At 40.3% G+C, this 115,343-nt stretch carries 86 protein-coding genes and 1 tRNA gene (2 of these 87 only partly in view); 55 read left to right on the top strand and 32 right to left on the bottom strand.

Features of this window, described 5'->3' with window-relative positions; all coding sequences use genetic code 11:
- The 4 genes from F8N35_RS12425 to F8N35_RS12410 all read right to left on the bottom strand — a co-directional run.
- Positions 1-343, bottom strand: partial view of a TIGR01212 family radical SAM protein gene (locus tag F8N35_RS12425; protein WP_293053518.1) — the 5' portion only. It extends 584 nt beyond the left edge of the window; only the first 343 of its 927 coding nucleotides appear in the window; the start codon lies at positions 341-343; its stop codon lies beyond the left edge, outside the window.
- An 81-nt stretch (positions 344-424) separates the two neighbouring features.
- Positions 425-2,242, bottom strand: a complete 1,818-nt coding sequence (gene rho / locus F8N35_RS12420; RefSeq protein ID WP_293053515.1) for a transcription termination factor Rho — start codon at positions 2,240-2,242, stop codon at positions 425-427.
- A 169-nt stretch (positions 2,243-2,411) separates the two neighbouring features.
- Positions 2,412-3,752 (bottom strand): tRNA lysidine(34) synthetase TilS, encoded by a 1,341-nt coding sequence (tilS, locus tag F8N35_RS12415; protein ID WP_293053512.1) that lies wholly within the window; start codon positions 3,750-3,752, stop codon positions 2,412-2,414.
- Positions 3,753-3,760: 8 nt separating this feature from the next.
- Positions 3,761-5,173 (bottom strand): tetratricopeptide repeat protein, encoded by a 1,413-nt coding sequence (locus F8N35_RS12410; RefSeq protein WP_293053510.1) that lies wholly within the window; start codon positions 5,171-5,173, stop codon positions 3,761-3,763.
- Positions 5,174-5,485: 312 nt separating this feature from the next.
- Between F8N35_RS12410 and F8N35_RS12405 the strand changes: the two genes are divergently transcribed.
- The 3 genes from F8N35_RS12405 to F8N35_RS12395 all read left to right on the top strand — a co-directional run bounded on the left by F8N35_RS12405 (position 5,486) and on the right by F8N35_RS12395 (position 9,110).
- Positions 5,486-6,505 (top strand): branched-chain amino acid aminotransferase, encoded by a 1,020-nt coding sequence (locus tag F8N35_RS12405; RefSeq protein ID WP_293053509.1) that lies wholly within the window; start codon positions 5,486-5,488, stop codon positions 6,503-6,505.
- Between the two features lie 82 nt (positions 6,506-6,587).
- Positions 6,588-8,024, top strand: a complete 1,437-nt coding sequence (locus tag F8N35_RS12400) for an MBOAT family O-acyltransferase (RefSeq protein WP_293053506.1) — start codon at positions 6,588-6,590, stop codon at positions 8,022-8,024.
- Positions 8,025-8,045: 21 nt separating this feature from the next.
- On the top strand, positions 8,046-9,110 hold the full coding sequence (locus tag F8N35_RS12395) for a hypothetical protein (RefSeq protein WP_293053503.1): 1,065 nt from the start codon (positions 8,046-8,048) through the stop codon (positions 9,108-9,110).
- A gap of 47 nt (positions 9,111-9,157) precedes the next feature.
- On the opposite strand, the gene F8N35_RS12390 is transcribed toward F8N35_RS12395, so the two are convergent.
- Both F8N35_RS12390 and F8N35_RS12385 read right to left on the bottom strand, forming a co-directional pair.
- Positions 9,158-9,517 (bottom strand): hypothetical protein, encoded by a 360-nt coding sequence (locus F8N35_RS12390; protein WP_293053500.1) that lies wholly within the window; start codon positions 9,515-9,517, stop codon positions 9,158-9,160.
- Positions 9,518-9,523: 6 nt separating this feature from the next.
- Positions 9,524-9,763 (bottom strand): hypothetical protein, encoded by a 240-nt coding sequence (locus F8N35_RS12385; RefSeq protein ID WP_293053498.1) that lies wholly within the window; start codon positions 9,761-9,763, stop codon positions 9,524-9,526.
- A 435-nt stretch (positions 9,764-10,198) separates the two neighbouring features.
- Between F8N35_RS12385 and F8N35_RS12380 the strand changes: the two genes are divergently transcribed.
- A complete protein-coding gene (locus tag F8N35_RS12380; protein ID WP_293053495.1) occupies positions 10,199-10,936 on the top strand; it encodes a biotin--[acetyl-CoA-carboxylase] ligase in 738 nt (245 codons plus the stop codon).
- 35 nt (positions 10,937-10,971) lie between these two features.
- Here the strand turns inward: F8N35_RS12380 and dnaB are convergent, their stop codons facing one another.
- Complete coding sequence (dnaB, locus tag F8N35_RS12375; protein ID WP_293053492.1) at positions 10,972-12,519, bottom strand: replicative DNA helicase; 1,548 nt, start codon at positions 12,517-12,519, stop codon at positions 10,972-10,974.
- A 170-nt stretch (positions 12,520-12,689) separates the two neighbouring features.
- Here dnaB and ispE point away from each other — a divergent pair, with 170 nt between their 5' ends.
- The 8 genes from ispE to F8N35_RS12335 all read left to right on the top strand — a co-directional run bounded on the left by ispE (position 12,690) and on the right by F8N35_RS12335 (position 24,644).
- Positions 12,690-13,496 carry a 4-(cytidine 5'-diphospho)-2-C-methyl-D-erythritol kinase gene (gene ispE, locus F8N35_RS12370; RefSeq protein ID WP_293053489.1) on the top strand — a complete coding sequence of 269 codons (807 nt, stop codon included), beginning with the start codon at positions 12,690-12,692 and terminating at the stop codon, positions 13,494-13,496.
- Between the two features lie 131 nt (positions 13,497-13,627).
- Entirely contained in the window at positions 13,628-16,180 is a 2,553-nt protein-coding gene (gene gyrA, locus F8N35_RS12365; protein ID WP_293053486.1) for a DNA gyrase subunit A, read from the top strand.
- Positions 16,181-16,218: 38 nt separating this feature from the next.
- The gene (locus F8N35_RS12360) at positions 16,219-17,430 is read left to right on the top strand and encodes a tetratricopeptide repeat protein (RefSeq protein WP_293053483.1); all 1,212 of its coding nucleotides are present in this window, start codon (positions 16,219-16,221) and stop codon (positions 17,428-17,430) included.
- 96 nt (positions 17,431-17,526) lie between these two features.
- Entirely contained in the window at positions 17,527-18,561 is a 1,035-nt protein-coding gene (gene rlmN / locus F8N35_RS12355) for a 23S rRNA (adenine(2503)-C(2))-methyltransferase RlmN (protein ID WP_293053480.1), read from the top strand.
- A 44-nt stretch (positions 18,562-18,605) separates the two neighbouring features.
- Positions 18,606-19,673, top strand: coding sequence for a 4-hydroxythreonine-4-phosphate dehydrogenase PdxA (gene pdxA / locus F8N35_RS12350; protein WP_293053477.1), 1,068 nt, complete (start codon positions 18,606-18,608; stop codon positions 19,671-19,673).
- 244 nt (positions 19,674-19,917) lie between these two features.
- Positions 19,918-19,991: transfer RNA gene (locus tag F8N35_RS12345), tRNA-Thr, on the top strand.
- 215 nt (positions 19,992-20,206) lie between these two features.
- A complete protein-coding gene (gene thrS, locus F8N35_RS12340) occupies positions 20,207-22,147 on the top strand; it encodes a threonine--tRNA ligase (protein WP_293053474.1) in 1,941 nt (646 codons plus the stop codon).
- A 148-nt stretch (positions 22,148-22,295) separates the two neighbouring features.
- Positions 22,296-24,644: a two-component regulator propeller domain-containing protein gene (locus tag F8N35_RS12335; RefSeq protein WP_293053471.1), complete on the top strand. Its 2,349-nt coding sequence runs from the start codon at positions 22,296-22,298 to the stop codon at positions 24,642-24,644.
- A gap of 75 nt (positions 24,645-24,719) precedes the next feature.
- Here the strand turns inward: F8N35_RS12335 and F8N35_RS12330 are convergent, their stop codons facing one another.
- A complete protein-coding gene (locus tag F8N35_RS12330; RefSeq protein ID WP_293053468.1) occupies positions 24,720-26,174 on the bottom strand; it encodes an amino acid permease in 1,455 nt (484 codons plus the stop codon).
- A 447-nt stretch (positions 26,175-26,621) separates the two neighbouring features.
- Here F8N35_RS12330 and deoC point away from each other — a divergent pair, with 447 nt between their 5' ends.
- From deoC to F8N35_RS12295, 7 genes are all read left to right on the top strand, one after another.
- Positions 26,622-27,500: a deoxyribose-phosphate aldolase gene (gene deoC / locus F8N35_RS12325; RefSeq protein WP_293053465.1), complete on the top strand. Its 879-nt coding sequence runs from the start codon at positions 26,622-26,624 to the stop codon at positions 27,498-27,500.
- A 13-nt stretch (positions 27,501-27,513) separates the two neighbouring features.
- Positions 27,514-28,608 carry a lactonase family protein gene (locus F8N35_RS12320; RefSeq protein ID WP_293053462.1) on the top strand — a complete coding sequence of 365 codons (1,095 nt, stop codon included), beginning with the start codon at positions 27,514-27,516 and terminating at the stop codon, positions 28,606-28,608.
- Positions 28,609-28,627: 19 nt separating this feature from the next.
- Positions 28,628-29,284 carry an ABC transporter ATP-binding protein gene (locus F8N35_RS12315; RefSeq protein ID WP_293053459.1) on the top strand — a complete coding sequence of 219 codons (657 nt, stop codon included), beginning with the start codon at positions 28,628-28,630 and terminating at the stop codon, positions 29,282-29,284.
- A gap of 1 nt (position 29,285) precedes the next feature.
- The gene (locus F8N35_RS12310) at positions 29,286-30,272 is read left to right on the top strand and encodes an NAD-dependent epimerase/dehydratase family protein (protein WP_293053456.1); all 987 of its coding nucleotides are present in this window, start codon (positions 29,286-29,288) and stop codon (positions 30,270-30,272) included.
- 150 nt (positions 30,273-30,422) lie between these two features.
- Positions 30,423-31,295 (top strand): diacylglycerol kinase family protein, encoded by an 873-nt coding sequence (locus F8N35_RS12305; RefSeq protein WP_293053453.1) that lies wholly within the window; start codon positions 30,423-30,425, stop codon positions 31,293-31,295.
- A 44-nt stretch (positions 31,296-31,339) separates the two neighbouring features.
- Complete coding sequence (locus tag F8N35_RS12300) at positions 31,340-34,129, top strand: DNA gyrase/topoisomerase IV subunit A (RefSeq protein WP_293053450.1); 2,790 nt, start codon at positions 31,340-31,342, stop codon at positions 34,127-34,129.
- Positions 34,130-34,166: 37 nt separating this feature from the next.
- Positions 34,167-34,979, top strand: a complete 813-nt coding sequence (locus F8N35_RS12295; protein WP_293053448.1) for a transporter substrate-binding domain-containing protein — start codon at positions 34,167-34,169, stop codon at positions 34,977-34,979.
- Here the strand turns inward: F8N35_RS12295 and cmk are convergent.
- The 4 genes from cmk to mtgA are packed head-to-tail and all read right to left on the bottom strand — an operon-like array spanning position 34,976 to position 38,155.
- Positions 34,976-35,686: a (d)CMP kinase gene (cmk, locus tag F8N35_RS12290; protein ID WP_293053446.1), complete on the bottom strand. Its 711-nt coding sequence runs from the start codon at positions 35,684-35,686 to the stop codon at positions 34,976-34,978. The genes F8N35_RS12295 and cmk overlap by 4 nt on opposite strands.
- Positions 35,687-35,707: 21 nt before the next feature.
- Entirely contained in the window at positions 35,708-36,742 is a 1,035-nt protein-coding gene (gene porQ / locus F8N35_RS12285) for a type IX secretion system protein PorQ (protein ID WP_293053443.1), read from the bottom strand.
- A 47-nt stretch (positions 36,743-36,789) separates the two neighbouring features.
- A complete protein-coding gene (gene lipB, locus F8N35_RS12280) occupies positions 36,790-37,461 on the bottom strand; it encodes a lipoyl(octanoyl) transferase LipB (RefSeq protein ID WP_293053440.1) in 672 nt (223 codons plus the stop codon).
- Positions 37,462-37,468: 7 nt separating this feature from the next.
- Positions 37,469-38,155 (bottom strand): monofunctional biosynthetic peptidoglycan transglycosylase, encoded by a 687-nt coding sequence (gene mtgA / locus F8N35_RS12275; RefSeq protein ID WP_363928386.1) that lies wholly within the window; start codon positions 38,153-38,155, stop codon positions 37,469-37,471.
- 121 nt (positions 38,156-38,276) lie between these two features.
- On the opposite strand from mtgA, the gene F8N35_RS12270 reads away from it, so the two are divergent.
- Positions 38,277-38,816: a 1-acyl-sn-glycerol-3-phosphate acyltransferase gene (locus tag F8N35_RS12270; RefSeq protein WP_293053434.1), complete on the top strand. Its 540-nt coding sequence runs from the start codon at positions 38,277-38,279 to the stop codon at positions 38,814-38,816.
- Between the two features lie 27 nt (positions 38,817-38,843).
- Positions 38,844-39,449 carry a ribosome biogenesis GTP-binding protein YihA/YsxC gene (yihA, locus tag F8N35_RS12265; protein WP_293053431.1) on the top strand — a complete coding sequence of 202 codons (606 nt, stop codon included), beginning with the start codon at positions 38,844-38,846 and terminating at the stop codon, positions 39,447-39,449.
- On the opposite strand, the gene recR is transcribed toward yihA, so the two are convergent.
- The 5 genes from recR to F8N35_RS12240 form a co-directional block, all read right to left on the bottom strand.
- Entirely contained in the window at positions 39,450-40,064 is a 615-nt protein-coding gene (gene recR / locus F8N35_RS12260) for a recombination mediator RecR (RefSeq protein ID WP_293053428.1), read from the bottom strand.
- An 11-nt stretch (positions 40,065-40,075) separates the two neighbouring features.
- Positions 40,076-41,422, bottom strand: coding sequence for an MFS transporter (locus tag F8N35_RS12255; protein WP_293053425.1), 1,347 nt, complete (start codon positions 41,420-41,422; stop codon positions 40,076-40,078).
- A 57-nt stretch (positions 41,423-41,479) separates the two neighbouring features.
- A complete protein-coding gene (locus F8N35_RS12250) occupies positions 41,480-42,169 on the bottom strand; it encodes a M48 family metalloprotease (protein WP_293053422.1) in 690 nt (229 codons plus the stop codon).
- A gap of 135 nt (positions 42,170-42,304) precedes the next feature.
- Positions 42,305-43,684 (bottom strand): pseudouridine synthase, encoded by a 1,380-nt coding sequence (locus tag F8N35_RS12245; protein ID WP_293053419.1) that lies wholly within the window; start codon positions 43,682-43,684, stop codon positions 42,305-42,307.
- Between the two features lie 124 nt (positions 43,685-43,808).
- Positions 43,809-45,659 (bottom strand): DUF349 domain-containing protein, encoded by a 1,851-nt coding sequence (locus F8N35_RS12240; RefSeq protein ID WP_293053417.1) that lies wholly within the window; start codon positions 45,657-45,659, stop codon positions 43,809-43,811.
- A 306-nt stretch (positions 45,660-45,965) separates the two neighbouring features.
- Here F8N35_RS12240 and rfbB point away from each other — a divergent pair, with 306 nt between their 5' ends.
- Together rfbB and xseB are read left to right on the top strand one after the other, a co-directional pair.
- Positions 45,966-47,018: a dTDP-glucose 4,6-dehydratase gene (gene rfbB / locus F8N35_RS12235; protein ID WP_293053414.1), complete on the top strand. Its 1,053-nt coding sequence runs from the start codon at positions 45,966-45,968 to the stop codon at positions 47,016-47,018.
- 104 nt (positions 47,019-47,122) lie between these two features.
- Entirely contained in the window at positions 47,123-47,323 is a 201-nt protein-coding gene (gene xseB / locus F8N35_RS12230) for an exodeoxyribonuclease VII small subunit (RefSeq protein WP_293053412.1), read from the top strand.
- On the opposite strand, the gene F8N35_RS12225 is transcribed toward xseB, so the two are convergent.
- The 3 genes from F8N35_RS12225 to rlmD form a co-directional block, all read right to left on the bottom strand.
- Positions 47,320-47,703: a diacylglycerol kinase family protein gene (locus F8N35_RS12225; RefSeq protein WP_293053410.1), complete on the bottom strand. Its 384-nt coding sequence runs from the start codon at positions 47,701-47,703 to the stop codon at positions 47,320-47,322. The genes xseB and F8N35_RS12225 overlap by 4 nt on opposite strands.
- Before the next feature lie 3 nt (positions 47,704-47,706).
- The gene (locus F8N35_RS12220) at positions 47,707-48,285 is read right to left on the bottom strand and encodes a MarC family protein (RefSeq protein ID WP_293053407.1); all 579 of its coding nucleotides are present in this window, start codon (positions 48,283-48,285) and stop codon (positions 47,707-47,709) included.
- A 339-nt stretch (positions 48,286-48,624) separates the two neighbouring features.
- Complete coding sequence (rlmD, locus tag F8N35_RS12215; RefSeq protein WP_293053404.1) at positions 48,625-50,034, bottom strand: 23S rRNA (uracil(1939)-C(5))-methyltransferase RlmD; 1,410 nt, start codon at positions 50,032-50,034, stop codon at positions 48,625-48,627.
- Positions 50,035-50,933: 899 nt separating this feature from the next.
- Between rlmD and F8N35_RS12210 the strand changes: the two genes are divergently transcribed.
- From F8N35_RS12210 to F8N35_RS12195, 4 genes are all read left to right on the top strand, one after another.
- A complete protein-coding gene (locus F8N35_RS12210) occupies positions 50,934-51,389 on the top strand; it encodes a helix-turn-helix transcriptional regulator (RefSeq protein ID WP_293053401.1) in 456 nt (151 codons plus the stop codon).
- Between the two features lie 64 nt (positions 51,390-51,453).
- Positions 51,454-52,227 (top strand): dihydroorotate dehydrogenase electron transfer subunit, encoded by a 774-nt coding sequence (locus tag F8N35_RS12205; protein ID WP_293053398.1) that lies wholly within the window; start codon positions 51,454-51,456, stop codon positions 52,225-52,227.
- A complete protein-coding gene (locus F8N35_RS12200) occupies positions 52,215-53,126 on the top strand; it encodes a dihydroorotate dehydrogenase (RefSeq protein ID WP_293053395.1) in 912 nt (303 codons plus the stop codon). The genes F8N35_RS12205 and F8N35_RS12200 overlap by 13 nt, the downstream gene beginning before the upstream one ends.
- Before the next feature lie 5 nt (positions 53,127-53,131).
- On the top strand, positions 53,132-54,253 hold the full coding sequence (locus F8N35_RS12195) for a CapA family protein (RefSeq protein WP_293053393.1): 1,122 nt from the start codon (positions 53,132-53,134) through the stop codon (positions 54,251-54,253).
- Positions 54,254-54,257: 4 nt separating this feature from the next.
- Here the strand turns inward: F8N35_RS12195 and F8N35_RS12190 are convergent, their stop codons facing one another.
- Positions 54,258-54,752: a dihydrofolate reductase gene (locus F8N35_RS12190; RefSeq protein WP_293053390.1), complete on the bottom strand. Its 495-nt coding sequence runs from the start codon at positions 54,750-54,752 to the stop codon at positions 54,258-54,260.
- 370 nt (positions 54,753-55,122) lie between these two features.
- Between F8N35_RS12190 and F8N35_RS12185 the strand changes: the two genes are divergently transcribed.
- The 3 genes from F8N35_RS12185 to aspS all read left to right on the top strand — a co-directional run bounded on the left by F8N35_RS12185 (position 55,123) and on the right by aspS (position 59,869).
- Positions 55,123-57,426 carry an NADP-dependent malic enzyme gene (locus tag F8N35_RS12185; RefSeq protein WP_293053387.1) on the top strand — a complete coding sequence of 768 codons (2,304 nt, stop codon included), beginning with the start codon at positions 55,123-55,125 and terminating at the stop codon, positions 57,424-57,426.
- Positions 57,427-57,428: 2 nt separating this feature from the next.
- Positions 57,429-58,001: a DUF3109 family protein gene (locus tag F8N35_RS12180; RefSeq protein WP_293053384.1), complete on the top strand. Its 573-nt coding sequence runs from the start codon at positions 57,429-57,431 to the stop codon at positions 57,999-58,001.
- A gap of 110 nt (positions 58,002-58,111) precedes the next feature.
- The gene (aspS, locus tag F8N35_RS12175) at positions 58,112-59,869 is read left to right on the top strand and encodes an aspartate--tRNA ligase (RefSeq protein WP_293053381.1); all 1,758 of its coding nucleotides are present in this window, start codon (positions 58,112-58,114) and stop codon (positions 59,867-59,869) included.
- 367 nt (positions 59,870-60,236) lie between these two features.
- Here aspS and F8N35_RS12170 read toward each other — a convergent pair whose 3' ends face one another.
- The 9 genes from F8N35_RS12170 to pta all read right to left on the bottom strand — a co-directional run bounded on the left by F8N35_RS12170 (position 60,237) and on the right by pta (position 72,983).
- Positions 60,237-61,358: an OmpA family protein gene (locus F8N35_RS12170; protein WP_293053378.1), complete on the bottom strand. Its 1,122-nt coding sequence runs from the start codon at positions 61,356-61,358 to the stop codon at positions 60,237-60,239.
- Between the two features lie 514 nt (positions 61,359-61,872).
- On the bottom strand, positions 61,873-63,957 hold the full coding sequence (locus F8N35_RS12165; RefSeq protein WP_293053375.1) for a M3 family metallopeptidase: 2,085 nt from the start codon (positions 63,955-63,957) through the stop codon (positions 61,873-61,875).
- Between the two features lie 125 nt (positions 63,958-64,082).
- Positions 64,083-65,231, bottom strand: a complete 1,149-nt coding sequence (gene cydB, locus F8N35_RS12160; RefSeq protein WP_293053372.1) for a cytochrome d ubiquinol oxidase subunit II — start codon at positions 65,229-65,231, stop codon at positions 64,083-64,085.
- 54 nt (positions 65,232-65,285) lie between these two features.
- The gene (locus F8N35_RS12155; protein ID WP_293053369.1) at positions 65,286-66,842 is read right to left on the bottom strand and encodes a cytochrome ubiquinol oxidase subunit I; all 1,557 of its coding nucleotides are present in this window, start codon (positions 66,840-66,842) and stop codon (positions 65,286-65,288) included.
- Positions 66,843-66,976: 134 nt separating this feature from the next.
- Positions 66,977-68,293: a PhoH family protein gene (locus F8N35_RS12150; RefSeq protein ID WP_293053367.1), complete on the bottom strand. Its 1,317-nt coding sequence runs from the start codon at positions 68,291-68,293 to the stop codon at positions 66,977-66,979.
- Between the two features lie 237 nt (positions 68,294-68,530).
- A complete protein-coding gene (locus F8N35_RS12145; RefSeq protein ID WP_293053365.1) occupies positions 68,531-69,529 on the bottom strand; it encodes an aldo/keto reductase in 999 nt (332 codons plus the stop codon).
- A gap of 139 nt (positions 69,530-69,668) precedes the next feature.
- Positions 69,669-70,868 (bottom strand): acetate kinase, encoded by a 1,200-nt coding sequence (locus F8N35_RS12140; RefSeq protein WP_293053362.1) that lies wholly within the window; start codon positions 70,866-70,868, stop codon positions 69,669-69,671.
- Between the two features lie 17 nt (positions 70,869-70,885).
- Complete coding sequence (locus tag F8N35_RS12135) at positions 70,886-71,842, bottom strand: 3-hydroxyacyl-CoA dehydrogenase family protein (protein WP_293053359.1); 957 nt, start codon at positions 71,840-71,842, stop codon at positions 70,886-70,888.
- A gap of 130 nt (positions 71,843-71,972) precedes the next feature.
- Positions 71,973-72,983 carry a phosphate acetyltransferase gene (pta, locus tag F8N35_RS12130; RefSeq protein WP_293053356.1) on the bottom strand — a complete coding sequence of 337 codons (1,011 nt, stop codon included), beginning with the start codon at positions 72,981-72,983 and terminating at the stop codon, positions 71,973-71,975.
- 255 nt (positions 72,984-73,238) lie between these two features.
- On the opposite strand from pta, the gene carA reads away from it, so the two are divergent.
- The 20 genes from carA to F8N35_RS12030 all read left to right on the top strand — a co-directional run bounded on the left by carA (position 73,239) and on the right by F8N35_RS12030 (position 104,288).
- Positions 73,239-74,312, top strand: a complete 1,074-nt coding sequence (gene carA / locus F8N35_RS12125; RefSeq protein WP_293053353.1) for a glutamine-hydrolyzing carbamoyl-phosphate synthase small subunit — start codon at positions 73,239-73,241, stop codon at positions 74,310-74,312.
- 68 nt (positions 74,313-74,380) lie between these two features.
- Positions 74,381-77,635 carry a carbamoyl-phosphate synthase (glutamine-hydrolyzing) large subunit gene (carB, locus tag F8N35_RS12120; RefSeq protein WP_293053350.1) on the top strand — a complete coding sequence of 1,085 codons (3,255 nt, stop codon included), beginning with the start codon at positions 74,381-74,383 and terminating at the stop codon, positions 77,633-77,635.
- Between the two features lie 470 nt (positions 77,636-78,105).
- Positions 78,106-79,782: an acetylxylan esterase gene (locus F8N35_RS12115; RefSeq protein WP_293053346.1), complete on the top strand. Its 1,677-nt coding sequence runs from the start codon at positions 78,106-78,108 to the stop codon at positions 79,780-79,782.
- Between the two features lie 326 nt (positions 79,783-80,108).
- On the top strand, positions 80,109-80,771 hold the full coding sequence (gene ung, locus F8N35_RS12110; protein WP_293053343.1) for a uracil-DNA glycosylase: 663 nt from the start codon (positions 80,109-80,111) through the stop codon (positions 80,769-80,771).
- Positions 80,772-80,938: 167 nt separating this feature from the next.
- On the top strand, positions 80,939-81,733 hold the full coding sequence (locus F8N35_RS12105; protein ID WP_293053341.1) for a polysaccharide biosynthesis/export family protein: 795 nt from the start codon (positions 80,939-80,941) through the stop codon (positions 81,731-81,733).
- 2 nt (positions 81,734-81,735) lie between these two features.
- Positions 81,736-82,494 carry a polysaccharide biosynthesis/export family protein gene (locus F8N35_RS12100; RefSeq protein ID WP_293053339.1) on the top strand — a complete coding sequence of 253 codons (759 nt, stop codon included), beginning with the start codon at positions 81,736-81,738 and terminating at the stop codon, positions 82,492-82,494.
- A 25-nt stretch (positions 82,495-82,519) separates the two neighbouring features.
- On the top strand, positions 82,520-84,910 hold the full coding sequence (locus F8N35_RS12095; protein WP_293053338.1) for a polysaccharide biosynthesis tyrosine autokinase: 2,391 nt from the start codon (positions 82,520-82,522) through the stop codon (positions 84,908-84,910).
- Between the two features lie 122 nt (positions 84,911-85,032).
- On the top strand, positions 85,033-86,322 hold the full coding sequence (locus F8N35_RS12090; protein WP_293053658.1) for a nucleotide sugar dehydrogenase: 1,290 nt from the start codon (positions 85,033-85,035) through the stop codon (positions 86,320-86,322).
- 33 nt (positions 86,323-86,355) lie between these two features.
- Complete coding sequence (locus tag F8N35_RS12085; RefSeq protein ID WP_293053337.1) at positions 86,356-87,699, top strand: UDP-glucose/GDP-mannose dehydrogenase family protein; 1,344 nt, start codon at positions 86,356-86,358, stop codon at positions 87,697-87,699.
- A gap of 15 nt (positions 87,700-87,714) precedes the next feature.
- Positions 87,715-88,539: a GNAT family N-acetyltransferase gene (locus F8N35_RS12080; protein WP_293053335.1), complete on the top strand. Its 825-nt coding sequence runs from the start codon at positions 87,715-87,717 to the stop codon at positions 88,537-88,539.
- A 15-nt stretch (positions 88,540-88,554) separates the two neighbouring features.
- Positions 88,555-89,163, top strand: a complete 609-nt coding sequence (locus F8N35_RS12075) for a YhcH/YjgK/YiaL family protein (protein WP_293053333.1) — start codon at positions 88,555-88,557, stop codon at positions 89,161-89,163.
- 2 nt (positions 89,164-89,165) lie between these two features.
- A complete protein-coding gene (locus tag F8N35_RS12070) occupies positions 89,166-89,708 on the top strand; it encodes a nitroreductase family protein (protein WP_293053331.1) in 543 nt (180 codons plus the stop codon).
- Positions 89,709-89,780: 72 nt separating this feature from the next.
- Positions 89,781-90,356 (top strand): rubrerythrin, encoded by a 576-nt coding sequence (gene rbr / locus F8N35_RS12065; protein ID WP_293053329.1) that lies wholly within the window; start codon positions 89,781-89,783, stop codon positions 90,354-90,356.
- A 324-nt stretch (positions 90,357-90,680) separates the two neighbouring features.
- Positions 90,681-92,969, top strand: a complete 2,289-nt coding sequence (bglX, locus tag F8N35_RS12060) for a beta-glucosidase BglX (protein WP_293053327.1) — start codon at positions 90,681-90,683, stop codon at positions 92,967-92,969.
- Positions 92,970-92,981: 12 nt separating this feature from the next.
- A complete protein-coding gene (locus F8N35_RS12055; protein ID WP_293053325.1) occupies positions 92,982-94,544 on the top strand; it encodes a glucoamylase family protein in 1,563 nt (520 codons plus the stop codon).
- 71 nt (positions 94,545-94,615) lie between these two features.
- Positions 94,616-97,666 (top strand): TonB-dependent receptor, encoded by a 3,051-nt coding sequence (locus F8N35_RS12050; protein ID WP_293053323.1) that lies wholly within the window; start codon positions 94,616-94,618, stop codon positions 97,664-97,666.
- Between the two features lie 21 nt (positions 97,667-97,687).
- Positions 97,688-99,211 carry a RagB/SusD family nutrient uptake outer membrane protein gene (locus tag F8N35_RS12045; protein WP_293053321.1) on the top strand — a complete coding sequence of 508 codons (1,524 nt, stop codon included), beginning with the start codon at positions 97,688-97,690 and terminating at the stop codon, positions 99,209-99,211.
- Between the two features lie 169 nt (positions 99,212-99,380).
- Positions 99,381-100,403 (top strand): LamG domain-containing protein, encoded by a 1,023-nt coding sequence (locus tag F8N35_RS12040; RefSeq protein ID WP_293053319.1) that lies wholly within the window; start codon positions 99,381-99,383, stop codon positions 100,401-100,403.
- A gap of 139 nt (positions 100,404-100,542) precedes the next feature.
- Entirely contained in the window at positions 100,543-102,639 is a 2,097-nt protein-coding gene (locus F8N35_RS12035; RefSeq protein ID WP_293053317.1) for a discoidin domain-containing protein, read from the top strand.
- A gap of 2 nt (positions 102,640-102,641) precedes the next feature.
- On the top strand, positions 102,642-104,288 hold the full coding sequence (locus F8N35_RS12030; RefSeq protein WP_293053315.1) for a glucoamylase family protein: 1,647 nt from the start codon (positions 102,642-102,644) through the stop codon (positions 104,286-104,288).
- On the opposite strand, the gene F8N35_RS12025 is transcribed toward F8N35_RS12030, so the two are convergent.
- Positions 104,285-105,460 carry an MFS transporter gene (locus F8N35_RS12025; RefSeq protein WP_293053314.1) on the bottom strand — a complete coding sequence of 392 codons (1,176 nt, stop codon included), beginning with the start codon at positions 105,458-105,460 and terminating at the stop codon, positions 104,285-104,287. The two genes, F8N35_RS12030 and F8N35_RS12025, sit on opposite strands and share 4 nt — an antisense overlap.
- A 203-nt stretch (positions 105,461-105,663) precedes the next feature.
- Here F8N35_RS12025 and F8N35_RS12020 point away from each other — a divergent pair, with 203 nt between their 5' ends.
- From F8N35_RS12020 to F8N35_RS12005, 4 genes are all read left to right on the top strand, one after another.
- Positions 105,664-108,552, top strand: coding sequence for a triple tyrosine motif-containing protein (locus tag F8N35_RS12020; protein ID WP_293053313.1), 2,889 nt, complete (start codon positions 105,664-105,666; stop codon positions 108,550-108,552).
- Between the two features lie 196 nt (positions 108,553-108,748).
- On the top strand, positions 108,749-112,054 hold the full coding sequence (gene secA, locus F8N35_RS12015; protein ID WP_293053311.1) for a preprotein translocase subunit SecA: 3,306 nt from the start codon (positions 108,749-108,751) through the stop codon (positions 112,052-112,054).
- Positions 112,055-112,061: 7 nt separating this feature from the next.
- Positions 112,062-113,216, top strand: coding sequence for an adenylyltransferase/cytidyltransferase family protein (locus F8N35_RS12010; protein WP_293053309.1), 1,155 nt, complete (start codon positions 112,062-112,064; stop codon positions 113,214-113,216).
- A 27-nt stretch (positions 113,217-113,243) separates the two neighbouring features.
- On the top strand, positions 113,244-113,465 hold the full coding sequence (locus F8N35_RS12005) for a hypothetical protein (RefSeq protein WP_293053307.1): 222 nt from the start codon (positions 113,244-113,246) through the stop codon (positions 113,463-113,465).
- Between the two features lie 64 nt (positions 113,466-113,529).
- Here F8N35_RS12005 and F8N35_RS12000 read toward each other — a convergent pair whose 3' ends face one another.
- Positions 113,530-114,219 (bottom strand): hypothetical protein, encoded by a 690-nt coding sequence (locus F8N35_RS12000; RefSeq protein WP_293053305.1) that lies wholly within the window; start codon positions 114,217-114,219, stop codon positions 113,530-113,532.
- Positions 114,220-114,379: 160 nt separating this feature from the next.
- Here F8N35_RS12000 and F8N35_RS11995 point away from each other — a divergent pair, with 160 nt between their 5' ends.
- Positions 114,380-115,343, top strand: the 5' portion of a protein-coding gene (locus tag F8N35_RS11995) for an ABC-F family ATP-binding cassette domain-containing protein (protein ID WP_293053303.1). It continues 674 nt past the right edge of the window; only the first 964 of its 1,638 coding nucleotides appear in the window; its start codon is at positions 114,380-114,382; its stop codon lies beyond the right edge, outside the window.

Below are 115,343 nucleotides of genomic sequence, written 5' to 3'. Positions count from 1 at the left end.
GGCCGATCACATCAGGATAAGTTAACGCTTCTTCGTATAAACTGATTAAATGGCGGAGTTCGCCGTAGGTATTGGTATAGGCCTGAAAATATGCCAGAAATTTTTGCTCTTCGTGCTTCTTTCTGAAAAACGAAATGCCTTCAGTTATTTGTTGCGTTACACTTTTATCCTGCATGCAATATTCAGGGTTAAAAGTTTGATTGTTGCAGTAAGTGCAACCTCCTTTTCCTACTTTTCCGTCCCGGTTTGGACATGTAAATCCGGCATTGATGGAAATCTTCTGAACACGAACACCTAATATTTCCCGGAGTCGTGTTGTGTAATCGTTGTAGGGTAGTGACATAGGAAGGCTTTTAAACAACAACAGAGCATAAGACAAGTTGAGTCTTAATGCTCTGTTAGTTATGAATTGTGCAGTTTTGTATTATCCGTTCATTGTTGCCAGAAATTCTTCATTGGTTTCTGTGCGTTCGAGACGTTCTTTCAAAAATTCCATTGCTTCAACAGGGTTCATGTCGGAAAGATACTTGCGCAAAATCCACATTCTGTTGAGTGTTTCAGCATCGTGGAGCAAATCGTCGCGACGGGTGCTTGACGACATAATGTCCACAGCCGGGAAAATACGCTTGTTCGACAATTTACGATCGAGCTGTAATTCCATATTACCGGTTCCTTTGAATTCTTCAAAGATCACATCATCCATTTTTGATCCGGTTTCAGTAAGCGCGGTAGCAATGATAGTGAGACTACCTCCGTTTTCAATGTTACGAGCTGCTCCGAAGAAGCGTTTTGGTTTGTGAAGAGCATTTGCGTCAACACCGCCGGACAAAACTTTTCCGGAAGCAGGCGCTACCGTGTTATAAGCACGTGCCAAACGGGTAATTGAGTCCAATAAGATTACCACATCGTGACCACATTCTACCAGACGTTTTGCTTTTTCAAGAACAATGTCGGCTACTTTTACGTGACGTTCTGCTGGTTCGTCGAATGTAGATGCAATCACTTCGGCATTTACGCTGCGTTCCATGTCGGTTACCTCTTCAGGACGTTCGTCAATAAGAAGTATAATCATGTAAACTTCAGGGTGGTTTGCCGATATGGCATTTGCAATATCCTTTAATAATATAGTTTTACCGGTTTTCGGTTGAGCAACAATCAAACCACGCTGACCTTTACCAATCGGTGAAAACAAATCGACAACACGAACCGATAGCGGGTCATTTTTGCGGGTTGTCAGGTTGAATTTTTCATCCGGGAAAAGTGGAGTAAGGTGGTCGAAAGCCAAACGATCGCGCACAAATTCGGGAGTGCGGCCGTTGATTTTTGTAACCTTTATAAGCGGGAAGTACTTTTCACCTTCTTTTGGAGGGCGAATGGCACCTTCTACGGTATCTCCTTTTTTAAGCCCGAAAAGTTTTATTTGCGACTGAGAAACGTAAATGTCGTCAGGTGAAGTAAAATAGTTATAATCCGGAGAACGCAGAAAACCATAACCGTCCTGCATTGGTTCAAATACGCCGGATCCGGTAAGAATGCCTTCAAATTCGTAAGGCTTTTCGGTCGGTTCGCTATTTTGCTTTTTCTGGTTGCCCTGATTGTTTTGGTTCTGATAATTCTGATTAGAATTATTGTTGCTATTTTGTGGGCGTTGTTGCCTGTTTTGCTGATTTTGATTTGTGACAACAGGAGCTTCAATGATCTGAGGCTCTTGTGATACAGTAACTTCTGCAACCGGAGAAAATTCTTGTTCTTCGGGCGTGCTTTCAGCTACAATCTCCGAAGTGTCTTTTACGGGTTGTTTTGCATAAACAGGTGCTGGTTTAGGCATATCCTGCTTGGGTTGTTGATTCTTCTGCTTTTGCTGTTGTCTTGGTTTTTGATTTTGAGGAGTTGTTGTTTCCTTTGAAATCTCTTGCTTTTGAGAGGAGGGTGAAGTTGCAACAGAGCTTTCTTTTTTAGGGGAGGGAGTTGGTTGTGCAGGAGATGCAGCTTTTTGTGGTTCCCCGCTACTTCCGGCAACTGGTTTGTTGTTGCTTTTCATGCGTGTTCTTCGTTTTTTTGCATCATCACCATCTTTTACCTCCGCTTTTTTTTCTGCGGCTTTGGTAATAGCCTGCTCATCAAGAATCCTGTAAACCAGCTCATCTTTTGACAACGACTCGAAGCGTTTAATCTGCATGTCGTTGGCAATAGCTTTCAGGTCAGCAAGATCTTTTTCTCTTAGTTCTAGAATGTTATACATATTTTTGTTTGTGGTAATTTTGTGCTGAGCACAAGCAGTTCTAATATCGGAATCGTTCAGAGTCCGGAAGTATTTTTGTAAATTGAAATGGGATTTTTGTGAATGATAGGTACAAAAGACGAAGTAGCTCGTGAAGTTTTGCGATGCAAAGATATATATTTTTTATAAATCACACAATATCTTTTGATAAACTGATTTTTATCATTTTTTTTGAATTGTCGTCGATTTTAAAACGATCGTCGATGCGATATCCAATAACCCAAACAATCTGATCTTCAGATGTTAGTAGCCAACAATTTTCTTTTTCAAGCAGATTGAATTTCTTATCGATAAAAAAATCACTTAATTTCTTTTTGCCTTTCATTCCTAAGGGATAAAAGAAGTCTCCTTCTTTAGGGCGTCTTATCTTAAGAGGAAAAGTGAGCTTTTCAAAATCGATACAGGCAACATTGTTGTTTTTTACAATGCTGGTTGTTTCAATACTGATAGGTTGTGATAAAACAAGATTGATCGGTTTGTTTATACTGAATGTATCTTCTGATATTGAATAAGTTGAGCTATCAACTGATATATAGGGAGTTACTAATAGATAATTTCTGTCTTTAATTGCTCTGTGTGTTGAGGAAAAGAATGACTTACCTGATTCTCCATCAATATGATACAGGATGTCATTTACTGTTGCGTCATTGAAATTATAAGGTTTAAGCAGCTCAAAGAGAAAATAATGTGTATTTGTTTGATTTCGCAATTTGCTTATGGAGATTGAAATGTAGCCCTCATGATCAATTACAGCCTCTTTTTTAAACGATTCAATAAGAGTATTTGCCACTTCACTCAGTTCTCCTAATCGAGTGAAGTTGTCCATCATTATTTGCCTGAATGAAGGATTAAATGATTCGAAAATCGGAATCAATGAATGTCGAATTTTATTGCGAATAATCAACTGATCGAAATTCGACAAATCTATTCGCGATTGTAAATGGTTGATGGATATGTAGTTGTTTATATCGTCTCTGGAGACCGATAGAAAAGGTCGTATAATGCTGCCTTGCTTAGGTTGAATTCCCAACAACCCACGCAACCCGGTGCCTCTGGAAAGGTTGATGAAGAAAGTTTCAATAGAGTCATCAAGGTGGTGAGCAATAGCAATTGCATCTGCATTTTGCTCTTGTTTTAATACGTCAAACCAATCATACCTGAGATCGCGTGCTGCCATTTCAATTGAAATTCCTTTTTCTTTGGCAAACGTTTTAGTATCAAATGATGTTGAGAAAAAGGGGATGTGCCATTTTTCGGCAAAATCTTTTACGAAAGCTTCGTCAGTATCCGATTCAATTCCACGTAAATGGAAATTGCAGTGAGCTACTATACATTCATAACCAGCATTATGTAAAAAATGAAGCAATGCGATGGAATCAGCTCCGCCGCTAACTCCCACAATCAGTTTTGCTCCTTCGCTGCAAAGTTGATGGGCTTTAATATACGATATGACTTTGTGGGAAAATTCCATTTGGGGATTTATCGCTTTTCTATAAGAGCTTCAATTTCAGTTTGCCGGGCTTGTATGTAAAGATTTTGAGGTTTGTTTATCAGTCCGTTCACTTCTCTTTCAAGACGTAAGATTTCAGGCTGAATTTTACTTCTTTCTTCTGCTGACTCTGTAGCGCTATAGGCTGAACGCTGCTGGTTCAACTCACCTTGTAGTCTCGTTTGTGCTTTTTCCAACGAATCTGCCTGTAAATATATTTCACGGGCTTTAGCACTCTTAAACTGGTCTATTGATGTGTAGCTAATAGTGTCATTGACCCTGAATTCCATAGAGGGTTTGACAGTTGCAGGCAAATCCTGTTCTACTGTATTGCGAGCGATCGTTTTGGGTGCTTTACCTTTTTTGTAGCTTTTCAATTGAGCTGCAAGTCTCAGGTAATTAGTGTCGGAACTCTGTATTAGCTTTTTCTCCGGATTGGTTAGGTATTTGTAAATCATTACTTTCCCTTCCGGCTGCGAACGGTCTGTGGCAAACCAACCAAGATTATTGATCTCATCAACCACCATCAAATAATCATTTGCCGTAGAGTTGAATGGAAACCCTAAATTCTGTGGCGCGTAATAATTGTTGTCTTTTGAGTTGAAACGGGTAATAAACAGATCGTATCCTCCAAGCGAATTAGCGCCTTGCGCTGCAAAATAGAGCGTAACTCCGTCGGACGAAACAAACGGGTAATTAATTATATTGCCGGTTCCGTTTACCTGATCGCTCAGAGGTATTGGTTCGCTCCATGAATCAATCATCTGAAAAGTACCGTATAGACCGAGCTTGTGCTTCAAACTGTCTGCAAAAACAACTCTGTCGCCGCGTTGTGATTTATAAGCCATGGCACCATCGGGAGCATTTTTGCGTATTTGCTTTGAAGGTATTATCGTGCCAAGATCTTTTCCCATTGAGTAATATTTGTAGAATTCATTTTTGGCAACCTGCATGCTGTCGATAATAGTAATGGACTCTACGTGTTGCAATAGCTGCGCTCCGATTTTGGCTTTTTCAAGTAGTTTGTTGAGTTTTGCAGCTTCTGCCGGCATCGCCTTGGGTGATGAAAGATAAGCCTCAATATTTGAAATAGCTTCATCAAAATGATATTGTTCAAAACACAATTCACACAACAAAGGATAGGCAGCTGCTATTTTTTTATTGACGGCTATTTGTAAGGATTTAATCGCTTCCTCTTTATTCCCGAGTTTGTTTTGACACTGTCCATATCCATAGTTTGCGGCACCATCATTGGGGCGTTTTTTGAGAATATTCCCGAAAACCCGTGAGGCTTCGGAATATCGCTGGCTGTTGAGCAGGCTCTCACCTTCAGCTATGGTTTGTGCGTTGACAGAAAGAGAAAAAAAGAAAAGAACCAAAGCGATAATAGAGTGTTGGCGCATAGTTCAATATTTTGAAAGAGGGTTACGGAAGCCGTTTTGTTGCCTTTTTTGTGAGAAACAATGATGCTTCGTCTCAGTTAAATGATTGAGAATAAAATTAGTGAGTTTTCAAACAGATTGTCCTGTTTTGTATGCAAAAGTAATTTTTTTCATCGGATGCATCACAAGAAACCCGAGATTATTTTTGTGTGCAACGTGAAAATTACATTGTTCTGTTGGAGGGCTCTTTTTTTGTCAATTAATTCAGATTTTCATTGTTCTACACTAAATAAATGATACCTTTGTGAAAAATTTTTCAGTACAAATATAATTATGGATTCAATTAACTGGTCGGAACTTTCATTTGGTTATATGCCAACGGATTATAATGTTCGTTGTACTTACAAAGATGGCCAATGGGGAGAAATTGAAGAAACAACCGACTCTACTATTACGTTGCACATGGCAGCAACTTGTCTGCACTACGGACAAGAGGCATTTGAGGGTTTGAAAGCATTTCGTGGTAAAGATGGTAAGATTCGTATTTTCCGTATCGAGGAAAACGCGAAACGTCTACAATCTACATCAGATGGTATTATGATGGCGAAGTTGCCAATCGAGAAATTCGAAGAAGCCGTGAAACGAGTGGTGAAATTGAATGAACGTTTTGTGCCTCCTTATGAAAGTGGAGCCTCTCTTTATATTCGTCCATTATTGATTGGTACGAGTGCTCAGGTTGGCGTGAAGCCTTCCAATGAATATTTGTTCATGATATTTGTAACTCCTGTTGGACCTTACTTCAAAGGTGGTTTCCAGACAACTCCGGTAGTTATTCTTCGTCAATTTGACCGTGCGGCTCCACTTGGAACAGGTACATTTAAGGTTGGCGGTAACTATGCTGCCAGTTTGGTTGCCGGAGAGAAAGCTCACTCAATGGGTTATTCGTCAGTTCTTTATCTTGATGCTAAAGAAAAGAAATATGTTGACGAATGCGGTCCTGCTAATTTCTTCGGAATCAAGCAAAATACATACGTTACTCCGGAATCGACTTCTATACTCCCGTCTATTACCAATAAAAGTCTGATGCAATTGGCTGAAGATATGGGTATGACCGTTGAACGTCGTCAAATCCCTGAAGAAGAACTGGGTACTTTTGAAGAAGCCGGTCAATGTGGTACGGCTGCTGTTATCAGCCCTATTTCCCGCATCGATGATGTGGATCAAAATAAATCGTATGTCATCTCTAAGGATGGTACTCCGGGTCCGATTTCAAGAAAATTGTACGAACATTTGCGAGCCATTCAGTATGGTGATGAACCGGATACTCATGGCTGGGTTACAGTTTTAGACTAATCTCATAATTGATTATATAAAAGCATCGCTCGCTGTGGGTGATGCTTTTTCTGTTATTATCAGTGCTTTTTTATAGTTTGATATGCTCTTTAACTCGATAGACTTCGCGTTCTTTTTTTGCATTGTATTTCTGCTTTACTGGTTTCCTCTTCGAAAATCTTTAAAGGGACAAAACTGGCTTCTGATGATTGCCAGTTACTATTTTTATAGTTGCTGGGATATCAGGTTTCTTTCTCTGCTTGCATTATCAACATTTCTCTGCTTCGTTACCGGCTTGCAGATTCATAAAACAGAATCAAAGAACGGGAGAAAAACATGGTTATGGTCGGGCGTCGCGATCAATCTGGGACTTCTCGGCTTTTTCAAATACTATAATTTTTTTGCCGAATCGCTGTCGGGTTTGTTAAAGACGGCCGGTTTTGCCACTGAAATATCTTCTCTCAATATTATTCTTCCGGTCGGAATATCGTTTTATACGTTTCATGGGCTGTCGTATATTTTTGATATTTACAACGATAAAATAAAGCCTACCCGTAATTTTGTTGACTATTCGCTTTTCGTTTCGTTCTTTCCGTTATTAATTGCCGGGCCAATCGAGCGCGCAACTCACCTTTTGCCTCAGGTATCGCGACCACGGGAATTTAACTATGATCGGGCGGTAGATGGCTTGAAACAAATTCTTTGGGGATTGTTCAAAAAAATGGTAATTGCCGACAATTGTGCGCAATATGCCAATCAGATTTTTACTCATTCCGAAGCGTATTCGGGAAGTACATTGGTGGTGGGAGCTGTCTTTTTTGCAATACAGATATACGGCGATTTTTCGGGATATACTGATATTGCCTTGGGTACGGCGCGTCTGCTGGGTTTTGAACTACTTCGTAATTTTGCTTATCCCTATTTTTCGCGCGATATTGCCGAGTTCTGGCGTCGCTGGCACATATCGCTTTCCTCTTGGTTTCGCGATTATCTCTATATTCCGTTAGGCGGAAGCCGTGGCGGTATGTGGGCAAAAATCCGCAATACCTTTATCATTTTTGTGGTGAGCGGATTTTGGCATGGCGCTAACTGGACATTTATCGTTTGGGGTGCACTGAATGCTCTGTTTATGATGCCTTTGGTGGTGTTCAAAATGAATCGAAATCATATTGATGTTGTGGCAAAAGGAAAAACATTGCCATCATTGCGTGAAGGCGGAGAAATGCTTTTGACATTTTCATTGGCGGTTTTTGCCTGGATATTTTTTCGTGCCGAGGATATGAGTCATGCATTTTCATATTTAGGAGGAATTTTCAGTAAATCGTTATTTTCTCTGCCTCAGGTATGGCCGTGGTTGACCATCGTTTTTGTGCTTTTCTTTTTTGCCGTCGAATGGAGAGGAAGAGAATATTCGTACGCTTTGGGAGGAGTTGCCGGCGATTTGCATAAGGCTTGGCGCTGGAGTCTTTATTATGCCATCTTTATTGTGATAATATTATTCAGAGGTAGTGGGCAGCATTTTATTTATTTCCAATTTTAAGAGTGTATGATGCAGCCGCAAATGAAACGTTTTCTTAAGAAGTTCCTTCTGTTTACTTCTCCTATACTGCTCTTCTGGATTACGGAAGCTTTTATTTTACCGCCCAATTTCTTTACGTACAGGCTTTGGGAGAGCCTGCTCTATTCGAGTCAGATTCCACGCGTGGGGCCGTTTTATCCGAATACAACGCTCGATATGACCGAGCAAGGTGATTTGGGGCACCATACGGCTAAAGCGGTTAATAAAAAAGTGGTATGGAAAACAGACGAGTGGGGGTTCAGAAATGATCATTTTATTGCCAATCCTGATGTGCTGATAATTGGCGATTCATTTGTGGCAGGAACAGGATTGAGTCAGGATGAGACATTGACTGCTAAATTAACGAATCTGACAGAAGGGAAATTGCGCATATACAACATGGCGCCTTCCACGCTTGATGATATGATATATCTGATCCAAAACGGCATCATGCACAAACCAAAACTACTTATCTTTTCAATGGTGGAACGCAATGTGCCAAAACCGGTAACGGGGCAGTTGAGTCGACCATTCGATATCAATACAGCTTCGTATAATGTGAAGCGAAAATTATATGGACTGACTGGTTTTGACGCTTTTTACGATCGATTGACTCGTTTTTATAATGTGCGTTGGGCACAGGCGCGTATTAACCGTCAGCAGGGGGGAGGATTGGTATCACCGGTAGATCATCACATGTTGTTTTTGCAGGGGAAAAAGTCGTTGGCAAAAGCCGATGCACGGCTGAAATCAGTAACCAAAGCGTTGGTTTCTTATAAGAAATATTGCGACTCTCAACAAATCGATTTTTTGTTTCTGCCGATGCCAAACAAAGAAACAGTTTATTACGATTTAGTACCTTTTCCATCGCAACCGGATTATTTATTCCGGCTTGACTCTATTCTTAAACGCGAAGGTATAACTACTCTAAATATGCTTCCTCTTTACAATTATGAACGCAGTAAAGGTTCATTGCTGTATCATTCCGATGATTCGCACTGGAATGGATATGCAGCACAACTGGTTGCAAATGAGCTAAAAAAATATTTGAGCACCAAAAGCTTGTGATAATTGAGAAATGTAAATTCACTCTGATTTACCTCGATGAAGAAGCCTTATATTTCGGTGAATTTTAAAATAATTTCTTCTTTGCCTTCAGGTTGCGAAATCTCATAAGTGCCTTTGTAAGTCAGTTGTACATTGTTTAGATTGGCCGATGTTGCCAATGATCGCAACAAGGAAAGCCTGTCTGTGGCATTGCATTCGTGATTGAACCAGCAATTCCAGTAATTTGACGATTGTCCGTCAAACTGGATGATAAACAGCGCATGATCAGAAAATACAAGGTCTTCGTAAGCATATGCAATATCAAGTCCGGTACCGTCTTTAACCACAAAACGGACTTTTTCTAGTTCATAGAACTCAATTTTATCTTCAGGGAGTAATGCAGCTTCACTCATCATTTCTGTTGTCATAATAATTTAAGCAAATAAATGGAACCATAATTCTGTTTGTTTTACTTCATCGGCCTCGTCATACGTCTGGCATTTGAATAACGACATGGTGACAGCTTCTTCAAATTCCATCTCGGTAAAACCGATACCTTCGTTGTGGAGCAGTTCAAGTAAGTCAGACTTAGAACGGCATTTGTAACATGCTTTCCGTAATGGTGCGTGCTTGCTCACATTGCGGATGAAAATCAGTGCATTTTGGAGTGACATGGTAAGAATAATTTCGTTTTAGTACTTTAAGTCATATGCAATTATTGTGCCATTCTGTATAATATGCAGATTATTAGTGCTATGTTGCTTTTGGGGGGATTGTTAGGAGAAAGGATGGGCTACAATTTTGTATGTTCTGGTGTCCATTTTTTACATAATGGTGTGTTTTGTCTGCTTTGCAGCATTGAACCGGGGAGGAATTATTGAGATCGAAAGTTCTTGGACTGATTTATTTGTATGAAAATTGACAATGTGAATAAGATGTGTTAATGATTGGAAATCGCATAAATCTTCATTTAACTTCATTTCTGATTTTGTTATAATCTTTTACGTGCTAATGCGGAATAATAGTTTCTATATTTGTGTTCAGTAAAATGAGCAATGTTCATGTTTGCTTGTTACAACTGAAATCAATTGAGATTAAAAGAATTGCAAATGTTCAATATTATTCGCCTTCGGGAAACTGTTTCGACAAATAACTATCTTCGGGAGTTGCTTGTTTCGAGCCGGGAACAATTGTCGGAAGGTATGGTAGTGAGCGCCGATTATCAGACCAAAGGCCGGGGACAAGTGGGCAATGTGTGGGAGTCGGAAGATGGTAAAAATCTATTATTTAGCATGTTGCTGTTTCCAAGCAGTATTGAAGCTAATCAACAATTTGTGCTATCCAAGATGGTGTCGCTGGCAGTTGCCGGTGTTCTCAAAGAAGAAATCGACGATGTGTTTATTAAATGGCCTAATGATATTTACTGGCGCGATAAAAAAATTGCAGGAATCCTGATTGAGAATGACTTGTGCGGTTCCAATATTCAATATTGTGTAATTGGGATTGGATTGAATGTTAATCAGGAATCTTTTGCGAGCAATGCGCCTAACCCTGTTTCACTAAAGCAAATAACGGGCAAAACATACGATAGGGAAGATCTTTTGAAGCGAATTGTAAAGCGCATTTATATGCTTTATATTCAGCTATTGCGAGAAGAATTGAATTGCTTTGATGAAGATTATAAGACTGCACTTTACCGTCACGACGGCTTCCATGAATATCGGGCAAATGATGAAAATTTTAAGGCCAGTATAGTGGATATTCTGCCAAGCGGACATCTGGTATTGCAAACAGAGAAGGGAACGCAACGAACATTCGCCTTTAAGGAAGTGAGCATTGTCCTTTGATGGACAATGCTTTTTTTTATGTGGTGAATTGATTATCAGAAAGGAACATCGTTGCCCGATCCGCTTAAGAACGGAGGCGGAGCAGGGAAGTCGGGCATAGCAGGTGCTGCCGGTTGATTGAATGATTCTTCGTTGCTGATTTTTGATACGAATCCTTTGTATTCATCCTGTTCTTCGTCGTCGCGGTTCATAAACTTGGCGTACTGTCCTTTGAATCGGAGTTGCACGTCATCGGTTGCCCCATTACGGTGCTTGGCAATGATAATTTCAGCAATGCCCAACAATGAATTTCCCTGGGCATCTTCCGTAATTTTGTAATATTCTGGACGGTGGATGAAACAAACCATATCCGCATCCTGTTCAATAGCACCTGATTCACGCAAGTCGGACAACTGAGGACGTTTGCCTTCGTTTCCGGCACGTCCTTCCACACTACGGTTCAACTGCGAAAGTGCAATGATAGGAATGTCCAGCTCTTTGGCAAGACCTTTTAAAGAACGCGAAATCATACTTACTTCCTGTTCGCGGCTACCGAAGTTCATTCCGCTTGCATTCATAAGCTGCAAGTAGTCAATGAGCAGAATCTTCACATTGTGCTCTTTTACCAATCGACGTGCCTTGGTTCTAAGCTCAAATACAGATAAACTTGGAGTATCGTCCAGATAAATCGGTGCGTCAATTAGTTTTTTGAGACGGTAGTCAAGTTGTTCCCATTCGTAAGGAGCCAGCTGACCGTTCTTTATCTTTTCCCCTTCAATTTCACAAACGTTCATCAGTAGACGGTTTACCAACTGAACGTTGGACATTTCCAACGAAAACATTGCTACCGGAGTGTTGTAGTCGACAGCCATGTTTTTTGTCATCGAAAGTACGAACGCAGTTTTACCCATAGCAGGACGCGCCGCGATGATGATAAGGTCGGAACGTTGCCATCCCGAAGTCACTTTGTCGAGGGCGTGGAATCCTGTTTGTACGCCACTTAACCCTTCCGGACGATTTGCTGCAGCCTGAATACGTTTTATGGCTTCATCAATAACTGGGTTGATTTGTACTACGTCTTTCTTGACATTCTGCTGCGATACTTTGAAAAGCATCCCTTCGGCTTCCTGCATCAGGTCGTCTACGTCGGTGCGCTCGTCAAAAGCTTTGCTTTGGATTTCACTTGAAACACGAATCAATTCGCGGGCAAGATATTTTTGCGCAATAATACGGGCATGAAATTCGATATGTGCTGCCGAAGCTACTTTTGCGGTCAGCATAGTGATGTAGTAAGCGCCGCCTACTTCGTCCAGTTGCCCGTTCTTCCGCAATTGCTCGGTAACGGTGTGCATGTCTATCGGTTCCTGCTTAATGGCGAGATCGACTATCGCGGTAAATATTTTAACATGCGTGTCTTTATAAAAACACTCAGGACGTAAAATGTCACTTATAATAGAGTAGGCATCCTTTTCAAGCATAATGGCTCCCAACACGTCTTCTTCCAGCTCGACAGCCTGTGGCGGGAGTTTTCCGTATTCATTTGCAGTCGGGATAAAATTGTTGGAAGGAGCTTTTCTTCTCGAGTTCTTTGTGTTAGTTTCCATTCTTCAGTTTCAAAATTGGGGTTTCAAAATTACGAAAAATCTTAGTCAGGAAATATAGTTTGGTGAAATAGTTTTGAACTGATTGTTGATAACTTTTGATCTAGTGAAAATTTTATTTTGCAGGCATGAATCTGTTGGCTATTTTTGTACACTATTTATACAAAATGCTCATGATTACTTTTCCGAATGCTAAAATAAACCTTGGCCTGAATATCGTAGAAAAACGGCCGGATGGTTACCATAATATTGAAACAATTTTTTATCCGATAGGATGGAAGGACGCGCTGGAAATCGTGCCTGCGGATAAAACCACTCTGACTATTTCAGGTATTGCAATTGACGGAGACCCGGATAAAAATTTGGTGATGAAAGCGCTTCGGTTGTTACGAGAGGATTATGAGATTGGAGATTTATCTGTTTTGTTGCAAAAAAACATTCCGTTTGGAGCCGGATTGGGTGGTGGTTCTGCTGATGGCGCATTCATGTTGTCGTTGTTGAATAAATATTTCGAATTGCACATATCGGAAGATGAACTGGCAAGCTATGCCGTTAGATTGGGAGCAGACTGTCCTTTCTTCATTTATAACCGTCCGGTTTTTGCTACCGGCATCGGAGATATTGTTGAGCCGGTAGATGTCGATCTGAAGCAAAATCATTTTGTTGTAATCAAACCGGATGTTGCAGTGCCTACGGCAGAAGCATATTCTAAAGTCAAACCGCACAAACCTCAGGAATCTCTTAAAACATTGATTGCTTTACCCGTTGAAGAATGGAAAGATGTCGTTGTAAATGATTTTGAACAGTCAGTTTTTGCGCAACATCCGGAGCTGACGGACCTGAAATTGCTTCTCTATAAACAAGGAGCTCTTTATGCATCAATGTCGGGTTCTGGTTCTGCATTGTATGGGATTTTTCCGCCTGATGTTAGACCAGAGTTAAACTTACGCAATTGTGCCATCTGGAGGGAGCTAAAATGAGGCAAAATAAGGGTTTCAAAACGATTAGATTGTTAATAAATAAATTCTAAAGGTTTGGCGGTACGTACAAAAAAGTGTAACTTAGTGCGCTTTTTGAAGCAGAGTGAATAAAATCAAATTTTGCATTTTAAATGATTGATAACGATAGAATTATAAAAGTTAATATCGAGGAGGAAATGAAATCATCATACATCGATTATTCGATGTCTGTGATTGTTTCGCGTGCCTTACCCGATGTTAGAGATGGCTTTAAGCCGGTTCACCGCCGTATTTTATATGCCATGAATGAGTTGGGTGTGAATGCCAACAAGCCCTATAAAAAATCAGCGAGAATTGTCGGTGAAGTTTTGGGTAAGTACCACCCGCATGGCGACTCTTCTGTCTATTTTGCTATGGTTCGTCTTGCTCAGTCATGGTCCATGCGCTATATGATGGTTGATGGCCAGGGTAACTTCGGATCTGTAGACGGTGACTCTCCTGCAGCTATGCGTTATACCGAGTGTCGTTTGCAAAAGATTGCCGAAGAAATGCTTGTCGATATTGATAAGAATACGGTTAATTTTCAACCGAACTTCGACGAATCTCTTCAGGAACCGACAGTTTTACCAACACGTATTCCTAACCTGTTAGTTAACGGAGCTTCGGGTATTGCCGTTGGTATGGCTACCAATATGCCACCTCATAATTTATCGGAAATCATCGATGCAACTATTGCATATATTGATAATAATGAGATTACGATTGACGAGCTTATTAAATATGTAAAAGCTCCTGATTTTCCAACCGGAGGTATCATTTACGGTTATGCCGGTGTGCGTGAAGCGTTCGAAACCGGTCGTGGACGTATCGTGATCCGTTCGAAAGTGGAAATCGAAGCTGAAGCAAATGGTCGTGAAAAGATCGTAGTGACAGAAATTCCATACATGGTGAACAAGGCAGAGCTTATTAAAGCAATTGCTGACATGGTGGAAGATAAAAAAATAGAGGGTATCTCCAATATTAATGACGAAAGCGACCGTGAAGGTATGCGTATCGTAGTTGATATTAAACGGGATGCCAATTCCAATGTTGTTCTCAACAAACTTTTCAAATATTCGGCATTACAATCTTCTTTCAGTGTCAATAATATTGCACTGGTACATGGCCGTCCACGCACTCTTTCTCTCAAGCAACTGATTACCTATTTTGTCGAGCATCGTCACGAAGTTGTGGTGCGTCGTACACAATTCGAACTTGCGGAGGCCGAAAAACGTGCACATATTCTTGAAGGTTTGATTATTGCAAGCGATAATATCGACGAAGTAATTGCAATTATTCGTGGATCAAAGACACCCGACGAGGCTCGTACCAGCTTGATGGAACGATTCTCTTTAAGTGAAATACAATCGCGTGCTATTGTCGAAATGCGTTTGAGACAGCTTACTGGTCTTGAACAGGATAAATTGCATGCAGAATATAAAGATATTCAGGCATTAATTGCTGATCTTAAGGATATTCTTGAGAACAAAGAACACCGGATGAGAATTATTGTGGATGAACTTACTGAAATCAAAAACAAATACGGAGACGAACGTCGTACCCAAATTGTTTATGCTTCTGAAGAATTCAATCCTGAAGATTTTTATTCTGATGATGAAATGATCATCACAATTTCTCATCTTGGTTACATCAAACGGACTCCGTTAAGCGAGTTTAGAGCTCAAAACCGTGGTGGGGTAGGCTCAAAAGGCAGCGATTCCAGAGACGAAGACTTTATCGAATCAATCTATCCGGCGTCCATGCATAATTATATGCTGTTCTTTACGCAAAAGGGACGTTGTTACTGGTTGAAAGTATATGAAATACCGGAAGGAACTAAAAACTCTAAGGGTCGTGCTATTCAGAATCTTCTCAATATTGAATCTGATGATAAAGTAAATGCCTTTATACGTATCAAGCAACTTGAAGATCCGGAATTTACACAATCGCACTATCTTGTATTCTGTACTAAGCAGGGTGTGATTAAGAAAACCAGTCTGGAAGCTTATTCTCGTCCACGTTCGAATGGTGTTAATGCTATCACTATTCGTGAAGATGATGAAGTAATACAGGTTCGTTTGACTGATGGTCAGTCTGAGGTTGTAATGGCTAATCGTAATGGTCGTGCTATTCGTTTTAATGAAACGAAAGTTCGCGAGATGGGTCGGACTGCAACCGGTGTTCGGGGGATGACTCTGGATGACGACGATGACGCCGTAGTGGGAATGGTTTGTATTAAAGACCCGGCAAATGAAACGGTTTTAGTTGTTTCCGAAAAAGGATATGGTAAACGTACCTTGTTAGACGAAGTGGACGAGAATGGTAATGTAGAAGCCGTTTACCGTGTCACTAACCGTGGTGGTAAAGGTGTGAAAACAATGAATATTGGTGAAAAAACCGGTAAATTGGTGACTATCAAGAATGTTACTGATGATAATGATTTGATGATTATCAATAAATCGGGTATTACAATTCGTGTGAAGATGGCCGACATTCGTGTAATGGGTCGTGCAACACAGGGTGTTCGCCTGATCAATCTTGACAAACGTAACGACGAGATTGCATCTGTTTGTAAGGTCCAGTCAGAACCGGAAGAAGAAGTATCTGCAGAACCTGTTGAATTAAATGAAGAAATAAACCAAAGCACTCAGGAAGAGTCAAATTGAAAAAACTCAAATAAGTTAAACTCTCAAAAAACCTTGTTATGAAAAAACTATTTTTATCTGTAATGCTTATTGCCGGTTTTACCTGCAGCGCATTTGCACAGAAGGCTAACGTGACCAAAGCAAAGCGTGACGCCACAGCGGATACTCCGGACTTTAAATCAGCGGTAGCTGCTATCGAAGCGGCTTTGGCTGATCCTACAACTAAGGATCTTGCTGAAACCTGGTACACAGCTGGTTATGTTTACAACGAAATGAACTCTAAAGAGTACAAGAAAGAGTTGTTGAAACAACCGTTTGATCAGGAAGTAGCAGGTTCAAGCATTGTAAAAGCATTTAGCTATTTCCAGAAAGCATATGACTTTGATCAAAAACCGAACGAAAAAGGTAAGGTTAAACCTCAGTTTTCAAAAGATATTAAAGCTTTGTTGCAAACATATTATACTGATGGTCAGTTGATTCGTTACGGAAGTAACTTGTTTGATAAGAAAGATTTTGCAGGTGTTGTAAAAGCATTTGATACATACCTTGCAATTCCTGATTTTCCTGCTTTCAAAGCGAATGAACTCAAGAAGGATTCTACCTACAAAATGGTGAAATATTACGCTGCTATTGCATCTATCAATGCAGGTGATACAGTTGGTTCTATCAAACGTCTGGAAAGCTTGATGAATGATAACTACGAAACAAAGAATGTTTATGAACTTCTTTATCAACAGTATTTTGCAAAGAAAGATACTGTAAAATATATGACTATTCTGAAAGAAGGGTTTGATAAATACCCGGCTGAACCTTTCTTCCTGCAAAACCTGATCAACAATTTTATCTACTCAGGTAAAAACAAAGAAGCTTTGGAGTATCTGAATCAGGCCATTGCTAAAGAACCTAACGTTGCTCAGTATCACTTTGTAAGTGGTCGTCTGAAAGAAGAAAGTAAAGACTACGACGGAGCTAAAGCTGCTTTTGAAAAGGCTATCCAGTTAAAACCTGACTATGCAGAAGCAGAAAATGCTATCGCTCGTATGTATTACAACAAAGCAGCTGCTATTCTGCAGGAAGCCAATGATATTAAAGATATGGCTCTTGTAAAGAAAAAACAGGACGAAGCTCAAAGCTTGTTCAAAGAATCATTGCCGTATTTCAAAAAAGCCTATGAAATGAATCCTAAAGATGCAGAATTGAAAGGCGATTTGAAACGTATCTACTATCGTTTGCAAATGAACGCAGAATACGAAGCATTGAACAAAGAATAACAACAATACTTTTTCAACTTGAAGGCCGTCTCTTAGGGGACGGCCTTTTTTCATTCTCCGCTTTGTTTACTATCTTTGCAAGAATAAACACAAGGAATGGTAAAAGAAACACTACTGGGGAAAACCCTTGAGCAATTGAAAGAAGTGGCTTTAGCCAATGGAATGCCGGCTTTTACTTCAAAGCAAATGGCTGATTGGCTATATGTAAAGAAGGTGACGGATATTCAGCAAATGACTAATTTGTCAGTTACAAAGCGTGATGCGCTGTCACTTAAATACGAAATTGGGAGAAAAGAGCCTGCTGAAGTATCAGTTTCTCAGGATGGTACAAAGAAGTATCTTTTCGAAACGTCAAACGGTAATTTTATTGAGAGTGTTTTTATTCCAGATGATGACCGGGCAACTCTGTGTGTTTCTTCGCAGGTGGGTTGCAAAATGAATTGTCTCTTTTGCCAAACGGGAAAACAGGGCTTTTCTGGTAATCTTTCAGCCAATGAAATTCTGAATCAGATATTCTCAATCCATGAAAGTGATCAATTAACCAATCTTGTTTTTATGGGAATGGGAGAGCCGTTTGACAATACGTTGGAAGTGCTGAAAGCGCTTGAAATTCTGACTGCTCCCTGGGGATATGCATGGAGTCCGCGACGGATTACTGTTTCAACCATTGGTCTGATTCCCGGAATGAAACAGTTTTTGGAACATTCCCAGTGTCATTTGGCCATTAGTTTGCATTCGCCTTTTGATAAGGAACGACTCGAATTAATGCCTGCTCAGAAAGCCTATCCTATTGAAAAAGTATTGGAGGTAGTCAAACAATATGATTTCAAACATCAGCGCCGTATTTCTTTTGAATATATTGTGTTTGATCATCTGAATGACTCAATGCGCCATGCGCGTGAATTGGTTCGTGTCTTGAAAGGAATTCCTTGTCGGGTGAACCTCATACGCTTTCATGCTATTCCAAATGTAGATTTGAAAGGAGCGGGTAATGAACGGATGGTGTTCTTGCGTGATTATCTGACTGAAAATGGTATTACAACTACAATACGCCGATCCAGGGGAGAAGATATTCTTGCTGCATGTGGAATGTTATCCAGCAGCAAACAATCTTCGGAAAATGAGATTTAAGGCATTGCCAATTTTTTGAACTTGAAACTTTGAACTGATATACAATGGAAGAAAAAAAGATGATTATCGGGATAACACATGGCGATATTAACGGTATCGGCTACGAAGTTATTCTTAAGACCTTGCTTGAAAACCATGTTTTCGAATTTTGCACACCGGTAATTTATGGTTCGCCGAAAGTAGCATCCTATTACCGTAAAACATTAAATATTGAACACCTTGGTCTGACGACTATCAACGATGTGAAAGATGCCGTTGGGCGTAAAGTGTATATCATAAATTGTTGTTCAGAAGATATTAAAGTGGAGCTTGGGCGTTCAACCGAAATGGCTGGTCAGGCGGCATTTGCAGCTTTGGAAGCCGCTACACGCGACCTTGCAGCAGGAAAAATCGATGCTATTGTCACTGCTCCAATAAATAAAAGCAATATACAATCGGCTCAGTTTTCTTTTCCGGGGCATACGGAATATCTCGAAAAAACATTTATCAATCAGGGTAAAGCACTGATGCTGCTCGTTAGTGAAATTGCCCGTGTGGCTGTTGTTACGGGTCATATCCCTATTTCGAAAGTGCCGGCAGCCATAACTCAAGAATTGATTATCGAGAAGCTCCGGGTATTGAATCAAAGTTTGAAAGAAGATTTTGGTATTACACGTCCCCGTATCGCGGTTTTAGGACTTAACCCTCATTCGGGCGATAATGGCGTAATTGGAACAGAGGAACAGGATGTGATTATACCGGCTCTGAAAAGATGTGCCGATAGGGGCATCGTTTGCGTGGGGCCTCTGTCCGCCGATGGATTGTATGGCTCGGGAGCTTTTAGAAACTACGATGCAGTGCTTGCTATGTATCACGATCAGGGACTTGCTCCTTTCAAAACCCTTGCGATGGAAAACGGAGTCAACTTTACAGCTGGCTTACCGGTTATTCGTACATCGCCGGCGCATGGCACCGCTTACGAAATTGCCGGGCAAAATATTGCTTCCGAATCGTCTTTCCGTCATGCTTTATTCCTTGCGTACGATGTTTGTAAAAACAGGAAAAACTATCAGGAAGCATTTGCTAATCCGCTGAAAAAGCAGGATGTAGAGCAAAATGGCTACTCCGAATGATTTTATTTGAAAATTTCAGATGCCTGCTGGAATGTTAATTTTAAAGGGTTGATTCTGAAATAGCTACTTGTTTTTGCAATATAAAATATAGAAAAAAGGCGTCTCTTGTTTGGCAAACTGGCAAAAATTCGTACCTTTGCAGCCGGGTAAGTCCTATACGACCAGCTCCCTTTGAATCCCCCAGGGCTTGATCGCAGCAAGGGTATTTGGTTGTAGCGGTGCGATGTAGTTAGCTTACCCACCTGCCTCTTTAGCTCAGTTGGCCAGAGCACGTGATTTGTAATCTCGGGGTCGTTGGTTCGAATCCGACAAGAGGCTCAAAATTATATAAAGCCGTTCATTACGAACGGCTTTTTTTTGTGGTAAAGCAGTCAAAATGCTAGGGTAAAATGACGTTTACTTCATGGAAGATTAATTTTGGCGTAATTTACGCTGATTATCTGTATTCTTTGCTCTTTTGCCTTTGCTCTGCAAATAATAAAAAAGTATCTTTGCATCATTAAATAAAAAACCATTTGTAAGGTTCAAAAAACATGATTAATATCACATTTCCCGACGGTTCGGTTCGCCAGTTTGAAAAAGGTATAACCGGACAACAATTAGCTGAAAGTATCAGCTCTCGTTTGGCTCAAGAGGTGTTGGCCATTAGTGTAAACGAACAAATTTGGGATCTCACCCGTCCGATTGAAGCGGATGCTTCCATTAAGTTGCATAAGTGGGATGATGAAGAAGGTAAATACGCTTTCTGGCACTCTTCAGCTCACTTGATGGCCGAAGCTTTACAGGCTCTTTATCCCGGTATTAAGTTCGGCATAGGTCCGGCAATCGAAAACGGTTTCTACTATGACGTTGATCCGGGAGAAACTGTTATTAAAGAAAATGATCTTCCTGCTATTGAAGCAAAAATGATTGAATTGGCTGCTAAAAAAGAAGCTATCGTTCGTAAAGATATCTCTAAAGAGGCTGCCCTTCAACTTTTCAATGCAAAAGGAGACGAGTATAAAACAGAACTTATCAGCGATTTGGCTGACGGTACTATTACATTGTATTCTCAGGGCGATTTTACCGATTTGTGCCGTGGTCCTCACTTGCCAAATACAGGCGAAATAAAAGCCATTAAACTGCTTAGTGTTGCCGGAGCATACTGGCGTGGAGACGAAAAACGCAAACAGTTGACTCGTATCTACGGTATTACTTTCCCGAAAAAGAAAATGCTGGATGAATATCTGGTTCTTTTGGAAGAAGCAAAAAAACGCGATCATCGTAAGATTGGTAAGGAACTTGAATTGTTCATGTTCTCTGAAACGGTAGGAAAAGGTTTGCCTCTCTGGTTGCCCCGCGGTACAGCTTTGCGCCTTCGTTTGGAAGACTTTCTGAAACAAATTCAACGTCGTTTCGATTACCAACAGGTTATTACTCCGCATATCGGAAACAAACAGTTGTATGTTACTTCTGGTCACTACGCAAAATACGGAAAAGATTCGTTCCAACCCATACATACCCCGGAAGAAGGAGAAGAGTATCTGTTGAAGCCGATGAACTGTCCTCACCACTGTGAAGTTTACAAGTTCAAACCGCGTTCATACAAAGATCTTCCTTTACGTTTTGCTGAATTCGGTACGGTTTATCGTTACGAACAAAGTGGAGAATTGCATGGACTTACCCGTGTGCGCAGTTTTACTCAGGATGATGCTCACCTTTTCTGTCGCCCCGATCAGTTGAAAGACGAATTTTTGAAAGTAATGGATATTATTTTCATCATTTTCAATGCTTTGGATTTTAAAAACTTTGAGGCTCAGATTTCTTTACGTGATCCGAACAACAGAGAAAAATATATTGGCTCGGACGAAAACTGGGACAAAGCGGAACGTGCTATTATTGAGGCTTGTGAGGAAAAAGGCCTGAAAGCTAAAGTAGAACTTGGTGAAGCTGCTTTCTATGGTCCCAAACTTGACTTTATGGTGAAAGATGCTATCGGTCGTCGCTGGCAGTTAGGAACCATTCAGGTGGATTACAACCTGCCGGAACGCTTTGAACTGGAATATACAGGCGAAGACAACCAAAAGCATCGTCCGGTTATGATACACCGTGCACCATTCGGCTCTATGGAACGCTTTGTTGCTGTGTTAATCGAACATACAGCAGGTAAATTCCCGTTGTGGTTGACTCCTGATCAGGTGGTGGTATTGCCAATCAGTGAAAAATTCAACGATTATGCGCGTAAAGTTGCAAAAGAACTCTTCTTGCAGGATGTTCGTGTAACTGTAGATGACCGCAATGAGAAAATCGGACGTAAAATCCGTGATAACGAGTTGAAACGTATCCCTTATTTGTTAGTCGTTGGCGAGAAGGAAATGGAGGCCGGAGTGGTTGCCGTTCGTAAGCAAGGCGAAGGCGATAAGGGTACAATGACTCCCGAAGAATTTGCGGCAATGATCAACACCGAAGTTGCTAAAATGATGAATGTATATTAATTTATACTGATAGATAAACTGAATAAGCGTCGTGGCTGCAATAATTGTAGGTCGCGACGCTTTTTTTTGTTGGATTTTAGGCTCATAATCAGTGAAATAAATTTATATATTTGTAGTTATTTGTGCAGCTGAACTTAAAGCTTTATAGATGAAAAAACTATTCGGAGATACTTTTATATTTATTGCGCTTTTGTGTATTGCATTGACAAGTAGTGCAATAGTAAACTCTCAGACTGAGATGGGGAAATGGCGTGCTTACTTTGCATATAATGCAACCAATCAACTAGCATTGACTCCTCAAAAAGTTTTTGCCATTAGTTCCGGTGCCCTGTTTTCTGTTAATAAAGCAGATCAAAGTATTGAAGAGTATTCCAAAATTACAGGCCTTAGCGATAATGGAATTAATGCGATAGCATATGATAAATCGCATAATCAACTTCTGATTGTTTATTCGAATGCCAATATTGATCTGTATTCCGAAAATGGTATTGCCAATATCCCAGAGTTTCATGATAAGCTGACTTCTATCGATAAAACGCTGAATAGCATTTTTTTTAATGGTGATTATGCGTATATGTCGTGCAAATTCGGAATTTTGGTAATCAATTTAGTAAAAAAGGAGATTGCCGATAACTATGTCATAGGCTCAAATGGAAGTAATATTTCTGTGTTGGCCACTGCTGTATTTGGAGGTAAGATATATGCACTCACAGCTTCCGGATTAATGCAGGCCAACGCTGACGATCATAATCTTGCTAATTATCAGGTCTGGAGTAATGTACCTGCAATTCCCGCCGGAACGAATAACAACCTGATAGTTTTTGGAAATGCGTTGTGGTTGCTCCAAAATGGGTCTGTATATAAGTCGGTAGATGGAGCTGTGTGGAGTGCAGTCGGTTCTCTTTCTGGTGTTTCCCGTATGCAGACAGATGGTACAAAGCTTTATTTTATCTCGGATGCGGCATCAACTACTTACGTGTACGATGAGAATCTTACTTTGTCAACGATGGGAAATCTATCTCCCAAAATGATAGCTTATGATGCGACCTTGAAAAAATATTGGTTTGTAAACGGAGATGCCGACGGTATTATTGAGGCAGATGCGGGAGGGATAGCTGCTAATAAATTCAGACCATTCGGCCCTTTCGATAATAATGCATGGAAAATGACATTTGCGGGAGATAAATTATTTATGGTTCCCGGAGGGGGATGGGCATCACAATATAAGCATCCGGCATCAGTAATGATGTTCGAAAATAACGAATGGAGCTATATCTCCGGAACTTCGATTGCGACCCAAACAAATGTACCGACCTTGCCGGTATATGATTTTATTTCGATTGCAGTAGATCCGAAAGACAATACCCATTTCTTTACATCTTCCTACGGAATGGGATTGTATGAATTCAAGGACAATAAGTTCTATAAGTGGTACAATAGTAAGAATAGTGCTATCGAATCAATTTTCCCGGGACAAAGCCTCGAATTGTATTATCAACGCTTGGACGGCCTTGCTTTTGATAAAGCAGGAAATCTTTGGTTTGCGAACAGTATTGTGAATAATAGTGTTAAATATTTAACCCCGGCGGGAATCGTAAAATCATATCCGTTTGATCTGATTTCAAATAAAACCAATGTGCAGGGAATATTGATTGATAACCTGAATCCAAACAGAAAATGGGGAAATATTGCCAGAATCAATCAGGGTATTTTTGTTTTTGATGATAATGGAACGTTGGATGATACGTCAGATGATAAAAAAGTATTTTATACCTCTTTTGTTGATCAGGATGGAAATACTTTTACTTCGGATTACTACAGGTGTCTTGTGCAGGATAAAAACAACAAGATATGGATTGGTACAGGAAAGGGTCCCATTGTAATTTCCAATCCCGATAAAGCTTTTTCTCCCAATTTTACTATTTCCCGTATTAAGATTCCAAGAAATGATGGAACAAATAATACCGATTATCTGCTGGGTACGGAACAGGTAACTTCTATTGTTGTGGATGGTGCAAACCGTAAATGGATTGGTACCGTAACATCGGGGCTCTATTTGGTATCGGAAGACGGAACCGCTACGATTGCTCATTTTACTGCTGCAAACAGTCCGCTTTTATCAGATAATATTATTTCGTTAGAATTGAATCAAACGACCGGAGAATTGTTTATAGGAACAGATCAGGGTTTGATATCATATCAGACGGATGCGAGCAAAGGCGGGTCTGCATTTGATACAATGTATGCATATCCTAATCCTGTAAGAGAGTCTTATTCCGGTTTGATTACGATTACCGGATTGGTAACCGGTTCTGTTGTTAAAATAACAGATGTTGCAGGTAATCTTGTTTATGAGACCACCTCGAACGGAGGAATAGCAACCTGGAATGGTAAACGAACAGGCGGCAAACGTGTAAGTACAGGCGTTTATCTTGTTTCAGCAGTTTCTCCTGATGGTAGTCAGTCCGGAATGACGAAAATATTGGTTATTCATTAATAAAACTCAATAAAATAACAGGGGAGGACTTGATTCTAATTTATCAAGTCCTCCCTCGTTGTTTGTCTTGTGCTCTTATTCTTGACGGTATTGTCTCGTTTTACTGTGTTTGCGACTATAAGTGAAATAGATGATGAACCCTATAGCCATCCATCCAAACAAACGATACCAGGTGTCTTTGGGTAAGGATGCCATTTGAACAAAGCAAACTAATGCTCCCAAAATAGGAATAACAGGCACCCATGGGGTTTTGAATCCGCGGGGGGCATCAGGTTCTGTTTTTCGCAGTATGATAATCCCGATACATACGATTACAAACGCAAGAAGTGTGCCTATCGAAACCAGCTCTCCTAACAAGCCAATAGGAAAAAGCCCGGCAAAAAAAGCTGCAAAACAACCAGTGACTATTGTTGTAATATAAGGAGTTTTGAATTTTGGGTGTACTTTGGCAAAGCTTTTCCAAAGCAATCCGTCACTGGCCATTGAGAAGAATACCCGCGACTGCCCTAAAAGCAAGACCAAAACAACCGAACTTAAGCCTGCAATGGCACCGATTTTGATGATTGGACGAAGCCATGCAAGACCTTGTCCTGCTGTATCTATCGCAAGAGCAATAGGAGCCGGTACATTTAATTCTTTGTAATTGACAATGCCTGTCAATGTAAGGCTTACGGCAATGTAAAGTATGGTACAAATGATTAGGGATGCTAAAATACCGATCGGCATATCTCGTTTCGGGTTGATTGCTTCCTGCGATGTGGTTGATACTGCATCAAATCCGATATAAGCAAAGAAAACTACTCCGGCTCCGGTTAAAATACCCGACCATCCGAATTCGCCCGGACCTGTGTTTGCGGGAATAAACGGAGTCCAGTTGTGAGTGTCTATGTATGCAATGCCAAATCCGATAAATAGCAGAATGACAATCACCTTTATCATTACAATGATGTTGTTGAACTTTGCCGATTCTTTAATACCTATTACTAATAAAGTGGTCATTAATGCTACAATAAACACGGCAGGAAAGTTGATGATAGCTCCGGTGGTGTGCCATCCTTCTGCATCGAAAACAAAAGGACTTTGGCAAATCGAACTGGGAAGATGTAATCCTACGTCCGCTAAAAGACTGCTTACATAACCGGACCAACCCACGGCAACTGTTGCAGAGCCGAAAAGGTATTCCAAAATCAAGTCCCATCCGATAATCCAGGCAATGAACTCACCCATGGTGGCGTAGCCATAGGTATATGCGCTACCAGAAACAGGAATCATTGATGCAAACTCGGCATAACACAAACCGGCCAAAAGGCATCCGAAAGCAGAGATAATAAACGATAAGGCAATAGCCGGCCCTGCGTGTAACGCAGCTGCCGTGCCGGTAAGTACAAATATCCCGGCTCCAATCACGCAACCTATTCCCAATAGTGTGAGATTGACAGGTCCCAAATGACGACGGAGCTCATTGTGTTTGCTGTCAGCTTGTTCGTCAAGCTGTGCTAACGTCTTTTTAATGAACAGATCTTTTATCATAATTGTATTGTTATCGAGAATAAAAACTACACTTTGCTAATAAAAACAGTATTAAAATGAATAAATCGATACTAATAGCTTGCAAAAATAACCATTTTAATTCATTATCTTGGTGTCTGTTGCTATCTTTTTTGTCTTATGCAAAGCTTGAATATGCTAATGCTATGTCTCGTTTTAGGCAGATTGAAAACGATGAATGCGTGTCGTATTTATGTGGTAAATCCCAAAAAAGTGATACCTTTGCATGTATACGGAGTCATGCTGTGAGTGATGGATGTAAATGTCTTATAATCATTTCATTGTTTTTCTGAAAATAAGAGATTGTTATGAGATTTTTCTTCGAAGAATCATGGTCTTTGACTCATTTATTTATCTTCAATTCTAACCCGGATAAGGTCATTGGTAGAAAGCCTGAACTTATCAAGTTTATATTCAAATAATTGACAAATGAGAGATTTTAATGCGTTGTTTAAAGAATATACCTGCAATTTGAACGATGATCAGGTAAAAGAATCAGTATCGAAATTATTGTCGGAAAAAGCAGCCGTAAATGCTACAAAAGAAGTGTACAAGACTTGCTTTAATCTGATAGACCTGACGTCACTAAACACATCAGACAGTACTTCTTCTATTGAAGCATTTGTAGATAAAGTAAATGCTTTTGCAGGCGAATTTCCAGATATGCCTTCTGTGGCTGCGGTTTGCGTTTACCCGTCGTTTGCAAAGACCGTAAAAAAACGGTTGAAATTGCCATTGGGTATAGCAGCTGTTTCGGCTGGTTTTCCTTCTTCTCAGACTTTTCTTGAAGTCAAAATTGCAGAAACTGCTATGGCTGTGAGCGATGGTGCTTCTGAAATTGATGTGGTGATTTCGGTTGGTAAATTTCTGGAAGGCAATTATGAAGAATTGTTCGAAGAACTGGAGGAACTGAAAGCAACTTGTCGTGATGCACACTTAAAAGTTATTCTGGAAACGGGTGCTTTGGTTTCAGCCGAAAATATTAAGAAAGCATCTTTAATTGCGATGGCAGCCGGAGCTGATTTTATAAAAACATCGACAGGAAAGATGTCGCCTGCGGCTACTTTGGAAGCTGCTTACGTAATGTGTGGAGCCATTAAAGAGTTCTACAATAAAACAGGGCAGAAAGTTGGTTTCAAACCGGCGGGAGGTATTTCTACAACAGAAGAGGCTGTGAAATACTATACCATTGTAAAAGAGGTTCTTGGAGAAGAATGGCTGAATAATAAGCTGTTCCGTTTTGGAGCTAGTCGTCTTGCAAACAATTTGCTATCGGATATTTACGGCAAAACAGTTTCGTATTTCTAAATATAAAACTCTGATGATAAAACATACCGTAAGCTTGTTGCTGTTATGTGCTTCCTTTGCATTAGTATCTGCTCAAAAAAATAACTCGTTACCGTTTTTTATCGGAACATATACGGGAGAGGGGAGTGAAGGTGTATACCGTTGCTGGCTGGATACTGTTTCAGGAAAACTATCTACTCCGGAATTAGCAGCACGTGTTGACAATCCGAGTTATTTGGCGGTTTCTGCTGATAATCGTTTTTTGTGGACGGTTGGAGAAATGAATAAAACCTATTGTTTGTCGGCATTTTCGATAGATAAATCAATGTCGTTGAACTTCATTAACAGCCAAAGCGGCGAGGGAAGTTATAGTTGTTATATCGCCGAATTGGAAGCTGGTAAATGGCTTGGAGCGGCAAGTTATGGTAGCGGTTTAGTGACATTTTATCCTTTGAATAGTGACGGTAGCATTGGCGCATTGGCAACCGTTGATAAACATTGGGGCAAAGTAACCAGGGCGCACTGTATTTTGCCTGATCCCAAAGAAAAATACATCTATTCGGCAGATTTAGGTCTTGATAAAATTTTGATTTATACTGTTGAAGACGGTAAGCTAAGCCCGTTTGCTGAAGTGAATCTGCCCAAAGGTATGGGGCCGCGTCATATTGATTTTGATGCTTCCGGTAAATGGATGGCGGTGGCGAATGAGTTGGCTAGTAAGGTGACAATTATTAAAAGGGATTCCGCGCAAACTTTTACCAATGTAGTGTCTCATACCACTATGTTACCCTCCGGTTTCACAACGAAAACATCTGCTGCTGATATTCATTTTTCTCCGGATGGCCGTTTCTTGTATGCTTCTAATCGCGGACATAACAGTATTGTTGTTTATGCTTTTGATAATACCTCTGGAGCATTAAAGACTCTTGGATGGGCAACACAGGGCATAAATCGACCTCGTAATTTTGTTATTGACCCAACCGGCAAGTTTTTATTAGTTGCCAATCAGGATGGAAATGACATTGTCGTATTCAGAAGGAATCAACGAACGGGAATGTTGTCTCCTGTAAATGAAAAGGTATCAGTTTCCCATCCTGTATGTATAAAATTTATACGCATAAAGCATTGATTTCTGAAAATAAGGCATTATGATTCAGCTGCATCAGATTACAAAGAGTTTTGGTTCCCTGCAAGTGTTGAAAGGGGTTGACCTGCATGTCAATAAAGGAGAAATTGTTTCGATTGTGGGGCCAAGTGGTGCCGGAAAAACAACATTGTTGCAGATTGTAGGCACACTTGATCGTCCTAATGATGGATCCGTTATAATTGATGGTACGGATGTTTTCTCGTTGAAACAAAGGGAATTGTCTCTTTTTCGAAATCAGCATATTGGCTTTGTATTTCAGTTTCATCAGCTTTTGCCTGAGTTTACAGCATTGGAAAATGTAATGCTCCCGGCCCTTATTGCGAAAAAAAACTTCCGAAAAACCGAAAATGAGGCCAAAGAACTGCTTGATTTTCTGAGTTTGAATGATCGGCTTACTCACAAGCCTAATGAACTCTCTGGTGGTGAAAAACAACGGGTTGCAGTGGCCAGAGCGCTGATGAACCATCCGTCGGTAATTTTGGCCGATGAACCCTCAGGCAGTTTGGATTCAAAGAACAGAGAAGAACTGCACCGTCTCTTTTTTGACGTCCGTAATCAGTTCAACCTTACTATTGTCATAGTCACTCACGACAAAGAACTATCAGCGCTTTCAGATCGTATTATTACAATGAAAGACGGTTTGGTTCACGATTCCTGATATGCGGGTATTGGTGACGGGAGCAACCGGTTTTCTGGGTGGCAATCTGTTGCGCATGTTGTGCGACGATGGTCATTACGTTCGCTATTTAAGCCGGCAGGGAAGAGTAGCACGGACAGCTTTAGACTATCCACAGGCTGAGTGTTGTGAAGGTAACCTGAATGATCCATTGTCGCTTGAGAGGGCTTGTAAAGATATCGATTGGATATTTCATGCAGCCGCAATTGTTTCTTCACTTGAACGAGACCGGAGCCAAATGGAGCAGGTGAACGTGGAGGGAACCAAATCTTTATTCTATGCAGCAAGAAAAGCCGGCGTGAAACGTTTTGTGCATATCAGTTCGGTAGATACAATAGGAATCGAAGAAAAATGCGCCATTGCGAATGAGGATGTTTTGTGTGATTTTTCAAACCTTCGCAATCCTTACCCAGACACAAAATTGGCTGCAGAAAAATTTTTATTGCAAAATAAAAATACTGATATACAGACTGTTGTGGTTAATCCTGGCTTCATGATCGGGGCATATGATACTCACGGAACGTCATCGCGAATAGTATATGAAATATTAAACAACAGTGGTCTATTCGCACCTTCAGGGGGTAACAGCTTTGTTGATGTGAAAGACGTGTGTAGGGGAGCAATTTTGGCCGCAGAAAAGGGACGGAGTGGGGAACGCTACATTTTGGCAGGGCATAATCTTACATACCGGGAGTTTTTCGAAAAGGTGGCGGTTCTTTGCCATCGTCCGAAACCATTGGCAGTGCTGCCCGCTTTTATTACTTTATCTGCAGCTTCCGCTATAGAAAAAATATCGTTGATAATTGGTGAAAAGCCGATAGTAACTAAAAATGATGCTGTTTTTAGTTTGCTGCCACACTATTATAGTTCACAAAAAGCAGAAAAAGAATTAGGCTATGTGATTCATCCTATTGAGCCTGCAATTGAGGACGCTATCACGTGGTTCAGCTCCGAAAAAAAATCAAAATAATTTTACTTCTTTTTAGGCAATTCAGATACTTTTCAACAATCGCAAACCTTCTTTTGAGCGATGCTTAATTTTTTTTATCTTTGCATGATGCTAAAAAAACTATTTGATGTAATTGGTTGATTAAATGGATGTTTGGCTACAAATGAACAAATGAAAAAAATCGCATTTATTATAAATCCCAAGTCGGGTACAGGTAGGAAAACGAAGTATCCGGATCTGATTCATAAGTATTTTTCAGAAGCTCTTTTCGAGGTGGACATACATTTCACCGAATATGCTAATGATGGTTTTCTTCGGGCAAAAGAATATGTTGCTGAAGGATATGATGCTGTCGTTGCTATTGGGGGCGATGGTACGGTTAATGAAATCGCACGTGCCGTAATGAATTCTAATACAGCATTAGGCATTGTTCCCTGCGGTTCCGGCAACGGGTTGGCTTTACACTTGAAATTGCCTTTGCAGGCATCTGCTGCTTTGAAGAGAATCAGTAAAATGCGTGTAAACAACATAGATGCAGGACTACTCAACAATCAACCATTCTTTTGCACTGCCGGCATTGGCTATGATGCTTATATTGCCAATCGTTTTGCTGAAGCCGGAAAACGCGGCCCGGTTGTATACGTGGGAGAAGTGATTTTTCAATATTTTGACTATAAACCACAGACTTATAAGCTCACTTTTGATGATGATCCTCCAATTGAGAGAACCGCATTTTTGGTGACTTTTGCTAATGCATCACAATGGGGTAATAACGCTTCGATAGCTCCAAAAGCATCAGTAACAGATGGGTTTATGGATGTGGTAGTAATGTCGGAATTTCCAATATATGTTGCGCCAAAAATTAGTTTGAGATTATTTACCAAACAGTTGGATAAAACACGATATGTGGAGGTTTTTAAGTGCAAAAAACTCATGGTTGAACGACCCAAGGAAGATTATGTGCACTACGATGGAGAGCCGGGCATAATGGGAGAACAATTGGAGGTGCAAATTTTACCAAAAGTGTTGAAAATTTTGGTTTAAGTGTTTGAAAATTAAAAGTATAAGGATAAATACAGATAAGCATAATGGACATCAACGAAGAGGATATCAACGAGGGTATAGAGTCGGAAGGAACGGATGATACAGTAGAAGAAGTTTCTGAACAATCAAAACATTCCGATTATCATATCCCCGACGTACATAATGAGCAGGTGAAGCATCATTTGTCGGGAATGTATCAAAACTGGTTTCTCGACTATGCTTCGTACGTAATTCTTGAGCGTGCAGTACCTCATATTTATGATGGATTAAAACCTGTTCAGCGCCGTATTCTACACTCTATGAAGAGGATAGATGACGGTCGTTATAATAAGGTGGCTAACATTGTGGGGCATACCATGCAATTTCACCCTCACGGTGATGCTTCTATCGGTGATGCTTTGGTACAGTTGGGGCAGAAAGACCTGCTTGTTGATTGTCAGGGTAACTGGGGAAATATTCTTACCGGTGATGGTGCTGCAGCTCCCCGTTACATTGAAGCTCGCTTATCAAAATTTGCTCTTGACGTTGTATTTAATCCGAAGACGACACAATGGAAGCTTTCTTACGACGGTCGTAATAAAGAACCTATCGCTCTGCCTGTAAAATTCCCATTATTACTGGCTCAGGGTGTTGAAGGTATCGCCGTGGGTTTGAATTCCAAAATTTTACCACACAACTTTAACGAACTGCTCGATGCTTCAGTTGCATACCTGAAAAATGAGCCGTTTACATTATATCCTGATTTTCAGACCGGAGGCTATGTAGATGTGTCACGCTACAACGACGGAGAGCGTGGCGGTGCAATAAAAGTCCGGGCAAAAATCAGTAAAATTGATAATAAAACTCTTGTTATCAATGAGATTCCTTTTGGAACAAATACCAGCAAACTGATCGAATCGATATTGAAGGCCAATGACAAAGGGAAGATAAAGATTCGTAAGGTAGACGACAATACGGCGCAACATGTTGAGATTGTGATTCATTTGCAGGCCGGAGTTTCGTCGGATAAAACCATTGATGCACTTTATGCGTTTACGGATTGTGAAAAGAGTATTTCCCCAAACTGTTGCGTTATTGAAGACAACAAGCCGCGTTTTATTACCGTAAGCGAACTGCTGCGGACAAGCGCGGATCATACATTGTCGTTGCTTCAACTGGAATTGCAGATACAGCGTGCTGAATTGCTTGAGGCTCTTCATTTTGCTTCTCTGGAGAAAATATTCATAGAACAGCGTATTTACAAGGACAAAGAGTTTGAAGACAGTAAATCGATAGATGAAGCTATTGCGCATATTGACAAACGGATAGAGCCATTTAAGGAGTTGTTTTTGCGTGAAGTGACGCGTGAAGATATGTTGCGTTTGTTTGAGATTAAGACCAGACGCTTCCTGAAATTCAGCTCGGAAAAGGCAGAAGAAGAGATTGCGGCAATAAAGAAACAAGTTGAAGAGATTGACTTTCACTTGGCGCACATCGTTGATTTTACAATTGACTGGTTTGTCCGTTTAAAAGAAAAATATGGTGCTAAATACCCGCGTTGCAGTGAAATCAGAAGCTTTGAAACAATTGAGGCGGCTAAAGTAGTAGAAGCCAACGAAAAATTGTATGTTAATTACGAGGAAGGTTTTATCGGAACAGGACTGAAAAAAGATGAGTTCGTGAGTAACTGTTCTGATATTGATGATGTTATCATATTCTTTAAGGATGGAAAATATAAGGTGGTGAAAGTGGCAGACAAACTGTTTGTCGGTAAAAATATTCTTCATCTGGCTATCTTTAAAAGAAACGATACACGTACCATCTACAACGCAGTTTATCGTGACGGCAGAACAGGTGCATTTTACATGAAGCGTTTTGCAGTTACCGGTACCACCAGGGATAAAGAATATGATCTGACGCAGGGTAAACCTAACTCAAAGGTTGTATATTTCAGCGTTAATCCAAATGGTGAAGCAGAAGTAATACGTATTGCCCTGAAGCCGAAACCCCGGTTGAAGAATCTTTTGTTTGAGAAAGACTTTAGCGATATTGCTATAAAAGGGCGTCAGTCAATGGGTAATATTCTGACCAAGAACGATATTTTGAGAATTACCCTGAAACATAAAGGTGGTTCAACATTGGGCGGTCGTAATGTCTGGTTTGACAGAGATGTTTTACGCCTCAATTACGATAACAGAGGAGAATTCCTTGGCGAGTTTCAAAGCGATGATCAGATTTTGGTTATTACAAAGAACGGTGATTATTATACAACCAATTTTGATCTTACGAATCACTATGATGCTGATACAATGATTATTGAGAAGTATGATGGTGATAAAATATGGTCAGTTGCTTTGTTTGATGCAGAACAAAATTTTCCTTACCTGAAGCGTTTTAACCTTGAACCTTCTCAAAAAAGAGTAAACTTTCTCGGAGATAATCCGGCTTCTACCATGTTGCATATCTCCAGTGAGGTTTATCCCCGGTTCGAGATTGTCTTCGGAGGTAAAGATGCTGAAAGAGATCCTATAACGCTTGATGTAGACGAGTTTATCGGAATCAAAAGCTGTAAAGCAAAAGGGAAACGTATTTGTACCTGGGAAATTGCGTCTGTCAATGAATTAGAGCCGACCCGTTATCCAGAACCGGTTGAAACCGAGGAGAGTGAATGGGAAGAAAACGGCACCGAAGATATTGGTTCACAGGATGGTGTGGTTGATGAAAATGAAGAGACTCCAGCTCCACCGGCTCGTTTAATGCCGGCAGAATCAGTATTGCCTGTAAATGCTACGGGAGATGATGATGAAGAACCTCCTCTGATAGACGAAGTGACAGGACAGACGGCACTATTTTAAGAGCGATTGATCCTATTAACAAATAAAATTCAGGCTCATGCTACAACGTACTAAAATAATTGGGATATTTTTGTTTATCTTATTGTTTATAAGTGCGATACTTCTTTGGGCTCTTTTGCCTTCCTGTCCTCGTGATATTGAGAAGATACAAAAGGATGGGGAGATACGCATTGCGGTACGGATGAACCAGATTGATTGCATGATGCGTGGTGATACGATGGCCGGTTTTCAGTATGAATTGGCCAAAATGTTTGTTGATAGTTGTTTGAAGGTTAAAATCAAGTGGGTACGTGTACCTGATGTCGCTGAAGCCATTCTATTGATGGAAAAAGGGAAAGTGGATTTGATTGCCCAGAATATCCCCAGAACAACGGATGTGTTGCAACATATCTCGATTTCTACTCCCGTTTTATTGTCTAAATCGGTACTGGTGCAGCGAAAATCATCGGGCGATGACGATACAATATATGTAAAGAATCAGTTGGATTTGGGTAAAAAGCAACTTTGTATTGTACGTGGCTCTTCATATGCACAACGAATACAACATTTGGCGGAAGAAATAAGTGACACAATTTACGTAAGTGAACTGAAAGTGCATGATGCAGAGGAACTTATTCTTCTGATTGCTAAAGGTAGTATTCGCTATGGTGTGTGCGATGAAAAGATTGCTAATTATTTTGTAAAACGGTTTCCTGGCATTGATACGAATGTTGAAATAGGGTTCCCGCAATTGCAGGGGTGGGGGCTCAATAAGCGTACTCCCGGGTTGACCAAATCGGCCAACCGTTGGTTAGAACATTTTACAAAATCGGATAAGTTTAATGCTTTATATGCAAAGTATTATAACTAACGATTTATTTTAGCCCTTTCTACAGCTGTTTGGTAGGCTGATACAGCCCATTCAAATTGTTGATCGGGTGTAAGTTCGCTATTGTCAAGAACCACCGAGTCTTCAGCCTGACGTAAAGGGCTTTCCTTTCGGTTTGAGTCTCTTTCGTCCCTTTCTATTACGTTTGCAAGCACGTCATCATAATCAACATCCAGGCCTTTATTTAATAGCTCTTTATAGCGTCTTTCTGCTCTTATTTCCGGTTTCGCGGTAACAAATATTTTTAATTCTGCATCAGGGAATACTACGGTACCAATGTCACGGCCATCCATCACAACTCCTTTGCTCTTACCCATTTGCTGTTGTAAATATACCATTGTTTGGCGCACGAATTTTAGAGTGCTCACTTTACTTGCAGCGCTTGCAGCTTCTAAAGAACGAATTTCATTTTCTACATTAACGTTGTTCATGTAGGTGTCTGCACCTCCGTTTGAATTGGGCTTGAACTCAATTATAAGCGTTTTTATGCTTGATTTTAGGGCAGGTTCATCTACAACACCATCTTTTATGAGTCCGTTTTGCAGGCAATAAAGCGCGACAGCTCTGTACATCGCTCCGCTATCAATGTAAGTATACCCGATTTTTTTTGCTAACCCTTTGGCAATTGTACTTTTACCGCACGAAGAATGTCCGTCGATGGCAATGTTTATTTTTATGTTTTCAGACATATTGTTTTTTATTTGTGATCGTTATAAACCGAATTGATTCAGAGAAGTGGTGAGTGAAAAATTATAGGAAAGAGCTCCGATTTGATATTGAGAAACGCTAAAACCAGCTTGAAATTTCGATATTTTCATGCCGAATCCGCCAGCAAAGCCCGACATTGATCGAACGTTATTAACAGACATTTCTGCCGCTCTTCGGAAATTATAGGATACTGTAATATAAAAATTATCAGATGGCAGAAAGTCGACTCCCAAGATCAAATGTCTTAAAAGCATTCCGGTAAAGTTGCTCTTTACATTTTCAACAGCATAGAGCGAAGTGTTCAATTTTGAATAGGAAAGATTCCATTGTTGGAGGTTTGTCGCTGTTATTGAGATTCTTAAAGGTGCATGTGCGAAGCGTTTGGACGCACCCATCAGTATCTCGAAAGGTAAACGCTCTTTGTGTTGTGTCCCATCCGAAGAATAATAACTTTTCAATTCAGCACCTATGTTTTTAATGACAAGACCTCCACTCCAAAAATTTTCGTCGTTATTGTAATTAATTCCGATATCGGTGGCAATACCAAAACTGGAATAGCTTTCGTATGATGAGTATATGGGTTTAACAATGGCTCCCAAAGTCCACTTTTCAGTGAGATTTTGGGCATACATCAAATTGAGAGCATAATCACTTGCTGAAAATGTGCCAAGTTGTATATTCTCTTCCGTAACCTCCTTCAATTGTCCGTAATTTACAAATTGTATCCCGGCTGCGATATAACTTTTGTCATTCAGGGCCATACCGTAAATGGCAGATCCAATATGGATTCCGGCAGGATAGGCAGTATAGTTTAATCCAATGCATTTGTCAGTCTCTTGCGTTAATAATGCCGGGTTGGAAAAGCTTAAGTTGATATCGTTATCTCTGATGGACACATTACTTCCCCCCATAGCTGCAAGACGTGAAGAAGCAGGTAAATTCAGGAACGAATATACAGCGCTGCCAGCTTGTGCATAGGTTGTCAATGCCAAACAAAACATTGTAAATGAAAATAATATGCGTTGTAAGCTGGCCATAAATCAAGTGAGATTGTGTTCTGAATCGAACAATCTAAATGCTCTTTTTAGCCAAGAAAGCTTCGGTTAAACTCTTCCCGCAACAATTGTTTTATCTCTTTCAAAGAGTAGGGGGCTCCAAGTTCTTTCTGAATGGACGTCACGCCTTTGTCAACAAAACCACAGGGATTTATGTATGAGAAATAATTCAGATCAGTGTTTACATTTAACGCAAATCCGTGCATGGTTACAAAATGACTGCTTCGCACGCCAATAGCACAAATTTTACGGCATTTCTCGGGGTAAGCCGTGTTTAACCACACTCCGGTTGCACCGTCGAGTCTTTCTGATTGTATACCAATGCGTTTCAAAGTGGAAATGACAGCCTCTTCCATGTTGAAGATGTATTGTTTAAGCCCCATGTCAAAATTCGCAAGGTCAAAGATAGGATAACCCACAATTTGTCCGGGACCATGATAGGTAATATCTCCCCCGCGATTCGTTTCTACATATTGAGCGTGTACAGATCGTAGCTGTAAATTTCCGATTAACAGGTTATTGGCTGATCCGTTTTTGCCGAGAGTAAAAACGTGGGGATGCTCGCACAAGATAAGATAATTCGAAGTCGTTTCATTTTTTAGCTTCTGTTGAATGGTTTGTTGAAACAGAGCTTCTTGTTTTTGCCAGGCTTCGTTGTATTCAATTATATCCCAGTCAAGTGGAGTTATGGAGTTATTCATCCTGATATTATTTTTCAAATTCAACCTGCTCTATTTTCTTCATCAGACGCATAATTTTTGCCTGTCGCTTCAGTAAATATGGGGAAGGGTGCGCAGGATTGAATTTACGGGGATTAGGCAAAGAAACAGCTATTAATACAGCCTGGGAGCGTTTTAGTTCTGATGCGTGGCAATGAAAATAGTTCTCAGCAGCCGCTTCTACCCCGTAAATACCATCTCCTGTCTCAATTACATTCAAATATACTTCCATAATTCGCTCTTTAGACCAGATGGCCTCAATTAACAGCGTAAAGTAAGCTTCTAAAGCTTTGCGAACGTAGGTTCTATCGGGAAAGAGAAATACATTTTTTGCCGTTTGCTGTGAGATAGTGCTGCCGCCTCTTATTTTTTTACTTTTAGCATTGTGTTTGAGCGCGTTTTCTATCGCTTTTTCATCGAAACCGAAGTGTTCCATAAAAAGATTATCTTCCGAAGCGACAACAGCCTGTACCATATTGTGCGATATCTTATCAATGGGTACCCACTTCTTATCCATCTTAACAGGTTTGCCATCAAATACTTGTTCAATGCTTCGGATCACCATCAGAGGAGTGATAGCAACAGGGACAAAACGCAATACTACAACGGACAAAATGCTGAGCAAAAAGCCAGCCAGCAGGGCAATGCCGATGTAACGAAGAATCTTTTTTATCATAGTTACAAATTCAGTTTGAGCACTACAAAGATAATTATTTTCGTTTATTTGACCGAGCTGTATCAATTCGTGAATGCGGTATGTTTTAGCTATCTTTGTAGCCATTTTATATTAGATCGAAATGAAATTTATCAGTGAGAGTATTTTAAAATACAAAGGATGGAAGTTGGTGAATGATATTGACTTACCTGCTAAATGTGTTATTTGTATTGCTCCACATACCAGTAATTGGGATTTTTTTTGGGGGAATATTTTTCGTCATGTATTGCATTTGAGAGCACATTTCCTGATGAAGAAAGAATGGTTTGCTTTTCCGCTGGGTAATATAATGAGGAGCTTGGGAGGAATTGCGGTAGATCGTTTGCAAAATACGTCATTAACCGACTCTTTGGCTGAAATTTTTAGCCAACATGATTTATTCCGGTTGGTTATTACCCCGGAAGGAACCAGACAATTGAATAAGGAGTGGAAAAAAGGCTTTTATTTCATAGCACAAAAAGCACAGGTGCCAATAGCTTTGGCATTTATAGACTATAGTAAAAAAGAGATTGGTTTTGGAAAACTGTTTATTCCTACAGGTGACGTAGATAAAGATATGATTGAGATCATGTCATTCTACAAAGATAAACAGGGAAAATTTCCCGATAGATTTCAGGTATAATTAGTAGTAAATATAAAAAGAACAAAAGTGAATATATCTTCTGCCGATTTTGTAATAAGTAACAGTGATGTAAACAAATGTCCTAATACAAAGCTCCCTGAATATGCTTTTATTGGCCGTTCAAATGTGGGCAAATCATCTCTGATAAATATGCTTACTAACCGGAAAAATCTGGCGATGACATCCAGTAAACCCGGGAAGACTCTTTTAATTAATCACTTCATAATCAATAGCGAATGGTACTTGGTTGATTTGCCAGGCTACGGCTTCGCTCGGGCCGGAAAGGGACAAAGAGATAAGCTACGCATGCTGATAGAGAATTATATCTTATTGCGCCAACAACTCACTAATCTTTTTGTTTTAATTGATTGCCGTCATGAAGCTCAGCAAATAGATTTAGAATTTATCAACTGGCTGGGCGAAAGCGGGGTGCCATTTTCCATTGTGTTTACTAAAGCAGATAAACTGTCAGGTAGCAAACTGAATGAAAATATAAGCGCCTACAAAGCGAAGTTACAAGAAGTTTGGGAGGAACTGCCTCCGGTATTTATCACGTCATCGTCAAATAGCCGAGGACGTGAAGAGTTACTCGATTATATTGACAGTATTAATAAAGAACTACGTAACGTATAATTATTGCGCAAATGGCGTTCGGTTAAGGATCGAGCGCCCGAGCGTAATTTCGTCTGCATATTCCAGCTCATTCCCAATAGAAACCCCTCTCGCTAAAGTCGATATTATTACATTACTTTCGCTGAGCTTCCTGAATATGTAATAGTTGGTTGTATCTCCTTCCATTGTTGGACTTAAAGCCAAAATAACCTCTTTTACAGGCTCAGTCTTTACCCTTGCAACCAGACTTTCTATTTCCAGATCTCCGGGTCCGATACCGTCCATAGGAGAGATTATGCCGCCAAGAACATGATACAATCCTTTGTATTGTTGAGTGTTCTCAATCGACATTACATCTTTTATGTTTTCAACAACACAAATAGTCTGACTATCACGGGTTTCATCTCCGCATATTAGGCATATTTCCGAATCGGAGATATTGTGGCATATCTTGCAGTATAATATCTCATTCTTGAGGCGGATAAGCACATTTCCGAAGTTTTCCACATCTTCCTTATCCTGACGAAGAAGATGCAGTACCAAACGGAGTGCGGTTTTTCGTCCGACACCGGGTAACTTAGCAAATTCATTTACGGCATCTTCTAAGATAGAAGAAGGATAATGTAGTATGTTCATGCTGTATAATGTTAGTTTTTAGAAGATTGTAAACCATACGCAATCTCAGTGATGATCCCCTTTTTGACGTATATTGGTCGCGAAGCCTTGCGGATAGCCGGACGATAATAGCCAAAAACCACGGCAGTAAGAAAGACTGAAATTCCACAAATCAGATAGATAGTAGAAAGTCCAACTTTCTCAGCTGCATATCCTTGTAATAAACATCCAATAGGGGTGAATCCAAGAAATGCCATTGTATAATAACTCATCACACGGCCTCGTTTGTCTTCATCTGTAAGGCTTTGAATCAATGTATTGCAAGATGCCAGACATGCAATATAGGAAAAACCGATGAAAAAACAAATAACCAAAGAGAGCCAAACCGTATGAGTTAAAGAAAATGCGACTAATGAAATGCCCTGAATTGCGCAGGCAAACATGACAATTTTAGCCAAGCCTAAGACGCTTTTTCTTGCAGCAAGGTACAGCGTTGAAATAAGAGATCCGACCCCTGTAGCTGCGATAAAATATCCATACAAATCACTTTGTCCGTGTAATTCTGATTTTACGAATGCTGGCAGCATCATAGGAAATGGGAAGGAGAGCAAGGCTAATACAACTATGAAAATCAATATGCTACGGATAGGTAAAAAGCCAACGCTGTAATTAAATCCTTCTTTTAATTCATTCCAAACATTCCCGTTGATAGCAGAAGTCTGGCGATGTCCGGTCTGGATATGAACAAGAGCAATGATTACACCGATAAAACTGAGTCCGTTAATCAGGAAACAGATTCCTTCTCCTACCAAAGCGATAAGAATTCCTCCGATAGTTGGGCCGATCAGCTTGGTGCAATTAAAAGTTGCCGAATTGAGCGCTATAGCATTCCCTAAAACTTTTGCCGGTACCAGTTTGGTATAAAAAGCTTGTCGAACCGGAGCATCTAAAGAATTTATCAAGCCAAGGAATACGCTAAGTATAAGAATATGAATAATTCTGACGTTATCGGTCAATACCAGAGCAGCCATTAGCAATGCTTGAATCATCGATAATGCTTGCGTTAGTATAAGTAGCTTTTTCCTGTCAAAACGGTCGTTTACTACGCCCATTAAAGGAGAAACAAACAGGCTTGGTATTTGAGTTAGGAAAGCCACCGTTCCTAAAAGCATGATTGAACCGGTTAAACGATACACGAGCCAGCTCATAGCGACCTGTTGCATTGAAGTCCCTATCAGAGATATGATCTGTCCGTTAAAGTATAGCCTGTAATTTCTATATTGAAGAGATTCAAATATAGAAGTAAGTGCAGTCTTGTTATTTGGAACCAGTTCAATTAGCCACTCTTTAATGTGTTGTAAACGTGTAACTAATAACATTGAATGAGTAGGAATAGAAATTAAAAAAAGCCGTCATTTTACTGACGGCTTCGTTTCTTATTTTATCGCAACATTCTTTTTGAGAAGCTTGTACCGCTCAGCATAATCATTTCCCTTTTTTGATCCCAACGATTGCCATACGGCAGTAATCTTGCTGATCCTGTCAGGAGATGAAGGGTGAGTACTTAAAATAGCCGGAGTGTTATTGCTTTTTCCTTCATCTTCCATTTTTTTGAAGAATCCGGCGACGCCCAAAGGATTATAATCCGTAGCAGTTAAAACTCTTACAGCAAAAGCATCTGCTTCAGATTCATCACTTCTGCTGAACGCTAAACCTCCAAGATTCCCTGCAATTTGAGCTGTAGTTGTTGCTAACTGGCTTGCATTTTTGCCCAGAATCATACTGGTTAATGCTGCCACGCCATACTGTTTTGTCATTTGGCGGGTAGAATGCCGTCCTGAAACATGCCCAATTTCATGAGCCATCACTCCGGCAAGTTCAGCTTCATTATCCAGATATTGGATTAATCCCCTGTACACATACATCTTTCCACCAGGACAAGCAAAAGCATTAAGAACATCAGCATCAATTAATTTGACGCTCCATTCAAAATCTTTTGCATGCTCAACCTGACCCGATTGAAGTATTGTATTCATAATCTGGCGTACCTGAGCATAGGCTTTGGCATATTTAGTTTCATCCATCAAAGGATATTCCTTGGTATCAGTTTGAATTTGCTCAAACATTTGATTTCCAAGTTTTTTGTCGTCATCTATTGTGTACAGGTTTACCTGATTCAATGTTGAACATGACAACAAAGAAAATAATGCAAGAATAGATAAAAATTTAGCTTTTGCTCTCATCGTTCAAAAGTAGCTTGTTTATTCAAAAGCTCCCATTTTCAGCATGTTGACCTCATTTTGACTGAGAAAGCGCCATTTGCCGCGGGGAAGATTTTTCTTTGTCAAACCGGCGAAGAAGACACGATCCAGACGTTTTACACGGTAACCTAAATGATCAAAAATACGACGAACAATACGGTTTCGACCAGAGTGTATTTCGATCCCAACTTGTTGTCTGTCATCATCATTTACATAATGAACTTCATCAGCGTGGATTTCTCCGTCTTCCAGTTCAATTCCACTTACAATTTGCTCCATGTCAGCCTTTGTCAGTGGTTTGTCCAGATATACGTGATAGATTTTCTTTTTATTATATTTCGGATGAGTGAGCTTGGATGCCAAATCTCCGTCATTGGTAAGGAGTAAAACACCGGTTGTGCTTCTGTCCAAACGGCCAACCGGATAAATTCTTTCTTTGCATGCATTTCTCACCAAATCAAGAACTGTATTACGTTCTTTTGGATCGTCTACAGTTGTCACGAAATCTTTTGGTTTGTTAAGCAGAATGTAAATCTTACGCTCTGTTTGAACCGGTTGTTCATGGAACATAATTTTGTCCGTTGGCATAACTTTAACTCCAAGTTCCTGAACAACTTTACCGTTAACGCTTACAACACCGGCTTGTATGTATTCATCAGCTTCGCGGCGCGAGCAAATACCCGCATTAGCAAGATATTTGTTTAAGCGGATTGGTTCGTTCGGATCAACTGCTGGTTGCTCATACATTTTGCCATGAGAAAAACTACCTTGGCGGGGATTGTTGTATCCGCCCGGGCGTTGTCCGTATCCACCTCCACGGTTGTTAAATGGACGGTTGGAGTAGGGGCGTTGACCTCCATCTCTGTAATTGTTACGTTGGTAGTTATCGCCTCCTTCTCTGTACGATGGTCTGCGTTGTTGGTCATTACCATCTCTATACTGCTGTTGACGAGGTTGGTATGAATTCCCGTCTCTGTTGTAGCGATTGTATGATTGTTGTTGCCCGTCGCTATTCTGATTATATGAACGATTATTATTATTATTATTATTATTATTATTGTTGTTATAATCTCTGTTATAAGGACGGTCAGAGTTTGGACGGTTGTAGTTACGGTTGTAACCACCGCCATTATTGTCACGGTTATAAGAAGGACGCTGTTGATAGCCACCTTCCTGATTGTTGTAATTGCGGTTGTACGGGCGTTGTTGTTGATTGTCATTTTCTCTGGGCCTGTCAAAGTTCGAAGATGATACAGGTCCGTTGCCCGGGTTTCTTGAAATACGCGGACGCGAATGTCCTTCTCTTTTGTTACCATCACGGCTGGCATTATCTCCCGAGTTATATTCGGGACGTTGCCTTCTTTCGTCTCTAAAATCCATTTTAAGAAGTAATTAATGTAAATAAATTAAGCAATACATGCTATTCGGCTATCGAAAATATCCCAAATACTTGCAATAACCCTAATTAGCTTTGTTGATAAATATAAAATATGAATGATTCTAATTACAGACTCTCGTCTATCAGTTTGATTTTCTTTTCAATTAAATTGCGTTCTTCTTTCAGTCGTTCGATCTTGTGTTCCAGCTCTTGAACTATAAAATCAGATTTTTTTGATTTTGCAGAGATAAAGCCCATGTTGTTTTCATAGGTGGAAATTTCTGCTTTCAAACTATCGTAAATTCGTAATAATTTTTCACGTTCACGATATAACTGATTCGGATGTTCTCCGTCTGCAATTTTTTCGATGTTGTCTTTGAAAGATATTAATTTTCTGTTTATTGCATCAATGTTTAATGCATCCATTTGTTTGTTCACAGCATCTTTGAATGCTTTGAAAATCTTGTCTTTTTCCTTAAAAGGAACGTGTCCGATAGTACTCCATTTTGCAATAAGGGCTTTTAATTCAGTTAATGATTCCTGAACATCTTCCCCTTTGACAAAATTCGCTATGCTATCAATCAAATCTTTCTTAAGTGCAAGGTTGGTGTGTTCTTCTGATTTTTTTGAAGAAAACACTTTTTCTTTTTGTTCAAAGAAATAATCACAAGCAGAAACAAAACGTTTCCAAAGCATATCAGAATATTTCTTCTGTACAGGTCCAACAGTTTTCCATTCTTTTTGAATGTCAACCATTATTTGTGTTGTCGCTTTCCAATCCGTGCTGTCTTTTAGCGATTCAGCTTTTTCACACAATGCTTTCTTCTTTTCATAGTTTGTGTCGAGTTCAGCTTTGGTTGCTTTCATAAATTCGCTCTTGGAGCGGAAGAATTGATCGCAAGCAGAACGGAAGCGTTCGTATATTTTTATGTTTTCTTTTCTTGGAGCAAAACCAATGGTTTTCCATTGTTGCTGAAGGCCAACTATTTCAGTAGTTTTTGCTTCCCAGTCTTTATATGTTTTTAATGTGGTAAGATCTATAGCCTCCACTTGCTCGCATAATGATGTTTTTGCAGTTAGATTGACTTCTTCCTGCGCTTTCAATGATGCGAAAAATTCCTGATGTTTCTTATTGATGACCGTTGAAGCATTTTTGAAGCGATTCCACAATTCTTCTCTAAGTTCGCGGGCTACAGGACCTATTTCTCTCCATTCTTCGTGAAGTTTTTGAAGCAGGCGTGATGCAGCAACAACATCCTTTTCTTCAGTAAGTTTTTCGGCCGTTTCACAAAGCACTGTTTTCTGTTCCAAATTCTTTTTGAAATCATAGTCGCGCATTTCGTTGTTGATTTTTATCAAATCATAGAAACGCTCCATGTATAAATTGTAGGTTTTCCACAATTCATTGACTTTGGCTTGCGGCACCTGACCAATTGCTTTCCATTCTTGCTGAAGTTTCCTGAATACAGATAAAGATTCTCCCAAATCTCCTGATTCTGCAATCGTTTTTAGTTGGTCGAGAATCGCCACTTTCTTAGAAAGATTTTCTTCTCTTTCTTTTTCGATTGCATCATAATGGGATGCTTTTTCTTCTCTGTATTTTTGAAGCAATTCTTTAAGAGCAATCTCGTTGTTATCAGCCTCGGGTTCGAAGGCCGATTCTTCTCCGCCATTCTCAATAAAGGCTTTTTTCTGATTTTCTATCTCGGCTTTATTTTTCTTGTAGAATAATTGCCTGATTGCATCAATCTCATCTTTTTCTATTTCAGCAATAGACTTATTCATAACTTCTTTGAGCTTTTCTACTAATTCCGTTTGAGAAAGAGCAACATAAGCTTCAGTAAAGTTGTTTGTTGTGTCAACATTCTCTTGTTCCTGATCTACAATTCCACTTTCGGTTTCTTGTAAAGCAATTGATTCCTCTTTGCTAACTTCATTTACCGGAAGTTGAGCTTTGTTGTCATCCATTAAGTCCATACGCTGTGTAATATTTAGAGTATTTAGGAGCTTGTGAAATCCGGAATATAGAACCAAATCTCACTTATTCATATAAATGCAAAAGTAATTACTTTTTTTGTGACTACAAACAAAAATCCAATTTCTGAGACTCTAAAACACAATCTTTATTTGGTCATTAAGTGAGCAACAATAATTAGTTGTGTATTATTCCGGAATAGTCATTTTAATACAATCTTTATATCTTTGCAGTTGTTTTTTTGTAATGAATCAGTAAGCAGGTGGTTTGCGGATTGCAAATATGGCTTGTATTAATAAATTTGATAGATGAAAACTATTTTAATTACCGGCGGTGCCGGCTTTATTGGATCTCATGTAGTCCGTTTGTTTGTTAATAAATATCCGGATTATCACATTGTTAACCTGGATGCATTAACTTATGCAGGGAATCTTGAGAATTTGACAGATGTTGCCCAACAATCTAATTATACGTTTGTTAAAGCCGATATAACAGATACTGAAGCTATTCAAGCATTGTTTAATCAGTTTGATTTTCATGGAGTTATTCATCTTGCTGCAGAGTCTCATGTGGATAGATCAATTACAGACCCGTTTTCTTTTATCCGAACAAATATTTTAGGCACAGTTAACTTGATTCACGCCGCAAAAGAATCATGGAAAGAAAAAATGGAAGGTCGTCTTTTTTACCACATTTCAACCGACGAAGTGTATGGTTCTCTTGGTAAAACCGGAATGTTCGCAGAAACAACTCCGTATGATCCAAGGAGTCCATATTCCTCATCTAAAGCCAGTTCCGATCATCTTGTAAGGGCATACCATCATACATATGGTCTTCCGGTTGTAGTTTCAAACTGTTCTAATAATTATGGCTCTCATCAATTCCCGGAAAAGCTGATTCCTCTTTCAATTAACAACATCAAACATAATAAGCCGATTCCAATTTATGGTAAAGGTGAAAATATTAGAGACTGGTTATTTGTTGAAGATCACGCGTCAGCGATTGACACCATTTTTCATAAGGGTAAGGTCGGCGAAACTTACAATATCGGAGGAATAAATGAATGGACTAATATTGATTTAATTCATTTGTTGTGCAAAATTATGGATAAAAAGTTGGGACGTCCGGATGGAGAGTCTGCGAAGCTGATCACTTTTGTGACAGACCGGGCAGGCCATGATTTACGTTATGCTATCGATTCGTCTAAGCTACAAAGAGAACTTGGATGGCATCCTTCTCTGCAATTTGAAGAAGGGCTTGAAAAAACAGTAGATTGGTATTTGGCAAATGAAAGCTGGATGGAGAACATTACAAGTGGTGAATACCAGAAGTATTATGCCAAACAATACGAAAATAGATAAATAATTGTATTCAAATAATATAACAGAGAAATCAGCACATCTTAATGCAGGTTTTTCTGTTTTCAAAGCAACCCTAATTTTGATTCAATAAATTCTACGAGCACATGGCTACAGCAAAAAAAATATCCTATACAGATTCTTTGAAAGAACTTGAAGAAATATTGGCAAAACTTGAGTCTCAGGACATTTCTTTAGAAGAATTGTCTCCGTTGGTAAAAAAAGCTTCGCTGATTATTGAACGCTGTAAGCAACAATTATTTGATACAGATACAGAAATTCAGCAAATGCTTGATGATATCAATTAATTCAGCAGAGCAATAATTTTAGGGAGAAAGATTATCAATCCGATTACAACAGAAGTGATCGCCAATATCAATACAGCTCCCGCAGAAATATCTTTCACCAGTCCTGCCTTAGAATTCCATTCGGGAGAAACCATATCGACCAACGCTTCCATCGCGGTATTTAACATTTCAGCTGCGATTACAACTCCACAGCATAATATCACAATCGCCCATTCCATCGCACTTATCGACAATAGTACACCCAACACTATTGTTACCAATGCAACAATAGTATGTATTTTGATGTTGACATGATTTTTTGAGTATGAAGCTACGATTCCTTTAGCGGCATAGCCAAAACTTCTGAGTAAGCGACTGAACGAAAAGCCCGTTTGTGCCATAATCTAGTGATTAAAGAAAGTGGCAATATTTGTTGCAAATAGTTTAACGGCAATAGCAAGTAGAATGATGCCAAAAAACTTTCGCAGAATATAGATTCCGCCTTTCCCTATAAATTTTTCTATCTTATCCGTGAGTACAAGTACCAAATATACAAACACCATGTTGAGCAGAAGTGCTATTATGATATTAATTGTTTGATATTCAGCCCTAAGTGAGAGTAGGGAGGTGAATGATCCGGGACCTGCAATTAGCGGGAAAGCAAGTGGAACAATAGATGCAGCTTTCTCTGGTCCATCCATTTTGAATATCTCAATACCTAACGTCATTTCCATCGCCATAAAAAATAGCACGAAGGAACCAGCAACCGCAAAAGACTTGATGTCAACACCGAACATGCTTAGTACAATATCTCCGGCATATAGAAAGCCGAGCATTACCCCAAATGATGCTCCAACAACAGTCAGAGGATTAATGCGTTGTTTCTGTTTGATGCTCAACACAATAGGAATTGAACCAAGAGCATCAATAATTGCAAACAGTACAACGAAAGCGCTTGTTATTTCTAGCAAATCAAAATGCATAATAATATATATTGATTTTTCGGCTATCGAAAACGATGATGTGAATATCGTTTTCCGGAGTCGATAAAAGTATTCTTACTTGTTGGCGATTCTCTACATCCAATGCTTGAAATCAGACTGTTTAGCTTTGCGAACAAATTTGCGTACAACGAAATATTTGCTTGTTCGCGACGTTAATTTGTTGATATACAAAATATAAAGATAAAATTAGTCTGCTAATGAAATTCTTAGAATATAGCAAGTAACTAATTTCAAAAAATGCTTCCTATCTAAGGACTCTTGTGTTCTAAGTCAATTTAATCTCCAAATATCCAGGTTCTAATTTTCCGAATACAGTCTTTATCTCTTTTCTAAAAGAACCACATTCTCCACGTGATGAGTATGAGGAAACATATCTACAGGTTGCACGCGTGTAACCTTATATTGTTCATCCAGCAGACTTAAGTCTCTGGCTTGCGTAGCAGGATTACAACTAACATATACAATTCTTTGCGGAGCCGCAAAGATAATGGCATCAACGACATTGGTGTGCATTCCTGCGCGTGGGGGATCTGTTATGATCACATCCGGATGTCCATGCTCATTGATAAAGTCGTTGTTCAGAATGTCTTTCATATCTCCTGCGTAAAACAAAGTATTTTTCACGCTGTTTAGCTCTGAATTTACTTTTGCATCTTCGATAGCTTCCGGTACATATTCAATACCAACCACTTTTTTCGCTTGATGAGATACAAAATTGGCTATCGTACCTGTTCCGGTATAAAGGTCATATACCAGTTCATTCCCCGATAATTGCGCAAAATCTCTGACAACCTTATATAATTCATAAGCCTGTTTCGAATTAGTCTGATAGAACGATTTAGCTCCAATCTTGAACTTCAAATCCTCCATTTGTTCAAAGATATGATCTCTGCCGTGGTATAAAACAACATCCTGGTCTGTGATGGTATCGTTCACTTTTTCATTGACAATATAAACCAGAGATGTGATGTTCGGAAACAACGATAAGAGATGATTCAATAGATTTTCACGCTTTTCTTTATCCTCTTTAAAGAAGACCATGATTAGCATCAATTCACCCGTGGTGCTCGTGCGAATTATCATATTTCTAAGGAACCCAGCCTGGTTTCTCAGGTCGAAAAATGCAAGTTGATGCTCTATGGCAAAGCTTCTAACCGCCAATCGGATTTGATTTGCAATATCGTCTTGTAACCAACATTTTTTTATGTCTAATACTTTATCGAAATAAGTTGGAATATGAAATCCCAAAGCATTCATATCTTCAAATTGAGTGTTGGATTTGATTTCTTCGTCTGTCATCCAGCGTTTATTCGAGAAAGTGAATTCAAGCTTATTTCGGTAATGTGTGATATCCTTTGATCCCAGTATTGGTGAAATATCGGGCAATTCAATTTTACCAATCCGGGTAAGATTGTCTGTGACTTGTTGCTGTTTGTACTTTAGCTGAGCTTGATAGTTTAGATGTTGCCATTTGCAACCACCACATACTCCAAAATGTTCGCATATTGGTTCTACTCTTTCTGTTGAATAGGAGTGGATATGTACAGCTCTTCCTTCTGCATAGCTGTTTTTTTTACGGGTTAGCTGAATGTCCGCAATATCGCCGGGAGCAACATAAGGAACAAAGATGACCATGTCATTATTCTTGGCGATCGCTTTTCCTTCAGCGGCCACATCCAAGATAGTTACATTTTCAAGAATGGGAAGTGGTTTTTTAGTACGTCTCACAATAAAATCAATTTAGAGTGCAAAAGTAGAGTTTTATAATCTCCTATGCAAATTGGAATGAGACATAATTTCGTCAGAGTTGCATAAAACCATACAAATTTCTTATCCGTTAGTAAATATCGCACTCTCAGTTGCTCTAAATGCGATCAAATATGAATTAATCAATTGAAAAATAAGAGAATATATTCATTTGCAAAAAGCAGAATAGTTAGACCATCCAAACGAAATAAGTGAAATCGTCCTGATCGAATATTTTTCCAACATTCTCTCGAAAGTTTACTATTTCACTTTGCTTGTGTTTATGCCGATATTTACATATGTAATTTACATTTGAAAACAAACAAGTATATTACAATTGTAAAGCAGCAAACCGGATTGTTTTATGATAAGGTTAATCAAGATATTTTGATGTGAATTTCCATATGTGAAGTGAGACTTCTACAAGCAATTAACAAGCGTATAAACTATTTATATAATAAACTATATTCTAATGAATTATCAGTATTTATTCAATTTTATAATTAATAAAAAGATAGTATTATCACTGTTTTAGACTTAAGTTACTGATAAAGTATGCATATATGTAATTAAATAGCTATTAATAAGCATTATAAAGCTGTTCACATAAACTAAATAATTAATATGTAAATCTTATTTATACCTCCGTAAAGTGCTGATTAATCTGCTTTTTGATCTATCTTTGTTATATACGCTACATTTTACAAATGTATTTACAAATGGATATAATGTACAATTGTAATGTATTTCATTTGTGAAGAATATTGTTTACATTTGTAGTGTTTAAAATCGAGTGCCAGAGACTTGTTTTTACAATTATCAAAGCACTTGATGGCGCATTTAGCCCTATTATTGGTAGAAATCCTTAATGTTGAAGTCTTATGAAAGATCGCATATCAAAATTGATGGAAGTGGAGCAAATATCTCCTACTCGATTTGCAATTATGATTGGAACACAACCATCGGTTGTCTCTCATATCTTGAATGGACGTAATAAACCAAGCCTGGAAGTTGCTCAGAAAATCCTGAATGCCTTTCCGACAATCAATCCAGATTGGCTTATTTTAGGCGTTGGAGCAATGTATCGCGAAGAATTGCCGTCTCGACAGGGTTCATTATTTGATATTAAGCCTGAAATATCCAGTAATACTGCTATTTATGAGCAAAAAACGGTTGATAAAAATTTGCAGGAAAAAGAAGTGAAGCAGGTAGAATCAGAAAAAGTAATAGAAAAATGCGCTGTTGTGAAAGAGAAAACCGTTAAAAAGATAACCGTATACTATTCCGATATGACTTTTGAAGAGTTTCTTCCAAATGCACTTCAAGACAAGCAGTAGAAGTTATCGACATTTCTTGTAAGTTAAGAGATAACTGCGTAATTTTGCAGTCAAATTATTACATATGAAAAAATGCTCGTTAGATATGGTTGTTTCCGCGAATATTCCGCTGGGAAGCAGCCATTTTTTATTGAAATTTACTCATAAAGAGAAACTTCCAGAGATGCTGCCAGGTCAGTTCGTGCAGGTCAGGGTAGATAATGCTCCCGGAGTATTCCTTAGACGTCCTATATCCGTTAATTTCGTTGATAAACAGAGGAATGAACTGTGGTTATTGGTTCAAAAAGTAGGAGAAGGAACCCGAAAGATGTCTGAATATAAGACAGGAGATGTAGTAAACATGCTTCTTCCATTAGGAAATTCCTTTACAATGCCACAAAGTACTCAATCCCGTTTATTATTAGTGGGAGGTGGAGTCGGAATAGCTCCATTATTATACATGGGATCTTTATTAAAGCAGCAAGGCTGTAATCCGATGTTTTTGTTAGGTGCCAGATCTGCTGACGGTTTGATGCAAATAGATGATTTTAAGCAATTTGGTGATGTTTTCATAACTACCGAAGATGGAAGTGCTGGAGAAAAGGGTTTTGTTACGCAACATTCTATATTACAGCAACATATTGATAAAATATACACATGTGGGCCGACGCCTATGATGCAGGCTGTTGCCAGATTTGCTCAGAATAATGCTATTGAATGCGAGGCTTCGCTTGAAAATAAAATGGCTTGTGGTTTTGGCGCTTGCTTATGTTGCGTAACACAGACTCAAAGCGGTCATAAGTGCGTTTGTTCTGAAGGTCCGGTATTTAACACAAAAGAATTATCATGGCAGATTTGAAGATAAGAATAGGTGAATTAGAGTTCAAAAATCCGGTAACAACAGCATCCGGAACTTTCGGTTTCGGAGAAGAGTATACCGATTTCATGGATCTAAATCGAATAGGTGGTATTTTTACCAAAGGAACTACTATTCGACATAGAGAAGGCAATGCTTATCCACGTATGGCGGAGACACCATCCGGCATGTTAAATGCTGTAGGACTGCAAAATAAAGGTGTTGACTATTTCATTTCGTCTATTTATCCTCGCATAAAAGATTACGATACCAATATAATGGTTAATGTTTCCGGGTCTACCATTGAAGACTACGTGGCGACAGCAGAGAAGGTTAATGAACTGGATAAAATACCGGCAATTGAGCTAAATATATCGTGTCCTAACGTGAAACAAGGCGGCATGACTTTCGGTGTAAGTTGTGCCGGTGCGGCAGAAGTCGTTCGTGCTGTTCGTAAAGCCTATTCCAAGACCCTGATTGTGAAATTATCGCCTAATGTGACAGATATAGTATCTATTGCTCAGGCCGTTGAAGACGAAGGTGCTGATTCTGTATCATTAATAAATACATTATTAGGAATGGCGATCGATGCCGAAACCAGAAAACCATATCTTTCAACGATAACAGGAGGCTTATCCGGGCCTTGTGTCAAGCCGGTAGCATTGCGGATGGTATGGCAGGTTGCAAAGACAGTTAAAATACCAGTAATAGGCTTGGGGGGAATCATGAATGCGGCAGATGCAATTGAATTTTTTCTTGCCGGAGCAACTGCCATTCAAATAGGTACAGCAAATTTTATAGACCCGGCTATCAGCGTGAAAGTTGTTGAAGGTATAAATGAGTATCTTGACAGACATGGGTATTCTTCTATTTATGATATAATCGGAGCTTTAGAGGCTTAATTTTAATGAAGAAAGGCTGGTACATACCAATGTTTATACTATTATCCATAGTTTGGGTTTCTTTATCGTATAAAGTACCTGATATAAAGTATAATACGAAAGGCGAAGTTATTCAAAATGACTCCATTGTTTTACTATTCGCCGGAGATATTATGGGGCATGTACCTCAAATTGAAGCTGCTTATAATAAATCTACAAAGACTTACGATTTCAATCCTTGTTATACTTATATAGAGCCTTATATTAAATCGGCAGACATTGCTATAGCTAATCTGGAAGTTCCTTTGGCAGGAAAACCATATAGTGGTTATCCTTGTTTTTCAAGCCCCGATGCTTTGTTAGATGGAGCTGTAAATGCAGGATTCAAGGTTATGCAATTAGCGAATAATCATGTTGCAGACAGAGGAGGGAATGGGATTGATCGTTCTTATATTACGGTTAATAAGAGAGTAAAATCAACGGGAGTATATCTCAATCAGGCACAGAGGGATTCTTTGTACCCATTGATAATAGAAGTGAAAGGCTTGAAAATAGCATTCCTAAACTGTACTTTTGGCACAAATGGACATGTAGTTTCTGCACCTAGAATAGTTAATTTAATTGATACAGTACAAATTAGAAATGATATTCAGACTGCTCGCAAAAGGGGAGCTCAATTTGTAGTAATGACCATTCATTGGGGAAATGAATATGAATTGAAATCAAACGCTATTCAGGAAAACATGTCATCTTTTATGACAAAAGCCGGAGTTGATGCTATTGTAGGTTCCCATCCTCATGTAGTGCAGAATTTTGCGATGTTGAGTCGTTCAGATAGCTCTAAAGTGCCTGTATTTTATTCCTTAGGGAACATGATTTCCAATCAACGTTGGCGTAATTCTAACGGGGGAATATTGGCAAGGTTTACCATTCTAAAGAATAGCTGTAAAATTAAAAAAGTAGACTACCTACCATTTTACGTTTATAAAGGGACCTTGAACCGTAAGTTTCAATACTATCTAATTCCTACAGAGAAATACAGAAATGGATTACTATCTGTAAGTTTGCCTGCCCACGATGATTCAATGTTGGTCACTTTTGATCAGGACACGCAAAAACGTCTCTCCAATCTGCAAAGATTTAAATAATCAATCAATTACACTTTCGTTCATAATTGACAAAGGAGTACGAATGCGGGCATTTTTCTCCGGAATTTAGGTCTTCTCGTATTGTTTCGGTCCATTGGCTATAATCTACCAAAGGAAAAAATGTATCGCCATCGAGACTTGCATGAATATGAGTCAGGTAGAGGCGATCAGCTAATGGTAAAGCTTGTTTGTAAAGCATTCCTCCTCCAATAATAAATACTTCGTCCTCATCTTTGCAAACTTCTAAAGCTTCTTCGAGAGACCCCATTACAATGCAGTTTGGAATTGTCTGTACCGTTTTGCTTAAAACAATGTTTTTGCGATTGGGTAAAGCGCCCTTGGGAAGCGATAAGAACGTTTTGTGTCCCATTATGATGGTATGGTGAAGGGTAAGTTGTTTGAAGCGCTGTAAATCACCTGGAAGATGGCATAGAAGAGCGTTATCTTTACCAATTGCATCGTTGGAGGCTACAGCTGCGATAATTGAAATGTGTGGCATAATCAGGATCCGATTTGTGGTGCAAAAATAGATAAAAATACTCTTAAAAAAATTGAAGCGTGGCATATTATTGGTACTCTTTTCTGAAGATTATTGTTGAAATAATCATAGAATATTCTGATTTTGATATTGAATACTAACAGCTTATTGCATGTTTGTTAAATTTGATCATTGCTTACGTTGTTATGAGATGCTATTTAAGAGCTAATTGGCACTCATTCGTGGAGTTGTGAAAATTGTGATAAATTGACGCAATATTTAGCTTATTTTTTGAATATCGAAGAAAATAAGCCTTGTTTGGTTTCCGGTTTAATGAGATAAAATGCTAAATTTGCGATTAATTATTAACATCATTATCAAATACTACACCATGGCTAAACTAACAAGAGAGGATGCCTTAAACTATCATAAACAAGGCAAACCCGGTAAAATTGAGGTGGTTCCTACAAAACCTTACAGTACACAAACAGATTTATCTTTAGCTTATTCACCAGGTGTGGCAGAGCCTTGTCTCGAGATCGAAAAAGATCCGGATACAGCATATGACTACACAGCCAAAGGCAACCTGGTTGCTGTCATTTCTAATGGGACAGCAGTTTTAGGATTAGGTGATATTGGAGCTTTGGCCGGAAAACCTGTTATGGAAGGTAAAGGCTTATTATTCAAGATATTCGCAGGTATTGACGTTTTTGACATTGAAGTCAACGAAAAAGATCCTGAAAAATTCATTCAGGCTGTAAAAGCTATTTCACCTACTTTCGGAGGTATAAATCTGGAAGATATCAAAGCACCTGAATGTTTCGAAATTGAAACCCGCTTAAAAGAAGAGCTCGACATACCTATAATGCATGATGATCAGCACGGAACTGCTATTATTTCGGCAGCGGGGTTATTAAATGCGCTTGAAATTGTAGGTAAGAAAATAGAAGAAGTAAAAATCGTCGTAAACGGTGCCGGTGCAGCAGCAAATTCCTGTGCACGCCTTTATATTTGCTTGGGGGCAAAAAGAGAGAATATTGTGATGGTTGATAGTAAGGGTGTTATTTGCGATACACGTAGCAACCTTACAGAGCAGAAAAAAGAATTTGCTACTTCTCGAACAGATCTAAAAACCCTTGCAGACGCAGTATATGGATCAGATGTTTTCTTAGGATTATCTGTTGCCGACGTGTTGAGCAAAGAAATGGTTCGGACAATGGCTAAAGACCCTATTGTCTTTGCATTAGCTAATCCGAATCCTGAAATCTCTTATGCGGATGCAATGGATTCGCGCGGTGATATTCTGTTTGCGACCGGACGTTCTGATTATCCTAACCAAATCAACAACGTACTAGGATTTCCTTATATATTCAGAGGTGCTTTGGATGTAAGATCCAGAACTATCAATGAAGAAATGAAAGTTGCAGCTGTGCGTGCTATTGCCGAATTGGCTAAAAAGCCGGTTCCAGATGTAGTTAACGCTGCGTACAATTTAAGCAAACTTAGTTTTGGCCGCTCTTACATAATTCCTAAACCTTTGGATCCCCGATTGCTTACAACAGTAGCACCAGCGGTAGCCAAAGCTGCAATTGATTCAGGTGTGGCCCGCATTCAGATTGAAGACTGGGAAGCATACAAGGATAAGTTGCGCGAACTGATGGGTTCGGACAACAAGATGTTGCGCCACTTTGTTGAGATGGCTCGCCAAAGTCCGAAAAGAGTGGTATTCTCAGAAGCTAATCTTTTGAATGTGCTTAAAGCTGCTGAACTAGCTAAAGCAGAGGGCGTATGTTATCCCATTTTGCTTGGAAATGAAGAGCGTATTGAAAAAATGGCAGCAGAAAACAATATCGACCTTTCAGGAATTGAAATAGTCAATTTGCGCCATGATAGGGAAGAAGAGCGTCGTATACGTTATGCGTCATTGCTTACAGAAAAGTGTGGTCGGGATGGTATGACTCTTACAGATGCTCTTGAAAAAATGTTTGAACGTAATTATTTTGGTATGATGATGGTAGAAACCGGCGATGCAGATGCGATGATAACTGGCTCCTACACAAACTTTACTGAAAGTATTAATGCAGCAAAACAGGTGATAGGAATCAGAGAAGGTGTAAATAATATCGCAGCAATGCATATTCTTAACACGAAAAAGGGAACATTCTTCCTGGCGGATACCTTATTTAACAGACATCCAAATGCAGACGTGCTGATGGATATTGCTAAATTAGCTAATGATGCTGTCAAATTCTTTAATCATCAACCTGTTATGGCAATGATCTCTTATTCTAATTTTGGTATTGACAAAGCAGGAAGCCCAGCCAGTGTGCATAATGTAGTAAAACGACTTCATGCAGAGTGCCCGGATATGATTGTTGACGGAGAAATGCAGGTAAACATTGCGCTTAACAAGAAATTGCGTGATGAAAAATATCCTTTCAATAAATTAGCCGGAAGAGATGTTAATACATTAGTATTTCCTAATTTAAGCTCTGCGAATACAGCTAGTAAGCTTTTGCTGGAGATGGGCTTAGCAGATATGATTGGTCCGATTCAGATGGGATTGAATAAGCCAATTCATATTCTTGATGTTGAAAGTTCTGTTCGGGATATCGTGAACATGACTATTGTGTCAGTATTAGATGCTATTGTCGTAGACCAAAAACGAAATAATAAAGTTGGAGATTTAGTATAAGGATGTTACAGATTGATGATACAATTATAAGCTTGGACCTGTTCGATCAGTGCTTTTGTTGCGATTTGAAAGCATGTAAAGGCATTTGTTGTGTGGAAGGCGAAGAGGGGGCTCCCGTTGAATTGGATGAAATAGCTCAAATAGAAGAGATTTTACCATTAATATGGGATCAGCTGACGCTAAGTGCACAAAAGGTAATTAATGAGCAGGGAGTGGCTTATATTGACCGGGAAGGTGATATGGCAATTTCTATTGTTCATGGTGCTGAATGTGTTTTTGCATCAAAAGGAGAAGATGGTATTTGGAGTTGTTTGCTTGAGCAATTGTACAATTCAGGTAAAACAACATTCAGAAAACCAATTTCGTGTCATTTATACCCGATACGCACAAAAAAGTTTCCCACTTTTCAGGCCGTAAACTATCATAAATGGCATATTTGCAAAGATGCTGTTGTTGATGGAAGAAAGAAGAACTTATTATTGTATCAATATCTCAAGGAACCTTTAATTAGAAAGTTTGGTCAACAATGGTATGATCAGCTTATTGTTGCTGCTGAGCATATTGCAAAACAATAATTAAAGATTCATAACAAACAAGCGCCCCGCTTAATTTTCAATGAAGATTGAGCGGGGTTCGTTTATTTTTATCTGTATAATTTACTATTTTTGCACAAAAAAAGAATCACATGTTTAGAACGCATACTTGCGGCGAACTTCGCCATACTCATGTTAATGAGACCGTCACTTTAGCCGGTTGGGTACAAAAAACGCGCAAAATGGGAGGTATGACCTTCGTGGATTTGCGTGATCGCTATGGAATTACTCAATTAGTTTTTAATCAGGATGTTAATGCTGGATTGTGCGAAAAAGCAAATCGCATGGGGCGTGAATGGGTTATTCAGGTCAAAGGTGAAGTAGCGGAGCGAAGTAATAAGAATCCGAATTTATCTACAGGTGACATTGAATTAATTGTCAATGAATTAAATATAATCAATGAATCTAAGACACCGCCATTTACTATAGAGGATGACACAGATGGAGGTGATGACCTGAGAATGGAGTATCGTTATCTTGATTTGCGCCGTTCTTCCGTTCGTAAAAACTTGGAATTAAGACATCGTATTGCTTTTGAGGTACGTCGTTATCTCGATCAACAAAATTTTCTGGAAGTAGAAACCCCGATTTTAATCAAATCGACACCAGAAGGAGCCCGAGACTTTGTGGTGCCATCCCGAATGAATTCTGGTGAATTTTATGCCTTGCCTCAGTCTCCTCAATTGTATAAACAATTATTGATGGTTTCAGGTTTTGACCGTTATTTTCAGATAGCAAAATGTTTCAGAGATGAAGATTTACGTGCTGATCGTCAGCCTGAATTTACTCAGATAGATTGTGAGATGTCTTATGTAGAGCAAGAAGATGTGCTCAATTTGTTTGAAGGGATGATGATTCATCTTTTCAAGTATGTAAAGGACATTACAATTGATTCTTTGCCTCGCATTACGTACGCTGATGCTATGAGGTTATATGGTTCAGACAAGCCGGATATTCGTTTTGGAATGACTTTTGTCGAATTGAAAGAGTTGGTTGGGGGACATGATTTTGTCGTATTCGACAGCGTTGACTATGTTGGAGGTATTTGTGCTGAAGGATGTGCTACTTATACCAGAAAACAGTTAGATGAGCTTACCGATTTTGTAAAACGTCCTCAAATTGGTGCAAAAGGACTGGTTTACATTAAGTATGAAGCAGATGGAACAATTAAATCTTCAATCGATAAATTTTATACCGCTGATGATTTGAAGAAGATAACAGACGCTATGGATGCTAAGCCAGGAGACTTGATCCTGATTTTGGCCGGATCAAAAGTGAAAACACAAAAGGCGTTGTGTGAGTTACGTTTGGAAATGGGGAATCGCTTAGGCTTACGGGATAAAAATAATTTTGCTCCGTTGTGGGTAATTGATTTTCCTTTGTTTGAATGGGATGAAGAAACACAGCGTTTTTATGCCATGCATCATGCCTTTACTTCTCCAAATCTTGAAGACACTCCATTTCTGGAATCAGATCCGGGCAGGGTTAGGGCATACGCTTATGACATGGTTATAAATGGAGTTGAGCTTGGTGGTGGTTCTATTCGTATTCACAGCAGCGAACTTCAGCATAAGATCTTTCGTTTAATGGGCTTTTCAGAGGAGGAAGCACAATACAAGTTTGGATTTCTTATGGATGCGTTCAAATATGGGGCACCACCTCATGGAGGCTTGGCTTTTGGGTTGGATCGTTGTGTGTCTCTTTTTGCAGGGTTGGACAGCATTCGTGATTGTATTGCATTTCCTAAAAATAACTCGGGTAGGGATGTGATGAGTGGAGCGCCTTCTCAAATAGAAGAATCTCAGCTGAAAGAACTCAACATTCATATTACAATGCCGAGTGTTGAATAAGTAAAATAATGCCTTTTATAAAGCAAAGCAGAGCTAATAGCTCTGCTTTTTTTGTATCAACGTGTATTTAAATGCAACGTTCTGGTCGAGGTTGGTCTTGGTGAATGTGTTTTTTGAACTCAATTACAAACATATAAAATGTTATAAATAATTTATATGTAGATTATTGTATAAGTATTATTTGAAGTAATACCACTTGTTGCACATGATAGTGTTTGATGTTTTGTTTAGGTAGCATTTCTGTGACTGTGTAGATCACAGAAATGCTTATCTGGAATGGCCCTTGTAAGGTGGCATGAATGGGTTGGGGCAAAAAAAAGAGGATGTTCAATCGAACATCCTCTTAAAACTTTTCATTTCTCTTCTATTATTGAACTTCTACTACTTGGTAAGAAGATTTCAATGTAGTGAGACGGTTTTTAGCTTTTTCTTTGTACAGCTGTGGGATTACACCGTGTCCTACAACTGTTAAACGACTGTTGTCAACACCCGCTTTTGTAATAGCTTTTGCAACAGCCTGAGCGCGTTTTTTACTTAATTTCAGGTTGTAAGCTTTGCTACCAGAATTTTTATCAGCATAACCATCAATGGTTAATTTTGCATCTGGGTTAGTTTTCAGGAATGCAACGGTTTCTTCAATTGAAGCTTTCTGATTGAGATCTTTTACGCTAGAGTTGTCAAACCCAAAGAAGATTTCTTTAGCAAATTCTTTAGTAACTGTTTTTGTTACTTTTGGAGCTGGAACCTTAACAAACACGGTATCGTGTTTTACAACTTCTTTGATTTGGATTACTGGCTCAGGAGCAGGTGCGGGAGCTGCTTTAGATGTAGCTTTGAAGTGGTATGTAAAACCAACCTGGAAAGCTGTGAAATCATCAAAGAAAAGGCCTGCTTTTACTCCATTGAAGCCATCACGAACTGCGTTAGTTGCTACTTCTGCGTTCAGATCAAATTGTTTTGAAAGATGGAAGCTTCCAAGTAAACCTGCGCGTACAATAGGAGTTACTTGTTTTTTTGCTGCAACTTCATGTGCTGAACGAACGCCTAATCCAAGACCTCCAAATGCGGTAACATCAAAGATTCTGTCAGGATTGTAACCACCCCACCAGTTGCTCAAGTTTACAGTAAGATCACCGGTCAGGTTAGCACTCCACCAATGAGGATCCGTTACTCCTGTTGCCGAAACTCCTTTCCAGCCATGACGAGCCCAGCCTAATTCGCCACGTACGCCAATTACCGGATTAAAATCGTAACCTAAGCCGAAAGTAGAAAGCAAACCTCCATCTTTTCTGAAATTGATAGAATTTCCGCTTTGCAAAATGTTACTTCCTTCACCCAAAAATAAGTTGTAACCGGTATAGAGACTCATATACCAACCTGGCTGAAAAGTAGCTTTGGCTTCTTTTGCATCAGCTTTTTTGTCAGCTTGAGCATTTGCTACTGCAATGAAAGCAAACAGTAGCAATCCACATGTAATGATTTTTTTCATTTTTCAAAAATTTTAATTAAACAACAGCTTGATTTTTTTCACTTTATACTCTATAGTAAGTCTAAGAATATTTTCTTAAAATTAGAATTCTTATGGTCAGGATTTATCTAAGGTTGATTTGAAGAAAATGCCTTTTCTCTCATAAAAACAAATACGAAATGTAGAAAAATGGTGGTTTTTTATACTCTCAGTCAAATAAATTCGAAACAAAGATAGTGCTAATATTATATCTGACTTTCTGAATATAGTTAAAAAAAATCAAATCAAAAAAGGATTGAATAATAATTAGTGAAAAGACAAACAGTCAATGAGATATAGGAATGAAAAATTCTACAAATGCCCATTAATACAAGTGGTTATGATATGATAATAAACAAAAAATGGATCAAATTGATTTTATTTTTACTTATATTAAGTATTTCGACTTTAAATATTAGCATGAAATAGTGAATGTTTATTGATTAAATACCTCTTGAAATGTTAATAATGAATTTATTTTATTCGATTCAGATTTTTATTTTGGTGTATGAGCCGTCATTCCATTGGCAACCAACAAAGCATTGATTGATGGTTCCTGACCTCTGAATCGTTTGTATAAGGTCATGGGTTTTTCGGATCCTCCATTGGAAAGAATATTATTGCGGAAAGAATTAGCTACGTCCTGATTAAAGATGCCGGCATTTTGAAAGGCTGCAAAAGAGTCGGCAGCAAGTACTTCAGCCCATTTATAACTATAGTATCCGGCAGCATACCCACCTGAAAAGATATGTCCGAATGCCGTACTGATACACGTATTTTCAAGAGAAGGTAATAATTGTGTCTGCTTTTCAGCTTGTTTTTCAAACTCAATCACATTAGTAGAAAAGTCTTTTTCAAGCATATGCCATGCCATATCGATGAACCCAAAATTCAATTGACGTACGCATTGATATCCTACATTATAGTTTTCTGCGTTTTTGATTTTACGGATCATCTCCGAAGGAATTAGTTCTTTCGTTTGATAATGGAATCCAAAATCATCAAGGAATTCTTTTTCAATAGCATAATTTTCCATGAACTGAGAGGGGCATTCTACAAAATCGCGATGTACGGACGTTCCCGAGTGCGATAGATACATTGTATTGGAAAAAATGCCATGGAGGGCATGGCCAAATTCATGCAGGAATGTTTTCACTTCATCGAAGGAAAGAAGTGCCGGTTTTGTTTTCGTAGGACGGGTAAAATTCATCACCAGACAGATATGAGGACGATGATTGTATTCTCCTTCTTTCCATTGTCCTTTGAATTCTGTCATCCATGCTCCCGGTCGTTTTCCTTTTCGGGGGAAAAAGTCAGTATAGAGTAGGGCAAGGTATTGTCCATTGTGGTCAAATACCTCAAAGGTTTTTACTTCCGGGTGATAAACGGGAATATCAGCGTTTTCTTTGAAGGTAATACCGTATAATTTAGTTGCTAATCCAAAGACTCCCGTAATAACATTGTTGAGTTCAAAATACGGACGCAATGAATCTTCATTGAAAGTGAATGTTTGATCTTTGAGCTTTTCTGCATAGTAAGCCCAATCCCAGGGCTGTAATTGTTCTGTAAATCCGAGACTCTTGGCATATTCCTGCACAGCTTCAATTTCTTTATCAGCTACAGGTTTATAAGCGGCTAACAGTTCATTCAGCAGTTTGTATACATTGTCACTTGTTTCAGCCATTCGGTCTTTCAGTACATATGCTGCATATGTTTTATAACCTAATAACTGAGCAAGTTGCAGTCTGTTATTGACAATGGAGCGCATGATCTCCTGATTGTCATTGGCATCGTTATGGATTCCTTTGGTGCAAAATGCCATGTAAAGTTGCTGCCTCAACTCCCTATTATTTAAAAATTTCATAGCTGGCACATAACTCGGAGCTGTCAAATCGAACAGCCATCCATTTTGTCCCTTTGCAGAGGCTTTTGCTGCTGCAGTTTCAAGATAATCATCAGACAGTCCGGTCAACAGATGTTTATCTGTAATAATCAGGGTATAGTCGTTGACTTCTTTCAGAATATTTCTATCGAAAGTCAAAGACGCAGTGTCAAGTTTTTCTGTAAGATCTCGATATGTAATTTTATCTGTATCACTCAGATTTGCTCCGTTATCGGCAAAACTATCGTATGTTTTTTGTAGTAAGGTTTGTTGTTCTGCGACTAATTCTAAATTATCTTTTTGAGTAAATACATGTTTTACCCGGTCAAATAGTCGCGTATTCAGGGAAATATTATTGGAATGCTCGGTCAGCATCGGAGAAATCTCTTCTGCAAGTTGTTGCATCTCATCAGTCGTTTCTGCACTGTTAAGATTGAAGAATGTATTTGTTACCAGAGAAAGTAAGCGTCCTGAATTTTCGAGGGCTTCAATTGTATTCTGAAACGTAGGAACTTCTTTATTCTCAACAATATCATCAATTTCGGATTCATGTATGCGTATGGCTTCCTTAAATGCCGGTACATAGTGTTCGAGCTTGATTTTATTAAACGGAATAGCTGCGTGTGGGGTATCGAATGGATGTAAGAACGGGTTTCTCGGAACATTGTTCAATGAAGATTGCGTAGATTCTTCTGTCATAATTTTAAATGTGTGTGGTTATAATCTATAGCAAAGTTAGTTTTTTATACTAAAAGGATGAAATAAAAAAAGCGTAAGCAGGGTAGTTTTACCATGCTTACGCTTTCTTAAATTTGCATCAGTATTTAGTACTGAGGATTATGATTGTTATTGAGTTCGTTGACATCAATTTGCTTTTTATCCATCATTCGCCATGCATAAAAAATATAGGACAAAACTACCGGAATAAACAGAGAAACAACGCTCATTACCTTTAATGTAAAGAGACTTGAAGAACTGTTTCTAATCGTAAGCGAACTTTGTAAGTCAGACACTGATGGGTAGAACGCGGTATTGTTATAGCCAAGAATTAACAGCAGAGATAATACAGCTAATACGGTACCTAAACCAGCAAACCAAATTCCTTTTGTGCTTCGAGAGCAGAACACGCCAATACCAATGCCATATAACAGAGCAACAACACCTACAAGCAACATTATTCCAATCAAAGGCATTTCTATTAAGTTGTGGAAATACTTAGCGTTTTGCATGTAAACTTCTCCGGTTTCAGGATGTACTGCAAATCCTTTTGCACATAATGTCCATATACAAAAGGTAAGGAATGTGACCAGAAAAAGAACGGCATTGATTAATACCTGTTTCCGGGAGCGTGCATTAATAGCCTCGTGGCGTATGTTGTTGATAAAATAAAGGCTTCCCAACACTCTGGCAAGGAAGAAAACAGCAAGTCCGAGTAGTACATTACGAGGGTTAGCTACAGCTTCAAGTCCATGTAACGGGTTTTGCCATGTCGAAATCACCGGCATCATCGGTTGATAGATATTTTCTTTGTTCACAAGAAATTCGCTACCGGTAAAGAAAGTTCCCACCGCGGTTCCAAAGAGCAGCAAGCCGACAAATCCATTGAGAAGCAAAAAAGCTTCATATGTTTTATGACCCAGAATGTTGCCCTCTTTTTTTCTGAATTCATAGCTAAAAGCTTGCAAAACGAAACATATTAAGATAAGCATCCAGGGCCAATAGGCGCCTCCAAAGCTGGTTGAATAAAATAGCGGAAAAGAAGCGAAGAATCCGCCCCCAAAAGTGACCAGCGTAGTGAATGTAAATTCCCATTTTTTTCCAATAGAATTTATCATAAGCGTTCTTTCTTCGTCGGTTTTTCCAATGGTATACAGCAGAGATTGTCCTCCCTGAACAAAAAACAGGAAGACCAGTATGGCACCGAGCAACGATACTAAAAACCACCAATATTCTTGATAAAAAGCGTAATCCATAATTGTTGAATTAAAAATTATTTAATCGATAGTATTTATCAGTCACAATGGACCTTATTGTATGTGTTCAGGCCCTTTTCGAATTTCGTGCACCATAATGCTCACAATGGCAATGAAAAGCACGATAAACAGTATGGCAAAAAATGCGAATGTTGTCTGTATAGAGCTCACTGGTATGCTGGATACCGCGGCAAACGTTGGCAGAAGATCCTGAATAGCCCAGGGCTGGCGTCCGACTTCAGCAACAATCCAACCAGAAAAAGACGTAAGGTAGGCCAAAGGTATAGCCCATAATGCAAGCTTCTGAAGCCATTTCATGTTTTCAATTCTGCGACGGATGTATAGAATGAAGATGAAATACAATAGGAAGAAGCCTCCGAAAATTACCATAAAACGGAATGAATAGAAAGTAAGCGGTACATTCGGAATCAACTGTTTTTTGTCTTTAATATAGCCGTAGCCGTAGTAGGGTGATGTCGCTGCAAAAACAGCTTTGTTGACTGAAGCCAGAGAATCATTGTGCTCTTTTTTGGCAAGCTTATAACCTTTGAGAGCGTTTTGAGCCATTTTGCCGAAAACTATTTTTTCGTCTGTTGTGACAGGTTTGACAGCCTGACCGTCAGGTCTTGTTTCCAGATAGCCACCATCCAATAAGTCTTTAATGCCGGGAACGTGGGCGTCAAAATCTCTGAAAGCTAAAAAAGACAACAGTTTAGGAGCCGTTATCTTAATAAGAAACGGATTTGTAGCATCGTTATATTCTTTTTTGGCCGGATTCAGAATACCCATTGCAACCAATCCTTCTCCTGTATGTCCCTGATAAAGGCCTTCCATAGCTGCGAGTTTCATTGGTTGCTTTTGAGCTACCTGATAGGCTGAACCATCACCACTGTACATCGCCAGTATTATTCCCAATAGTCCAAAAGCAGCAGCTATCCGTATGCTTTTATGCGCAAATTCAATATTGCGTTTTTTCATCAGATACCAGCAACTGACACCGATTACAAATGCAGCCCCAACAATCCAGGACGATGTAACGGTGTGGAAAAATTTATTCATTGCCATAGGAGAGAAGAGTACAGCCCAGAAATCGGTCATTTCGCTGCGAACTGTATCAATATTGAAAGAAGTGCCTGTAGGATACTGCATCCAGGCATTTGCAACCAAGATCCATAACGAAGATAAAGTGGCACCGAACCATGTGAGCCAGGTTGCTGCAAGGTGAAAGCCTTTGCTGACTTTGTTCCAGCCAAAAAACATGATAACAAAGAACGTCGATTCCAGAAAAAAGGCCATGATACCTTCAATAGCAAGCGGGGCTCCGAAAATGTCGCCAACAAGCCAACTATAATTGGACCAGTTAGTGCCAAATTGAAACTCTAATATCAAACCTCCGGCTACACCCACGGCAAAGTTGATGCCAAAAAGACGCATCCAGAACTTTGTCATTGTTTGCCATTCGGCTTTGCCGGTTTTATAATATACAGTTTCCATTACAGCCATAATAAAACCAAGGCTCAATGTCAACGGTACGAAAATCCAATGATCCATAGCGGTCATTGCAAACTGGGCACGAGACCAGTCAATGATAGATAAATCGAGTGTTTCCATGCGCAAATAAAATTGATTGTTAGGCGACTACACCAGAATTTAGAGAGTTATGTTTGTGAAATTGTATTTATTTTAAATAAAATTGAGCGGCAAATATAGCTATTGAAATAATCAATTCCAAGTTTTTGGTGATATTATAATAGGTTGCTCGCTAATTCCGAAAGAGGACTTCGTTCTCCTTTTGTAAGATTGATATGAGCAAAGAGCTCTTGCCCACGCATACGGTCAATCATGTAAACCAGTCCGTTCGAGTGCATGTCAAGATAAGGCTGGTCTATTTGTTGAATATCGCCGGTAAAAATAATTTTGGTTTCTTCTCCGGCTCGTGTAATGATAGTCTTGATTTCGTGCGGTGTAAGGTTCTGAGCCTCATCCACAATAAAAAATGTATTGCTCAGACTTCGTCCGCGAATATACGCCAGTGCTTCTATAACCAGTTTCTGTTCGCGCTGCATTTCTTCTATTTTGTAGACTTCTTTTCCCTGATAATTAAACTGATGCTTAATAACATTCAGGTTGTCGAATAAAGGTTGCATGTAAGGAGATACTTTGCGCTTATCATCGCCGGGAAGGTAGCCTAAATCTTTATTTCCAAGAGCAACGATAGGGCGTGCAAGTAATACTTGCTGAAAATTTTCCTGTTGTTCCAAAGCAGCCGCAAGTGCCAATAGTGTTTTTCCGGTTCCTGATTTTCCCGTAAGAGCAACCAGTTTAATATTATTATCCAGCATCACGTTAAATGCAAAGGCTTGCTCTGCATTACGGGGTTCAATCCCAAATACCTTGTTCTTTTCAACCCGTTCAACTTTCTGAGAGAAAGAGTTATATCGAGCCAAAACGCCTGATTTACTGCTTTTAATGATGAAGCACTCGTTTGGCTCAATGTCGGAACTAAAACTGAACTTTTCCACCGGAATACCCTCTTTTGATTTATAGAGATCATCCACCAGGTGTGCTTCTATATGAGAGAATGTAGCATGTTTTTTATCGAAAATATCTGCGCTGGTAACCTTGTCTGAGATGTAATCTTCAGCAACAATTCCCAGTGATTTAGCTTTTAGTCGAAGGTTGATGTCTTTCGAAATGAAGATTGTATTCTTATATTTTTTCTGTAGTTGATAGGCTACCGCCAGAATGCGGTGATCGGGCGTTTTTTCAGAGAAAGTTTGTTGCAACGCTTCCGGATAATCGTATGAAGTTACGATATACAATTTACCCAAGCTGTCTCCAAGGCTTACTCCTTTGGTGAAAATCGAATTATCAGCCAGCAGATCAAGATCCCGGGAGAACTCTCGGGCATTAAAATTAATGTCATCATTTCCCTTTTTAAACTTGTCAAGCTCTTCGAGAACAGTTATCGGAATGTAAATATCATTTTCCTGAAAATTGTAGATGCATTTATAGTCATGTAGAATGACATTGGTGTCGAGGATAAACTTCTTGATAGCCATAGTAGTAAAATTTAGAAGAAATTAGAGTAGCTGTATCAGGACTGATTTGAAAAAATAGTATTCTGAATACAACAAGAACGTAAATGCTCGCTGTAAAGATAGCATTTTTTCTTATATTGAAGCTTTGATGCTACTTTTATGTGAATTTACGTTCTTGTAAGGTTTAATGACTTTCAAATTAGTCATTAAGCTCCGATTGCTTTATGTTTGATTCTTCAACCCAAGAGAAAGAAGGTCTTATTTTTGTTGAAGTATCGTGTCTATCTGAGCGATTTCTTCTTCAGACAGGCGCGGGTAGTGCAATGCGTCAATGTTATCCTGTAATTGTTTCAAAGAACTGGTGCCGACAATAACAGAGGTAACTGTCGGGTGTCGTAAGCACCAAATTAACGCCATTTGTGCCAACGTCTGGCCTCTCTGGATGGCAATGGAATTAAGAGCAGTAACTTTATCCAGAATTTCGGGCGATATCTGACTTCGTTGTAAAAAACCTGTTGACTTTGCAGCTCGTGAATTTTCGGGTATGCCGTGAAGATATTTGTCGGATAATACTCCCTGGTACAGAGGCGAAAAACCGATAAATCCTACGCCATGATCATCTGCTGCTTGTAGAATTCCTTCTTCTATGTCTCGTGATAACATGCTGTACCGGTCCTGATGGATCAGGCATGGAGTTCCATTTGCTTTCAGTAAGGAGTAGGCCTCAATTGTTTTATCCACAGGATATTTCGATATCCCGACATACAATGCTTTGCCCTGTTTTACTATGTCAGATAACGCATTCATAGTCTCTTCCAAAGGAGTATTCGGATCATACCGATGCGAATAGAAAATATCCACATAATCCAGCTTCATCCTTTTTAGACTTTGGTTTAGGCTGGCGATAAGATATTTTCGGGATCCTCCGTCGCCGTACGGGCCGGGCCACATTCTGTGTCCTGCTTTAGTGGATATAATCATCTCATCGCGGTATCCGGGTAAATAATGATGAAGAATCTTTCCGAAGTTTTCTTCAGCACTTCCTTCGGGAGGCCCATAGTTATTGGCAAGATCAAAGTGAGTTATGCCATTGTCGAATGCAAACTGGATCATTTTAGTTGCTTCGCTAAAATCGTCGACATCACCGAAGTTATGCCATAAACCTAATGATATCCGGGGTAGAACGAGGCCGCTTTTTCCGCACTGTACATAAGGAACTTTATTTTCGTAGCGGGTAGGTGAGGGTTGTGTTTCCATTGATAGGAGTGATTTGTTTGTATATGCACAAAAATACAATAAAAACGCAGAGTCTGGTGTGATAGAAATAAAAAACGGTACAAATTGAAATCCTTCAGTTTGTACCGTTTTGTCTGTTAATCAGAGATGGCTTTAGACCTTATTTTCCCGCAATTTCCATTGTGTCTGAAGCGATCATAAATTCTTCATCGGTGGGAACTACAATTACTTTTACAGCAGAATCAGGTGTGCTGATAATGTGTTCTTCGCCATGAACGGTAGCATTCACTTCCGGATCAATTTTGATGCCCAGAAATTCGAGGCCGGCGCATGACTGAAGTCTGGAGTTGTCTCCATTTTCGCCTACACCACCTGTAAATACTATAGCATCAGCTCCGCCTAAAGCAGCCATGTAAGCTCCGATATATTTCTTGATACGATAATGGTACATGTCCAGTGCCAGTTTGGCATGGTCATTACCATCCTTAACGGCTTTATTCACATCCCGCATATCCGAAGATACTCCGGAGATACCCAGTAATCCGCTGTGTTTGTTGAACAGGGTAGATGCCGAATCAGTGCCCAGCATTTCTTTATCCATCAGGAAAGTAACCACTCCAAGATCTATATCTCCGCAACGGGTTCCCATAAGCAGACCTTCTACCGGAGTAAAGCCCATTGATGTATCTACCGATTCGCCATTTTTGATGGCAGTAATTGAACCGCCATTACCAATATGGCACGTAATCAACTTTGAATTGTTTACGTCGAGACCAAGAAGTTCGCAGGCACGCTTTGAAACATAGCGGTGACTTGTGCCATGAAAGCCGTAACGACGGATTCCATATTTTTTGTAGAGCGAGTAGGGAATACCGTACATGTATGCATACGAAGGCATTGTCTGGTGGAATGCCGTGTCGAAAACGCCTACCTGAGGGACATTGGGCAATAACTCGCGAATAGCATTAATACCGGCCAAATTGGGCGGGTTGTGGAGTGGGGCAATCTCTATGCATTCTTCAATTTTTGAAATTACTTCGTCATTGATGAGTACGCTTTTGTTAAATGTTTCGCCACCATGCACCAAGCGGTGTCCAACGGCATCGATTTCATCAAGAGATTTGATAGCTCCATGTTTTTCGCTCAACAAAACGCCCAGAATGTATTCTACGGCTATTGAGTGAGTCAGGATTTCACCTTCAAGTGTAACTTTCTGTCCATCAGGACGAGTATGTTTCAGGAAAGATCCCTGCATTCCCAGTTTTTCAACGCCACCTTGTCCGAGAATGGTTTTGGATTCCATGTCGAACAGTTTATATTTAACGGAAGAACTTCCGCAATTCAGTACTAAAATCTTCATGTCTTTGATTTTAATGATTATTGGATGATTTTTCCGTTTTCATCATACTGATAAAAACCTTTTGCATTACGAATGCCATAATGTTTAGCACGATACAGGCGAAGCAAAAGCGGTGATGCCTTGTATTTAATGTTACCGTATTCGTTGAAAAGATTTTCCATCAGCGGCACAATTTTTTCAATTCCCAATTGATCGGCAGTACGGAAAACACCCTGACGGTGACCAAAACCGACGGTAAGTACTTTGTCAACATCGGCAACAGTAGAGATTCCTTCCATAACGATAGAACATGCTTCGTTGAGCATAATCAGAAACATACGGAGACTAACCAGCCCTACTGATTCCGATACTGAAATAAAATCGTAATTGATCAGTTCGGCAAAACGACATACTTTTTCAAAGGTGTTCTCTGAAGTATATAAACCTCTCACGATTTCCAAGACATGCGAGTCAGGAACGTTGGTAAGGAAATGTACTCCTATGCAGCGTTCCGGATGTTCCAGTTCGTTAGACAATTCGGTAACTACAATAGTAGAAACGTTAGAAGCAATAATCGCTTCAGAGTTGAGAACTCCTTCCAGTTTTTTGAATACTTCTTTACGGCGGTCAATGCTCCTGATACCGGTATGATCGTCGTAACGAATAGTTTCGATCACGAAATCACATCCTACAAAATCAGAATAATTCACGGTTCCTCTGATACGCGAAAGAATGGCCTTCTTTTCTGAGTTTGTCAGTCCCCAATTCATTACCCGGGCATCCAATTTCTTTTCAATTCTGGAATATGCATTGCTGATGCCTTCTTCTGTTGGTTCCAGAAAAACAACTTCCATACCACGGCTGGCAGCTATGGTAGCTATAATACTGCCATCTTTTCCACAGCCAACTACGCCTATTCTGGAAAACAGAGTGCGTTTGCGGTCTTTGTGGCTTAGTCCGTAATTTTCGATGGGTTCGTTAGGTAATTGTGACATAATATATATTTACAATTTATTCATTTACGAGGTACAAAGAAAATATTGTTCTGAACTCCATTGGTTTTATTAACAGATAGTTGATAACGTAATGGAATTTTGAAACAGTTTTTCAATGTTGTATCAATCTTTATTTTGCCTGTTTTACTCCGATGGCCTGATTTGCGGTAATGGCGATCATTTGTACAATGTCATTTACAGAGCAACCGCGCGACAAATCGTTAATAGGAGCTCCCATTCCCTGAAGAACCGGTCCGATAGCTTCTGCGTTACCGAGGCGTTGAACGAGTTTGTAGCCGATATTACCGGCCTGCAGATCGGGGAATACAAGAACATTGGCGTGACCGGCAACTTCGCTTCCCGGAGCTTTACTTTCGCCAACAGAAGGTACCAACGCTGCGTCAGCCTGAAGTTCGCCATCAATTTGTAAATCGGGTGCCATTTCCTGAGCAATGCGGGTTGCTTCTACCACTTTGTCTACTAATTCATGTTTGGCACTACCTTTTGTTGAGAAGCTGAGCATCGCAATCCTTGGCTCAAAGCCTCCGATAGTACGGGCTGTCTGCCCTGAAGTCACGGCAATTTCAGCAAGTTCTTGTGCGGTTGGGTTTGGGGTAACAGCCAGGTCGGCCATTAATACCAATCCGTTTTCACCGTAAGGGCTATTGGAAAACAAAAGTAATGCACCGGAAACAACAGATGTGCCGGGTTTTGTTTTGACAATTTGCAGAGCCGGACGCAACACATTTCCGGTGGTGTTTCTTGCGCCGGCAACTTCACCGTCAGCATCGCCGTTTTTAATCATCAGCGTTCCTATATATAAAGGATCTTTTGCCAGCTTCTGTGCTTGTTCCATAGTAAGACCCTTGGCTTTTCTTAATTCAAACAGAAGGTTGGTGTATTCTTCGTATTGTGTATAGTTTTCAGGATCGAGAATAGTCGCTTTATCAATGTTTTTTAATTGAAATTTAGCGGTTAAACTGTGGATTTCATCCGGATTACCGATCAGGGTGATATTGGCTGCTTTTTTCTCCAGGATTATATCTGCAGCCTGTAGAGTACGTTCCTCGGTTCCTTCGGGTAACACAATGTGCTGAACATTTTCCTGAGCCCGTTTCATGATTTCTTCCAACAATTTCATGACTATTTATTTTAATATTAGATATTTATATGTATAAATGTTGCTAAAATTTATTGATACAAAAGTACAATTAATCTTTTGCGTTGCAAAGTCCACATTGCAATTTTGTATCAAAAATATCAAATTGACATTGCAAAATATCAAAAACCTTATTTTTTATTATAATTACCTCGTATTTCTTTATCGTTAGGTAGTTTTTTTGTACCTTTGCAGGTCGAAAAGATACCATATTTATTCTATCTCTACGCTTTAATAATGGAACATAACAAACCGATGCATTTGGTGCTCGAAAATGGCACCACTTTTTACGGTAAGTCTTTCGGGTACGAAGAGCCAAGAGCCGGCGAAGTCGTCTTTAGTACGGCAATGGTTGGCTATCCTGAAAGCTTAACCGATCCTTCGTATTCGGGACAGATTCTCACTGTCACTTATCCGCTAGTTGGTAATTACGGAGTCCCGCAGGGCATTACAGAAAACGGCTTATCAACATTTTACGAATCGGAAATAATTCATGTCAGTGGCTTGATTATTTCCGATTATTCGTTTCAATACAGCCACTGGAACGCACAAAAAAGCCTTAGCGACTGGCTGAAAGAGAACAAAATCCCAGCAATTTATGGTGTTGACACCCGTGAACTGACTAAAATTATTCGCGAGTATGGTGCCATGAAAGGAAAACTTATTTTCCCCGACAAGGAAGATGTGGAATTTGTTGACACTGACAGCGAAAACCATGTTGCAAAAGTAAGCTGTAAAGAGGTAATTACATACGGCAACGGCAAGAAAAAAATTGTGTTGGTCGACTGTGGTGTAAAACACAATATTTTGCGCTGTTTCCTGAAACGTGACGTTACTCTGATTCGTGTTCCATGGGATTATGATTTCAATACCCTGGAATATGACGGATTGTTTATCTCAAATGGTCCGGGCAATCCTGCTTATTGTAACGTGACAGTGGAAAATATCCGCAAAGCAATGACAACAGACAAACCTATCTTTGGTATTTGCATGGGTAACCAATTGCTTTCAATTGCAGGTGGTGCAAAAACGTATAAGCTGAAATACGGCCACCGCAGTCATAACCAACCTGTGCGTATGGCTGGTACCAACCGTTGTTTTGTAACTTCGCAAAACCACGGTTATGCAGTTGACAATAATACACTGGGTAGCGACTGGGAACCTTTATTCATCAATTTGAATGATGGCACCAATGAAGGTATTCGCCATAAAACGAAACCTTATTTCTCTGCGCAGTTCCACCCGGAAGCTTCCAGTGGGCCAACCGACACTGAATTTTTATTTGATGAGTTCCTCAAATTAATTGACTAAGTGCAGTTAATTTCAGACTGTTGAAAATATGTGTTTTATAGCAAAAAGTCAAAACGAATAAAGTAACAATGAATATAAAAGACGACTTCTTGTCCACAGACAATACCCGATTGTCAATTAAAAAGGTTTTAATTCTCGGATCCGGAGCTTTGAAGATCGGAGAGGCCGGCGAATTCGATTATTCCGGCTCTCAGGCGTTGAAAGCGCTGAAAGAAGAAGGAATTGAAACGGTGCTCATCAATCCGAATATTGCTACCGTTCAGACTTCTGAAGGTGTGGCCGATAAAATCTATTTCTTGCCAATCACCCCGTTCTTTGTTGAAAAGGTAATCAAAAAAGAACAACCGGATGGGCTTTTACTCGCTTTCGGCGGCCAGACTGCTTTGAACTGCGGTGTAAAGCTTTTCGAATCGGGCATTCTTGAAAAATATAATCTGCGTGTGCTGGGAACTCCGGTTCAGGCCATTATCGATACGGAAGACCGCGAACTGTTCGTCAAAAAACTTGATCAGATTGATGTAAAAACCATCAAAAGTTTTGCAGTAGAAAATATGGCAGATGCCAAAACGGCTGCAAAAGATCTGGGTTATCCTATTATCGTCCGTGCAGCTTACGCTTTGGGCGGTTTGGGTAGCGGTTTCTGTAACAACGAGCAGGAACTTGAAGCGCTTGCCGAAAAGGCATTCAACTATTCTCCGCAGCTTTTGGTCGAAAAATCGCTGAAAGGTTGGAAGGAAATCGAATACGAAGTGGTTCGTGACCGTTACGATAACTGTATCACGGTTTGTAACATGGAAAATTTCGATCCACTGGGAATTCACACCGGTGAGAGTATCGTGGTTGCTCCATCGCAAACACTTACCAACAGCGAATACCACAAATTGCGTGAAATTGCCATCCGCATTGTACGCCATATCGGAATCGTAGGTGAATGTAATGTTCAATACGCATTTGACCCTGATTCGGAAGACTATCGCGTAATCGAAGTAAACGCCCGTTTGAGTCGTTCTTCGGCACTTGCATCGAAAGCAACCGGTTATCCTCTTGCTTTTGTTGCTGCAAAACTGGCTTTGGGTTATGGTTTGTTTGAACTGAAAAACTCGGTAACAAAAACTACTACTGCGTTTTTTGAACCCGCTTTGGACTACGTAGTGTGTAAGATACCTCGTTGGGACTTAGCAAAGTTTCACGGTGTTTCCCGTGAAATCGGCAGTAGCATGAAGAGTGTGGGGGAGGTGATGGCTATCGGTCGTACCTTCGAAGAGGCTCTGCAGAAAGGTTTGCGTATGATTCAACAGGGAATGCACGGTTTTGTTGCGAACAAAACGTTGTCGATCTCTGATATGAACAAAGCGCTCTCGGAACCTACCGACCGTCGTATTTTTTACCTGTCGCAGGCACTTCAGAGCGGATATACCATCGAAAAGATTCATAATCTCACAAAGATTGACAACTGGTTCCTCCAAAAACTTCAAAATATCGTTGATGTTGCCAAAGACCTGAAACTGACGGAATCGTTCAACGATTTGTCGGATGATCTTTTGTTGCGTGCAAAACAGATGGGTTTCTCTGACTTCCAGATTGCCCGCCTCATGTTTGATATTCACGAAAACAAATCGCATATTGGAGATGAAGTGCGTGCAGAACGTAAACGTCGTGGTATTTTACCGGTTGTAAAACAGATCGATACTCTTGCAGCCGAATATCCTGCACAGACCAATTACCTGTATATTACCTACAACGGCTCGGCAAACGATGTGAAATACCTTGGCGACCACCGTTCGGTTGTGGTTTTGGGTTCGGGAGCTTACCGTATCGGTAGTTCGGTAGAGTTCGACTGGTGTAGCGTAAACGCTTTGAATACGATCCGCAAACAGGGTCTGCGTTCGGTAATGATCAATTACAATCCGGAAACTGTTTCGACCGACTACGATATGTGCGACCGTCTTTATTTTGACGAGTTGACCTACGAACGTGTGATGGATATTTTGGAACTCGAAAACCCAATGGGAACCATTGTTTCTGTGGGAGGTCAGATTCCAAACAACCTGGCTGTTCGTATGTCGGATTCGGGCGTGAATATCCTTGGTACCAAAGCTCCCTCAATTGATAATGCAGAAGATCGTCACAAGTTCTCCAGTATGCTTGATGATCTGAAAATCGATCAGCCGCGTTGGCAGGAACTTCGTTCTCTGAGCGACATTACAGAGTTTGTAAAAAACGTCGGTTTCCCTGTATTGGTTCGTCCTTCTTACGTTCTTTCGGGTGCAGCAATGAATGTCTGCTCCAATCAGGAAGAGTTGGAAGAATTTCTTGAACTGGCAACTGAAGTGTCGCAGGAACATCCTGTGGTTGTTTCTGAATTTATTGAAAATGCCAAGGAAATCGAAATTGACGCTGTAGCGAATAACGGCGACATTGTGATCTATGCAATTTCGGAACACGTAGAATTTGCCGGTGTTCACTCTGGTGATGCTACCATTCAGTTCCCTCCGCAAAAGATCTATGTGGAGACCGTACGACGCATCAAGCAAATTGCCCGTCAGATTGCGAAATCGCTTAATATTTCGGGTCCGTTCAATATTCAGTTCCTTGCGAAGGATAATGACATTAAGGTCATAGAGTGCAATCTTCGCGCTTCGAGAAGCTTTCCGTTTGTTTCTAAGGTGTTGAAAATCAATTTTATTGATTTGGCTACTCAGGTAATGCTCGGTTTGAATCCTAAGAAACCTGAAAAGTCAGCATTCGATCTCGACTACGTGGGTATCAAAGCTTCTCAGTTCTCGTTCACCCGCCTGCAAAAAGCCGACCCTGTGCTTGGTGTCGACATGGCTTCGACCGGAGAAGTAGGGTGTATCGGTCACCAGTTTGACGATGCATTACTCACAGCAATGCTTTCTGTCGGCTATCGTATTCCGGAAAAGAACATCATGGTTTCTTCGGGAGAATCGAAATCGAAAGTGGCTATGTTAGATGCATGTCTTTTGTTATCGAAGAATGGTTACAACATTTATGCAACCCATGGCACACAGCAATTCCTGCAACAAAACGGCGTGGATGCGATAGATGTCAACTGGCCGGATGAAGACGGCGAACATAATGTGATGCAAATGATTGCCGATAAAAAATTCGATCTGGTCATTAACATTCCGAAGAATTTGACAAAGCGTGAGCTATCAAATGGCTATAAAATCCGTCGTGGAGCAATAGACTTCAACATTCCATTGATTACCAATGCCCGTTTGGCAAGTGCCTTTATCAAGGCATTCTGCAAAATCACGGCAGACGATATTGATATTCGGAACTGGGCAGAATACAAATAATTTTGCCAATTAGTTTTTACAAACAAACGGTGCAAAGTTCATCTGAATTTTGCACCGTTTTTGTATATTATTACTATCGGGTGATGCGACTTCCAAGTCGCATGATATAATACAAGTATCAAGTATTCATAGAGTCATACGCCGAACCCCAATCTGCTTTACACGCTACGATGAACCGAGGTAAAACTAAAATGCGTCAATTAAAAAGAAAAGATTACATTTTACAAATTTTTGTTGTTGCACGAGTCTTCTCGCGTAGCTATGGCAAACTTTCCTGATTTTACAGCCTGAAAACCTACGCTTTTTTAGATGCTGAGTTTTCTAATTTCTGTTTTTGGGGTTGTTAAATGATCTGGACATTTTGAAAAATTATTTCTACTTTTGACAAATAAATGCAGCCCGTTTTTAAGGTGCATTATCTTTTGAATGTGCGATCAATCTACATGCATTCCATTCACTTCAACTTAATTATGAAACACGTTCTTTTTCTTATCCTGACATTTCTCTTTTCATCACAGATTTTATCTTCTCAGAATTTACTGCCTCTTGAGTGGTCGCTCAAATTCGACTCGACTCCTACCGTGACGCACCCAATAAATTTACTTCTTTCATGGGAACGGCAGGGTGTATATGCCCGTGACGGAAAAGGTTGTCTCTCTTGTAATTTTGATTTAAATAAAGCACTACAAAAAAAGCCGTTGCTACTGAAGGTCGGATTGCAATGCCGTGTGGAAAAGATATTCGTAAATAACACACTGATAGGAGAAAATATTCCGGAGCATTTCTATTCAAACCGGAATTTGCAGAAAACGTATCTTCTACCGGAAGGTTGCTTAAACGACAATGACAAAAACCAGATTCGGATATACCTCTCGTCTCTTTCCTACACAGGAGGTGTCAGCCACAATTCATGCACGCTTTCGCCAGTAGACTCATCAAAATCAGTTCAGAGCGTAGCTATTCAAATGGATCCGTCTGACCATCTGTTTACCAGTAAATCCCCGGCTATCACCCTTCATTACAAAGTACACACAAAAACCACTCTTCGTTTGATTGTTAACAACGACTTTCACCGACATATTGTCGAACGAACATTTACCGTTTCGCCATCCGACACCATGTTAACGGTAAAGCTAAGCAAAGAGATCACTCAGCCGGGCTTTTACGAATGTATTGCCCTGTTGAAGGGACAAGACAACTTGGGCGATGTAGAGTGGTTAGCCTATCGGCCCGAGGAAATCAGATGTAAAGATACCCAACCCTCCGATTTTCGGTCGTTTTGGCAAGAGACTTTGACCGAACTGAAGAAAATCGACCCGCGGTTCGCCATGCATAAAATAGACAGTTTGAGCCGGGGGAAACGCGATGGTTATGTGATTGAGATGCAATCGCTGGGAGGACTGACCATTCGGGGTTACTACTTCGTGCCCCGGAAAGAAGGTCGCTTTCCGGCCATTCTTCATGTTCCGTATTACGGACAGGGATTTCAAAATGTGGATCAGTTTATCAACGGTGGCGACAATGTCATTGAGCTGGCACTTTGCGCGCGGGGTCACGGATTGAGCGCCGACAAATTCAACCCCGGATTTGGTATACCCGGAATATGGGGCTATAAACTATACAGCAAACAGGGAAATGCATACAGGGGTATTTATATGGATTGCGTCCGGGCTGTCGACTTTCTGTTTTCCCGACCAGAAACCGATACTTTACGTGTAGGGGTTCGTGGTGGCAGTCAGGGTGGGGGGCTTACGCTGGTTACTGCCGGTTTATGTGGTAAACGGATTGCCGCTTGTGCCTACTTCGATCCGTTTCCGTGCGATATCCACGATTTTATAAACATTCGTACTATCTGCCAGAAAGAGCTCAAAGGCTTTCTCGATTATTACCACAACCCGTGTTCTTTTGAAGAGGCACTAAAAGTACAGGATTTGATCAATACCAAAAATTTTGCATCATGGATTACCTGTCCGGTGCTTTTTACGACGGCCCTTTTTGACGATGACTGCCCGCCTCATGTCGGTTTTAGCGCTTACAATACTATTAAAAGTCCCAAAGAGTTCAAAATTTATCCTCGCGATTGTCATGTGGACGATAGACCTTACGGTGCGCTCAGTGAATGGCTAAAGAAAAAATTCGGATTGTAAATATTCGATCACCTTACCGATTTTACTGTTTGAGAACCTCGACTAAACAGGCAGAGGCTTCTAATTTTTGTTCATGCGATGCAGTTGCTTTGTTTTACCGCCCGGCTGATATTGTTTGTTTGCTCCAACGTGTGGCTTGGCCACACGATACGCTGCGCTAATCTTGCGGCGGCGAGAGGGTTTACCAATAAAACGGTGCAAAATTCATCTGAATTTTGCACCGTTTTTGTATATAGTTTCTGCCGGCTTTGGGCTTTTGGAAAACTTTGCGAACTTTGCAATAGAATCGGCCGAAACCCGCGGTTAAACCTAAAAAGCAGAAAATAATGGAAGTGCGCATTGAAGATAGCTGGAAGCAAAAACTTGCACCAGAATTTGATAAACCTTATTTCGAAGAATTGACTCGTTTTGTGAAGAATGAATACACCAACGGACGTGTTTATCCTCCGGCAAAACTGATCTTCAACGCGTTTGATTTATGTCCTTTCGATAATGTCAAAGTGGTTATAATAGGGCAGGATCCATACCATGGCCCCGGGCAGGCGCATGGTCTTTGCTTTTCGGTTCCCGAAGGCATTGACTTTCCTCCGTCTCTGGTAAATATTTTCAAAGAAATCAACGACGATCTGCACGTAGAAATACCTCAAAGCGGTAATCTGGAACGTTGGGCCAAGCAGGGCGTTTTATTGCTTAACGCAACATTGACGGTGAAAGCACATCAGGCAGGATCTCATCAGAATAAAGGCTGGGAACAGTTTACCGACGCAGCCATACGTGTTTTGAATGAAGAAAAAGAACATCTGGTATTCTTACTCTGGGGCTCTTACGCCCAACGCAAAGGAGAGTTTATTGACCGTAAACGTCACCTTGTACTTCAGTCTCCGCATCCATCTCCTTTGTCGGCTTATCGGGGGTTTTTCGGTAACGGTCATTTCAGCAAAGCAAATTCATATCTGGCAGAGAATGGGTTAGAGCCCATTAATTGGTAATCTCCGAAGTCATTTTTTACATTGAAAAGCCAGACCATCGGCTAATCGCTGTTTTTTCTGTTGCAAAGTTCTTGCTTTGGGCGTGAATCGTATTGTTTTTACGTTTTATTTCTTAAATTTGCCCATTAATACCGCAAATATTTATCATTTCCAAATCGCTGATGTACTTGTCAAAACCTATATTCAAACGGATTTTGTTGGCATTGATTGCAGTTGTCACCGGCAGTTGGCTTTTGATGTCTTGTATTACTTACAAAGACATTAATTATTTACAGCAGCCGAATCCGGATGTTATCAGGTATAAAGATTCTGTGCGTTTTGAAGATTATAAGTTGCAACCGGGCGACCGCCTTAGTATTGTCGTCCATTCTCTCAACGAAGAAACCAATAAGCTTTTTCAGGGCAGCGAAAATATGGATGGCTCCTCAGGCGGTGGATCAGCAAGCGATTTATTTACTTATAGAGTCGATGAAAATGGCGACCTTCTATTTCCTTACGTGGGGAAGGTGAAAGCCATGGACAAAACCTTGCGGGATGTAAAAGATGAATTAGAAAGCCGTACAAAGAACCAATTTGGCAACTGTTACGTTAGGGTCACTCTTGCCAATGCTTTCTTTAGCGTTATTGGCGAAGGCGGCAACGGGCGTTATCCTCTCATCAAAGAAAAACTGAATATTTTTGAAGCTCTGGCAATATCCGGTGATCTGAACTCATTGGCCAACAGGAAGCAGATTAAAATATTACGCCAGACACAATCAGGTACTGTAGTAAAGACGTTTGACGTACGGAGCAAGGATATTATGCACACCCAGTTTTACTATATTCAGCCCAATGATGTGATTTATGTGCAAAAACTTCCATCTCACTTTTTTGGTGTAACATCCTGGTCGTCATTACTTGGAACCGTCTCAACGACCATCTCTTTGTTGTTGTTGGGTATAAGTATTTCTAAATATTTTTAAGCATGGAAAGAATAAAACAAATTGCTATTTGGTCAATTGCAGCTTTGCTTTTGTTTAGCCTTGCTTCGTGTGTGACAAACTACACCACCCAATATCTTCAAACACGCAAAAACCTGCCTCAATACAGCAAAAAGGACTATCAATGGTATGTCTTGAAACCGAACGACCAAATCGCGGTTCGTGTACTTTCAATAAATGAAGATATAACGCGTTTGTTCCCTTCTTCGTCGGCATCGTCAGGACAGTCGGGTAGTGGAATGTCGTACAAAATTTATGCTGACAGTACAGTGGATTTGCCCTTCATCTCTCATTTGAAAATCGGAGGATTGACGTTGGAAGTGGCTAATCAGGTGATAGAAAAGAAAATACAAGAGTTTGACAAGAATGCGTCTGTGGTCATTGCCCTTAATAACGATGTGTTTTATATCATTGGAGAAGCCGGCAAGGGACAATTCCCAATTTATAAAGATAAGCTGACTATATTTCAGGCACTCGCTTTGGCAGGAGATATACGTACAAACGGAGACCGAGGAAAGATAAAGGTTATTCGTGAAACATCGAAAGGTCCTGTGGTAAAACAATTTGATATACGTTCAAATTCATTGCTCGATTCGGAGTATTACTATGTGTATCCGAATGATATAATCTATGTAAGTACAGCCCCCGGAAGTTTCTTCCGCATAGAGTCGTTCAGTTCTCTCATGTCGTTAGTTACAACCTCTGTTACTTTTCTGGTTTTGGTATTGAATACCATTAAATAAGTCAGTCCGATTAATTTTTTCATTTATGGAAACGAATAACAACAATCAATATCAAAACTATCCACTTTCCAACAGTGATATGGAAGAAGACGAATCCGGGTTCGACATCATTGAGTGGTTGTTTAAGATTCTGCGGCATTGGTATTTGTTTGTCATTGCGTTAGCCATAAGTTTAAGCGTTGCATTTATAGCAAACCGAACATGGAAACCATCTTATCAGGTGAGTGCCCGTGTAATTTTGGGAGGTGGTCAGGCATCAGCGTCGCAACAAATGGTGATGCAGGGTGTTAACCTTAATATGGCGTATAAAAACAATGATAACCAAATGATTATGTTTACGTCAAATGATTTGGTTGAACGGGCTATTAATAAAATAAACGCGAATGTTGATTACTATACAACCGGACATTTCAAGGTAAGCAATCTGTACGGTTATGCTCCGATTGAAATAAAAGGTGACAATATATCGGATGCTGTATCAGGATTGGAATTTGATTTTAGGGATATTGATGGCGTAACTTACGAGATAGCTCATCAAAAAGACAAACAACTTGGAGAGTTGCGCTATACCGGACGATATGGTTCACTTTTGAATACTCCTTATTTCTCTGTTGTTGTCAACAAGACGGATAATTTTGAACCGCGGAAGAAAATCAATTTTGCGTTTCTTTCCAATGCCTATCTAATTGATTATTTCACACCACGTATTTCCTTAAGTTTTGTTACTCAGAATTCTACGGTTTTGGCCGTATCTCTTGTTGGTACTGTTTATCAACGGGATATTGATTTTCTGAATGCTTTGTGTGACGAATTTTTATTGGATAACCTGAATCGTAAAAATGAAGAAGCAAACAGAACTATCTCGTTTATTGATAAACAATTAAGCGATATTTCAGATTCATTGAAAACCTCGGAGAGTCATCTGCAACATTTCAGGAAAGCTAATCAGATTCTTGATCTGAATGCATACGGTTCAACTATTTTAGGTCACCTGACATCGTATGATGAAAAACGATTGCAATACAACTTGAAAGAGTCGTACTTAAACTATCTGACAGACTACATAAAGAAGAATGTCAATAATCAGGAGTTGTTAACGCCGTCAAGTCTTGGTATTGTGGATCCGGTGCTTACAGGCTTACTGACGCAGTATAATGAAACGATTCGGAAATTACTTCAAACCACACCTCAAAATCCTTTTTACGCCAAATATCAGGAGGAACTAAATAAACTGAAAGGTTCTCTCACGGATGCATTGCGCAATGTACGTGCGGCTTTTTCTATAGAGAAAAAAGATATTGACACACAATCGCGTAAAGCATCAGGGCAACTTGCGACTTTGCCTGACATCGAAACGCAGATGAATAGTTTTGAGCGTCAGTTCAAGATGAACGATACATATTACACGTATTTACTGCAAAAGCGTGCCGAAGCTCAGATTCAACGTGCTTCTAATGTGCCTGATAATACCATACTGGAACGTGCCAGAATGATATCTATCACCAATGGGGGTGACAAAAAGAAAAGCATGATGATGGCCTTGGCTTTGGGGCTAATCATTCCTTTATTGATCATCATTCTGAAGGAATATCTGAAAACCAAAGTAATGGATAAGCGGGACATTGAAAAGTTGTCTCCGTTCCCGTATATTGGTAGTTTGCCACATGCTACTCATGATGACGCTACTATTACGGTGCTTAAAAGGCCCAAATCAGCCATTGCTGAAGCATATAGAATGGTTCGAACCAGAATTAAGTTCGTTTCAAGGCAAATGGATGCTTCATGTGTAATTGTTACTTCAACCGAATCAGGTGATGGTAAAACTCATTTTTGTCTTAATTACGCCAGTATGTGCGCCATGACGGGAGAACCTACTATTTTGGTTGATATGGACTTACGTAAACCGTCAGTATCCAAACGGTTATCACTTGAAAATGAGACAGGCATCACAAATTGTATGCTGGGGCAGGTGACATTGGACGAGGCAATTATAAAGAAATCACCGGAAATCAATTTCGATTTGCTGCTGGCCGGCACTATACCTCCAAATCCGGGCGAAATGATACGTTCGCCAAAAATGCTTGAATTGATTAAAGAGTTGAAAAGTCGTTACCATTACGTGATTATTGATACCAGTCCTGTAGGGATTGTTTCGGATGCATATCCGCTGGCGCCCATTTCAGATTGTGTGATTTATATTACCAGAAGCAGAAAAACAAATAAAAAATTCTTCAAGTCGGTTATTAATCAATTAAAAACGGACAGGATGCAACATGTCGGAGTTGTGTTGAATGATATCGATGCTAAAACCGGAGGGTACGGATACAATTATAGCTACCAACGTTACGGTTATGGCACTTACGGTAATAATCCGGTTACAAAAGATTATATTAAAGACTATTACGAAGAAGAATAATAAGGAATTAAAATGAAACGAACATGTTGCTTCACAATGTCCAAAACTAATGTGATAATTTCCAGTAACATGAAGTTCCATACATCCTTAGATGAAATAATAATTATAGTATGAAATTAAACTTGGAGAAAACGCATATTGCTGTTATTGGCCTGGGATATGTGGGGTTGCCATTGGCAATAGAATTTGGCAAAAAATATGATGTTATCGGATTTGACATCAATACAAGCCGGGTTGATGAGCTTAGCAGATGTGAAGATCATACACGGGAAGCCAATATTGAGGATCTTAAGCAAGCATCAGAATTGAAAAAGGCAGGAAGTGCCATTGGATTATCTTTCAGTTCGAATATTAACGATCTCAGGGGTGCTACTGTATTCATAGTGACAGTTCCGACTCCCATTGATGCGTTTAATAACCCGGACTTAACGCCATTGATTAAAGCAAGTGGTACGGTGGGAAGTGTACTGAAAAAAGGCGATGTGGTTATTTATGAATCAACAGTATATCCCGGATGCACAGAAGAAGATTGTGTGCCGGTATTAGAAAAACAATCGGGACTGAAATTCAATGTTGATTTCTTTTGCGGCTATTCTCCCGAGAGAATTAATCCGGGCGATAAAGTTAATACGCTTACCAAGATAAAAAAGATAACTTCGGGCTCTACTCCTGAGGTAGGCGACTTTGTGGATGCCCTTTATGCCTCTATTATTGAAGCCGGCACTCATAAGGCTCCCAATCTGAAAGTGGCAGAGGCTGCTAAAGCAATTGAAAATGCACAGCGAGATGTAAACATCTCATTTGTAAATGAATTGGCTTTGATTTTTGACCGTGTTGGCATTGATACTGCCGACGTGATTGAAGCAGCAGGCACAAAATGGAACTTTCTGAAATACAAACCGGGATTGGTAGGAGGTCATTGTATCGGAGTTGATCCGTACTACCTTGCACATAAATCAAAAGCGCTCGGGTATGATCCTCAGGTTATTTTATCAGGTCGCCGTGTGAACAATAGCATTGCCGATTTTATAGCAAATAAAGTGCTCAAACTGATGATTCAAAAAGATCATAAGATTAAGCATTCCAAGGCATTGATTCTTGGTTTTACGTTTAAGGAAAATTGTCCTGACGTGAGAAATACCAAAGTAATTGATATTTACAAAGAGCTGAAGGAATTCGGTTTAATAGTAGATGTTTATGATCCCTGGGCGAATGCGGAAGAAGTTAAACGGGAATATGATTTGGATTTGTTGCCAGAGTTAGACCCGTCAATACCTTACGAGGCAATTGTAGTTGCTGTAGAGCACCGCGAATTCAAGGACATAGATTATAAAAAATACAAAGATTCGGGAGCTGTCATTTTTGATGTCAAAGGTTTCGTGGACAGGAGCTTAGTTGATGCCCGTTTGTAATAAACGCAATTTGTAACAATACAAGATCAGAACATGCAAATAGCAATTGTAGGAACCGGATATGTGGGGTTGGTTTCAGGAGCCTGTTTTGCCGAAATGGGCGTAGAGGTAACCTGTGTGGATATTGATATACAGAAAATTGAGAATCTCAAAAAAGGGATTATTCCGATATATGAACCGGGGCTGGACGAAATGGTCATTCGGAATATCAAGGCGGGGCGATTGCAGTTTTCGACATCGTTGCCGGAGGTTCTGAACGATGTTGAAGTTGTTTTTAGCGCTGTAGGAACGCCTCCGGATAAAGATGGAAGCGCTGATTTACAATACGTTTATGAGGTAGCGCGCACAATTGGCTGCAACATGAATAAATATGTTTGTGTCGTTACCAAAAGTACGGTTCCTGTAGGTACTGCTTATCAGGTGAAAGCCATTATTCAGGAAGAATTAGACAAACGTGGAGTTAATATTCCGTTTGATGTAGCCTCTAATCCTGAATTTTTGAAGGAAGGTGATGCTATAAACGACTTTATGAGTCCGGACAGGGTAGTGGTAGGTATTGAATCCGACCGTACGCAAAAGCTTATGACCCAGTTGTATCGTCCGTTCTTACTGAATAATTTCCGGGTTATTTTCATGGACATTCCTTCTGCAGAGATGACAAAATACGCTGCAAATGCTATGTTGGCAACACGTATCAGCTTTATGAACGATATAGCCAATCTCTGCGAAAGAGTAGGAGCGGACGTGAACATGGTTCGAAAAGGAATCAGCTCGGACAATCGCATTGGTACGAAGTTTCTTTATTCCGGTATCGGATATGGGGGTTCGTGTTTTCCTAAAGATGTGAGAGCTTTGATAAAAATAGCTGAAAAAGAAGGGTATACAATGCGGGTGTTGCAATCTGTTGATGAAGTAAATGAACTGCAGAAAGAGGTATTATACACCAAACTTCATACGCTCATTCCTAATGGGTCATTGAAAGGGAAAACCGTTGCTTTATGGGGATTGTCGTTCAAACCAAATACCGATGATATGCGTGAAGCGCCATCGTTGGTATTGATCCGTAAACTATTGAATGCAGGATGCAATATTCGTGCATTTGACCCTGTGGCTGTCGAAGAAGCGCAAAAGGCCATTGAAAGGAGCAATATTGATCCGGTTTTGAAAGAACGAATTTACTTTGCTGCTGATATTTACGATACGGTCAATGATGCAGACGCTCTTATGCTGGTTACCGAATGGAAAGAATTCAGAATGCCCAATTGGGATATTGTTAAGAAACTGATGAAGAACCATATAGTGCTTGATGGCCGTAATATCTATGACAAAAAAGAGATGTCGGAACTGGGATTTACGTATATGGGAGTAGGGGTTTAATTTCGTCCTTTCAACATGATATTATTACAGAAACAAGATTATTATAAAGTTACAGAGCATCTTCAACAGATAGCTGTAAACCATCTTTTTGCACGATTTATTATAGAGCAAAAAGTTGATGGAAAGGTCTTTGTGGATAATCCCGAAAATCCTACATCGTTCTACATTCTGCATCCCTATTCCATGTCATTATTGTTTGGAAATGTGGATAATAAAGAGTTCAACAAAAACCTTGTCGATTACCTGTTGAATACGAATAAACAAAGGCAAAGGTATGAATGGCTTCAGGCACCAGAAACGAAATGGCAGGCATTCCTTTCGGAAACTTTTGGAGATCGTTTTATTGCAGTGGAGGAAAATCGTGGAGCTGTCAATGATAAAATTGAAATCACCACTCGGGTAAATTTCAAATTCAATAAAGCGAAATTTGATGCCATTAGTGCAATGACTCCTATTGATAAGCAGGTGGTTAGAACCGAAACAGCGCATTATGATGCCATTCATGGAGCTGTAATACCGGAAAATTTTTGGAATACCAGTGACGACTTCTTTCAAAATGGAGTAGGCTTTACGTCATTATCCGATAATGAAGTGGCATCTACGGCTTTTTCTTCATTTATTTTCGACGATACACTTGAAATCGGAATTGAAACCACCCAACCGTATAAAGGAAAGGGTTATGCTTTTGCAGCTTGTTCTGCTTTGATAAACTATTGTATTGAAAATAATTATGAACCGATTTGGTCTTGTAAAAAGGATAATATTGGTTCGTATCGGTTGGCTTGCAGGCTTGGATTTGAACCAACGCTCACCTTACCATTTTACAGGTTGAATTATTAAGAGGTACAAAGCAGTATGAAAAAAATATTGTTGTTGATAAGTATTGTTGCTTTAAGCTCAATCGTTAATGCTCAAAAAGCAAAGACGGCAAAAGCGACGGTATCAGATAAAGTCATCACTGAATGGTTCAACAAAGGCGACTGGAAAGGCGGATTCAAGGCACAGCCAGCACCATCGGTTGATAAAGCCTTGCTTTACGATCATTACAAAAAACATCCCGAACGTTGGCAAAAGGTATTTGACTACCTAAACAATAATGACCTGATGAAGTTGCCTTTGGGAAATAGCAATCTTGATGACAATATTATAGTGAAAGTTCAGGAATATACCACGCATGAATTTGGCAATCAGGTTTTAGAAGTGCATCGGAAATATATTGATTTTCAGTATGTCATTACCGGATGTGAGTTTATGGGTTGTGGCAAATTATCAGAAGCCAAAGAGGTATCTCCTTTCAACGAAAAGAAAGACTGGGGTGGCTACAACTTGCCGATTTTACCGTATTATGTAGCAAATTCAGGCTATTTCTTTATCTTCTTCCCGCAACAGGTACATCTTACAAACCTGCAAGTGGGTGATAAAGCTCCGGTACGAAAAATTGTTTTTAAAATTAAAGTGGATTAAACGTGCAAAGTTTCCTGGAGTTGGCCGAAAAGCGACAGAGCGACAGAATGTATAATGATCAGCCTGTTGAAAAGGAAAAGCTTGAACGCATTTTAGAGGCGGCAAGGTTATCTCCGTCTGCATGTAACGGACAACCGTGGAAAATTATAGTAGTTGACAATTTCGAACTAAAAAACAAAATTGCTGATGCTACATCCAGCAAAGCGTTAGGATTTAATCATTTTACAAAACAGGCACCGATCCATTTGGTAATCGTAGAAGAAAGCACCAACTTTTCATCCAAGATAGGAGGATTGATAAAGCGCAGACATTATCCGGATACGGATCTGGGTATTCTGGCAAGCCACATTACCTTAGCAGCGACTGATGAAGGTTTGGGATCATGTGTCATAGGCTGGCTTAACGAAAAGAAAGTTCGGAAATTATTGAAAATTCCCGCATCCAGAAGAGTTGCCTTGTTGATATTGTTAGGTTATCCAAAGGCGGCTCATCGGGAAAAAATACGAAAATCCATCACAGACATTGTTTCGTATAATATATATTGATGAAGTGGACATGAAAATATGTCGGTTAATATAATGTTCAATTGTTTAATTTTCAATTAATAATGATTGGCTATGAAAAGTATTAAAGGAACACGTACAGAACAAAACCTGCTGAAATCATTTGCAGGTGAATCGCAAGCCCGTAATCGTTACACTTACTTTGCAAGCGTGGCAAAGAAAGAGGGATACGAGCAAATTGCTGCCATTTTTGAAGAGACAGCAAATCAGGAAAAAGAACATGCAAAACGTATGTTTAAGTTCCTTGAAGGTGGAATGGTTGAGATAACTGCGACTTATCCTGCCGGTGTAATCAGTACTACTGCCGAAAACCTGAAAGAAGCAGCCGGAGGCGAACACGAAGAATGGAGCGAACTTTATCCTTTCTTTGCCCAGATTGCAGATGAGGAAGGATTTCCTCAGATTGCAGCCATGTATCGGATGATTAGCGTTGCGGAAAAGGGTCATGAAGAACGTTATCTTGCCTTTTTGCATAACATTGAAGCTAATGAAGTTTTTGAAAAAACGGATGAAGTAACCTGGCAATGCCGGAACTGTGGTTATGTTCATACGGGTACAACACCTCCTGAAATTTGTCCTGCATGTCTCCATCCGCAAGCTTATTTTGAAGTGATAAAAGAAAATTACTAAAGCTTATCGTTGTTTAAAATTTAAAATTTTACATCTTAGCCCCTGATAATTTATATTATCAGGGGCTTTTTGTATTTATTTATCATTTATTACACATGGTAGAGGGGATTATAAAGCAATGAAATATTAAATAATTATATTGTATAAAAAGTTAATATACAATTATATAAGTACTATTTTGTTTTGCTTGTGGGGTTAAAGTAGGGGTGCCTTTATTTTGTATTATTTATTGTAGTATTAATCTCGGGTTCAAATACTTGACAACTCAATTTTGGCGCAATAACTTTGCATTGTATTTGTAAAAATTACCCTAAAATCATCTATATGAAAAAAGCTACTTCTCTTCTTTTACTCTTCTTATTTGTCTTATTCTCCTCTTTTAAAAATACACCAGCCAGAACTGTTTCAAGAATTGAACATCGAGCAGATTCAATTATGAAACTAATGACGCTGGACGAAAAGATAGGACAACTCAATTTGCCGGGAGCCGGGGATTTTGTAACAGGTCAGGCACAAAATTCTGATATTGGTGGTAAAGTTAAACAAGGATTAGTTGGCGGATTGTTCAACATCAAATCGGTTGCTAAGATTAAAGCTATGCAAAAAGTAGCCGTAGAACAAAGCCGTTTGCATATTCCTCTTATTTTCGGGATGGATGTTATCCACGGTTACGAAACCACATTTCCTATTCCTCTCGCATTATCCTGCACATGGAACCTGCCGATGATAGAAAAAACGGCACGCATTGCAGCAATTGAAGCCAGTGCAGATGGTATATGCTGGACTTTTTCTCCAATGGTGGATATTGCCCGTGATCCTCGCTGGGGACGTATTGCCGAAGGTTCCGGAGAAGATCCCTATCTCGGCTCTTTGATTGCAAAAGCAATGGTAAATGGATATCAGGGAGATCTCTCTCATAACAATAACATAATGGCATGCGTAAAACATTATGCGTTGTATGGTGCAGCCGAAGCCGGACGCGATTACAACACGGTGGATATGAGCAAACGCAGAATGTACGAAGATTATTTACCTCCTTACAAAGCCGCTATTGATGCCGGTTGCGGATCTGTAATGGTTTCTTTCAACGAAATTGACGGGATTCCCGCTACAGGCAACAAATGGTTACTGACAGACGTGTTGCGCAAACAATGGGGCTTTAAAGGTTTTGTAGTTACAGATTATACAGGTATTTCCGAAATGACAGCTCATGGAATGGGAGATTTGCAGGCGGTATCTGCTTTGGCTTTGAAGGCCGGAGTTGACATGGATATGGTAAGTGAAGGCTTCCTGAAAACATTGAAACAATCACTTCGTGAAGGAAAAATAACACAAAAAGAGATTGACGACGCGTGTAAATCAGTATTGATAGCAAAATTAAAGCTGGGACTGTTTGAAGATCCCTATAAATATTGTAATGAAAATCGTGCTAAAACGGAGATTTTCACGCCGACTAATTTGGATTTTGCCCGCAAAACAGCCGCAGAAAGCTTCGTCTTGCTAAAGAATCAGGCCAATTTATTGCCTTTAAAGAAGAACGGAACTATTGCTTTAATCGGTCCGTTGGGCAATAACAGAGAAAATATGTGCGGCACATGGTCTGTCGCTGCCGATTTTTCCAAGCCTGCAACCCTTTATGAAACAATGAAGGCGGCAGTAGGTGATAAAGCTAAAATCGTGTATGCACGAGGATCCAATATTTTTGCCGACGAAGAAATGGAAAAAAGAGTCAGCGTGTTTGGCAAAACAACGAATCGTGATAGCCGCCCGGTTAAAGAAATTTTGGATGAAGCGCTGAAAGTAGCTTCACAAGCCGATGTTGTAGTGGCAGCTATAGGTGAATCGTCTGAAATGAGCGGCGAGTGTGCAAGCCGGTCTGATATTTCTATTCCGGACACACAGAAAGAGCTTCTCAAAGCTTTGGCTCAAACGGGTAAGCCGGTTGTATTGGTGCTGTTTACCGGACGCCCGCTCACATTGGGTTGGGAAAATGAAAATATTCCGGCCATACTGAATGTTTGGTTTGGAGGAACAATGGCCGCCGATGCCATTTCTGATGTCTTGTTCGGAGACGTTAATCCGAGCGGAAAACTGACTGCCACATTTCCACGCAATGTGGGTCAAATTCCTATTTATTACGCACATAAACCGACCGGCAGACCGGAACATGAAGAAGACCAATTTGAAAAATTCCGTTCTGTTTATTTGGATGTTCCCAATTCGCCACTCTATCCTTTTGGATACGGACTTAGTTACACTACGTTCGATTATTCCACTCCGGTGCTTTCATCATCAAAATTACACGCAAATGGCAGCATCACCGTTAGCTGTCAGGTTACAAATACAGGCAAAAAAGACGGTGCAGAAGTAGTTCAAATGTATTTGCACGATTTAGCAGGCAGCGTTACACGGCCGGTAAAAGAGCTGAAAGGTTTTGAAAAGATCTTCCTGAAAGCAGGAGAAACCAAAACCGTCAATTTTACCATAAAACCGGAAATGCTAGCCTTCTATCGTGCAGATATGACTTTTGGCACGGAACCCGGAGAATTTGAGGTGTATGTAGGCGGAAACTCCAGAGATGTAAAGAAAACGATGTTTACACTTGAACAGTAAAAGCTTATTGCTATGATTCGGTTATTAATTCTTTTATTAGCAACTGCCTGTATGCCGTTGTTATCTGCTCAGCAATATGTTGTTCCGGAATCGCTGCAGGCTACAGGTTATGATGCGCACGTTGAAATAACGTATGCCAATCTGCCCGGTTTTACTTACGAAATTTATCTTTCGACGGATAATGGGTCTCATTTTCAGAAACGGGCAGAAACTAACGCTGGATTTTACCTCGATTTTCTGGGTAAATCTGTCGGAGAAAGAAATTTGGTGTACAGAATTGTTCCCAAAGGAATGAACTTGATGGACAAAGCTGCTGCAAAGTTCCAATGCAAGGCAACGACCCATAAATTTACTGATGACCAGCTGATTGATATGGTACAACGCTATACCACTCGCTATTTCTTCGATCTGGCTCATCCGGATTGCGGATTAGCGCGTGAGCGAAGCAATGATAATCATGGAGATATAGTGACGACAGGTGGTACCGGTTTCGGGATTATGGCATTGGTGGCAGGCGCTCAGCGTAATTATTTTCCACGGGAACAAGCCCTAAATAAAATCGATCAGATTGTTTCTTTCCTCGAAAGAGTCGATCGTTTTCATGGAGCTTGGGCGCACTGGTACAATGGCAACACAGGTAAGGTGTTCAATTTTAGCCAGTATGACGATGGAGGAGATCTCGTCGAGACAGCCTTCCTAACACAGGGCTTGCTTACTGCACGTCAATATTTCAAAAACGGAAATGATCAGGAAAAAGCACTATCGTCGCGTATCACAAAACTGTGGGAAGAAATAGACTGGAATTGGTATACGGACGGCACAGACTCGCTTTACTGGCACTGGTCAAAAAATTATGGCTTCAAAATGCGTCATCGGATCAAGGGCTTCGATGAAACCCTGATTACGTATGTATTGGCTGCATCTTCACCTTCACACCCGATTCGTTCCGAAGTGTTTAATTGCTGGAGAACCTCGCCATATTATCAAAATGGCAAAAGCTATTTTGGAATACCGCTGTCGTTGGGCATGGAATACGGAGGCCCATTGTTTTTTACCCATTACTCTTTCCTTGGACTTAATCCCAAAGGGCTATACAATCAGGATGCCAATATCTGGGAACGAAACAGAAATCATGTTTTGATTCACCGTGCTTATGCATTAGCAAACCCGAAGAAATACAAAGGCTACGAAGCCGATAGTTGGGGATTTACTTCTTCTGACGATCCGTTGGTTGGGTATACTTCGCATCATCCGGGCACACCTGATGAAAATGGCACTGTTTCGCCAACAGCAGCGCTTTCGTCCTTGCCTTATGCTCCACAGGAAGTGCTGCCTGTATTCCGTCATTTCTATTACGATTTAGGTAACCAATTATTAGGCAAATATGGATTTTATGATGCTTTTAACCTGAACATGGTAACAGGCCAACAGGTAGTTCGTTCTTATCTGGCAATCGATCAGGGACCGATTGCTGTGATGATAGAGAACTACAGAAGCGGCTTACTCTGGACTCTCTTTATGCAAAATGAAGAGATTGGTAACGGACTAATGAAATTGGGATTTCAGTACAAATGAAGGATTGATACTGAGATGTCATAAGTTAAGAAGATAGATATTTATGTATTAATTAACACAAAATCAAACCTATGAAAAAGAAGATTTATCTCTTTTTGATGCTATTCGGATCGTTTACCACGTATCTGATGGCACAGACCAATGTGTCTGGAATTGTGAAAGATGCCGATACAAAGGAAGCACTAATTGGAGTTAGTGTTGTTGTTAAAGGCACTACTTCGGGCACCATTACCGATATTGATGGGAAATTTTCCTTGTCGGTTGCACAAGGGAAAACATTAGTTCTCTCATATATTGGGTATGAATCTCAGGAAGTTATTGTAAAAGGTGGAAGTTATACTATTAATTTGAAATCAGCATCCCAAAAACTGAACGAAGTAGTAGTAATAGGTTACGGTACAAGTAAAGCAAAAGACCTGACAGCCCCAATTGCGGTTGTAAAATCAGAGGATTTGATAAAGCGGACTACCTCTTCGCCCATGAATGCGTTGCAGGGTAGTGCAGCCGGTGTGCAGGTAGTAACTGTAGGCTCTCCGGGATCGTCTCCTACGGTTCGTATCCGTGGTGTCGGTTCTCTGAACAATGAAGGTCCGTTGTATGTTGTTGACGGCATGTTCTTTGACAATATCGACTTTTTGAGTAGCAACGATATTGAAGATATGTCTATCTTGAAAGATGCCTCAGCAGCAGCCATTTATGGTGTTAAGGCCGCAAACGGTGTGGTATTGATCACGACCAAAAAAGGAAAACTGAATACACCTACCAAAATCACTTATGACGGATATGTGGGATTACAAACGCCGGTTCATATGCTGAAAATGGCAAACGGAAGCGAGTATGCTGCTATGGAAATAGCCAAACAAACTTCTTCCGATCTGGCGCATGTTACATTGTCTGCACAAAAATTTGGAGGTAGTGGTACTAATCCAACAACTAATACAGACTGGTATAATGAAATCTTGAAAAAATCAGCTCTGACACATAGTCATAATGTTAGCATAGCCGGGGGCAGTGAAAAGGCTACCTATAATGTCGGAATGAGTTATTTGGATCAGGATGGAGTTATGATTTCAAAGAACAACTACAAGCGCTTCAATATTTTAGCTCAGACCGATTTTCAGGCTTATAACTGGTTGAAAGTAGGGTATAAGGTAATTTTATCGAATTCTACGTTGTTCTCGCCTAATAATGCTGCATTCTCGTATGCTTATTATTCATCACCTTTATTTCCGGTATATGATCCGGCTAACACCACAGCAACTCCCACCGCTTATGCTTCTTCAACAAGCATTGGCTTTGCCAATGGTGCATTTTCGAATGCGGTTGCTGCTGCCAACTATTATTACGACAAAACTACCAGCTGGCAGGTAATGCCTACAGTGTATGCTGAAGTTTCGCTGATTAAAGACAAATTGACTTTCAAAACACAACTGAGCGAAAAATACACATCGAATCTTGAATTGAATTATACACCTGCCTATTTCGTTGATAATTATCAGAAATCATCGGATAGTAAGCTCTCCTTGCTTGCCGAAACAAAGGACAACTGGAATAATTATATTGTAGATAACCTGTTGACTTACAAGGAGGCTTTCAATCAACACCATATTACTGCAATGGTGGGACAATCTATCAGAGATGAACGTTGGAGACAACTCAAAGGAACTGCTCCTGATGTACCGGGTCCGCAGGAAGAATACCTCTATCTCGCATTGAGCCAAGCCGCTGCTACAAGTGCTACAGTTACAGATAACGGCTCTGATTTTCATGGTTTTTCATGGTTTGGCCGGGCAACTTACGATTATGCTTCCAAATATCTGCTTTCGGCAACTTTCCGAGCCGACGGAAGCTCTAAGTTCCAGCAGCATTGGGGATATTTTCCGTCAGTAGGTGCAGGCTGGATTATTTCCGAAGAGAGCTTTATGAAACAACAACATTTTCTGGATTATCTGAAAGCCCGTGTAAGCTGGGGTATGCTCGGAAATGATGGAGTTCCCAACAATATTAACTTCGCTACAACAACTACCAATAACGGTGTTTATGGAAGTACTGCAACTGCCGATGGTGCATATGTTCCTGGATATATTATTGATGCCATTTTCAGCAAATATATGAAATGGGAAGTGGTAAAAGAGTTGGATGCCGGAATCGATTTTTCAACTTTGGGTCAGAGATTAACAGGAACTTTGGATTATTATCACCGTGTTACCGACAATCTGGCATTCAACAAACAATTGCCGATGACCAACAAACAAGTGTATGGTAACTGGGGTAAAGTGTTGAATCAGGGGGTTGAAGTAACGTTGAACTGGGCAGATAAGATTGGTAATTTCGGCTATCATATTGGTGCTAACCTTACTACTGTTAAAAATAGTGTGCAGGATTTAGGCGGATTGGCATACATGATGACCGGTGTTGCTGAATTTCCTACCCGCATGGAAGTCGGAAAGCCTATCAATTATTTCTACGGATACCAGGTGATTGGTGTATACCAAAATCAATCTCAAATTGATGCTGATCCAATTGCTAAAGCAAATGGTCTGACTCCCGGTGATTTCAAATACAAAGACCAGAATGGCGACGGAGTGCTTGATGCGAGTGATCGTGTAAATCTTGGTAATTATCTGCCTAAAGTGACTTATGGTGCCAATTTAGGATGTAACTACAAGAACTTTGAGGTGAATGTGATGCTACAGGGACAGGCCGGAAATAAAATTCTGAACATGAACCGTGCTCGTCGTCTTTGGTACAGCGATATGAATGGCGATGCCAAATTGGTGACTAATTTATGGTCGGGCGATGGTTCTACCAACAGTTATCCTTCGGCATACGGAACTACCAAGGCATGGAACAATGCCGCCAGTTCATTCTTTGTTGAAAACGGATCATATCTGCGTATTCAGAATATCCAACTGGCCTATACCTTCAAGCTTTCGAACCAACAGGGAGCTCCGCAAATGCGTTTGTCACTTACGGCTGACAGACCTTTAATATTCACAAAATATAGCGGATTTACACCCGAAATTACCGGAGCAATTAATGATCTGAGAAATTTAGGTTATGATAATCAGGTTTATCCTGCATCAGCTACTTATAGTATTGGATGGAGACTTATTTTCTAAACCATTAAAATCTAAATTATTATGAAACGATTAATATATCTTTTTTTACTTCTGGTGGGAGTAATTGCAAGTAGCTGTTCCAATTATCTGGATAAACTGCCCGAGAACAAGTATAATAACATGAACATAGACTACACCAACCTGTCGAATATGTACGAACCGGTTTCTGGCGTTTACAGAACGGCATGTGGAGAAAATCCCGGGCTGGTGCACTGGATGGACTTCGGTATTCGCGGCGTGAGAGGCGATGATTTGGATAAAGGCTCGTCGGCCAGCGATCAGTCTACACTAACCGATATTAAATATTTCCACAATTCCTATGCATCCGTACAGACATTCTGGGGTACAAACAATTGTTGGAATGACTATTATGGGCTTGTTATCTATACCAATAATGCATTGGCCGAATTGGCAAAATTTGCAGCAAATATTTCGACTAGCGATGCAACGAACCTAAAATTGTACAATCAATATCAGGCTGAAGTTCGGTTTATTCGTGCGTTTGCCCATTTGACTATTTCAAGAATTTTTGGGAATGTGCCCATCTTGACGGATAACTCTACCTTGTCGGGCATTGGTAAGAGTTCGTTTGCCGATGTTCGCAAGTTCATTATGAGTGAAATGGATTTTTGTATTGCCAATCTGGAGGATGCACGTCCTAATCAATCTGCTCATGTTGGTGCTGTTACCAAGTATTCCGCTTTATTGCTGAAGGCCAAAGCCGCTGCAGACCTTGCAGGCAGCGATAATGCCAATGCAAACTGGGATATTGTGCTGGATTGTACCAATCAGATTATCAATAGCTCAAAATTTTCCTTGTATTCCGATTTCTACCAATTATTCAAGAAGCCGGGTAAATTATGCAACGAATCGCTCTTTGAACTGCAATTCAGCGATTTCGGAACCGGATCAGGAACCAATGTTGAACCCGGAGCTTTCTGGGCATTCCAGGGTCCTCGCGGAGATCAGAGAGGTAGTGCAATATCAGGTTGGGGATTTATGACACCATCACAGGCAATTGTTGATTTCTTTAATACCCGCCAAGATAGCATTCGTAGTAAAACTACCATCATGTCCTGTGGCGCTGATGGAAACTCGTACGTTATGACTCCAAGCGGTGACAAGATATGGGGAAATTCCGATGGTCTGAAGTATTTCAACGGGAAGGCATATCTGCCAAGTTCACAAATGAATGCAGGAAGAACCGATTATGGTTCCAACAACAATGTAAGAGTTTTGCGTTATGCCGATGCTCTGTTGTTGAATGCGGAAGCTAAAATTCGTAAAGGACAAAATGGAGATGTGCCATTGAATTTGGTAAGAAATCGTGCAAAGCTGGCATCCATTACAAATGCTACGTTGCAAAACGTTTTGGATGAACGTCGTGCTGAATTTGCCTGCGAATGGTGGGGCGAACGTTATAACGATTTGCTTCGCACCGGACAAGCTGCTACGGCACTCTCTGCATTTGGATTTACGTCAGGAACAAGTGATTATATTCCAATTCCACAGACGCAGATCGACCTTGACCAGAATCTTAAATAAATGCTGTTTTTATTGCCGTCAACTCTTATTATCACGAAGGTTGACGGCCATGAAACAAACCTTAATTTTATAATGTAACAACATGAAAAATCTATTATTTATATGTTTCATTGCGGCTGGTTTTATATTGGCAACAAGTTGTACTACAACGAACAATAGAGAACTTAATATGCCATCTATAACTACCGTAGCTGCAACAATAACTGCCGGACAGGTGAGTGCCGGAGGAAATATTCCAACGGATGGAGGCTCTATTATTACTGAAGCCGGCATTTGCTACGATACTATCTCGAATGTTACAATAGCTAAAAACAAAACTGTTGTTGCTCATACATTTGGAGGTCCTTTTTCTGCTGTACTGGATAAAGCTAAAATGGGTAAAACGTACTATTATAGAGCTTATGCTACTAATGCAATCGGCACAACCTATGGGTCTGAAATGTCGATTTATGTTCCTATAGCAATTAATGGTTTCACAAAATCTTCTCAGGTAGCACCCTCAAATCTTGTTGGCTATTGGGCATTTGAAAATAGTTATATTGATAGCGTTTCCAATACTGTTGGTACGGGAGTAAACACAACTTTTGTGCCCGGAGTGAAAGGCAAAGCGATGCAAGGTGGTGCTAACGGATATATGATTTCCAATATGACTACCGCTGTGAAAAATCTACAGAGTTTCACGATCTCATTCTGGTTGTATACCAGCAATACAAACAATGGATTGATTACCCCAATATGTTTTTCACGTTCTGATCAGTTCTGGGGAGCATTTGAAATGTTCTATGAAAATGGAGGAAGAACAGCCACCACCGCCAACTTAAAGGTACACGTTAATGCTCAAAGCGAGGCTTGGTTTACTAATGGATGGATTACGAATCCATGGGATACCTGGGTGCCTATTGAATTAACCTACGATGCCGCAACTTCGACATTTACTCTGTATCAGAATGGAGTCTCTGTTGCTACTACTATTGCCTCTGGTTTGGGTAATTTGGTATTTCCAGCAACAGCGACAAACATCATTTTTGGAACTGAACAATTTCAGTGTACACCAAGTTTGGGTACAGCAGGCGGTCCTCAAGGTTGGGCAAGCTACTTAACGGGCAAATTGGATCAGGTAAGAATCTACAATAAAGCATTAAGTGTGTTAGAACTACAGGCTCTTGCAGGTTTGGAAAAATATGGTTTGTAGTTTTTGATTAATATGGTTTTAGAATGAGAAATGGGTACATAAAGTTTGTACCCATTTCTTGTTTCTTCAATATGATTTTGACAATTTTCGTAATACCCGGTAGCAATTTAACGGCTATCCGGCATTAAAAACCTAAAAAATGAAGTGTTTGAAACTTTTCATATTCATTGGTATTGTTGCAATTTGGGGAATGCACTCAGAAGCTCAAACCAAAACAGTCAAAGGGCAGATAACCGAGTATAAAATACCCGTTGTCAAGACATATCAAATAAAAGGTGTAGTGACAGACAGCACAGGCGCTCCATTGTCCGGAGCACAGATTATGGTTAAACACGGGGTAGTTTCCGCTTCCAGTGATGCCCAAGGCCGTTTCACAATGATGGTCAGCCCGGATGACAAGGCGCTGATTTGCTATTTTCCGGGAATGAAATTTACAGAGGCTCCCATCTCACCGACTACCAAAACGATCACCGTTCGCATGTTGCCTGATAACCAAAATCATTCTATCACGCGTCAGCAATCACAGGCAACTCTTTGGTTCGACCCGAATAACGATCGTCCGAAAACGTATTGCAACCCGGTAAATATCGACTATAACTTCGAATATTTCAATCACAGCAACAATAAAGGCATTTCGTGCCGATCTACCGCCGATCCGATGATTGTGCCGTACAAAGGAAAATATTATCTTTTTTCAACCAACCAGTCAGGTTATTACATTTCGGATGATTTGACAAAATGGAAATATATCTTTGCCGGTTTTCAATGCAAACCCAATGACGATGATCAGTGCGCTCCCGCGGTGGAGGTCTTTGGTGATACATTGATTATGCTTGGTTCTACGTACAAAGATTTGCCGGTTTGGTACACCACTCATCCTGACGACGGCCGGTGGAAGCATCTGGCAGAAACGGCTCTTTTGCCTCACTGGGATCCTGATCTTTTTCTCGACGATGATGGTCGGCTGTATCTTTATTACGGTTCGAGCAACGAATTCCCAACGAAAGGTGTTGAATACGATCGTGCATCATTTCGTCCCAAAAGTGTCATTCACGATTTGATACTGTTGCATCCCGAGCTTCACGGATGGGAGCGTTTCGGAATGAACAATGACGATTCTCTAACGTTGAAACCCTTTGTTGAAGGTTCGTTTATGACAAAACACGATGGGAAATATTATCTTCAGTATGGAGCTCCCGGTACCGAATTCAAAGTGTATGCCGATGGTGTTTATGTGTCGGATAAACCATTAGGGCCATTCGTGTACCAGCAGCACAATCCGTTTTCATACAAGCCCGGAGGTTTTGTGTTGGGAGCCGGGCACGGTGGCACTTTCAAAGATAATTACGGAAACTACTGGCACATAGCTACCTGCATGTTATCACTTAGAGAAACTTTTGAACGTCGTATCGGACTCTATCCGGCAGGTTTCGATAAGGAAGGTACTTTATTTGCCAATACGGCGTTCGGCGATTATCCGACCACGATTCCACTTGCTTCCGAAGATCATGCGAAAGGCAACTTTACCGGTTGGATGTTGCTTTCGTTGCACAAAAAGGTGTGGGCATCGTCTTCGGACAGTATTTACCTGCCCGAAAACGCAGCTGATGAGAACATGCGGACGTATTGGGCTGCCGCCACCGGCAACCCAGGAGAGTGGTTTGCTATGGATTTAGGCGCTGAAAAACAGGTTAATGCCATTCAGGTGAATTATTATGAACACAAAGCAAACCAATGTGGTAAAGCAATGGATGTGTATCATCAGTACAAAATCTATGCATCGCTTGATGGTAAGGATTGGCAATTGGTTGTGGACAAAAGCAATAATGATCTTGACGTTCCTCATGACTATGCGGAGCTAAAGCAGCCCTTGACAACACGTTACCTGAAAATTGAAAACGTCCATTCGGCAAGCGGCAATTTTGCGTTGATGGATTTCCGGGTATTCGGCAAATCGGAAGGACAAACACCTGCCGGAGTCAGTAAATTTGTAGTTGTAAGAGACAAGAAAGATGCCCGTAATGCAGCGATAACGTGGCAAGCTGTAGCCGAAGCATACGGTTACAATATTCGTTTCGGAACAGCTCCCGACAAGCTTTACAATTGCATTACAGTTTATGATGCAACGTCTTACGACATGAGAGGCCTGGATAAAAATACAACCTATTGGTGCGCAATTGAAGCGTTAGGCGAGAGTGGGGTATCACCGTTGTCAAAACCGGTTAAATGCCAATGAATATGAGAAAATTGAGCTTTTTATTAGCCATTATCATTATTGTTGCATCATGTGGCAAAAATAATGAACCTGTTGTGCCGGATGTTACCTCTTTGTCTGTTGTTAGTGTGCAGGTAAACGGCACAGCACTAACCAATAACGGAAATTTCCATGGCGTTGCAGCTGGTGTTCAGGTTGCAAAGATTGTATTCAACAATACAGTCGATCCCGGTTCCATCGTTACCTCTGGCTTGTCGTTTGGAGGTACAATTGGTTCAAATTATAAGGCTACGCAAGGTGATAATAAACAGACTATTGTATTAACATCGACTGCTTCGGCAACACCATTGACTTCGTTTACATTTTCAATAAATACAGGTGTTAATCTTGGGGGCAAGATCGTAACCGGTTTCTCGTCTCAATACATGACTGCCATTGATAGTACTGCAAAATTTCCAACCCTTTCGGATAATGATTTGTTGACATTGATACAGCAAAAAACCTTGAGTTATTTTACCGATTATGCTCATCCGGTGTCGGGTATGGCACGTGAGCGGCTTGGTTCGGGTGAAACTGTGACCACCGGCGGTTCCGGGTTCGGATTAATGGCAATACTGGTGGGTATCGAGAGAGGTTTTCTTACCCGTTCCGATGGTTTTTCCCGCATCAATAAAGTGGTTAATTTTCTCAATACACAGGCCGATAAATTCCATGGCGCGTTTCCGCATTGGATGAACGGAACGACCGGAAAGGTAATTCCGTTCAGTACGAAAGATGATGGGGGAGACTTGGTAGAAACCGCGTTTATGATGCAGGGATTGTTGACTGTTCGGGAGTATTTCAAAAACGGTAGTCCGGGCGAACAAAACATGTGCGATACCATTCAGAAACTGTGGCAAAATGTGGAATGGGACTGGTATCGCCAAAACGGGCAGAACGTTCTTTACTGGCACTGGTCGCCCGATTACGGTTGGGCCATGAATATGCCGATTGCAGGCTATAATGAGGCTTTGATAGTATATGTTTTAGCAGCTTCGTCTCCTACTCATTCAATAACTAAAGAGGTTTATACCAACGGTTGGGCTAAAAATGGCGGAATTGTGAACGGTAAAACATTCGAAGGGGTGACTTTACCGCTGGGAAGCGACTACGGAGGCCCGTTGTTCTTTGCTCAGTACTCTTTTTTAGGGCTCGATCCGCGGAACCTGAGAGACCAATATGCCTCTTACTGGCAGCAAAATACGGCTCATGCCAAAATTAATAATTTGTATTGCATTCGTAATCCGGGAGGCTATTACGGCTATAGCGCAGATTCTTGGGGATTGACGGCAAGTGATATTCCAAACGGATATTCGGCAAGTTCGCCCACCAATGACCTGGGTGTGGTTGCACCAACAGCAGCCCTTTCGTCCATGCCTTACACGCCTAACGAAAGCCTTCGTGCAGCACGTTTTTTCTATTATATGTTGGGCGACAAACTCTGGAGCAATTACGGCTTTTATGATGCATTTTCGCTCAATACTCCGTGGTTTTCAAACTCATATCTGGCAATCGACGAAGGACCTATTGTTGTGATGATAGAAAATTATCGTACTCAGTTACTGTGGCACCTTTTCATGCAAAATAGTGATATTCAGCAAGGCTTAACAAAGCTGGGCTTTACGTATTAATGTTTGGTTTGTAGTGTTTTTGACAGATAATCGCTCAATACCCTGAAGCGGAAAAAAGCAAGGCCAACAAAACAAATTACGGCGCAACAAAGAAATGCAAGCGACAAGGATGTGTGCTCGGATATGAAGCCTATCAGGATCATACCGGCACCCATTCCGAGGTCGAGCGCCGTGTAAAGTGTTGAGTTAGCTGCTCCGCGGTGAGCCGGTTCGGCAACATTATTTACCATCGTTTGAAAAACCGGGAAAACCACTCCGTTACCAAAGCCGATCAGAATGGCCGATATGAAATATCCGAACGGATTTTTTAGTAATGCCAATACTGCAAATCCGAGAATATCAAGCAGAAGGCAAAATGTAAGAATAACGGCAGGTCCGCTTTTGTCAAACGTCTTGCCAACGGTAATTCGCGAAATGGCTATTCCGGCAGCAAAAACCAGAAAAAACAGAGAGGTATCCTGTACCCCGATTTCCTTACCGTAAAGGGCCACAAACGATAATAAACCTCCGTAAGCAGTCATGATAATCAATAAATTAATTGAAGGTAATACCGCTCTCGGTTCAAAGAGATTGTGCAGGTTAAAGCTCATATTGGCCGCATGAGGTATATTTTGTGGTATTTTGACAATGCCGGCACAAACAATTGCGATAATTGATATGACAAGCATTCCGGCAAACATAATCAGGTAACTTCCGTGATGTACCAGCAACAATCCGATTACCGGTCCTACGGACATGCCGAGGGTAGTAGAAAGCGTATAAAAGCCGATACCTTCGCCTCTTTTTTCATTGGGAATAATGTCAACGGCGACGGTTGACCCGGAAATGGTGGAAATTCCCCAACCGAGCCCTTGCATGAAGCGAAGCACCGTGATCAATGCAATGGAAAGAGCAAACATGTAGCCGATAAACAGTGCTGAATAGAGCGTTAATGCACTAACGAGTATCATCTTTCTCCCGAATTTATCAAGAGCAAAGCCAGACACGGGACGAACCGTTACCGAAGCGATGGTATAGGCAGCCAGCACAAGTCCTATGGCGCTTTTGTCGGCATGAAGACTGTCGGCTAAATAAACCGGAAGGGTGGAAATGAGCGAATAATAAGTAATACACAGCAGGAAATTCGACAGGGTCAACAAAATGAAGTCCCTGTTCCATAATGTTTTATACATCTTTTTTGCTTCTTAATCTGAGTTTGCAAAGTTACAGGTCTTATGAACAGAGTGTTATTGAACAAGAATATAATTAGCGTTTTTTTAATTTAGAACCGGATGGCTCCAAATTACCAAAATGATTTATATTTGTATCATTATTTAGTCCTGATCAATAATGGTGTCGAAAGAAAAAATCAGGCAATATTTCAACCTTAATCACCATGCGTTATATTCCATTGTGCAAACAAATCACCGCACTCTGTTTTCTATGTCTTATCTTTCTTCCGCTCTCCGCAGACGGTGCAGAATTTGCCCCGGTAGTCACCAATTTTACTAAAAAGGAGTACAAAGCGGCCAATCAGAACTGGACTGTGGCACAGGATGCTCACGGGTTTCTCTATTTCGGCAACAATAATGGTTTACTGCGTTACGACGGTGCCTCTTGGGAACTTTTTCAGGTGCCCGGCAATCGTGTGGTTCGCTCCGTATTGCCTGCTGCCGACGGGCGTATTTATGTGGGTTCGTTTGAAGAGTTTGGGTATTTTCAGCCGCTTGCTACAGGCGAATTGCGTTACCATTCCTTATCGCAACAACTTCGCAATTACAAAATGCAAAATGATGAAATATGGACAATTATCTCGTGTCAGGGTAAAATCTATTTTCAATCGTTTGCTTCTTTTTTTGTTTTTGATGGCAAACAGGTAACAGGCCATCATATGTCAGGTACCTTCCTGTTTTTCAATCAGTATCGTAATCACATATATTCGCATGTCGATGGGAGTAGTCTTTGCCGCTATGATCCGGCGAAAAACAAATTTCATCCTGTAATAGAAGGAGAACGGCCGAAGTCGTCAATAACGGCGGTATTGCCTTACGATGCCACAAAAACACTGTTGGTAACAACTCATGACGGACTTTTTATTCTGGAGGGAAGTAGATGTAAAAAGTTTGAAAGCCAGGCTAATGAATTCCTGATCAAAGCCAATGCCAACAGGGCGATTGTCACCAAAGATTCGGTATTTGTTATCGGTACGATTCTGGATGGGGTAGTGGCGGTCAACAAAGCGGGCAAAATATTGTGGAAACTCAATAGTACCAACTTTTTACAAAACAATACGATTCTTGGAATGTATTGCGATAGAGCCAATAACATATGGCTGGCATTGGATAAGGGGATCGCGTTTGTACGTACAGGTAGCAGGGTGAAATATGTTACATCGTTTCAACCTTCTATCGGAGCCATTTACGGACTTGATAAGTATGGCCCGGATATTTACATCGGTACCAATCAGGGGCTTTATACAGGGAAAATCGGCAGCTTGCGTGAAGACGATAAGAATGTGAATGTTTCGCTCGTTCCCCGCATCAAAGGTCAGGTGTGGGATTTGAAACGTTTTGGCAATCAGCTCTTTTGTTGCAATAATGAAGAGACTTATTGCTTGACTGGCAATAGCATTAGTATTGCAGCTCCGGTGCATGGTGGAGTTTGCATTAAACAGGGAGTTATCAACGGGCAGGAAGTGTTGGTACAGGGCACTTACACGCAACTTTGTATCTACCGGAAAGATGCCAGAGGACAATGGGTGTTTAGCAATGTAGTGGATAACTTCATCAATCCGATCCGTTATCTGGAGATCGATTATCAGGGAACCATCTGGGCTGCCCATTTCCATGAAGGCTTGTATCGCATTGTGCTCGATCGTGACTTACGGCATATCCGGGAGATGAAGAATTACACCTCACTCGGAGGTAGAACCCACACTTCAATTAATGTATTCAAAGTAGCTAACAGAGTGGTTTTTACAAATGGAGACAGATTTTATACCTTCAATGACCTGACCAAAGAAATCATCCCGTTCCGGGCATTGAATGCTGGCTTGCGTAGTTTTGCTTCTTCGTACCGTATTGAGCCTTTCCGCGATAATACCTATTGGTTTATCCGTGACGATATGGCGGCTTTGGTACAGGTGGAAAATGAAAAGGTGAAAATATTGGACGTGGTAAATTACAGTTCTTTTCCTAATGAAAATGTGGATAAAAACCAGTGCATTGTCCCGTTTTCGGATTCGCAGTGCATGATTTGCCTTGAAAACGGACTCGCATTCTACAACCTTAACGAACACCAGTCCAAATGCGGAATCCCTTTCAAATTGTGTTTGAAAAGCGTTACGGCTTATCGTGCTGACAATTCGGCAGTACAATCAGTTGCATTAAATGAACCGGAAGCTTTGCCGTTTGCATTCAATAGTCTTCAGTTTACCATAGCGTATCCCAATTACGGCAAAATTGAAAATGTTCGATTCCGTTACAAATTAGATGGTTGGGATAAAAAATGGACGGATCTTAAAAATTCGGTTGTACAGGAATACGTTCGTCTGCCATACGGAAAGTATTGTTTCAGAGCCGAAGTTGTTGCTTCTACCGGCGAAGTGATAGACAGATTGGCATACGATCTGGAAATCTTACCTCCGTTTTATCTGAGCGTGTGGGCCAAAATCATTTATTTTCTGTTACTCGTGGTTGCTGTAAGGGCTATTTATCTGTTAATCAAAAAAGAGCAGGCAAAAAAACGAGATAAAATCGAGCAAAAGCACATAGAACTCCGCCGTCAGGAAAAAGAGAAAAGCGAGCAACAAATCATGAAACTGGAAAAGGAGAAATTGGAAACCGAGGTGATGTTGAAGAGCAAAGAGCTGGCTGGATCCACCATGTCTATTATCAAGAAAAACGATATTCTGGTTCGTATAAAAGAAGAACTGACTCTTCAGAAAGAGCATCTGGGAAGCCAGTATCCGAAAAAGTATTACGATAAGATAGTTCATATTATTGATGAGAATCTATCGTCGGAAGATGATTGGGCCGTTTTTCAATCTAATTTCGATCGTATCCATGAGAACTTCTTCCGGAATCTGCATAGCCGTTATCCTGAGCTAACATCCAACGACTTACGCTTATGCGCCTACCTGCGCCTGAATTTATCGTCCAAAGATATTGCCAACCTGATGAATATCTCGCTTAAAGGCGTGGAAGCCGGACGTTATCGATTGCGTAAAAAACTGAATATTAGTGCCGAGAAAAACCTGACTGAATTTATGATAGAACTTAAATGATTTGAATGTCTTTTCATTGTTCTGAAGAGGGTTGTTTTTTAACTAAAATGTCTCCCGCTTCCTGAAAAAAGAGTATCTTTGTGGCTAAAATTTCAAAATGGCCTCATTCCAAGAGAACTATTTCATATAGACAATGCTTGGCACGCCATTTGTAATTAACATGAACATATAAAAACACATAAACCTCCAATAAATCATGGGATTTAATGAAATCTTAAGTAAAATGTTCGGCAATAAGTCGCAACGCGATTTGCGCGAAGTAATGCCGTACGTAGAAAAAATCAAATCAGCTTACGAAGAAATATCCAAATTAAGCAACGATCAGGTACGTCAACATACAGAGGCTATCAAGCAAAAGATTGCAGACTACATAGCTAATGAAACCAATCGTATTGCTGAATTAAAAGATAACATCGAAAACGAGCCACTCGAAAATCGTGAGAAAATCTATGAAGAAGTAGATAAGCTCGAAAAGAAAGCACTGGAAAAGCTGGAAGAAGTTTTATTGGAGGTACTTCCCGAAGCATTCGCCATCATGAAAGATACGGCTCGTCGCTTCAACGAAAATACAGAAATAGAGGTTACTGCCAATGATTTTGATCGTCAATTGGCTACAAAAACCGATTTTGTACGTATTGAAGGCGATAAAGCTTATTTTGCCAACGAATGGATGGCAGGCGGCAACAAGATGAAATGGGACATGGTTCACTACGATGTACAGCTCATTGGTGGTGTCGCTCTTCATAAAGGTAAAATTGCCGAAATGGCTACCGGTGAAGGTAAAACTCTTGTGGCTACACTTCCTGTATTTTTGAATGCGCTGGCCGGACGTGGCGTTCACGTGGTAACAGTGAACGATTATCTTGCCAAACGTGACTCGGAATGGATGGGCCCGATTTATATGTATCATGGTCTTAGTGTTGACTGTATTGATAAACACGAACCAAACTCCGATGACCGTCGCAACGCATATCTGGCGGATATTACTTTCGGTACCAACAACGAATTCGGCTTCGATTATCTGCGTGATAATATGGCAAATAGCCCGCTTGATCTTGTACAACGTGTACACCATTATGCGATTGTCGATGAAGTTGACTCCGTGTTGATTGACGATGCCCGTACTCCTCTTATTATATCCGGTCCGGTTCCCAAGGGAGATGATCAGATGTTTGAAGAGTTGTTGCCGAAAGTAGAGCGTTTGTACAATGTTCAGAAGACATTGACTACAAAACTTTTGGCTGAAGCTCGTAACCTGATGAAGTCAAATGACGACAAACAACGCAAAGAAGGAGCTTTACTTCTTTTCCGTGTTCAAAAGGGTTTGCCGAAAAATAAAGCTTTGATCAAATTCCTGAGCGAACAGGGTGTTAAGGCTGAAATGCTGAAAACTGAGGCATTCTACATGCAGGATAATAACCGCGAAATGCACGTGGTAACTGATCCTCTTTATTTTGTTATCGACGAAAAAAACAACAGTGTCGAGTTGACTGATAAAGGTCTCGACCTGATAACAGGCGATTCGGATGACCCGAAATTCTTTGTATTGCCCAATATTGCGGAACAACTTTCAGACCTCGAACGCAAAAATCTTTCTCCTGAAGACAAACAGGCTGAAAAAGATGAAATCATACAGAACTATTCGGTAAAACAGGAACGAGTTCACACTATTCATCAGTTGTTGAAAGCTTATACGTTGTTTGAAAAAGATGACGAGTATGTGGTTATCAACGGTCAGGTGAAAATTGTGGATGAACAAACCGGTCGTATCATGGAAGGTCGTCGTTATTCTGATGGTTTGCACCAGGCACTCGAAGCCAAAGAGCGTGTAGCTGTAGAAGCAGCCACTCAGACTTTCGCTACCATTACCTTACAGAATTACTTCCGTATGTACCACAAGCTTGCAGGTATGACTGGTACTGCAGAAACGGAAGCTGGTGAATTGTGGGACATCTACAAGTTGGATGTGATGGTAATTCCTACCAACAGACCAATAGTTCGTGATGATATGAACGATCGCGTTTATAAGACAAAACGAGAAAAATATAATGCTGTTATTGAGGAAATAGTGAACCTCGTCAATGCAGGACGTCCTGTTTTGGTGGGAACAACTTCCGTGGAAATCTCCGAATTGTTGAGTCGTATGCTTACGCTGCGGAAAATTCCTCACAACGTATTGAATGCGAAGTTACACCAGCGTGAAGCTGACATTGTAGCTCAGGCCGGTCAGAGCGGAACGGTAACCATAGCAACCAACATGGCTGGTCGTGGTACCGACATCAAGCTTTCGAAAGCTGTTAAGGATGCCGGTGGTTTGGCCATCGTAGGTACCGAACGTCACGAAAGCCGCCGCGTCGACCGTCAGTTGCGTGGTCGTGCCGGACGTCAGGGGGATCCGGGATCTTCCGTATTTTATGTGTCATTGGAAGACGAACTGATGCGTTTGTTTGGATCGGAACGTATTTCAGGCATTATGGACCGACTTGGTTTTGAAGATGGAGAAATGATTGAACACTCCATGATTTCAAAATCAATTGAACGTGCGCAGAAAAAAGTTGAAGAAAATAACTTCGGTATCCGTAAACGTTTGCTGGAATACGACGACGTGATGAATTCACAACGTACAGTAATCTATACCCGTCGTCACCATGCGCTCATGGGCGAACGTATCGGAATGGATATTGTGAATGTACTGTATGATACGGCTCAGGCAATTGTAGAACAGTATCACTCTATGCTCGACTACGAAGGCTTATCGCTGGAAGTAATGAGCGTATTTGCAATTGACCTGCCATTTGATGAAGCAGAATTTCGTTCAATGAAATTGGACGAAGCTGTTGATACGATTTTTGAAAATGCACTGGCATCTTTCAAACGCAAAATGGACAAACTGGCTTCGGTGGCTTACCCGGTTATCAAACAGGTACTCGAAACTCATGGAGATGCCTACGAAAATATCCTGATTCCTTTGACGGATGGCAAGCGTATGTACAATATTCCGGTCAACCTCAAGAAAGCGTATGAAACAGAGGGTAAGGAAGTAATCAAAGCGTTTGAAAAAGCTGTCCTATTGTTAGTTATCGACGACGAATGGAAAGAGCATCTTCGTGAAATGGATGATCTTCGCGATTCAGTTCAGAACGCCAGCTACGAACAAAAAGATCCGCTTTTGATCTATAAACTGGAATCATTTACCATGTTTAAGAAAATGGTAGAGATGATGAATCGCCGTGCTACCAGCGTATTGATGCGTGGTCAGATTCCGGTACGTGAACCGGAACAGGTGCACAAAGCAGATGAAGAACGTCGTTCTGACTACAGCCGTTATCAGACCTCAAAACCGGAAACAAGCCGCCCGGAGGGAGATCCTGCTCACCATGATACCCGCGAACCGCAACCCAAACAACAACCGATTCGTGTTGAAAAAAAGGTAGGTCGTAATGATCCATGTCCTTGTGGTAGCGGCAAAAAATACAAAAACTGTCACGGACACGAAGAATAGAAGAAGAATGGCGAAGAAAGTATTTGTTACCGGTTGTTATGACCTGCTACATAGCGGACATGTCGCTTTTTTTAAGGAAGCCGCAGAATTCGGGGATCTGTATGTTGGTTTAGGCTCTGATAGAACCATTCGGGAGTTGAAAGGTAGAGACACCGTAAATAGCGATCAGGAACGTCTCTATATGGTCAAATCCATCCGGTATGTGAAAGATGCATGGATTAATTCCGGTAGCGGAATTATGGATTTTGAGAAAGATATTCGCAAGAATGTGCCTGATGTCTTTGTTGTGAATGAAGACGGGCACTCTCCGGCCAAAGAGGTTCTTTGTAATGAGCTGGGTATTGAATACCAAATCCTGAAAAGAATTCCTGATGCCGGATTGCCTACACGTAGCACAACGTCCATTCGTACCGGAGTTCAGAGCCATCTTCCTTACAGAATTGATCTGGCCGGCACATGGATAGATCAGCCTTACGTATCGAAATTCAATCCCGGTTGGGCAATTACGCTTTCACTTGAACCAACGATCGAATTCAACGAACGTTGCGGAATGAGCACATCAACCCGTAACGCGTTGCGGAAAATATGGCCATATGAATTACCGGCGATGCATCCGGAAAAACTTGCTCAACTGGCTTTCCGCAATGAAAATGAACCTGGACGTTCTGAAATCTCAGGGGCTCAGGATTCTATTGGCATCTGTATGCCAGGTTTGGTGCGTCATTATTACGACAACTGCTATTGGCCTCAAAAATTGGAATCGTGTTTGGATGATTCTATCCTTGACTGGCTGGAACAACATATTTCATTACGCCTGTTATGGCCCCGTCCGGCAGGTCTTGATCTTTTGAAAGAAACGTATATCAATACAGAAAATGTAAAAGCTCTGACTGAAGCGGCTGAAGGTTGTTGGAATGCCATTCAACAGAAGGATTTGGAGAAATTCGCTCATTTTGTCAAGAAATCATTTGAAGCGCAGATTCGGATGTTTCCGGCAATGATGCCAACTGACGTAAAAGAGGTGATGGAACAATACAAGGATTGTTCTCTGGCCCGCAAACTGGCCGGCGCCGGTGGTGGTGGTTATATGATCTTAGTTACCGATCAGCCGTTGGATGATACGATCAGCATATCAGTGCGTCGCCAAAGCTTTAATATGTAATAGAATTAAATCATTTGTCCGTTATTTATGGCAAAAAAGAAAAACTCCTCAACCCCTACGCAACCTTATCATCCTACGATGAAAAGGACGCACCGGGTTGCATTTATGCTGAACGAAGAGGAGTTTAAGGCCGTAAATAGATTTATCGACAAATATCAAATCAGCAACACATCTAAGTTCATGAGAGAAGCCGTGATCCGTACAATTCTTAAACGTCTTGACGAAGATCACCCCACGCTTTTTGATTGAAACCAATAAAAAAATGGCTTCCTGAAAATATTCGGGAAGCCATTTTTAATTATCGGGCTCAGTATTATGCTTCTCTTGGTTGTTCGCCTTCTACTGTTGGTTCTGTAGGTTTGGAAGGATTTTCTTCGGGGGTATGTTCCTCTTTTTTCGCTGTCTTTGTCTTTATTGTTTCAACCACTTCTTCCACTTTTTCTTTTGCTGTTGCAACTGCTTCTTTGGCAGAATCCATCGCTTTATCCACTTCCGGATGTTTTGCTTTGAATTCTTCAACTTTTCCCTTAGCTGTTTCAACGTATTCTTTCGCCGTATCTACAGCCTTGACTACCGTGGGATTTTCGGGTATTTCAGCAATCTTTTCTTTCGCTGTTTCAATATACTCTTTGGCCGTCTCGACAGCTTTGACAACTTTAGGGTTTTCCGGAATTTCGGCTATCTTTTCTTTGGCCGTCTCTATGATTTCTTTGGCAGAATCCACAGCTTTCACAACTGTCGGATTTTCGGGCAGGTGAGAGATCTTCTCCTTTGCCGTTTCAATGACTTCTTTTGCAGTGTCAACGGCTTTATTTACATTGGGATTCGCTTTAATTTCTTCAATTTTTTCTTCAGCCCATTCTTTCGCTTCATGCACTTTGTCTTTTACTTCAGGTGCTTTTTCTTTGGCTTTCTCCCATGTAGTTTCAGCAGTTTCGCTTACTTTTTCAGCTGCTTCTTTTGAGCTGCCGAATAACTTCTTAAGAAAATCTTGGAGTCCCATAATTGTTAGTTTTAGATATTTGTGATAACACAAAGATAAAGATTATTTTGAAAAACTATCCGGTTTAATTAAGAATTTACAAAACGGATTAGGGCTTCTTATGCAAAAATATGGGGTTAAAGTCATATCTTTGCGCCTTCAAAAAAAGACCTTTAATTTTATGATTACTGTTGACGGATTAACCGTAGAATTCAGCGGTGCAACGCTGTTTAAAGATATTTCTTTCTCTATCAACGAAAAAGACCGAATAGCCCTTATGGGTAAAAACGGGGCTGGAAAATCTACTCTTCTAAAGATTCTTGCCGGAGCTCAGAAACCAACCCGTGGTAAAGTATCAGCCCCAAAAGATACTGTCATTGCTTATTTACCCCAACATTTGATGACGGATAACAACCGAACGGTTTTCGAGGAAGCCGCCCGGGCATTTGCTTCCATTTTTGACATGGAAAGCCGTATCAATGAAATTAACGAGCAACTGGCGACAAGGACCGATTACGAGTCGGAAAGCTATTATCAGTTAATAGAAGAAGTTTCGACGCTTAGTGAACGGTTTTATTCGATCGAAGAAATAAACTACGATGCAGAAGTGGAAAAGACCTTGTTGGGTCTGGGTTTTCTGCGTGAGGATTTTACCCGTCCGACGAGTGAGTTTAGCGGTGGTTGGCGGATGCGTATTGAGCTGGCTAAAATTTTGCTGCAAAAACCAGATTTGATTCTGCTCGATGAGCCTACCAATCACCTTGACATTGAGTCTATTCAGTGGTTAGAGGATTTTCTGGTGAACAATGCCAAAGCAGTAATTGTCATTTCGCACGACCGTGCTTTTGTGGATAACATTACTACCCGTACCATTGAAGTGACGATGGGTCGTATTTACGATTACAATGTAAATTACTCCAAGTATCTCGTCTTAAGAAGGGAACGCCGGGAACAGCAGCAAAAGCAATGGGAAGAGCAACAGAAAATGATTGCCGAAAACCAGGAGTTTATCGAACGTTTCAAGGGAACTTATTCCAAAACACTTCAGGTACAATCGCGTGTAAAAATGCTTGAAAAGCTGGAACTTGTCGAGGTGGACGAGGAAGATACATCAGCTTTGCGTTTGCGTTTCCCGCCTTCACCAC

Source organism: Paludibacter sp., assembly GCF_009712605.1.
Classification (GTDB): Bacteria; Bacteroidota; Bacteroidia; order Bacteroidales; family Paludibacteraceae; genus Microbacter.
Note: the sequence above shows the minus strand (reverse complement) of the source record. Positions and strands in the feature narration are given on the sequence as shown.

Bases quoted from the DNA above. Each gene is read 5' to 3' on its own strand.
- F8N35_RS12080 (WP_293053335.1), top strand. From the start codon at position 87,715: ATGATATTATTACAGAAACAAGATTATTATAAAGTTACAGAGCATCTT.
- F8N35_RS12040 (WP_293053319.1), top strand. From the start codon at position 99,381: ATGCCATCTATAACTACCGTAGCTGCAACAATAACTGCCGGACAGGTG.
- secA (WP_293053311.1), top strand. From the start codon at position 108,749: ATGGGATTTAATGAAATCTTAAGTAAAATGTTCGGCAATAAGTCGCAA.
- ung (WP_293053343.1), top strand. From the start codon at position 80,109: ATGGAAGTGCGCATTGAAGATAGCTGGAAGCAAAAACTTGCACCAGAA.
- F8N35_RS12180 (WP_293053384.1), top strand. From the start codon at position 57,429: ATGTTACAGATTGATGATACAATTATAAGCTTGGACCTGTTCGATCAG.
- bglX (WP_293053327.1), top strand. From the start codon at position 90,681: ATGAAAAAAGCTACTTCTCTTCTTTTACTCTTCTTATTTGTCTTATTC.
- F8N35_RS12170 (WP_293053378.1), bottom strand. From the start codon at position 61,358: ATGAAAAAAATCATTACATGTGGATTGCTACTGTTTGCTTTCATTGCA.
- F8N35_RS12100 (WP_293053339.1), top strand. From the start codon at position 81,736: ATGGAAAGAATAAAACAAATTGCTATTTGGTCAATTGCAGCTTTGCTT.
- F8N35_RS12025 (WP_293053314.1), bottom strand. From the start codon at position 105,460: ATGTATAAAACATTATGGAACAGGGACTTCATTTTGTTGACCCTGTCG.
- cydB (WP_293053372.1), bottom strand. From the start codon at position 65,231: ATGGATTACGCTTTTTATCAAGAATATTGGTGGTTTTTAGTATCGTTG.
- F8N35_RS12310 (WP_293053456.1), top strand. From the start codon at position 29,286: ATGCGGGTATTGGTGACGGGAGCAACCGGTTTTCTGGGTGGCAATCTG.
- F8N35_RS12205 (WP_293053398.1), top strand. From the start codon at position 51,454: ATGAAAAAATGCTCGTTAGATATGGTTGTTTCCGCGAATATTCCGCTG.
- F8N35_RS12135 (WP_293053359.1), bottom strand. From the start codon at position 71,842: ATGTCACAATTACCTAACGAACCCATCGAAAATTACGGACTAAGCCAC.
- F8N35_RS12210 (WP_293053401.1), top strand. From the start codon at position 50,934: ATGAAAGATCGCATATCAAAATTGATGGAAGTGGAGCAAATATCTCCT.
- mtgA (WP_363928386.1), bottom strand. From the start codon at position 38,155: ATGATAAAAAAGATTCTTCGTTACATCGGCATTGCCCTGCTGGCTGGC.
- F8N35_RS12185 (WP_293053387.1), top strand. From the start codon at position 55,123: ATGGCTAAACTAACAAGAGAGGATGCCTTAAACTATCATAAACAAGGC.
- F8N35_RS12270 (WP_293053434.1), top strand. From the start codon at position 38,277: ATGAAATTTATCAGTGAGAGTATTTTAAAATACAAAGGATGGAAGTTG.
- F8N35_RS12150 (WP_293053367.1), bottom strand. From the start codon at position 68,293: ATGGCTATCAAGAAGTTTATCCTCGACACCAATGTCATTCTACATGAC.
- F8N35_RS12360 (WP_293053483.1), top strand. From the start codon at position 16,219: ATGAAAAAACTATTTTTATCTGTAATGCTTATTGCCGGTTTTACCTGC.
- aspS (WP_293053381.1), top strand. From the start codon at position 58,112: ATGTTTAGAACGCATACTTGCGGCGAACTTCGCCATACTCATGTTAAT.
- F8N35_RS12240 (WP_293053417.1), bottom strand. From the start codon at position 45,659: ATGGACTTAATGGATGACAACAAAGCTCAACTTCCGGTAAATGAAGTT.
- dnaB (WP_293053492.1), bottom strand. From the start codon at position 12,519: ATGGAAACTAACACAAAGAACTCGAGAAGAAAAGCTCCTTCCAACAAT.
- F8N35_RS12200 (WP_293053395.1), top strand. From the start codon at position 52,215: ATGGCAGATTTGAAGATAAGAATAGGTGAATTAGAGTTCAAAAATCCG.
- F8N35_RS12035 (WP_293053317.1), top strand. From the start codon at position 100,543: ATGAAGTGTTTGAAACTTTTCATATTCATTGGTATTGTTGCAATTTGG.
- pta (WP_293053356.1), bottom strand. From the start codon at position 72,983: ATGAAATTGTTGGAAGAAATCATGAAACGGGCTCAGGAAAATGTTCAG.
- F8N35_RS12295 (WP_293053448.1), top strand. From the start codon at position 34,167: ATGCTACAACGTACTAAAATAATTGGGATATTTTTGTTTATCTTATTG.
- F8N35_RS12005 (WP_293053307.1), top strand. From the start codon at position 113,244: ATGGCAAAAAAGAAAAACTCCTCAACCCCTACGCAACCTTATCATCCT.
- thrS (WP_293053474.1), top strand. From the start codon at position 20,207: ATGATTAATATCACATTTCCCGACGGTTCGGTTCGCCAGTTTGAAAAA.
- xseB (WP_293053412.1), top strand. From the start codon at position 47,123: ATGGCTACAGCAAAAAAAATATCCTATACAGATTCTTTGAAAGAACTT.
- F8N35_RS12165 (WP_293053375.1), bottom strand. From the start codon at position 63,957: ATGACAGAAGAATCTACGCAATCTTCATTGAACAATGTTCCGAGAAAC.
- F8N35_RS12300 (WP_293053450.1), top strand. From the start codon at position 31,340: ATGGACATCAACGAAGAGGATATCAACGAGGGTATAGAGTCGGAAGGA.
- F8N35_RS12075 (WP_293053333.1), top strand. From the start codon at position 88,555: ATGAAAAAAATATTGTTGTTGATAAGTATTGTTGCTTTAAGCTCAATC.
- F8N35_RS12315 (WP_293053459.1), top strand. From the start codon at position 28,628: ATGATTCAGCTGCATCAGATTACAAAGAGTTTTGGTTCCCTGCAAGTG.
- F8N35_RS12255 (WP_293053425.1), bottom strand. From the start codon at position 41,422: ATGTTATTAGTTACACGTTTACAACACATTAAAGAGTGGCTAATTGAA.
- recR (WP_293053428.1), bottom strand. From the start codon at position 40,064: ATGAACATACTACATTATCCTTCTTCTATCTTAGAAGATGCCGTAAAT.
- F8N35_RS12140 (WP_293053362.1), bottom strand. From the start codon at position 70,868: ATGAAGATTTTAGTACTGAATTGCGGAAGTTCTTCCGTTAAATATAAA.
- F8N35_RS12400 (WP_293053506.1), top strand. From the start codon at position 6,588: ATGCTCTTTAACTCGATAGACTTCGCGTTCTTTTTTTGCATTGTATTT.
- F8N35_RS12000 (WP_293053305.1), bottom strand. From the start codon at position 114,219: ATGGGACTCCAAGATTTTCTTAAGAAGTTATTCGGCAGCTCAAAAGAA.
- gyrA (WP_293053486.1), top strand. From the start codon at position 13,628: ATGATTGATAACGATAGAATTATAAAAGTTAATATCGAGGAGGAAATG.
- F8N35_RS12390 (WP_293053500.1), bottom strand. From the start codon at position 9,517: ATGACAACAGAAATGATGAGTGAAGCTGCATTACTCCCTGAAGATAAA.
- lipB (WP_293053440.1), bottom strand. From the start codon at position 37,461: ATGAATAACTCCATAACTCCACTTGACTGGGATATAATTGAATACAAC.
- F8N35_RS12220 (WP_293053407.1), bottom strand. From the start codon at position 48,285: ATGCATTTTGATTTGCTAGAAATAACAAGCGCTTTCGTTGTACTGTTT.
- ispE (WP_293053489.1), top strand. From the start codon at position 12,690: ATGATTACTTTTCCGAATGCTAAAATAAACCTTGGCCTGAATATCGTA.
- F8N35_RS12225 (WP_293053410.1), bottom strand. From the start codon at position 47,703: ATGGCACAAACGGGCTTTTCGTTCAGTCGCTTACTCAGAAGTTTTGGC.
- F8N35_RS12245 (WP_293053419.1), bottom strand. From the start codon at position 43,684: ATGGATTTTAGAGACGAAAGAAGGCAACGTCCCGAATATAACTCGGGA.
- F8N35_RS12115 (WP_293053346.1), top strand. From the start codon at position 78,106: ATGAAACACGTTCTTTTTCTTATCCTGACATTTCTCTTTTCATCACAG.
- rbr (WP_293053329.1), top strand. From the start codon at position 89,781: ATGAAAAGTATTAAAGGAACACGTACAGAACAAAACCTGCTGAAATCA.
- F8N35_RS12330 (WP_293053468.1), bottom strand. From the start codon at position 26,174: ATGATAAAAGATCTGTTCATTAAAAAGACGTTAGCACAGCTTGACGAA.
- F8N35_RS12050 (WP_293053323.1), top strand. From the start codon at position 94,616: ATGAAAAAGAAGATTTATCTCTTTTTGATGCTATTCGGATCGTTTACC.
- F8N35_RS12010 (WP_293053309.1), top strand. From the start codon at position 112,062: ATGGCGAAGAAAGTATTTGTTACCGGTTGTTATGACCTGCTACATAGC.
- F8N35_RS12055 (WP_293053325.1), top strand. From the start codon at position 92,982: ATGATTCGGTTATTAATTCTTTTATTAGCAACTGCCTGTATGCCGTTG.
- F8N35_RS12250 (WP_293053422.1), bottom strand. From the start codon at position 42,169: ATGTTTGAGCAAATTCAAACTGATACCAAGGAATATCCTTTGATGGAT.
- F8N35_RS12385 (WP_293053498.1), bottom strand. From the start codon at position 9,763: ATGTCACTCCAAAATGCACTGATTTTCATCCGCAATGTGAGCAAGCAC.
- F8N35_RS12155 (WP_293053369.1), bottom strand. From the start codon at position 66,842: ATGGAAACACTCGATTTATCTATCATTGACTGGTCTCGTGCCCAGTTT.
- F8N35_RS12145 (WP_293053365.1), bottom strand. From the start codon at position 69,529: ATGGAAACACAACCCTCACCTACCCGCTACGAAAATAAAGTTCCTTAT.
- F8N35_RS12085 (WP_293053337.1), top strand. From the start codon at position 86,356: ATGCAAATAGCAATTGTAGGAACCGGATATGTGGGGTTGGTTTCAGGA.
- F8N35_RS12305 (WP_293053453.1), top strand. From the start codon at position 30,423: ATGAAAAAAATCGCATTTATTATAAATCCCAAGTCGGGTACAGGTAGG.
- porQ (WP_293053443.1), bottom strand. From the start codon at position 36,742: ATGGCCAGCTTACAACGCATATTATTTTCATTTACAATGTTTTGTTTG.
- pdxA (WP_293053477.1), top strand. From the start codon at position 18,606: ATGGAAGAAAAAAAGATGATTATCGGGATAACACATGGCGATATTAAC.
- F8N35_RS12195 (WP_293053393.1), top strand. From the start codon at position 53,132: ATGAAGAAAGGCTGGTACATACCAATGTTTATACTATTATCCATAGTT.
- F8N35_RS12190 (WP_293053390.1), bottom strand. From the start codon at position 54,752: ATGCCACACATTTCAATTATCGCAGCTGTAGCCTCCAACGATGCAATT.
- deoC (WP_293053465.1), top strand. From the start codon at position 26,622: ATGAGAGATTTTAATGCGTTGTTTAAAGAATATACCTGCAATTTGAAC.
- F8N35_RS12335 (WP_293053471.1), top strand. From the start codon at position 22,296: ATGAAAAAACTATTCGGAGATACTTTTATATTTATTGCGCTTTTGTGT.
- rfbB (WP_293053414.1), top strand. From the start codon at position 45,966: ATGAAAACTATTTTAATTACCGGCGGTGCCGGCTTTATTGGATCTCAT.
- F8N35_RS12095 (WP_293053338.1), top strand. From the start codon at position 82,520: ATGGAAACGAATAACAACAATCAATATCAAAACTATCCACTTTCCAAC.
- F8N35_RS12410 (WP_293053510.1), bottom strand. From the start codon at position 5,173: ATGCGCCAACACTCTATTATCGCTTTGGTTCTTTTCTTTTTTTCTCTT.
- F8N35_RS12380 (WP_293053495.1), top strand. From the start codon at position 10,199: ATGTTCAATATTATTCGCCTTCGGGAAACTGTTTCGACAAATAACTAT.
- F8N35_RS12395 (WP_293053503.1), top strand. From the start codon at position 8,046: ATGAAACGTTTTCTTAAGAAGTTCCTTCTGTTTACTTCTCCTATACTG.
- rlmN (WP_293053480.1), top strand. From the start codon at position 17,527: ATGGTAAAAGAAACACTACTGGGGAAAACCCTTGAGCAATTGAAAGAA.
- rho (WP_293053515.1), bottom strand. From the start codon at position 2,242: ATGTATAACATTCTAGAACTAAGAGAAAAAGATCTTGCTGACCTGAAA.
- carB (WP_293053350.1), top strand. From the start codon at position 74,381: ATGAATATAAAAGACGACTTCTTGTCCACAGACAATACCCGATTGTCA.
- F8N35_RS12020 (WP_293053313.1), top strand. From the start codon at position 105,664: ATGCGTTATATTCCATTGTGCAAACAAATCACCGCACTCTGTTTTCTA.
- cmk (WP_293053446.1), bottom strand. From the start codon at position 35,686: ATGTCTGAAAACATAAAAATAAACATTGCCATCGACGGACATTCTTCG.
- F8N35_RS12405 (WP_293053509.1), top strand. From the start codon at position 5,486: ATGGATTCAATTAACTGGTCGGAACTTTCATTTGGTTATATGCCAACG.
- tilS (WP_293053512.1), bottom strand. From the start codon at position 3,752: ATGGAATTTTCCCACAAAGTCATATCGTATATTAAAGCCCATCAACTT.
- F8N35_RS12030 (WP_293053315.1), top strand. From the start codon at position 102,642: ATGAGAAAATTGAGCTTTTTATTAGCCATTATCATTATTGTTGCATCA.
- F8N35_RS12045 (WP_293053321.1), top strand. From the start codon at position 97,688: ATGAAACGATTAATATATCTTTTTTTACTTCTGGTGGGAGTAATTGCA.
- carA (WP_293053353.1), top strand. From the start codon at position 73,239: ATGGAACATAACAAACCGATGCATTTGGTGCTCGAAAATGGCACCACT.
- F8N35_RS12320 (WP_293053462.1), top strand. From the start codon at position 27,514: ATGATAAAACATACCGTAAGCTTGTTGCTGTTATGTGCTTCCTTTGCA.